Source organism: Streptococcus oralis subsp. dentisani (assembly GCF_002096335.1).
Lineage (GTDB): Bacteria > Bacillota > Bacilli > Lactobacillales > Streptococcaceae > Streptococcus > Streptococcus oralis_Z.
This window is the reverse complement of the sequence record NZ_NCUW01000030.1, coordinates 403,700-519,042: the sequence shown is the minus strand read 5'-3', so window position 1 is coordinate 519,042 and position 115,343 is coordinate 403,700. Positions and strand designations below refer to the sequence as shown.

General features: G+C 40.3%; 117 protein-coding genes, 2 tRNA genes and 1 pseudogene (1 of these 120 cut by a window edge). 83 read left to right on the top strand and 37 right to left on the bottom strand.

Annotated features, from left to right (window positions below):
• Positions 1-86 precede the first annotated feature (86 nt).
• Both B7709_RS09025 and gdhA read right to left on the bottom strand, forming a co-directional pair.
• Complete coding sequence (locus tag B7709_RS09025; protein ID WP_084972505.1) at positions 87-572, bottom strand: GNAT family N-acetyltransferase; 486 nt, start codon at positions 570-572, stop codon at positions 87-89.
• Positions 573-602: 30 nt separating this feature from the next.
• Complete coding sequence (gene gdhA / locus B7709_RS09020) at positions 603-1,949, bottom strand: NADP-specific glutamate dehydrogenase (RefSeq protein ID WP_000199516.1); 1,347 nt, start codon at positions 1,947-1,949, stop codon at positions 603-605.
• A 205-nt stretch (positions 1,950-2,154) separates the two neighbouring features.
• Between gdhA and B7709_RS09015 the strand changes: the two genes are divergently transcribed.
• From B7709_RS09015 to B7709_RS08985, 7 genes are all read left to right on the top strand, one after another.
• The gene (locus tag B7709_RS09015; RefSeq protein WP_084972504.1) at positions 2,155-3,090 is read left to right on the top strand and encodes a dihydroorotate oxidase; all 936 of its coding nucleotides are present in this window, start codon (positions 2,155-2,157) and stop codon (positions 3,088-3,090) included.
• Between the two features lie 32 nt (positions 3,091-3,122).
• Complete coding sequence (gene holA, locus B7709_RS09010; RefSeq protein WP_084972503.1) at positions 3,123-4,160, top strand: DNA polymerase III subunit delta; 1,038 nt, start codon at positions 3,123-3,125, stop codon at positions 4,158-4,160.
• Positions 4,161-4,229: 69 nt separating this feature from the next.
• Positions 4,230-4,835 carry a superoxide dismutase SodA gene (gene sodA / locus B7709_RS09005; protein ID WP_000974728.1) on the top strand — a complete coding sequence of 202 codons (606 nt, stop codon included), beginning with the start codon at positions 4,230-4,232 and terminating at the stop codon, positions 4,833-4,835.
• A 155-nt stretch (positions 4,836-4,990) separates the two neighbouring features.
• Positions 4,991-5,521, top strand: coding sequence for a YutD family protein (locus tag B7709_RS09000; RefSeq protein ID WP_084948782.1), 531 nt, complete (start codon positions 4,991-4,993; stop codon positions 5,519-5,521).
• A 20-nt stretch (positions 5,522-5,541) separates the two neighbouring features.
• Entirely contained in the window at positions 5,542-6,627 is a 1,086-nt protein-coding gene (gene rlmN, locus B7709_RS08995) for a dual-specificity RNA methyltransferase RlmN (RefSeq protein ID WP_061599238.1), read from the top strand.
• 1 nt (position 6,628) lies between these two features.
• The gene (locus B7709_RS08990; RefSeq protein ID WP_084972502.1) at positions 6,629-7,108 is read left to right on the top strand and encodes a VanZ family protein; all 480 of its coding nucleotides are present in this window, start codon (positions 6,629-6,631) and stop codon (positions 7,106-7,108) included.
• Position 7,109: 1 nt separating this feature from the next.
• Complete coding sequence (locus B7709_RS08985) at positions 7,110-8,651, top strand: ABC-F family ATP-binding cassette domain-containing protein (RefSeq protein WP_084972501.1); 1,542 nt, start codon at positions 7,110-7,112, stop codon at positions 8,649-8,651.
• Positions 8,652-8,693: 42 nt separating this feature from the next.
• Here B7709_RS08985 and B7709_RS08980 read toward each other — a convergent pair whose 3' ends face one another.
• The 3 genes from B7709_RS08980 to B7709_RS10040 form a co-directional block, all read right to left on the bottom strand.
• Complete coding sequence (locus B7709_RS08980; protein WP_000600215.1) at positions 8,694-8,933, bottom strand: zinc-ribbon domain-containing protein; 240 nt, start codon at positions 8,931-8,933, stop codon at positions 8,694-8,696.
• A 27-nt stretch (positions 8,934-8,960) separates the two neighbouring features.
• A complete protein-coding gene (locus tag B7709_RS08975) occupies positions 8,961-9,767 on the bottom strand; it encodes a peptidylprolyl isomerase (protein WP_084972500.1) in 807 nt (268 codons plus the stop codon).
• Between the two features lie 108 nt (positions 9,768-9,875).
• Positions 9,876-10,037 carry a hypothetical protein gene (locus B7709_RS10040; RefSeq protein WP_111466904.1) on the bottom strand — a complete coding sequence of 54 codons (162 nt, stop codon included), beginning with the start codon at positions 10,035-10,037 and terminating at the stop codon, positions 9,876-9,878.
• Positions 10,038-10,496: 459 nt separating this feature from the next.
• On the opposite strand from B7709_RS10040, the gene B7709_RS08970 reads away from it, so the two are divergent.
• The 3 genes from B7709_RS08970 (at position 10,497) to B7709_RS08960 (ending at position 12,439) form a co-directional block, all read left to right on the top strand.
• Positions 10,497-11,111 (top strand): CadD family cadmium resistance transporter, encoded by a 615-nt coding sequence (locus B7709_RS08970; protein WP_084972499.1) that lies wholly within the window; start codon positions 10,497-10,499, stop codon positions 11,109-11,111.
• Positions 11,112-11,122: 11 nt separating this feature from the next.
• Positions 11,123-11,461: a Cd(II)/Zn(II)-sensing metalloregulatory transcriptional regulator CadX gene (gene cadX, locus B7709_RS08965; RefSeq protein WP_000711085.1), complete on the top strand. Its 339-nt coding sequence runs from the start codon at positions 11,123-11,125 to the stop codon at positions 11,459-11,461.
• Between the two features lie 396 nt (positions 11,462-11,857).
• A complete protein-coding gene (locus tag B7709_RS08960; protein WP_084972498.1) occupies positions 11,858-12,439 on the top strand; it encodes a TMEM175 family protein in 582 nt (193 codons plus the stop codon).
• Positions 12,440-12,845: 406 nt separating this feature from the next.
• Here B7709_RS08960 and B7709_RS08955 read toward each other — a convergent pair.
• Positions 12,846-13,034 (bottom strand): annotated as a pseudogene (locus tag B7709_RS08955) (hypothetical protein).
• A gap of 176 nt (positions 13,035-13,210) precedes the next feature.
• Between B7709_RS08955 and rpsP the strand changes: the two are divergent.
• From rpsP to B7709_RS08910, 9 genes are all read left to right on the top strand, one after another.
• Positions 13,211-13,483 (top strand): 30S ribosomal protein S16, encoded by a 273-nt coding sequence (gene rpsP / locus B7709_RS08950; RefSeq protein WP_000268760.1) that lies wholly within the window; start codon positions 13,211-13,213, stop codon positions 13,481-13,483.
• A gap of 19 nt (positions 13,484-13,502) precedes the next feature.
• Positions 13,503-13,742 (top strand): RNA-binding protein KphA, encoded by a 240-nt coding sequence (gene kphA / locus B7709_RS08945; protein ID WP_000379617.1) that lies wholly within the window; start codon positions 13,503-13,505, stop codon positions 13,740-13,742.
• A gap of 43 nt (positions 13,743-13,785) precedes the next feature.
• Positions 13,786-14,121 (top strand): MazG nucleotide pyrophosphohydrolase domain-containing protein, encoded by a 336-nt coding sequence (locus B7709_RS08940; RefSeq protein ID WP_084972497.1) that lies wholly within the window; start codon positions 13,786-13,788, stop codon positions 14,119-14,121.
• A gap of 73 nt (positions 14,122-14,194) precedes the next feature.
• Positions 14,195-14,746, top strand: a complete 552-nt coding sequence (locus B7709_RS08935) for a putative immunity protein (protein ID WP_084972496.1) — start codon at positions 14,195-14,197, stop codon at positions 14,744-14,746.
• Positions 14,747-14,875: 129 nt separating this feature from the next.
• A complete protein-coding gene (locus B7709_RS08930; RefSeq protein ID WP_084972495.1) occupies positions 14,876-15,787 on the top strand; it encodes a DMT family transporter in 912 nt (303 codons plus the stop codon).
• A 148-nt stretch (positions 15,788-15,935) separates the two neighbouring features.
• Positions 15,936-16,793, top strand: coding sequence for an alpha/beta fold hydrolase (locus B7709_RS08925; protein ID WP_084972494.1), 858 nt, complete (start codon positions 15,936-15,938; stop codon positions 16,791-16,793).
• Positions 16,794-16,868: 75 nt separating this feature from the next.
• A complete protein-coding gene (gene rimM / locus B7709_RS08920) occupies positions 16,869-17,387 on the top strand; it encodes a ribosome maturation factor RimM (protein WP_084972493.1) in 519 nt (172 codons plus the stop codon).
• On the top strand, positions 17,377-18,096 hold the full coding sequence (trmD, locus tag B7709_RS08915; RefSeq protein WP_084972628.1) for a tRNA (guanosine(37)-N1)-methyltransferase TrmD: 720 nt from the start codon (positions 17,377-17,379) through the stop codon (positions 18,094-18,096). The genes rimM and trmD overlap by 11 nt, the downstream gene beginning before the upstream one ends.
• 11 nt (positions 18,097-18,107) lie before the next feature.
• On the top strand, positions 18,108-18,446 hold the full coding sequence (locus B7709_RS08910; RefSeq protein ID WP_001196053.1) for an ATP cone domain-containing protein: 339 nt from the start codon (positions 18,108-18,110) through the stop codon (positions 18,444-18,446).
• Positions 18,447-18,473: 27 nt separating this feature from the next.
• Here B7709_RS08910 and B7709_RS08905 read toward each other — a convergent pair whose 3' ends face one another.
• Complete coding sequence (locus B7709_RS08905) at positions 18,474-18,794, bottom strand: eukaryotic translation initiation factor 4 gamma (RefSeq protein WP_084972492.1); 321 nt, start codon at positions 18,792-18,794, stop codon at positions 18,474-18,476.
• Between the two features lie 104 nt (positions 18,795-18,898).
• Between B7709_RS08905 and B7709_RS08900 the strand changes: the two genes are divergently transcribed.
• Positions 18,899-19,117 carry a YdbC family protein gene (locus B7709_RS08900; RefSeq protein WP_000807436.1) on the top strand — a complete coding sequence of 73 codons (219 nt, stop codon included), beginning with the start codon at positions 18,899-18,901 and terminating at the stop codon, positions 19,115-19,117.
• 35 nt (positions 19,118-19,152) lie between these two features.
• Here B7709_RS08900 and B7709_RS08895 read toward each other — a convergent pair whose 3' ends face one another.
• Together B7709_RS08895 and gor are read right to left on the bottom strand one after the other, a co-directional pair.
• Positions 19,153-19,689: a biotin transporter BioY gene (locus tag B7709_RS08895; protein ID WP_084972491.1), complete on the bottom strand. Its 537-nt coding sequence runs from the start codon at positions 19,687-19,689 to the stop codon at positions 19,153-19,155.
• Positions 19,690-19,832: 143 nt separating this feature from the next.
• Positions 19,833-21,179, bottom strand: a complete 1,347-nt coding sequence (gene gor / locus B7709_RS08890; RefSeq protein ID WP_049520702.1) for a glutathione-disulfide reductase — start codon at positions 21,177-21,179, stop codon at positions 19,833-19,835.
• 264 nt (positions 21,180-21,443) lie between these two features.
• On the opposite strand from gor, the gene B7709_RS08885 reads away from it, so the two are divergent.
• The 8 genes from B7709_RS08885 to B7709_RS08850 all read left to right on the top strand — a co-directional run bounded on the left by B7709_RS08885 (position 21,444) and on the right by B7709_RS08850 (position 30,332).
• On the top strand, positions 21,444-22,595 hold the full coding sequence (locus B7709_RS08885; protein WP_084972490.1) for an efflux RND transporter periplasmic adaptor subunit: 1,152 nt from the start codon (positions 21,444-21,446) through the stop codon (positions 22,593-22,595).
• Positions 22,579-23,280, top strand: coding sequence for an ABC transporter ATP-binding protein (locus B7709_RS08880; RefSeq protein ID WP_084972489.1), 702 nt, complete (start codon positions 22,579-22,581; stop codon positions 23,278-23,280). The genes B7709_RS08885 and B7709_RS08880 overlap by 17 nt, the downstream gene beginning before the upstream one ends.
• A 1-nt stretch (position 23,281) precedes the next feature.
• Entirely contained in the window at positions 23,282-24,541 is a 1,260-nt protein-coding gene (locus tag B7709_RS08875; protein WP_084972488.1) for an ABC transporter permease, read from the top strand.
• Positions 24,542-24,676: 135 nt separating this feature from the next.
• Positions 24,677-26,674, top strand: a complete 1,998-nt coding sequence (gene metG / locus B7709_RS08870) for a methionine--tRNA ligase (protein WP_084972487.1) — start codon at positions 24,677-24,679, stop codon at positions 26,672-26,674.
• A 133-nt stretch (positions 26,675-26,807) separates the two neighbouring features.
• Positions 26,808-27,128 (top strand): PadR family transcriptional regulator, encoded by a 321-nt coding sequence (locus B7709_RS08865; protein ID WP_084972486.1) that lies wholly within the window; start codon positions 26,808-26,810, stop codon positions 27,126-27,128.
• A gap of 3 nt (positions 27,129-27,131) precedes the next feature.
• Positions 27,132-27,947, top strand: coding sequence for a hypothetical protein (locus tag B7709_RS08860; protein ID WP_084972485.1), 816 nt, complete (start codon positions 27,132-27,134; stop codon positions 27,945-27,947).
• Positions 27,948-28,021: 74 nt separating this feature from the next.
• Complete coding sequence (locus B7709_RS08855) at positions 28,022-28,948, top strand: aldo/keto reductase (protein WP_084972484.1); 927 nt, start codon at positions 28,022-28,024, stop codon at positions 28,946-28,948.
• Between the two features lie 136 nt (positions 28,949-29,084).
• Positions 29,085-30,332 (top strand): DUF6287 domain-containing protein, encoded by a 1,248-nt coding sequence (locus B7709_RS08850; protein WP_084972483.1) that lies wholly within the window; start codon positions 29,085-29,087, stop codon positions 30,330-30,332.
• Between the two features lie 177 nt (positions 30,333-30,509).
• Here the strand turns inward: B7709_RS08850 and B7709_RS08840 are convergent, their stop codons facing one another.
• From B7709_RS08840 to coaA, 3 genes are all read right to left on the bottom strand, one after another.
• Positions 30,510-31,043 (bottom strand): DNA topology modulation protein, encoded by a 534-nt coding sequence (locus tag B7709_RS08840; RefSeq protein WP_084972482.1) that lies wholly within the window; start codon positions 31,041-31,043, stop codon positions 30,510-30,512.
• 52 nt (positions 31,044-31,095) lie between these two features.
• Entirely contained in the window at positions 31,096-31,332 is a 237-nt protein-coding gene (rpsT, locus tag B7709_RS08835; RefSeq protein ID WP_001274000.1) for a 30S ribosomal protein S20, read from the bottom strand.
• 67 nt (positions 31,333-31,399) lie between these two features.
• Positions 31,400-32,320 (bottom strand): type I pantothenate kinase, encoded by a 921-nt coding sequence (gene coaA, locus B7709_RS08830; RefSeq protein WP_084972481.1) that lies wholly within the window; start codon positions 32,318-32,320, stop codon positions 31,400-31,402.
• A 234-nt stretch (positions 32,321-32,554) separates the two neighbouring features.
• Between coaA and B7709_RS08825 the strand changes: the two genes are divergently transcribed.
• The 8 genes from B7709_RS08825 (at position 32,555) to B7709_RS08790 (ending at position 40,304) form a co-directional block, all read left to right on the top strand.
• Positions 32,555-33,145 carry a class I SAM-dependent methyltransferase gene (locus B7709_RS08825; RefSeq protein WP_084972480.1) on the top strand — a complete coding sequence of 197 codons (591 nt, stop codon included), beginning with the start codon at positions 32,555-32,557 and terminating at the stop codon, positions 33,143-33,145.
• Positions 33,142-34,419, top strand: coding sequence for a pyrimidine-nucleoside phosphorylase (locus tag B7709_RS08820; protein WP_084972479.1), 1,278 nt, complete (start codon positions 33,142-33,144; stop codon positions 34,417-34,419). The genes B7709_RS08825 and B7709_RS08820 overlap by 4 nt, the downstream gene beginning before the upstream one ends.
• Positions 34,420-34,438: 19 nt before the next feature.
• On the top strand, positions 34,439-35,101 hold the full coding sequence (deoC, locus tag B7709_RS08815; RefSeq protein WP_049504503.1) for a deoxyribose-phosphate aldolase: 663 nt from the start codon (positions 34,439-34,441) through the stop codon (positions 35,099-35,101).
• The gene (locus tag B7709_RS08810; RefSeq protein WP_000246096.1) at positions 35,088-35,477 is read left to right on the top strand and encodes a cytidine deaminase; all 390 of its coding nucleotides are present in this window, start codon (positions 35,088-35,090) and stop codon (positions 35,475-35,477) included. The genes deoC and B7709_RS08810 overlap by 14 nt, the downstream gene beginning before the upstream one ends.
• Positions 35,478-35,566: 89 nt before the next feature.
• Entirely contained in the window at positions 35,567-36,622 is a 1,056-nt protein-coding gene (locus B7709_RS08805; protein WP_084972478.1) for a BMP family lipoprotein, read from the top strand.
• A gap of 136 nt (positions 36,623-36,758) precedes the next feature.
• Positions 36,759-38,294, top strand: a complete 1,536-nt coding sequence (locus B7709_RS08800) for an ABC transporter ATP-binding protein (RefSeq protein WP_000929834.1) — start codon at positions 36,759-36,761, stop codon at positions 38,292-38,294.
• On the top strand, positions 38,287-39,345 hold the full coding sequence (locus tag B7709_RS08795) for an ABC transporter permease (protein WP_000038688.1): 1,059 nt from the start codon (positions 38,287-38,289) through the stop codon (positions 39,343-39,345). The genes B7709_RS08800 and B7709_RS08795 overlap by 8 nt, the downstream gene beginning before the upstream one ends.
• 2 nt (positions 39,346-39,347) lie before the next feature.
• A complete protein-coding gene (locus tag B7709_RS08790) occupies positions 39,348-40,304 on the top strand; it encodes an ABC transporter permease (protein WP_000029140.1) in 957 nt (318 codons plus the stop codon).
• 34 nt (positions 40,305-40,338) lie between these two features.
• On the opposite strand, the gene plsY is transcribed toward B7709_RS08790, so the two are convergent.
• Complete coding sequence (plsY, locus tag B7709_RS08785) at positions 40,339-40,980, bottom strand: glycerol-3-phosphate 1-O-acyltransferase PlsY (RefSeq protein ID WP_049500527.1); 642 nt, start codon at positions 40,978-40,980, stop codon at positions 40,339-40,341.
• A 135-nt stretch (positions 40,981-41,115) separates the two neighbouring features.
• On the opposite strand from plsY, the gene parE reads away from it, so the two are divergent.
• From parE to B7709_RS08675, 21 genes are all read left to right on the top strand, one after another.
• Positions 41,116-43,065, top strand: coding sequence for a DNA topoisomerase IV subunit B (gene parE, locus B7709_RS08780; protein ID WP_000037296.1), 1,950 nt, complete (start codon positions 41,116-41,118; stop codon positions 43,063-43,065).
• 34 nt (positions 43,066-43,099) lie between these two features.
• Positions 43,100-44,632, top strand: coding sequence for an Abi family protein (locus B7709_RS08775; protein ID WP_164497058.1), 1,533 nt, complete (start codon positions 43,100-43,102; stop codon positions 44,630-44,632).
• A gap of 213 nt (positions 44,633-44,845) precedes the next feature.
• Entirely contained in the window at positions 44,846-45,583 is a 738-nt protein-coding gene (locus B7709_RS10095; protein ID WP_162279177.1) for a DUF6261 family protein, read from the top strand.
• A 27-nt stretch (positions 45,584-45,610) separates the two neighbouring features.
• The gene (locus B7709_RS08760) at positions 45,611-46,438 is read left to right on the top strand and encodes an aminoglycoside 6-adenylyltransferase (RefSeq protein WP_084972477.1); all 828 of its coding nucleotides are present in this window, start codon (positions 45,611-45,613) and stop codon (positions 46,436-46,438) included.
• A gap of 29 nt (positions 46,439-46,467) precedes the next feature.
• Positions 46,468-47,028 (top strand): nucleotidyltransferase family protein, encoded by a 561-nt coding sequence (locus B7709_RS08755; protein WP_000570836.1) that lies wholly within the window; start codon positions 46,468-46,470, stop codon positions 47,026-47,028.
• Between the two features lie 207 nt (positions 47,029-47,235).
• A complete protein-coding gene (parC, locus tag B7709_RS08750; protein ID WP_084972476.1) occupies positions 47,236-49,716 on the top strand; it encodes a DNA topoisomerase IV subunit A in 2,481 nt (826 codons plus the stop codon).
• A 115-nt stretch (positions 49,717-49,831) separates the two neighbouring features.
• Positions 49,832-50,869, top strand: coding sequence for a branched-chain amino acid aminotransferase (locus B7709_RS08745; protein WP_317628034.1), 1,038 nt, complete (start codon positions 49,832-49,834; stop codon positions 50,867-50,869).
• A 112-nt stretch (positions 50,870-50,981) separates the two neighbouring features.
• Positions 50,982-51,212: a DUF2969 domain-containing protein gene (locus tag B7709_RS08740; RefSeq protein ID WP_000037107.1), complete on the top strand. Its 231-nt coding sequence runs from the start codon at positions 50,982-50,984 to the stop codon at positions 51,210-51,212.
• A gap of 49 nt (positions 51,213-51,261) precedes the next feature.
• Positions 51,262-51,342 (top strand) — tRNA-Tyr (locus B7709_RS08735).
• 8 nt (positions 51,343-51,350) lie between these two features.
• A tRNA-Gln gene (locus tag B7709_RS08730) sits at positions 51,351-51,422 on the top strand.
• 163 nt (positions 51,423-51,585) lie between these two features.
• The gene (rpsA, locus tag B7709_RS08725; RefSeq protein WP_084972474.1) at positions 51,586-52,788 is read left to right on the top strand and encodes a 30S ribosomal protein S1; all 1,203 of its coding nucleotides are present in this window, start codon (positions 51,586-51,588) and stop codon (positions 52,786-52,788) included.
• Positions 52,789-52,870: 82 nt separating this feature from the next.
• Entirely contained in the window at positions 52,871-53,368 is a 498-nt protein-coding gene (locus B7709_RS08720; RefSeq protein WP_084972473.1) for a GAF domain-containing protein, read from the top strand.
• Positions 53,368-55,026, top strand: a complete 1,659-nt coding sequence (dnaX, locus tag B7709_RS08715; protein ID WP_084972472.1) for a DNA polymerase III subunit gamma/tau — start codon at positions 53,368-53,370, stop codon at positions 55,024-55,026. The genes B7709_RS08720 and dnaX overlap by 1 nt, the downstream gene beginning before the upstream one ends.
• Positions 55,027-55,053: 27 nt before the next feature.
• Positions 55,054-55,248, top strand: coding sequence for a DUF3272 family protein (locus tag B7709_RS08710; protein ID WP_000198269.1), 195 nt, complete (start codon positions 55,054-55,056; stop codon positions 55,246-55,248).
• Between the two features lie 151 nt (positions 55,249-55,399).
• Positions 55,400-56,170 (top strand): Fe-S cluster assembly ATPase SufC, encoded by a 771-nt coding sequence (sufC, locus tag B7709_RS08705; RefSeq protein WP_000114489.1) that lies wholly within the window; start codon positions 55,400-55,402, stop codon positions 56,168-56,170.
• A 27-nt stretch (positions 56,171-56,197) separates the two neighbouring features.
• Positions 56,198-57,460: a Fe-S cluster assembly protein SufD gene (sufD, locus tag B7709_RS08700; protein WP_084972471.1), complete on the top strand. Its 1,263-nt coding sequence runs from the start codon at positions 56,198-56,200 to the stop codon at positions 57,458-57,460.
• 10 nt (positions 57,461-57,470) lie between these two features.
• The gene (locus B7709_RS08695; RefSeq protein WP_084972470.1) at positions 57,471-58,697 is read left to right on the top strand and encodes a cysteine desulfurase; all 1,227 of its coding nucleotides are present in this window, start codon (positions 57,471-57,473) and stop codon (positions 58,695-58,697) included.
• The gene (gene sufU, locus B7709_RS08690) at positions 58,684-59,124 is read left to right on the top strand and encodes a Fe-S cluster assembly sulfur transfer protein SufU (RefSeq protein ID WP_001218466.1); all 441 of its coding nucleotides are present in this window, start codon (positions 58,684-58,686) and stop codon (positions 59,122-59,124) included. Before B7709_RS08695 ends, sufU begins: the two co-directional genes overlap by 14 nt.
• Positions 59,125-59,181: 57 nt before the next feature.
• On the top strand, positions 59,182-60,594 hold the full coding sequence (gene sufB / locus B7709_RS08685) for a Fe-S cluster assembly protein SufB (protein ID WP_050235838.1): 1,413 nt from the start codon (positions 59,182-59,184) through the stop codon (positions 60,592-60,594).
• Positions 60,595-60,612: 18 nt separating this feature from the next.
• On the top strand, positions 60,613-61,182 hold the full coding sequence (locus B7709_RS08680) for a hypothetical protein (RefSeq protein WP_084972469.1): 570 nt from the start codon (positions 60,613-60,615) through the stop codon (positions 61,180-61,182).
• A gap of 215 nt (positions 61,183-61,397) precedes the next feature.
• Entirely contained in the window at positions 61,398-62,798 is a 1,401-nt protein-coding gene (locus B7709_RS08675; RefSeq protein ID WP_084972468.1) for an APC family permease, read from the top strand.
• A gap of 21 nt (positions 62,799-62,819) precedes the next feature.
• Here the strand turns inward: B7709_RS08675 and B7709_RS08670 are convergent, their stop codons facing one another.
• The gene (locus B7709_RS08670; protein WP_084972467.1) at positions 62,820-63,668 is read right to left on the bottom strand and encodes a YitT family protein; all 849 of its coding nucleotides are present in this window, start codon (positions 63,666-63,668) and stop codon (positions 62,820-62,822) included.
• A gap of 144 nt (positions 63,669-63,812) precedes the next feature.
• Here B7709_RS08670 and B7709_RS08665 point away from each other — a divergent pair, with 144 nt between their 5' ends.
• Together B7709_RS08665 and B7709_RS08660 are read left to right on the top strand one after the other, a co-directional pair.
• The gene (locus B7709_RS08665) at positions 63,813-64,649 is read left to right on the top strand and encodes a DegV family protein (RefSeq protein WP_084972466.1); all 837 of its coding nucleotides are present in this window, start codon (positions 63,813-63,815) and stop codon (positions 64,647-64,649) included.
• 107 nt (positions 64,650-64,756) lie between these two features.
• Positions 64,757-65,032 carry an HU family DNA-binding protein gene (locus B7709_RS08660; RefSeq protein WP_001284636.1) on the top strand — a complete coding sequence of 92 codons (276 nt, stop codon included), beginning with the start codon at positions 64,757-64,759 and terminating at the stop codon, positions 65,030-65,032.
• Between the two features lie 102 nt (positions 65,033-65,134).
• Here the strand turns inward: B7709_RS08660 and B7709_RS08655 are convergent, their stop codons facing one another.
• Genes B7709_RS08655 through B7709_RS10320 form a run of 3 tightly spaced genes read right to left on the bottom strand, consistent with a single transcriptional unit; the run spans position 65,135 to position 66,984 of the window.
• A complete protein-coding gene (locus tag B7709_RS08655; RefSeq protein WP_084972465.1) occupies positions 65,135-65,950 on the bottom strand; it encodes a TIGR03943 family putative permease subunit in 816 nt (271 codons plus the stop codon).
• Complete coding sequence (locus B7709_RS08650) at positions 65,947-66,852, bottom strand: permease (protein WP_084972464.1); 906 nt, start codon at positions 66,850-66,852, stop codon at positions 65,947-65,949. Before B7709_RS08650 ends, B7709_RS08655 begins: the two co-directional genes overlap by 4 nt.
• The gene (locus B7709_RS10320; protein ID WP_000268696.1) at positions 66,853-66,984 is read right to left on the bottom strand and encodes an SPJ_0845 family protein; all 132 of its coding nucleotides are present in this window, start codon (positions 66,982-66,984) and stop codon (positions 66,853-66,855) included.
• 130 nt (positions 66,985-67,114) lie between these two features.
• Here B7709_RS10320 and B7709_RS08640 point away from each other — a divergent pair, with 130 nt between their 5' ends.
• Genes B7709_RS08640 through B7709_RS08630 form a run of 3 tightly spaced genes read left to right on the top strand, consistent with a single transcriptional unit; the run spans position 67,115 to position 70,006 of the window.
• A complete protein-coding gene (locus B7709_RS08640) occupies positions 67,115-69,244 on the top strand; it encodes a Tex family protein (RefSeq protein ID WP_084972463.1) in 2,130 nt (709 codons plus the stop codon).
• Positions 69,231-69,674 carry a SprT family protein gene (locus tag B7709_RS08635; RefSeq protein ID WP_084972462.1) on the top strand — a complete coding sequence of 148 codons (444 nt, stop codon included), beginning with the start codon at positions 69,231-69,233 and terminating at the stop codon, positions 69,672-69,674. Before B7709_RS08640 ends, B7709_RS08635 begins: the two co-directional genes overlap by 14 nt.
• 59 nt (positions 69,675-69,733) lie before the next feature.
• Positions 69,734-70,006, top strand: a complete 273-nt coding sequence (locus B7709_RS08630) for a PspC domain-containing protein (RefSeq protein WP_009730226.1) — start codon at positions 69,734-69,736, stop codon at positions 70,004-70,006.
• A 104-nt stretch (positions 70,007-70,110) separates the two neighbouring features.
• Here B7709_RS08630 and B7709_RS08625 read toward each other — a convergent pair whose 3' ends face one another.
• Positions 70,111-70,761 (bottom strand): ABC transporter ATP-binding protein, encoded by a 651-nt coding sequence (locus B7709_RS08625; RefSeq protein ID WP_084972461.1) that lies wholly within the window; start codon positions 70,759-70,761, stop codon positions 70,111-70,113.
• A 1-nt stretch (position 70,762) separates the two neighbouring features.
• Positions 70,763-72,757: a DUF1430 domain-containing protein gene (locus B7709_RS08620; RefSeq protein ID WP_084972460.1), complete on the bottom strand. Its 1,995-nt coding sequence runs from the start codon at positions 72,755-72,757 to the stop codon at positions 70,763-70,765.
• A 445-nt stretch (positions 72,758-73,202) separates the two neighbouring features.
• On the opposite strand from B7709_RS08620, the gene B7709_RS08615 reads away from it, so the two are divergent.
• Entirely contained in the window at positions 73,203-73,961 is a 759-nt protein-coding gene (locus B7709_RS08615) for an ABC transporter ATP-binding protein (protein WP_033629643.1), read from the top strand.
• A gap of 1 nt (position 73,962) precedes the next feature.
• Positions 73,963-75,951 carry an ABC transporter permease gene (locus B7709_RS08610; RefSeq protein ID WP_084972459.1) on the top strand — a complete coding sequence of 663 codons (1,989 nt, stop codon included), beginning with the start codon at positions 73,963-73,965 and terminating at the stop codon, positions 75,949-75,951.
• Between the two features lie 39 nt (positions 75,952-75,990).
• Here B7709_RS08610 and B7709_RS08605 read toward each other — a convergent pair whose 3' ends face one another.
• Positions 75,991-76,686: a VIT1/CCC1 transporter family protein gene (locus B7709_RS08605; RefSeq protein WP_084972458.1), complete on the bottom strand. Its 696-nt coding sequence runs from the start codon at positions 76,684-76,686 to the stop codon at positions 75,991-75,993.
• A gap of 217 nt (positions 76,687-76,903) precedes the next feature.
• On the opposite strand from B7709_RS08605, the gene B7709_RS08600 reads away from it, so the two are divergent.
• From B7709_RS08600 to ftsY, 3 genes are read left to right on the top strand one after another with little or no spacing between them, the layout of a single operon-like run.
• Positions 76,904-77,695, top strand: coding sequence for a Cof-type HAD-IIB family hydrolase (locus B7709_RS08600; protein WP_084972457.1), 792 nt, complete (start codon positions 76,904-76,906; stop codon positions 77,693-77,695).
• Entirely contained in the window at positions 77,695-78,513 is an 819-nt protein-coding gene (locus B7709_RS08595) for a Cof-type HAD-IIB family hydrolase (protein WP_084937729.1), read from the top strand. The genes B7709_RS08600 and B7709_RS08595 overlap by 1 nt, the downstream gene beginning before the upstream one ends.
• A 3-nt stretch (positions 78,514-78,516) precedes the next feature.
• Positions 78,517-79,818 carry a signal recognition particle-docking protein FtsY gene (ftsY, locus tag B7709_RS08590; RefSeq protein WP_084972456.1) on the top strand — a complete coding sequence of 434 codons (1,302 nt, stop codon included), beginning with the start codon at positions 78,517-78,519 and terminating at the stop codon, positions 79,816-79,818.
• 46 nt (positions 79,819-79,864) lie between these two features.
• Here the strand turns inward: ftsY and zwf are convergent, their stop codons facing one another.
• The 3 genes from zwf to B7709_RS08575 form a co-directional block, all read right to left on the bottom strand.
• A complete protein-coding gene (gene zwf / locus B7709_RS08585; RefSeq protein ID WP_084939726.1) occupies positions 79,865-81,352 on the bottom strand; it encodes a glucose-6-phosphate dehydrogenase in 1,488 nt (495 codons plus the stop codon).
• Between the two features lie 149 nt (positions 81,353-81,501).
• Positions 81,502-82,242 (bottom strand): amino acid ABC transporter ATP-binding protein, encoded by a 741-nt coding sequence (locus tag B7709_RS08580; protein ID WP_001096337.1) that lies wholly within the window; start codon positions 82,240-82,242, stop codon positions 81,502-81,504.
• Entirely contained in the window at positions 82,242-84,407 is a 2,166-nt protein-coding gene (locus B7709_RS08575; RefSeq protein ID WP_049478192.1) for an ABC transporter substrate-binding protein/permease, read from the bottom strand. Before B7709_RS08575 ends, B7709_RS08580 begins: the two co-directional genes overlap by 1 nt.
• Before the next feature lie 180 nt (positions 84,408-84,587).
• Here B7709_RS08575 and uvrB point away from each other — a divergent pair, with 180 nt between their 5' ends.
• The 3 genes from uvrB (at position 84,588) to B7709_RS08560 (ending at position 89,277) form a co-directional block, all read left to right on the top strand.
• Entirely contained in the window at positions 84,588-86,576 is a 1,989-nt protein-coding gene (gene uvrB, locus B7709_RS08570) for an excinuclease ABC subunit UvrB (RefSeq protein WP_084972455.1), read from the top strand.
• A gap of 19 nt (positions 86,577-86,595) precedes the next feature.
• A complete protein-coding gene (locus tag B7709_RS08565; RefSeq protein WP_084972454.1) occupies positions 86,596-88,437 on the top strand; it encodes a DUF2971 domain-containing protein in 1,842 nt (613 codons plus the stop codon).
• Between the two features lie 372 nt (positions 88,438-88,809).
• A complete protein-coding gene (locus B7709_RS08560) occupies positions 88,810-89,277 on the top strand; it encodes an 8-oxo-dGTP diphosphatase (protein WP_061453685.1) in 468 nt (155 codons plus the stop codon).
• On the opposite strand, the gene B7709_RS08555 is transcribed toward B7709_RS08560, so the two are convergent.
• The 5 genes from B7709_RS08555 to coaB form a co-directional block, all read right to left on the bottom strand.
• Positions 89,274-89,789 (bottom strand): transcription repressor NadR, encoded by a 516-nt coding sequence (locus B7709_RS08555; protein WP_084972453.1) that lies wholly within the window; start codon positions 89,787-89,789, stop codon positions 89,274-89,276. The genes B7709_RS08560 and B7709_RS08555 overlap by 4 nt on opposite strands.
• Positions 89,790-89,800: 11 nt before the next feature.
• Entirely contained in the window at positions 89,801-90,328 is a 528-nt protein-coding gene (locus B7709_RS08550) for an ECF transporter S component (protein ID WP_084972452.1), read from the bottom strand.
• 242 nt (positions 90,329-90,570) lie between these two features.
• Positions 90,571-91,134 (bottom strand): ECF transporter S component, encoded by a 564-nt coding sequence (locus tag B7709_RS08545; protein WP_084972451.1) that lies wholly within the window; start codon positions 91,132-91,134, stop codon positions 90,571-90,573.
• The gene (gene coaC / locus B7709_RS08540) at positions 91,118-91,669 is read right to left on the bottom strand and encodes a phosphopantothenoylcysteine decarboxylase (protein WP_084972450.1); all 552 of its coding nucleotides are present in this window, start codon (positions 91,667-91,669) and stop codon (positions 91,118-91,120) included. The genes B7709_RS08545 and coaC overlap by 17 nt, the downstream gene beginning before the upstream one ends.
• 11 nt (positions 91,670-91,680) lie before the next feature.
• Entirely contained in the window at positions 91,681-92,370 is a 690-nt protein-coding gene (gene coaB / locus B7709_RS08535; protein WP_084972449.1) for a phosphopantothenate--cysteine ligase, read from the bottom strand.
• A 229-nt stretch (positions 92,371-92,599) separates the two neighbouring features.
• Between coaB and B7709_RS08530 the strand changes: the two genes are divergently transcribed.
• From B7709_RS08530 to radC, 3 genes are all read left to right on the top strand, one after another.
• Positions 92,600-94,270 (top strand): formate--tetrahydrofolate ligase, encoded by a 1,671-nt coding sequence (locus B7709_RS08530; protein WP_084972448.1) that lies wholly within the window; start codon positions 92,600-92,602, stop codon positions 94,268-94,270.
• A 202-nt stretch (positions 94,271-94,472) separates the two neighbouring features.
• The gene (gene pcrA, locus B7709_RS08525; protein WP_084972447.1) at positions 94,473-96,764 is read left to right on the top strand and encodes a DNA helicase PcrA; all 2,292 of its coding nucleotides are present in this window, start codon (positions 94,473-94,475) and stop codon (positions 96,762-96,764) included.
• A 42-nt stretch (positions 96,765-96,806) separates the two neighbouring features.
• Positions 96,807-97,487 (top strand): RadC family protein, encoded by a 681-nt coding sequence (gene radC / locus B7709_RS08520; protein ID WP_084972446.1) that lies wholly within the window; start codon positions 96,807-96,809, stop codon positions 97,485-97,487.
• On the opposite strand, the gene B7709_RS08515 is transcribed toward radC, so the two are convergent.
• The 7 genes from B7709_RS08515 to B7709_RS08485 form a co-directional block, all read right to left on the bottom strand.
• Positions 97,484-98,173 carry a gamma-glutamyl-gamma-aminobutyrate hydrolase family protein gene (locus B7709_RS08515; RefSeq protein WP_084972445.1) on the bottom strand — a complete coding sequence of 230 codons (690 nt, stop codon included), beginning with the start codon at positions 98,171-98,173 and terminating at the stop codon, positions 97,484-97,486. The genes radC and B7709_RS08515 overlap by 4 nt on opposite strands.
• Before the next feature lie 15 nt (positions 98,174-98,188).
• Positions 98,189-98,830, bottom strand: a complete 642-nt coding sequence (locus B7709_RS08510) for a redox-sensing transcriptional repressor Rex (RefSeq protein WP_084972444.1) — start codon at positions 98,828-98,830, stop codon at positions 98,189-98,191.
• Between the two features lie 72 nt (positions 98,831-98,902).
• On the bottom strand, positions 98,903-99,118 hold the full coding sequence (locus B7709_RS08505; RefSeq protein ID WP_061453676.1) for a DUF4649 family protein: 216 nt from the start codon (positions 99,116-99,118) through the stop codon (positions 98,903-98,905).
• A gap of 6 nt (positions 99,119-99,124) precedes the next feature.
• Positions 99,125-99,472, bottom strand: a complete 348-nt coding sequence (locus B7709_RS08500; protein ID WP_061453675.1) for a DUF1831 domain-containing protein — start codon at positions 99,470-99,472, stop codon at positions 99,125-99,127.
• A gap of 4 nt (positions 99,473-99,476) precedes the next feature.
• Positions 99,477-100,592: a cysteine desulfurase family protein gene (locus B7709_RS08495; RefSeq protein ID WP_084972443.1), complete on the bottom strand. Its 1,116-nt coding sequence runs from the start codon at positions 100,590-100,592 to the stop codon at positions 99,477-99,479.
• A gap of 9 nt (positions 100,593-100,601) precedes the next feature.
• Complete coding sequence (locus B7709_RS08490; protein WP_061453673.1) at positions 100,602-101,561, bottom strand: ribose-phosphate diphosphokinase; 960 nt, start codon at positions 101,559-101,561, stop codon at positions 100,602-100,604.
• Between the two features lie 67 nt (positions 101,562-101,628).
• Positions 101,629-102,198 (bottom strand): CYTH domain-containing protein, encoded by a 570-nt coding sequence (locus B7709_RS08485; RefSeq protein ID WP_061453672.1) that lies wholly within the window; start codon positions 102,196-102,198, stop codon positions 101,629-101,631.
• A 128-nt stretch (positions 102,199-102,326) separates the two neighbouring features.
• Here B7709_RS08485 and yjbM point away from each other — a divergent pair, with 128 nt between their 5' ends.
• The 8 genes from yjbM (at position 102,327) to B7709_RS08445 (ending at position 109,886) form a co-directional block, all read left to right on the top strand.
• Positions 102,327-102,998, top strand: coding sequence for a GTP diphosphokinase (gene yjbM / locus B7709_RS08480; RefSeq protein WP_061453671.1), 672 nt, complete (start codon positions 102,327-102,329; stop codon positions 102,996-102,998).
• Positions 102,982-103,800, top strand: coding sequence for an NAD kinase (locus tag B7709_RS08475; protein WP_084972442.1), 819 nt, complete (start codon positions 102,982-102,984; stop codon positions 103,798-103,800). The genes yjbM and B7709_RS08475 overlap by 17 nt, the downstream gene beginning before the upstream one ends.
• Entirely contained in the window at positions 103,797-104,693 is an 897-nt protein-coding gene (locus tag B7709_RS08470) for an RluA family pseudouridine synthase (protein ID WP_084972441.1), read from the top strand. The genes B7709_RS08475 and B7709_RS08470 overlap by 4 nt, the downstream gene beginning before the upstream one ends.
• Before the next feature lie 43 nt (positions 104,694-104,736).
• Positions 104,737-105,711 (top strand): phosphate acetyltransferase, encoded by a 975-nt coding sequence (gene pta, locus B7709_RS08465; protein ID WP_061453668.1) that lies wholly within the window; start codon positions 104,737-104,739, stop codon positions 105,709-105,711.
• Between the two features lie 82 nt (positions 105,712-105,793).
• Entirely contained in the window at positions 105,794-106,966 is a 1,173-nt protein-coding gene (gene mutY / locus B7709_RS08460; protein WP_084972440.1) for an A/G-specific adenine glycosylase, read from the top strand.
• 62 nt (positions 106,967-107,028) lie between these two features.
• A complete protein-coding gene (gene yycF / locus B7709_RS08455) occupies positions 107,029-107,733 on the top strand; it encodes a response regulator YycF (protein WP_061453666.1) in 705 nt (234 codons plus the stop codon).
• Positions 107,726-109,075 carry a cell wall metabolism sensor histidine kinase VicK gene (gene vicK, locus B7709_RS08450; RefSeq protein ID WP_084972439.1) on the top strand — a complete coding sequence of 450 codons (1,350 nt, stop codon included), beginning with the start codon at positions 107,726-107,728 and terminating at the stop codon, positions 109,073-109,075. The genes yycF and vicK overlap by 8 nt, the downstream gene beginning before the upstream one ends.
• Before the next feature lies 1 nt (position 109,076).
• Entirely contained in the window at positions 109,077-109,886 is an 810-nt protein-coding gene (locus B7709_RS08445) for an MBL fold metallo-hydrolase (RefSeq protein ID WP_084972438.1), read from the top strand.
• 33 nt (positions 109,887-109,919) lie between these two features.
• Here the strand turns inward: B7709_RS08445 and B7709_RS08440 are convergent, their stop codons facing one another.
• A complete protein-coding gene (locus tag B7709_RS08440) occupies positions 109,920-110,267 on the bottom strand; it encodes a thioredoxin domain-containing protein (protein ID WP_084972437.1) in 348 nt (115 codons plus the stop codon).
• A gap of 111 nt (positions 110,268-110,378) precedes the next feature.
• The gene (locus B7709_RS08435) at positions 110,379-112,097 is read right to left on the bottom strand and encodes a phospho-sugar mutase (protein ID WP_084972436.1); all 1,719 of its coding nucleotides are present in this window, start codon (positions 112,095-112,097) and stop codon (positions 110,379-110,381) included.
• A gap of 409 nt (positions 112,098-112,506) precedes the next feature.
• On the opposite strand from B7709_RS08435, the gene B7709_RS08430 reads away from it, so the two are divergent.
• Both B7709_RS08430 and B7709_RS08425 read left to right on the top strand, forming a co-directional pair.
• Entirely contained in the window at positions 112,507-113,661 is a 1,155-nt protein-coding gene (locus B7709_RS08430; protein ID WP_000722095.1) for a DUF4352 domain-containing protein, read from the top strand.
• 78 nt (positions 113,662-113,739) lie between these two features.
• Positions 113,740-115,343 carry the 5' portion of an ABC-F family ATP-binding cassette domain-containing protein gene (locus tag B7709_RS08425; protein ID WP_084972435.1) on the top strand. The gene runs 298 nt beyond the window's last position, so only the first 1,604 of its 1,902 coding nucleotides appear in the window; its start codon is at positions 113,740-113,742; the stop codon falls past the right edge of the window.

The following is a 115,343-nucleotide window of genomic DNA, read 5'->3' as shown; positions in this document are numbered from 1 at the left end:
CCCCAATCAGAGCGATTGAGGATTGAAAAATAAATTGAAACAATACCTTTACTATCATAGCATTGGCTACATTAGTATACTGCCATCTATTCATCTGATGAGAGGGATTTTATCATCCAGATATTCATAGCAGGGTGGCCGGCAGCGTTAGAAAGTGGTTCTTGCAGTGATGTGAAACCATAGTGCTGATAGATGGCCACAGCAGTAGCCAGTTCAGTAGAGGTTTCTAGATAAAGCTGTTCATAACCAGATAGATGGGCTTCCTGGAATATCCGCTTTATCAACCTACTGGAATAACCTTTGCCACGGCTATTTTTAGTGACATAAAGTTTTTGTAATTCAGCAATCTTATCGGACACAGGTGCAAAGCCACCGCAGCCAACCAGCTGATCTTCATCTTCCAGAACAAAGTAAGCTGCTCTCTCTTGCTGTTGATAGTAGTCGGCCAAATGATCTAGATGAGAATCAAAGTAGACAGTTCCAGGTTTGTCAAGCCCGAATTCTTCTAGGCTGGCTCGAATGAGCTGCGCTACAGCTGAATTGTCTCTCACTTCCATTGGCCGTAAGTTCATGATAGCCCTCCGATAAGATGTATTGACTAATTAAACAATACCTTGTGCAATCATAGCGTTTGCTACGTTTTCGAAGGCAGCGATATTTGCTCCTGCAAGGTAGTCGGTACCAAGTCCGTATGTTTCAGCAGTTGTTTTAGCTGTGTTGAAGATGTTGGTCATGATGTCTTTGAGGCGTCCATCAACTTCTTCACGGGTCCATGAAAGGCGAAGGCTGTTTTGGCTCATTTCAAGCGCTGATACAGCAACACCACCAGCGTTGGCAGCTTTGGCAGGTCCGTAAAGGATTCCGTTTTCTTTGTAGACTTTAATCGCATCAAGGTCACTAGGCATGTTAGCACCTTCAGATACACAGATAACGCCTTGAGCAACCAAACGTTTAGCTGCTTCACCGTTGATTTCGTTTTGAGTCGCACATGGAAGAGCGATGTCGTAGTTTCCAGCGTAAGTCCATACAGAACCTTCATGGTAAGTAGCAGTTGCTTTCTCAGCTGCATACTCAGTCAAACGAGCACGGCGTTTTTCTTTAACATCAACCAAAAGATCGAAGTCAATACCATTTTCGTCGATGACATAACCATTTGAGTCAGATACAGAGATAACAGTAGCGCCAAGTTCAGTCGCTTTTTGAAGAGCATATTGAGCTACGTTACCAGAACCTGAAATAACCACTTTCTTACCAGCAAAACTGTTACCATTAGCTTTGAGCATTTCTTCAGTGTAGTAAACCAAACCATAACCAGTTGCTTCTGGACGAATCAAGCTACCACCAAATCCAAGAGGTTTACCAGTCAAGACACCCGCATCAAATTGGTTAAGACGTTTGTATTGTCCGTATAGGTAACCAATTTCACGTCCACCAACACCGATATCACCAGCAGGTACGTCAAGAGATGGTCCGATGTATTTTTGCAATTCTGTCATAAAGCTTTGGCAGAAGCGCATCACTTCAGCATCAGTCTTACCTTTAGGATCGAAGTCTGACCCCCCTTTACCTCCACCGATTGGAAGTCCAGTCAAGACGTTTTTAAAGATTTGTTCGAAACCGAGGAATTTCAAGATTCCTTGGTTTACAGTTGGGTGGAAACGAAGTCCGCCTTTATATGGTCCAACAGCTGAGTTAAATTGAACACGGTAACCACGGTTGACTTGGACTTTTCCATCACGGTCAACCCAAGGAACACGGAAAGAAATCACTCGCTCAGGCTCAGTGATACGTGCCAAGATGTTTTCTTCGATGTACTCAGGGTGTTTTTCAAATACAGGTTCCAAAGTGCTGAAGAATTCTTCAACCGCCTGGAGAAATTCAGCCTCATGCCCGTTACGAGCTTTCACAGTTGCAAACACGCTTTGGATATAGTCTTTAGCAGATGTCATATCGTTCTCCTTTTTGTTGTTATATTTTATTACATGAGCCATTATAGCAGAATTTTTTTTGAGTGTAAAGAAAAAAACAGAAATTTTCTAAAAATTCTTTCAATTTACAAAACCGAACGTTTTATATAGAAATTAGTTTCTCAAAGAGAAAATCTTAAAGTATGGTATAATATTAGAAATAAAAGGAATCTGGAGGATCAGAATCATGGTATCAACGAAAACACAAATAGCTGGCTTTGAGTTTGACAATTGCTTGATGAATGCAGCGGGTGTGGCTTGTATGACGATAGAAGAGCTTGAAGGGGTCAAAAACTCAGCGGCGGGTACTTTTGTTACGAAGACTGCGACCTTGGACTTTCGTCAGGGCAATCCTGAGCCACGATACCAGGATGTTCCACTTGGTTCTATCAACTCCATGGGCTTACCAAATAATGGCTTAGACTACTATCTGAACTATCTTTTGGACTTGCAGGAAAAAGAGCCAAACCGAACTTTTTTCCTTTCCCTAGTCGGCATGTCTCCAGAAGAAACACATACCATCTTGAAAAAAGTTCAAGAGAGTGAATTCAAAGGACTGACAGAGCTTAATCTCTCTTGTCCAAATGTTCCAGGAAAACCTCAGATTGCCTATGATTTTGAGACAACTGACCGTATTTTGGCAGAAGTCTTTGCCTACTTTACCAAACCTCTTGGGATCAAATTGCCACCTTATTTTGATATTGTTCACTTTGATCAAGCGGCAGCTATTTTCAACAAATACCCGCTCAAGTTTGTTAACTGTGTTAACTCTATCGGAAACGGCCTTTATATAGAAGACGAGTCTGTCGTGATTCGTCCTAAGAATGGTTTTGGTGGCATTGGTGGAGAGTATATCAAGCCGACTGCTCTTGCTAATGTGCACGCCTTTTATCAACGTTTAAATCCGCAAATCCAAATCATCGGAACGGGTGGCGTTTTAACGGGGCGTGATGCCTTTGAACATATCCTTTGCGGTGCGAGTATGGTGCAGGTTGGAACGACGCTCCATAAAGAAGGCGTGGGTTCTTTTGAACGCATTACCAATGAACTGAAAGCTATTATGGCGGAAAAAGGGTACGAGAACCTAGAAGATTTCCGTGGGAAATTGCGCTATATTGATTAAGTTTAATAAAAAATCAGAAGAAAGGAGAGAAGATGCTAGCCATAGAAGAGAGTCAAAAGGTATCTCTATCAAATTTATCTAGTCTGAATCTATTTACAGGGACAGATCAGGGCCAGTTTGAAGTTATGAAGAGTCAAGTGTTGAAACAGATTGGTTATGATCCAGCTGATCTCAATTTTGCTTACTTTGATATGAAAGAAGTAGCTTATAAAGACTTAGAGTTGGAGCTGGTTAGTCTCCCTTTCTTTGCGGATGAGAAAATCGTGATATTAGACCATTTTGTCGATATCACAACAGCCAAGAAACGGTTTTTAACAGATGATGAACTCAAGTCATTTGAGGAATACCTTGACAATCCTTCACCAACAACCAAGTTATTGATATTTGCGGAAGGGAAACTGGACAGTAAGAGACGGCTGGTCAAATTGCTCAAACGAGATGCTACTGTCTTTGATGCTATTGAACCCAAAGAACAAGAATTGCGCCAGTATTTCCAAAAATGGAGTCAGACACAAGGTCTGCAGTTTGTGGGGAAATCCTTTGAAAATCTACTTATCAAATCTGGTTTTCAATTTAGTGAAATCCAGAAAAATCTCCTTTTTTTACAGTCTTATAAGTCAGATGGCATGATAGAGGAGAAGGACATTGTCGAAGCTATTCCTAAGACTCTGCAGGACAATATTTTTGATTTGACTCAGTTTATTTTAGCTAAGAAAATTGATCAGGCCCGTGACTTGGTTAGAGACTTGACCTTGCAAGGGGAAGATGAAATCAAGCTCATAGCTGTCATGTTAGGACAGTTCCGCACCTTTACCCAAGTGAAGATTTTATCAGAATCTGGTCAGACGGAATCGCAGATTGCAAGCAGTCTGGGAACTTACTTGGGGCGCAACCCTAATCCTTATCAAATCAAGTTTGCACTGAGAGATTCGAGAGGGATTTCCTTAGATTTTCTCAAGCAAGCGATTTCTTATTTGATTGAAACAGACTACCAGATTAAGACAGGTGTCTATGAAAAGGGGTATCTGTTTGAAAAGGCACTTTTGCAGATCGCGGCAGAGGCAAATTGAGCAAAAAACTTGAAAAAAGAGGATGATTGCGTTATCATTTTCTTATAGAAAGAAAAAGAGGTATTACAGATGGCTATTATCTTACCAGACCTTCCATACGCATACGACGCTTTGGAACCATATATCGATGCAGAAACAATGCACTTGCACCATGACAAACACCACCAAACTTATGTCAACAATGCAAATGCAGCTCTTGAAAAACACCCTGAAATTGGTGAAGACCTTGAAGCTTTGCTTGCTGATGTAGACTCTATCCCAGCTGATATCCGTCAAGCACTTATCAATAATGGTGGTGGACACTTGAACCATGCTCTTTTCTGGGAATTGATGACTCCTGAAAAAACTGCTCCATCAGCAGAACTTGCAGCAGCAATCGATGCAACATTTGGTTCATTTGAAGAGTTCCAAGCAGCCTTTACAGCAGCAGCTACAACTCGCTTCGGTTCTGGATGGGCTTGGTTGGTTGTCAACAAAGAAGGGAAGCTTGAAGTAACTTCAACAGCAAACCAAGACACACCAATCTCAGAAGGTAAAAAACCAATCTTGGGCTTGGATGTTTGGGAACATGCTTACTACGTGAAATACCGCAACGTGCGTCCTGACTACATCAAAGCTTTCTTCTCAGTGATTAACTGGAACAAAGTAGATGAGCTTTACGCAGCAGCAAAATAAAAAAAATAGGAAGGGAAGAGTCATTCTTCTCTTTTTGCTTTATAAGGCAGGAGTCTGACAAAATCGTCAGACTTTTTTCATTTTTATGAGAAACGTGCTAACTGCTAGAAATTATGGTAAAATAGAGTGTTAAGTAATCGTGGAAAAGGAAGACTATGCGTAAAGAAATTGCACCTGAATTATACAACTATAACAAGTTTCCTGGCCCAGAATTTCAGGTAAATGGGGATAAGGTTGAGACTGAAGGGATTGCTTTTACCTTGGTTGAAAATATCAAGGATGCTTTCGATGTGACAGTCTTTAATCAGCGCTTCTCAGAAGTGTTGACCAAGTTTGATTATGTCGTGGGGGACTGGAGCAATGAACAGCTTCGCCTACGCGGTTTTTACAAAGACGATCGAACAGAGGAAAAAATTGAAAAAATCAGTCGCTTACAAGATTATCTTTTGGAGTACTGTAGTTATGGTTGTGCCTATTTTGTTCTAGAAAATCAAGCACCTAAGCGGGCGTCATTTGACAAGAAAATGCGTAAAAAGGAAGAGGAAAACCTTCCTAGAAGAGGAAAGAAACCTTCGCAAAACAAGAGAAAACCAAATGCGGATAAGCGAAATAGACGTCGTCATAAGGACCAAAAGTCTCAGAAAGAGGACAAGGGACAGCGCCATTTTGTCATTCGTCAGAAATAGATAGAGAATAAGGAGAAGAGATGAAACCGTCTATTTATAGTTTAACACGTCAAACCATGCAAGAATGGGTATTAGAACAAGGAGAAAAGAAATTCCGAGCAGATCAAATCTGGGAATGGCTTTACCGTAAACGTGTCCAGTCATTTGAAGAAATGACCAACCTTTCCAAGGATTTGATTGCTAAGCTCAATGACCAGTTTGTGGTAAATCCATTGAAACAACGCATCGTGCAAGAGTCGGCTGACGGTACTGTTAAGTATCTTTTCGAGTTGCCAGATGGCATGTTGATTGAGACAGTACTGATGCGTCAACACTACGGACTGTCAGTCTGTGTGACCACTCAAGTCGGCTGTAATATCGGTTGTACCTTCTGTGCCTCTGGTTTGATTAAGAAGCAACGCGACCTTAATAACGGTGAAATTGTAGCGCAGATCATGCTGGTTCAGAAATATTTTGATGAGCGTGGTCAGGACGAGCGTGTTAGTCATATCGTTGTCATGGGAATTGGTGAACCATTTGATAACTACAACAATGTCTTGAATTTCGTCCGTACAATCAATGATGACAAGGGGATGGCTATCGGTGCTCGTCACATCACAGTTTCAACCTCAGGTTTGGCCCATAAAATTCGTGACTTTGCTAATGAAGGTGTACAGGTTAATCTCGCTGTTTCCCTTCACGCACCCAATAATGAATTGCGCTCAAGCATCATGAAAATTAACCGTGCCTTTCCGATTGAAAAGCTCTTTGCTGCTATTGAGTACTATATCGAGACAACCAATCGCCGTGTGACCTTTGAATACATCATGCTGAATGAAGTCAATGATGGAGTTGAACAAGCCTTGGAGTTGGCTGAATTGCTAAAGAACATCAAGAAATTATCTTATGTAAACTTGATTCCTTATAACCCTGTTAGTGAACATGACCAATATAGCCGTAGTCCTAAAGAGCGGGTGATGGCCTTCTATGATACCCTCAAGAAAAAAGGGATTAATTGTGTCGTCCGTCAAGAGCATGGTACAGATATTGATGCGGCTTGTGGACAATTGCGTTCCAATACAATGAAACGTGACCGCCAGAAGGCAGTCGCAGCGGTAAATCCATAAAATGACTAGAAAAAGAGAATTGATCTTAAGATTGGGAGTGGCTATTTACAGCCTTTGCATTGTCTGTTTTTGTTTTACTCCCCAACCTCAACTTCCTACAGGAGTGGAAACTCCAGGTATTCAAACTTTTGGACGCCTGGTTTTTCTTTTAACTCCCTTAAACTCTCTTTGGAATCTGGGTGAAGTGACTAGTTTGGGACAAGTCATTTGGATCTTTTTGCAGAACATTTTGAATGTCTTCTTGCTCTTCCCTCTGATTTTCCAACTTCTCTATCTCTTGCCCTCTCTAAGAAAAACTAAAAGGGTTCTTCTTCTCAGTTTTATACTGAGCTTGGGAATCGAGTGCACACAACTGGTTTTAGACTTTTTCTTTGATTTTAATCGGGTATTTGAGATTGATGATTTGTGGACCAATACTTTAGGTGGTTACCTAGCTTGGCTCCTCTATAAACTACTACATAAAAACAAGATAAGGAATTAGAATGAGTATCTTAGAAGTTAAAAATCTGAGTCACGGTTTTGGCGACCGTGCAATTTTTGAAGACGTTTCTTTCCGCCTCCTCAAGGGAGAACATATCGGTTTAGTCGGAGCTAACGGTGAAGGAAAATCAACCTTTATGAGTATCGTGACTAGTAAAATGCTACCAGATGAAGGCAAGGTTGAGTGGTCTAAGTATGTGACCGCTGGCTATCTAGACCAGCACGCTGTGCTAAAAGAAGGCCAAACTGTGCGTGATGTTCTCCGTACAGCCTTTGATGAGCTTTTCAAAGCAGAAGCTCGTATCAATGACCTCTATATGGAAATGGCTGAAGAGGGAGCGGATATTGATGCACTCATGGAAGAAGTTGGCGAACTCCAAGACCGTTTGGAGAGTCGTGATTTCTATACTTTAGATGCCAAGATTGACGAAGTGGCGCGTGCCCTCGGTGTCATGGACTATGGTATGGATACAGATGTAACGGCCTTGTCAGGTGGACAAAGAACCAAGGTACTCTTGGCTAAACTCCTCCTTGAAAAGCCAGATATCTTGTTACTGGACGAGCCAACCAACTACTTGGATGCCGAACATATTGATTGGCTCAAACGCTATCTTCAAAACTATGAGAATGCCTTTGTCCTTATTTCGCACGATATTCCTTTCCTCAACGACGTGATCAATATTGTCTACCATGTGGAGAACCAACAGCTAACTCGCTATTCTGGAGACTATTACCAGTTCCAAGAAGTCTATGCTATGAAGAAATCTCAGTTAGAGGCAGCCTACGAACGCCAACAGAAAGAGATTGCAGACCTTAAGGACTTTGTTGCGCGAAATAAAGCCCGTGTTGCTACACGAAACATGGCCATGTCTCGTCAGAAGAAATTGGATAAGATGGATATCATTGAACTTCAAAGTGAGAAGCCAAAACCATCCTTTGATTTCAAACCAGCTCGTACACCTGGGCGCTTTATCTTCCAATCCAAGGACTTGCAGATTGGTTATGACCGTCCACTTACTAAACCCTTAAACCTCACCTTTGAACGCAATCAAAAGGTTGCTATTATTGGGGCCAATGGTATCGGGAAAACAACCCTCTTGAAGTCTCTCTTGGGCATTATCCCACCAATCGCTGGAGAAGTAGAACGTGGCGACTATCTTGAACTTGGCTACTTTGAGCAGGAAGTAGAAGGTGGCAATCGTCAAACACCTCTTGAAGCTGTTTGGAATGCCTTTCCTGCACTCAATCAAGCAGAAGTCCGTGCGGCCCTTGCCCGCTGTGGTTTGACGACTAAGCACATCGAAAGCCAAATTCAGGTCTTGTCGGGTGGGGAACAAGCCAAGGTGCGTTTCTGTCTCTTGATGAACCGTGAAAACAACGTTTTAGTACTTGACGAGCCGACCAACCACTTGGATGTAGATGCCAAGGATGAACTCAAACGTGCTCTGAAAGAGTATAAGGGTTCAATCCTCATGGTCTGCCACGAGCCTGACTTTTATGAAGGTTGGATGGATCAAATCTGGGACTTTAACAAGTTAACTTAAAAGCGCTAAAAAGGCCAAGTCGAAATGACTTGGCTTTTTTGACTAGTAATTTAAAAAGCTTTCAACTTCAGATTTCTCAATTTCTTTACCGTAGTGGCAAATCGGACAAGAAACGAAGTAACTTTTACCATAAGGGAAAAGTGGAATCCAGTAGAGGGTGAACTTGCGTCCAGTTTCTACAATCTCCCAAGTGTCAACATTGTTACAGTGACCACATTCGATCGCAGTTTGCGTATGTCCCAAATCTTTCTGATAACCTTTAGAACCCCAAAATAAAATCATGTCATCGTCTCCTTATCTGTTGATGGCTTATTTTTTGCTGAAGTCGTAGTCCTTGACCACTTCGATACTGTCAATGGTGACAGCGGTAGTTGGTTTGTCTTTCTCATCTTTTTCAGCCTTGGCAATCTTGTCGACAACATCCATACCATCAATGACTTGACCAAAAACAGGGTGTTTGCCATCTAGGCTAGGATTTCCGCCTTCTTTATAGGCTTCGATGATTTTCTTTGGATACTTGCTAGTAGGGAGTTTAGCAGAAATATCTGTTGAGTTTTGGTTGATGAAGAACTGGCTACCGTTGGTGTTTGGTTGACCAGTGTTAGCCATAGCAAGGGCTCCTCGGATATTGTATAGGTAAGGAGAGATTTCGTTTTTGAAACCTGTTCCCTTGTCCTTCATTTTATCCTTATCATGCCAGATAGATCGGCCACCTGTACCATCTCCCTTAGGATCTCCAGTTTGGACCATAAAGCCATCGATGACACGGTGGAAGGTGATGCCGTTATAGTAGCCTTCCTTAGCGTGAGTAAGGAAGTTTTCAACTGCTAGAGGTGCTAGTTTTGGAAAGAGTTTGATGCGGATATCGCCTTGATTTGTGTGTAAAATGACTTCTGCTTCATCTTCAGCAACTTCCTTAGAAAGTTGGGGGAAGTTGGCATTTTCATTGGTCAAAGCGTCATTCAAATCTTTGGCAGCCTGAGCAGCTGCTTTTGAGCTTTCTTCAGCTGAGATGCTAGAGTCAACATAGTCATCGCCACGGAGACCACGTTGGATACTAGTACATCCTGCAAGGGCAATAGATGATAGTAAAAGAAGAGTTGCTAGTTTTTTCATTGTTTTCCTCTCAAAAATTCATTTCTACCATTGTACCCTAAAAGGGAGGTGATTTCAAATGTTAGTGACAAGGTAGTTTAAGAGGAAGCCGACCAGAAAGTCGCTTGCTTAGAGATTTTTCTTTGGATGACGGTCGATAATGTCCTGGTACTGTTCCAGTATCTGCTCTCCCTTTGGAGTCAATTTGTAACCACGAATTGAAAAGTAACTTGCTAATTCTTCTCCTGAAAAGTTGTCACGAAGGGATTGGTCCAAATCTGGAGCCCTCATCTTAGAAAGTACTGTAACTCTCCATACTTTTGAGGATATTCTCTTTCATAGTGGTATTTAGATGATCAAGCGAGTCAAACAACTAAAGAATTCTTTGAAGCAATGCATCGTATTTGGTTTGATAGTTTCGTTAATAATATTTGATGATAAAGAATTTTTGGAAAATCTAGACACTGTATGAATCTCTACTTTTTTTCTTAGGCTTTTATAAAGTCTGTCAGAATAGGCTTTGTAGGTGTAGAAGTTAATTTTTACAGAAGTGAAGTAAGCATTCAATACGAATCAATACATAAGAAAAACTCTGATTTCAAGCGTTTTTTCTTTTTTCAATTTTAATACATTTCACTATATTTCAGTCCAATCTCTACCTTCTTATCTATACTTTGATGGAGCTGAAGTTGACATCTACAAAGTTTAATGTTAAAATTCATTCAAAAATATATTTGAATGAGGTGTTTTATGATTCAAAATGTTGTTACTTCAATAATCCTGTATTCTGGGACAGCCGTAGACTTACTTATTATCCTAATGTTATTTTTTGCCAAAAGAAAAAGCAGAAAAGACATCATTAACATCTATTTAGGACAATTTCTAGGCTCTGTTAGTCTAATATTGCTAAGTTTACTTTTTGCATTTGTCTTAAATTATATTCCTAGTAAAGAGATTTTAGGTTTGCTCGGTTTGATTCCAATTTTCCTAGGGCTCAAAGTTTTGCTTTTAGGAGATTCTGATGGAGAAGCTATTGCAAAAGATGGTTTGCGCAAAGATGATAAAAACCTGATTTTTCTAGTCGCTATGATTACTTTTGCAAGTTGTGGTGCTGACAATATTGGTGTTTTTGTCCCATATTTTATTACCTTAAATTTAGCGAATTTGATAGTGGCTTTACTTACCTTTCTAGTCATGATTTATCTCTTGGTTTTTTCTGCCCAAAAATTGGCACAAGTCCCTTCTGTTGGAGAAACTTTGGAAAAATATAGTAGATGGTTTATTGCCGTTGTTTATTTAGGATTGGGGATGTATATCCTGATTGAAAACAACAGCTTTGACATGCTAAGGACTGTGTTCGGCTAGGAGAAAAAATTATGAAAAAAGATAGTATATGCCAAGTTAATATTATAAATCAACAAAATGTTACAACCGCAACGAACTACCTTGAAAAGGAAAAAGTCCAAAAATCACTTCGTATTTTATCAAAGTTTACCGATAATAAACAGATAAATATCATCTTTTATCTCCTTGCTGTTGAAGAACTCTGTGTCTGTGATATAGCCTGTTTACTAAATCTCAGTATGGCATCTGCCTCCCACCATCTTCGTAAACTAGCCAATCAAAATATCTTGGATACTAGAAGAGAGGGGAAAATTATATATTATTTTATAAAAGATGAGGAAATCAGAGATTTTTTTAATCAACTAGGATAACAACTATTTTTACTACTTTTCCATGATTATAGGGGATTATATATGAAATTTTTTGATGAAAATTTCCCATAAGAAATACCTACTCGTATCAAATGTTTAAGAAAAAAGTATAATTTAAAGCAAATCGACCTAGGTAATGCAGCTCAAGTTAGCCAAGTTGAAAAGGGAGGAATTTGAAAGAAAATGTATCTTTGATAGTAGTCATTTATTGTGAAATATGATATATTTATTAATTAGATGGATGAATATTTCTAAAGTTAAATAAAATATGACAGATACATGTTTTTTAGTGTATCTTGTTTGTACTCAAAGTATGAAATGAATATCTAATATTTAAGATTAATAAATATTATACGATGAGATAGAATGCTACAAAATGAAAGGTGATGTAATCTGATGAAGAAAGATAGATTAATTGCATTGACAGATGCGGTTCTAGCAATTATAATGACTATCCTAATCTTAGAATTAGAAAAACCAACGACACCAAGTCTTCAAGCTTTTTGGGATTTATGGCAAAATTTCTTTGCTTATTTTCTTTCCTTTTTCTGGTTAGGATCGTTATGGATGGCACTAAACACACTATGGGAAAAGGTTGAGAAAATTTCCCCACAAATTGTTTGGTGGAATTTGTTTCTTTTATTTTTTGTTTCATTTATGCCCTATGCTACTGGAATCGTTAGTAGTCATTTCATGAACCATACGGCACAGCTCTTTTATGGACTGATCGTTATTGTTTCAACGGTAGCAAACTGGTTTTTACATAAAGTAATTGATAAACCCAATATAGATCAGAAAGAATTACTTGAAGCTACCGCACAATATAGAAAGTTATTGATACCTGACCTAATAATTAAAGGAGTGGGATTGATTCTATCCTTAATTCTCTATCCTCCGATTATGATGTATAGTGTTTTAATTGCGGCATTTTACATCATAACTTTAAAAACACTATCTGAAAAAAGAGTGAATAACTAAAAAAAGGTGACCAAAGTTAGGTGTATTATTTTAATGATTACAGACCTAAACTATTCCCCTATTTAGAATCTATTAATTCATATTTTATAAATTAATTAGTAGATATCGTTCTTAAAATCCTTGATATTTTGCTGTTTTTAGTCCAACTGAAACGCATACTTTCCAAACCAGATTTTAAGAAAGCTCGTAAAGCTAGGTAGTTTTCTAAACGTTAAAAACTAGCTACAATACAGCATTTACAACACTTCATGGTTCACACCATGGGGTGTTTTTGATGATTTTAAGCAAAATTCACACCATTTAATTGAAAGTTATTTAAATTAGATGAAAATTTGTTTTCTGAAAAAGTGGGAAAACATTGATTTTAAGCGAATTTTGAATCATATTCGAATGGGAGTTTTTAAAATCATGTTTCGGTTGTAAAAGTGCCAAAGTTGATTCTCCATAGGAGAATGATATCTCCTGCTAGTAAATCATCTGCTAATAGGTCCATGTGTCATTTGGGAACGGGCTTGAGATTTAGTAGCCAAGCTTCGACATCACGATTAAGAGAGATATAGGGCTTGACAGGGTAGTTATCAAAAGTAGTATTCATAAATTTTTTCTTTCTAATTTATCTCTATTAGTCTAATAAATTTCTAAAAAATTTAAAAATTTTTAACTCTGTCAAGTTTTTTTCTTGACACCTGTCAGAAATCTGCTATAATAGAACATGTGCTAAATAGCTCAGCTATTTCACCGAAATAAAAAATAAGAAAAGAGACTTTAAAAATGGCAGTTAAAATTCGTTTGACTCGTATGGGTTCTAAGAAAAAACCTTTCTACCGTATCAACGTAGCAGATTCACGTTCACCACGTGACGGACGTTTCATCGAAACAGTTGGAACTTACAACCCACTTGTTGCTGAAAACCAAGTAACTTTGAAAGAAGACCGCGTTCTTGCATGGTTGGCTGATGGAGCTCAACCTTCAGATACAGTTCGTAACATCCTTTCAAAAGAAGGCGTATTGAAAAAATTCCACGATTCTAAATTCTCAAAATAAGTTTAAAGTAGGTTGACAGATGGATACGATTGAAAATCTCATTATTGCGATTGTGAAACCTTTGATTTCACAACCTGATGCCTTAACTATCAAGATTGAAGACACACCAGAGTTTTTGGAGTATCACTTGGATCTTGACCAAAGCGATGTCGGTCGTGTTATCGGTCGTAAGGGTCGCACTATCTCAGCGATAAGAACGATTGTCTACTCTGTCCCAACTGAAGACAAAAAAGTAAGAATCGTTATTGATGAAAAATAAAGAAAGCGGGACAGATGTCTCGCTTTTTTGTGAGGAGGAGAAGATGAAGGATTTAACGTTTAGACAATTACAAGCTTACTTACTCGAACATTACCAACAGTCTCGGACTGAGGAAGGCCTCTTTATCAAGCTAGTGGAGGAAGTCGGAGAAGTAGCAGAGGTCTTGAATGGGCGCTCTGGTCGAAAAGAGGGTGTCCAGGACTCAAATGAGGAACTAGCCAAAGAACTGGCAGATATCATTCATTATACCGTCGCAATCGCAGCCATCAATGACATTGACCTAAACAAAACCATCTTTGACAAAGATAAGAAGGCTGCCATTAAGTACCAACATGAACGAGATTTGGAAGAATTTTTGGATAACTTCCAAGAGAACTAGGAATAATCTCTTTTCACTGATATGAAAGGTTTCTCCTAGTTTACGCTAGCTAGTAAGAAAGAATGAGAAAGCAATGAGACCAGAGGATTATGCATGGAATGAGTTTGAACGAACTGCCTATAAGACTAAAATGAATCGCCTACCCAGTCCTTACAAAGTTGCCATTTGGGACGACTCTGAGAAAAGATTGGAACTAGAACAAATACTGGATAGACTTCCTCAGAAAGAACTAGCTCGATGGGCATTAGAGAACTCGCGAGATTTCTTATCTTTAATTGATATCGGTGATGAAGGTGAGAAAAATAAAATAATTCGGCAATCTTATGAGGCTTTTGATGCACGATTGAGAAATGAGTTCTCACCTCATGAGTTGAGAAAAGCAGGTTTCGCAGCAAATCTCCTCTCTAAAAATGCCCAAAATCAAATCGCTAAGTATGCTGCTAGAGTCTTTGTACAAGCTATTTCAACAGCCCATATGAGAGGACACGCCATCGTTTCCGCGGATTATGCTATCAAAGTAAGGAATCTCCAAGAGGCAGACAAGTTAGAACTTGTGAGACAAGAACGAGAAAAGCAGATTAGACTGGCTGAATCCTTTTTAGCTAATGTAATAGATAAACGGTGAAAGAAGGCATAAAATACCAATCCTAGAAATAGCATCTAGGATTTTACTATGCTAAAATGGAAAGACAGTCTCAAAGAATTCTAGTCAATCAATCTTGAGAATAGCTACTTTTAAGGGGAGTAACAATCTATGAACGAGAAAACAAAAGTATACCTAGCTGCCTTATCCTTTTCAGCAATCATTGGATTTTCTTTTTTATTTACTAAGATTGCTTTAGGCTATGCCAGTCCTCTCACGAACTTAGCGCATCGCTATACAATCGCAGCTTTAGTGATGGGCGCCCTTTATCAAACCAAACTTATCAAAGTAAGTTTAAGTAGAAAAGATATTCTTTCTATTCTTTCTATTCTTCCTATGAGTCTTTTCTATCCACTTCTCTTTTTTATTTTTCAATCCTTTTCCTTACAGTATATATCGTCTTCTGAAGCTGGAATTTTACAGGCTCTTGTCCCGATTTTTACTCTCCTTTTAGCATCGGTTTTTCTCAAGGAAAAGACAAGCTTGCTTCAAAAGTTCTTTTTATTTTTATCCGTAGCAGGAGTAGTTTTCATCTTCCTTAGTAAAGGAGCGAACTTTGGTGCTGAGACTGCTAGCTTGGGTTTTCTCTTGATGTTGGGATCTGTTCTCGCCAATGCAATAAACAATATCCTCAGCAAGTCCAAAGGAGGACGCTATCGGGCTATGGATATGACAGCTGTTGTGATATTTGTTGGCTTTATTACCTTTAATATGCTAAGCCTGACTTCGCACTATCTAGATGGCAACATATTAGCCTACGTAGAGCCACTTGGACAGCTGCCCTATCTGCTTTCCATCCTCTATTTGGGAATTCTAGCCTCAATCGTGACTGGTAGTCTCTCTATCTATGCTATTGTTCGCCTCGGAGCATCAACTGTCAGTGTCTTTGGTAATCTTGGGACAGTTTTGACCATTCTAGCTGGAGCTCTTATCCTCCACGAACCAATTTATAGCTACCATGTGATCGGAGCAACTTTGATAATTGCTGGAATTTTAGGCATGAACCTGATGAGAAAAAAGTAAAGATTGCTTAGCAGTCTTTTTCTTTATCTAGATGATGCAGAAAATTCAAAATTTTTAATGAAACAAAGTTTAGAAAACGATAATTTTAATATAGCATGATAAAATAGATAAAAGAATGATACTAGGATAAAGAGGAGAGAGTGTAGAAATGAAGCAAAATGATATAGCTGAAGCTATTGCTTTTTATGAAAGAAAACACGAGATGTTAGAGCGTCACATTGTACCTGTCGTAGATTGTGATTTGGTTGTTTATCATCGCCCTGGATGCTCAAGTAAAGGACATATTATTTTTTATCATGGAGCTTGTGGTCGTAGTCAGATGTGGGCCCACCAGTATGATGCCTTTGAAGGATTTGACCTCTACTTTGTGAATGTTAGAGGGCAGGGTGAATCACCTATGAAAGTTGGCCTACCTGACTTAGAAGGTGCTGTTCAAGATGTAGATGCTATTTTGTCCTATTTTCAGCTAGATGAGGTGATATTGGTCGGACATTCTTGGGGAGGAAATCCACTTCAAGAGTACACCTATCGTCATCCAGAACGAGTTCTAGCCTTGGTCATGGTAGATAGTTGGGGACAGCATCGTTACCTATCAGATAAAGAGAGAAATCGTATAAAATATTCTTCTCTTATGTATAAAACGATTCCTTGGAAGGTGATTGCAGATAAGAACTCAAAGATGTGTACAGATAATCCTATCACAAGAGAATTAGTCAAGACGGCCATTATAGAAACTGGACGAGATGTTTTTTTGAACCTTGGTATCACAGGTTTTTTGACTGTCCATGAGATAGACGGCTATCATGGAAATCCTCCTATGCTATTAGTAAGAGGTGAAAACGATTTTCCTAAACACCTAAAGAAGATCTATGATGGTATCATTGCTCTAAATCCCAATGCGCGTCAAGTAACGATTTCAGATAGCAAACACCAACCGATGAATGACCATCCTAAAGAGTTTAACCAGATAGTTGGTGAATTTTTTGAAGAGGTAGTAGTCTTGTAAGATAGGACCTATCCAACTTGTGAAAATCCCTGGAACGTGATAAAATAAAGGATAGAAATAGATACAGGAGACAAGATGAACTACTTTAATGTTGGGAAAATCGTCAATACGCAGGGGCTACAGGGTGAGATGAGAGTCTTGTCTGTGACGGATTTTGCTGAAGAGCGGTTTAAAAAAGGGGCAGAGCTGGCTTTGTTTGATGAAAAAGATCAGTTTGTCCAAACAGTGACCATTGCTAGCCACCGTAAGCATAAGAACTTTGACATTATCAAATTCAAAGATATGTACCATATCAATGCAATTGAAAAGTACAAGGGTTATAGCCTCAAGGTCGCTGAGGAAGAACTAAATGACTTAGATGATGGAGAATTCTACTATCACGAGATTATTGGTTTGGAAGTTTATGAGGGAGACAACTTGATTGGAACCATCAAGGAGATTCTGCAACCAGGTGCTAATGATGTCTGGGTGGTCAAGCGAAAAGGCAAGCGTGATTTGCTTTTACCTTACATTCCGCCAGTAGTTCTCAATGTTGATATTCCAAACAAGCGGGTCGAAGTGGAGATCTTAGAAGGACTAGATGATGAAGATTGATATTTTGACCCTCTTTCCTGAGATGTTTTCTCCGCTGGAGCACTCAATCGTTGGAAAGGCTCGAGAAAAAGGGCTCTTGGATATCCAGTATCATAATTTTCGCGAATATGCTGAAAAGGCCCGTCATGTTGACGATGAGCCTTACGGAGGCGGTCAGGGAATGTTGCTCCGTGCCCAACCTATTTTCGATGCCTTTGATGCCATTGAAAAGAAAAATCCCCGCGTCATTCTTCTTGATCCTGCTGGGAAACAGTTCAATCAAGCCTACGCTGAAGATTTGGCCAAAGAAGAGGAACTGATCTTTATCTGCGGTCACTACGAAGGGTATGACGAGCGCATTAAGACCTTGGTAACCGATGAAATTTCCCTAGGAGATTATGTCTTGACTGGTGGTGAATTAGCAGCCATGACCATGATTGATGCTACGGTTCGCTTGATTCCAGAAGTGATTGGCAAGGAGTCTAGTCATCAGGACGATAGTTTTTCTTCGGGATTGCTCGAATATCCCCAATACACACGTCCTTATGACTATCGAGGCATGGTAGTACCAGATGTACTCATGAGTGGCCATCATGAGAAGATTCGCCAGTGGCGACTTTACGAAAGTCTAAAGAAAACCTACGAGCGCAGACCAGATTTGCTAGAAAACTATCAACTAACAGCAGAAGAAGAAAAAATGCTAGTAGAAATCAAAGAAAACAAAGAATAAAGGAGAATCCTATGCAAGTAATCAAACGTAACGGAGAAGTTGCCGACTTTGATCCAGATAAAATTTACCAAGCTGTCCTAAAAGCAGCGCAGACAGTTTATGTTTTGACTGATGACCTACGTCAAAACCTAGCTCAAGTCACTAAAAAAGTAGTCTTGGACTTGGAAGAAGCAAAAGTAGAACGTGCGACTATCAGTATGATCCAATCAATGGTTGAAAATCGTTTACTAGGAGCAGGTTACATCACCATTGCAGAGCACTATATCTCTTATCGCTTGCAACGTGATTTGGAGAGAAGTGGGTACGGTGACCACATCGCAGTTCACCTTCATTTTGAACAAATTCGTTAAGAAAAAGAGTGGGATGCAATGAACATCTCACTCTTTCTTAAATAGACTTTTCTGTGCTTTTTCTACTGTGGAAGGGACAAAACGGATTCTCTTGATGTCACCAATCCGAATGATACGTGTCACATTTCTAGTGAAATTTTTGACAATAATCTGCTGACGGCTGGTATCATATTTGACAATGTCACCTGTAAAACTTGTCTCAGCGAGTATGACATGAACAGCCTTTTTTTTCTGGATGGCCTGTTCAATTGTGCTAATAAGGGAGTCGTTTTCAGAATAATCTTGTTCATCATGTCCACTGAGAAAGTCTCGTATCTTATCTAAGACTTGCTTGAATGTGTACCTCATAGGCATCTCCCTTCTTATCTATCCACATTATATAAAATTTTCCTAAAAACTACAAGATTTTTACGAATAGACTATAGAAAGCATATCACAAAAAGGAGTTAAAAATGGCAGAATTTACATTTGAAATCGAAGAACACTTACTGACCTTGTCTGAAAATGAAAAAGGATGGACAAAAGAACTAAACCGAGTTAGTTTTAATGGAGCGCCAGCAAAGTTTGATATTCGAACTTGGAGCCCTGATCATACCAAGATGGGAAAAGGAATCACCCTTACAAATGAAGAATTTCAAGTAATGGTGGATGCCTTCAAAGGCAATCAGTAAAAGAGCCACGGGACTATTGTTCCAGGCTCATTTTTTTATCTTGAGAAATAAGCGATGTTTTTCAATCGTTCTAGTAGGGGACGACCAATGAAACTAATTGCAATGATCTTACCAAGGTCCGGGAGGATAAAGGGAAGGACACCAACTGCTAGCGCCTTATCGAATGGCATCCCAGCAAGGAAGTGGAGGCTGAGAATCCCTCCGACAAAGACGAGGGAATCGCCTAAGAGGTTGGCTAGGAAAATACGAATATAACCACTGTTTTTATGGATGAGATAAGATGTAAGTCCAGCATAGACAAGGTCGAACCAAAGATAGCCTGCACTTGGACCGACTAAAATGTGGAATCCAGCCCCTCCCCCTGTAAAGACAGGTAAGCCGATAGCACCCAGTAGGAGATAGAGAGCAACAGATAGGACTGCTTCTCTGGGTCTAAAAACAGTAGCAATCAGACCGATTGCGAAGTTTTGTAGAGTGAAGGGGACAGGACCGATAGGGAGACTGATTTGTGCCAAAACGGCGATAAGAGCAGCACCGATAGCAGAGATAGCGTAGATATGAACTTTTTTCAAAACTGTTAACCTCTTTTCAAAATTATAGTAACTATTATACTAATTTAGAAAGAAAAGTCAACCAGTTTCTAAATTAAAGGTAACAATTTTGTAACGGCCGATTTTGCAAGTAAAAAGAGACCTCAAGAGGTCTCTTGCGATAATTAGCGCATGGTCACAAATTCTTCTGAAGCGGTTGGGTGGATAGCTACTGTAGCATCAAAGTCCGCCTTGGTTGCCCCCATCTTAATGGCAACAGCGAATCCTTGAATCATCTCATCCACTCCGTAACCAAGTCCGTGAAGTCCAACAACTTTTTCATCAGCACCTGCGGTGATGAGTTTGAAGCGAGACTCTTGACGATGGTTTGTAACGGCTGAGTACATAGATGCAAAGCTTGACTTGTAGACTTTGATGTTATCTTGGCCGTATTCTTTGATAGCTTGATCCTCAGTTAAACCAACGGTTCCGATTGCTGGGTGGGAGAAGACAACAGTAGGGATAGTCGTGTAGTCCATCTTAGCATTTGTTTTCCCGTTGAAGATGCGTTCAGATAGGGTGCGTCCTGCCTTGATGGCTACTGGGGTCAGTTCCTTCTCACCAGTAACGTCTCCAAGGGCGTAGATGCCATCTACAACTGTATTTTGATACTCATCCACTTGGATAAATCCACGTTGGTTGAGTGTGACGCCAGCCTTTTCTAACTCCAGACCGTCTACATTTGGACGGCGACCGGTAGCCCAGATAACTTGGCTTGCAGTGTGACTAGAACCGTCTTCAAAATGAATGGTAATACCTTGCTCCGTTTCTTCGAGCTTGACGGGTACCTTATGTGTGTGTAAAGGTAGACCTGTTTTTTCCATTTCATTGACAAGACCTTCAACGATGTAGCTGTCAAAACCACGCAAGGGACGATCACGACGGACAAACAAATCCGTTTTTACTCCTAGAGCGTGGAGAACACCTGCTAATTCAACGGCGATATAGCCAGCTCCAAGAATCGCAACAGAGTCAGGAAGTTGCTCCCAAGCAAAGACATCGTCTGAGCTGCCACCGAGTTCAGCTCCAGGAATAGTTGGGATGCTTGGACGAGCCCCAGTCGCAATCACGATATGCTTGGCACGAATCAATTCACCATTGACGCTGACTGTGTGGGAATCAACGAAATGAGCACGACCTTCAATCAAATCAACCCCATTGCGCTTGAAACTTCCATCATAAGATGAGCGGGCACGGTCGATGTAGGCTTCACGATTTTGACGAAGTTTTGCGAAATCAAATTGAACATCTGAACTTGTAAAACCATAGTCAGGGCCGTAGTGGTGGAAGCTTTCAGCGATTTGCGCTCCATACCACATGATTTTTTTAGGAACACAGCCGACATTGACGCAGGTTCCACCTAATTTTTTCTCTTCGATAACAGCAGCTTTAGCACCGTGTTCGCCAGCGCGGTTCATAGTGGCAATGCCGCCACTTCCTCCACCGATGGCGATGATATCATATTCTCTCATAGAAAACTCCTTATAGCTTTGATAGTCATATTCTATCGTTTTTACTTTTTGAATGCAAAAATCTGCTACGGCATAAGTAAAGAGTTGAAATTACTTGCTAAATATGGAAATAAGATGTATTGTGTAACTAGTACAATTGATGTACCAGAAAGAAGCTGAAAGTGAGTTTTGGAATGCTTCTCTTTTCTCACAGTACAATCATTGTTCAGAGTGGATAAATTTGATATAATGGTTTTTAATGGAAAATATGAAAGGTGTTTTGGGATGAAGAAAAATACGAAAAGAAAAAAATGGCAATTTTACACATCTATCGGAACTGCAAGTGCTGTTATTGTCGGGGCTATGGGGATTTTACTTTTTAGACAACCTTCTCAGGCTGCTGTTAAAGATGCCACCTCTCATTTGGTTGTTGCCAAAGAAGGAACGGTTGCCTCATCTATTCTCTTATCTGGTACTGTTACTGTAAAAAATGAACAGTATGTATACTTTGATGCAAGTATGGGTGAGATTGAAGAAATTTTAGTCTCTGTTGGCGACAAGGTAAGTGGAGGACAAGCGTTAGTAAAATACAATAGTTCTGATGCTCAGGCAGCATACGATGCTGCTAATCGTGCAGTAGCAAAGATTGATCGTCAAATCAATGAGTTGAGAGAATCACGAAGTAAGGCCTTGACTTATTATGAAGAATATGGTGGTTCAGATGCTAGCACAGTATCTTCCCTTGATTCTCAGATTAAGGATGCTTGTGATAACCGCGCAGATGCAGAAGCACAAGTTAAAAAAGCAAAGGCTCAATTAGATGCTACAACTATTCTAAGTACAATAGAAGGAACAGTTGTAGAGGTAAATCGCGATCTCTCCAAATCTTCTGCAGGTAATGGCAAGGTCATGATCCATGTAGTGAGCAATGATAATTTGCAAGTAAAAGGTGAACTGTCAGAGTACAACCTTGCCAAGCTTTCAGTTGGACAAGAAGTGACCTTCACATCCAAAGTCTACCCAGATAAAACGTGGACAGGGAAGATCAACTATATCGCAACTTATTCAAAGAATGGTGCTGATGGAAGTAATGGTACAGGTGCATCTAATGTCGGCTCTAAATATCCATACACTATTGAAATTACGAGTGATATTGGTGAGTTAAAACAAGGATTTTCTGTTAGTGTAGAAGTTAAAAGCGACAGTACATCTCTTCTGGTACCATTAACCAGCATCGTAGAAGAAGAAGGTAAAAACTATGTCTGGGTTGTTGACGAAGAGAATAAGGCTAAGAAAATCGAAGTTAGCTTAGGAAATGCTGACGCAGAAAACCAAGAAATCACTTCTGGTTTGACAAATGGGGCTAAAGTCATCAGTAATCCAACAACTTCCTTGGAAGAAGGAAAAGAGGTGAAGGCTGATGAAGAAACTAATTAGTCTAAAAAATATCTGTAGGAGTTATCGAAATGGAGATCAGGAACTTCAGGTTTTGAAAAATATCAACTTGGAAGTGAATGAGGGAGAGTTTGTTGCCATTATGGGACCATCAGGTTCGGGAAAATCTACTCTTATGAATACTATTGGAATGTTGGACACTCCAACTAGTGGTGAGTATTACTTAGAGGGGCAGGAAGTGGCTCGATTAGATGAAAAACAGTTGGCCAAAGTCCGTAATCAAGAGATTGGTTTTGTCTTTCAACAATTCTTTCTTTTGTCCAAACTAGATGCCCTTCAGAATGTTGAATTGCCTTTAATATATGCTGGAGTTTCAGCTTCCAAACGCCATAAATTGGCAGAGACCTATTTGAAAAAGGTAGATTTGACTGATAGAAGTCACCACTTGCCTTCGGAATTATCTGGTGGACAAAAACAACGGGTAGCTATTGCACGTGCCCTTGTCAACAATCCTTCGATTATCCTGGCAGATGAACCAACTGGAGCTTTGGATACAAGGACAGGAAGCCAAATCATGGAACTTTTGGTGGAGTTAAATGAAGAAGGAAGGACCATTATTATGGTCACGCATGAGCCTGAGATTGCAGCTTATGCAAAACGTCAGATTGTAATCCGTGATGGGGTTATTGCATCTGATAGTGGGCATTTAGAAGGGGAGGGGCATTAAGATGGAAAATCTGAAATTTGCCTTTTCATCGATTATGGCACACAAGATGCGTTCATTTTTGACGATGATTGGGATTATTATAGGAGTATCTTCAGTAGTTGTCATCATGGCTCTGGGAGACTCTATGTCTCGTCAGGTCAATAAAAATATGACCAAATCTCAGAAAAATATTCAGGTCTTTTTCTCGCCTATTAAAAGTAAGGACGGCTCTTTTACCCAAAAACAGTCTTCTCTAACACTGTCTGGTCGAGAGGATACAGCTTATGTTGTCCCACCCAAGACACAGGAAGCATGGGTTAAGGAAGCCGCTAAACTAAAGGGTGTAGATAGTTACTTTGTGACGAATAGTATAAATGTTACTCTGACTTATAAAGATAAAAAAGTTGAGCAGGCTAGTTTAACAGGTGGTAATATGACTTATATGACTGCCACTGAAAATGAAATAATCGCTGGTAGGAGTCTAAGAGAACAAGATTACAGAGATTTTGCAAGTGTGATCTTACTTGATGAAGAACTGGCTAACAGTCTTTTTGACTCACCACAGGCAGCTCTTAATCAGATAATCTCAGTTAATAACTTTCATTATCGAGTTATCGGAGTATACACAAGTTCTGAGGCTAAAACTGCAAAGATGTTTGGTATCGGAGGTTTGCCAATTACAACCAATACATCTGTTGCTGTTAATTTTAATATGGATGAAATCTCTAATGTTGTCTTTCGTGTGAATGATACAAGTCTTACTCCGACTTTAGGACCAGAACTCGCACGCAGAATGACAGAAATATCAGGAGTACATCAAGGAGAATATCAAGTTGCGGATGAAACAGCAACCTTTGAAGAAGTTCAAAAACTCTTTGGATTTATAACCACAATTATCAGTGCCATCGCAGGGATTTCACTCTTTGTTGGTGGAACTGGAGTTATGAACATCATGCTGGTTTCGGTGACAGAACGTACGCGTGAGATTGGTCTGCGGAAGGCTCTCGGAGCTACACGGGCTAATATCTTAGTACAGTTTTTGATCGAGTCCATGATCTTGACCTTGCTAGGTGGGATCATCGGCCTAGTCAGTGCAGCAGGCTTGACAATGTTAGCAGGTATCTTGTTGCAAAATATGATTGCAGGCATCGAAGTTGGGGTTTCCCTCCCAATTGCTCTCTTTAGCTTGGCTGTGTCAGCCAGCGTTGGTATGATATTTGGTGTCTTACCGGCCAATAAAGCCTCTAAGCTTGATCCGATTGAAGCCCTTCGTTATGAGTAATATAAACAAGAGGAAAAACAAGATGGACATTTATCTGTCTTGTTTTTGTATGGATTTTCCTATCGAAAATCACTAAAAATATGATATAATGAAGTGTTAGAAAAACAGGTTTCATTTGCCTGGAAAGGAAATATTATGTCTGAAAAGAATTTTTATATTACAACACCGATTTACTATCCATCTGGTAAACTTCATATCGGTTCTGCCTACACAACTATCGCCTGTGATGTCTTAGCACGTTACAAACGCCTTATGGGCTACGATGTCTTTTATTTGACGGGTCTTGATGAGCATGGCCAAAAGATTCAACAAAAAGCAGAAGAAGCTGGTATTACACCACAAGCCTATGTCGATGGGATGGCAGTTGGAGTCAAAGAACTTTGGAAATTACTTGATATCTCATATGATAAATTCATCCGCACAACTGATGATTACCATGAAAAAGTGGTGGCTCAGGTCTTTGAACGCTTGCTTGCTCAAGATGACATCTACTTGGGCGAATACTCTGGTTGGTACTCAGTCTCAGATGAGGAATTTTTTACAGAAAGCCAGCTGGCAGAAGTTTTCCGTGATGAAGCTGGAAATGTGACGGGCGGAATCGCTCCATCAGGTCATGAAGTGGAGTGGGTTTCAGAAGAGTCTTACTTCCTTCGCCTCAGCAAATACCAAGATCGTTTGGTCGAATTTTTTAAATCTCATCCTGATTTCATCACACCTGATGGTCGCCTTAACGAAATGTTACGCAACTTCATCGAGCCAGGTTTGGAAGATTTGGCAGTTTCTCGTACAACCTTTACATGGGGAGTACCAGTCCCATCAAATCCAAAACACGTTGTCTATGTTTGGATTGACGCTCTCCTTAACTATGCGACAGCTCTTGGATATGGTCAAGATGAGCATGGAAACTTTGACAAGTTCTGGAATGGAACAGTCTTCCACATGGTTGGAAAAGACATTCTTCGTTTCCATTCTATCTACTGGCCAATCCTGCTCATGATGCTCGATATCAAATTGCCAGACCGCTTGATTGCTCACGGTTGGTTTGTCATGAAAGACGGCAAGATGTCTAAGTCTAAAGGAAACGTTGTTTACCCTGAAATGTTGGTAGAGCGTTATGGACTGGATCCACTTCGTTACTACCTCATGCGTAGCCTCCCAGTCGGTTCAGACGGAACCTTTACTCCTGAGGACTACGTCGGCCGTATCAACTATGAATTGGCCAATGACCTTGGAAATCTCCTCAACCGTACGGTTTCTATGATTAACAAGTACTTTGATGGCAAAATCCCTGCCTATGTAGAAGGTGTGACTGAATTTGACAATGCTCTTGCTCAAGTAGCAGAGCAATCTATCGCTGATTACCATACACACATGGAAGCAGTTGACTACCCACGTGCGCTTGAAGCAGTCTGGACCCTTATCTCTCGTACCAACAAATACATTGATGAGACAGCTCCATGGGTCTTGGCTAAGGATGAAGCCCTCCGTGACCAATTAGCAAGTGTGATGAGCCACTTGGCAGCTAGCCTTCGTATTGTAGCTCACTTGATTGAGCCATTTATGATGGAAACCAGTCGTGCAGTCTTGACTCAACTTGGTCTAGCAGAAGTTTCTAGCCTTGAGAACTTGAATCTAGCAGACTTCCCATCTGGTGTGACAGTAGTTGCCAAAGGAACTCCAATCTTCCCACGTCTGGATATGGAAGAAGAAATCTCCTATATCAAGGAACAAATGGAAGGCAATAAACCTGCAGTCGAAAAAGAATGGAATCCAGATGAAGTCGAACTCAAACTAAACAAGAAAGAAATCAAATTTGAAGACTTTGACAAGGTTGAAATCCGTGTCGCAGAAGTCAAAGAAGTTTCGAAAGTAGAAGGTTCTGATAAGTTGCTTCAATTCCGCTTGGATGCTGGTGATGGTGAAGACCGTCAAATTCTCTCAGGAATTGCAAAATACTATCCAAACGAACAAGAATTGGTCGGCAAGAAAGTCCAAATCGTTGCCAACCTCAAACCACGTAAAATGATGAAAAAATATGTCAGCCAAGGGATGATCCTCTCAGCTGAACATGATGGCAAACTAACCCTTCTCACAGTGGATCCAGCTGTACCAAACGGAAGTGTGATTGGATAAAAATAGACAGGACTAGTTCATGCTAGTTCTGTTTTTTTCTTTAGCTATTATGCTTTACAAACTAGTGTGAAAGTGGTATGCTATAGGTGAAGCTACTAGTATGTATTACAAAATAGATTAGAAGGGAGAAGGGATGAAAGAAACTCAGCTATTAAAAGGTGTTCTTGAAGGTTGTGTCTTGGATATGATTGGTCAAAAAGAGCGATATGGTTATGAGTTGGTTCAGACTTTGCGAGAGGCCGGATTTGGCACTATTGTTCCAGGAACTATTTATCCTTTGTTGCAAAAGTTAGAAAAAAAACAATGGATAAGAGGCGACATGCGCTCGTCGCCAGATGGTCCAGATCGGAAGTATTTTTCGTTAACTAAAGAAGGAAAAGAGCGTGTCTCGGTCTTTTGGCAACAATGGGACGATTTGAGTCAAAAAGTTGAAGGGATTAAGAATGGGGGGTAAACCATGAAGAAAATGAAGTATTACGAAGAAACAAGCGCTTTGCTGTATGAGTTTTCTGAGGAGAATCAAAAGTATTTTGAGGAGCTGTGGGATAGTTTTAATCTTGCTGGATTTCTCTATGATGAGGACTATCTTAGAGAGCAGATTTATTTGATGATGTTAGATTTTTCAGAAGCAGAACGAGATGGTATGAGTGCAGAGGAGTATCTAGGTAAGAATCCTAAAAAATTAATGAGAGAGATGCTCAAGGAAGCACCTCGCAGTTCTATCAAAGAGTCCCTTTTGACGCCAATTCTTGTCCTAGCGGTATTACGTTACTATCAACTGCTAGGTGATTTTTCTAAAGGCCCTCTCTTAACAGTCAATTTGCTCACCTTCTTAGGGCAACTGCTCCTTTTTCTAGTTGGATTTGGGCTTGTGGGGATAATCTTACGTTGGGGTTTAGTCCAAGATTCTCCCAAAATGAAAATTGGCACCTATACTGTCGTTGGGATTCTTGTTCTGCTAGTTGTTCTAGGATATGTAGGAATGACAAGCTTCATACAAGAAGGAGCCTTTTATCTTCCTGCTCCCTGGGATAGTTTATCTGTCTTTACGATTTCGTTGGTCATCAGTATTTGGAATTGGAAAGAACCGATTTTTCGTCCCTTTGTCAGTATGATTGTTGCCCATCTTGTTGTAGGCTCTCTACTCCGTTACTATGAGTGGATGGGAATTTCAAATGTTTTTCTTACAAAAGTTATTCCTTTAGCTGTCCTCTTTATTGGAATCTTTGTCTTGTTCCGTGGGTTTAAGAAGATAAAATGGAGTGAAATATAGTCAAAAAGCCGTTGCAAAGCGGTTTTTTGTTATAATGAAGGAAAAAATGTTAGAAATTAAAGGAGAAAAATTTGATGAGATACATAACTCTTGGTCGAGATGACAAAGAATTATCAGAAATTGTTCTCGGTATGATGCGAATCAGTGACAAGTCGGTCAAAGAAGTTGAGGAACTGGTTGAAACAGCCCTCTCTGTCGGAATCAATGCCTTTGACTTGGCAGATATCTATGGTGGAGGTCGTTGCGAAGAATTACTAGGTCAAGTGTTAAACAATCGTCCTGACCTGCGAGAAAAGATGTGGATTCAGTCCAAATGTGGCATTCGCATTGAAGAGTTTACTTATTTTGATTTTTCAAAAGAGTATATTTTAGAATCAGTAGATGGAATTTTAAAAAGATTGCAGGTTGACTATTTAGATAGCTTGCTTCTCCATCGACCAGATGCTCTGATGGAAGCTGATCAAGTGGCTCAAGCCTTTGAAATTCTACACACATCAGATAAAGTTAGAGATTTCGGTGTGTCCAACCAAAATCCTATGATGATGGAATTACTGAAGAAAGAAGTTAAGCAGCCTCTAGCTATCAATCAATTACAACTAAGTGCAGCATTCACACCTGGTTTTGAATCCGGTTTTCATGTCAATATGAAAGGGGACAAGGCAGCTTTGCGTGATGGTAGCGTCTTTGAATACTGTAAATTAAATGACATGGTTATTCAGGCCTGGTCAGTCTTGCAGTTCGGATATTTCAAAGGGAATTTTGTCGGCAATGAGAAGTTTCAACAACTAAACCAAGTCCTAAATCGACTAGCCTTAAAATACGGTGTAAGCCCATCAGCTATTGCTATCGCTTGGGTCTTACTCTACCCAGCTAAGATGCAGGCAGTGGTAGGAACAACTAATCCTAAACATTTAATAGAGGCAAGCCAAGCAAGTGATGTTAACCTGACTCGAAAAGAATGGTATGAGATTTACCTCGCAGCAGGGAATGATTTGCCGTAAGAGGAATTTGCATTTGAGAAATCACAGTCAAAAAGCCGTTGAAAAACGGTTTTTTCCATTATTTATAAATTAACTTGATAGTCTTTAAGTAATATAGTAAAATGGGGGAAATAATTTATATCTACTGGAGATTGGAATGAAGAAAACACTCATATTTTTTGGGGTTGTTTCTCTTTTAACAACTTTAGTTTTATTTCTTTTATTTAAGAATCATAGAGAGAGTGATAACCAGAAAATACAATCAAATACTGAGAAAATAATAAAATCAGACTTTATAGATTTATCGGGAAATTATGTGTCTGTCTCAGGTGAGAAAGCTACTGTTGCTAAGAATGATCAAAATTGGAGAATTTCATACAGCACAGATGAGGGTGATGTATTTGGAGACTTTTCTACGGATTGGAAGGAAGATGGCAACAATAGGTCTTCTGTTACAGAATTTAATAAGTCAGACGGAAATAAGGATTTTAAAATATCTATTTCAGTTAATAACGTAGATGATTCGTCTAAAATTTTAAAGGTAATCATCTTATCTGATGGAAATAAGAATCATAAAATGGTATTTGCTAGTAGTAGTGATTATTTTAAAAATAGTAAGGATAATATTCTTCAAGGAGATTTAAGTGCTTTTGAAGGAACTTATTCTAATGATTATTTGGAAAAAGCAATTGCAGAATCAAATTTTACTTTGTATGGGTATAAAAGAGAAGATTACTATAAAGGCATAACTTCTGTTTTTCCAAGATTATCCTATCAAGATGGATATTGGATCTTTTGGAGTGGTTCTATGCATGCTCAATTCAAGTTAGATAAAAGTAAAACACCGAAGAAAAACAATGATTATTATGAAGTATATTTTGTATGGGATAATAGAAATGCCATTATTGGGCAAGAATTAGTGTTAACATTTATCCCTGCTAATGAAACTGGACCAGATAATGAAAAAACTCAAGAAAACAGAATTCTTTATGGGAAAAGTTATCTTAGACCATATAAAGTGGATTGGTGGCAACTTTATCAACATAACTCACTTTCAGAGGTCGATTTAGATATTGAAGCGATTGAAAATGGTGATATTTCAACACTTGTTGGAACATGGAGGAATGGTCGTGGTAAGGAATTGATAATTAATCCTGATGGAACAACAGGGAATGGAAATAGGATTAAAGTAATAGAAGATTCATCTAAGAAGAGCAGTGTTCCATATGTTAGTTTACAAAGTGGTCCTACGAGTGCAGCTATAGGATTGTTTAAAATAGGATTTAAAAACCCAATGGGTGACCAATCAGATATTTCACGGCCACGCTTAATTGTTAGTCAATCAGCTGGAAATTATGATAAAGATTTTTATTATTACAGAGTAAAGTCAAGTGATTCTCATTAGTAGGTGAAATGTTCAGTAATCAGATAGCATTTGAGCTTTTTTTGAGTTTAATAATTTTATGAAATATTTATTCTGATGTACTCCTCTCAGCTGAACATGATGGTAAATTAACCCTTCTCACAGTTGATTCAGCTGTACCAAACGGAAGTGTGATTGGCTAATAGCGAAAAACCAACGTTAGGCACGTTGGTTTTTCTTGTTATGCGAGAGATTTTCTAAAAAGTGGTCTATCTCCTTTTGAGACTTGAGGACAGTTACTTTCTCTGGATAGATTTCTTGAACCCCCTTGTAGCGTTCCTTAGCGGATTTGCTCCGCCCATCCCAGAGAATCCATCTGATAAAGTCCCAGTCAAAGCGTTCAGGGCAGCCTGCTGCCATACTTTCTCTGACCTTACCTCGATATGTGAGATACCGTTTAAAGGCTCGAAAGAGACAAGTCCATGGTGAAAAATTTAGGAAGATGATTTGGTCAGCTTCTTGCATTCTTTCTTCGTAATAGCACCAAGAGTAGTTGCCATCGATGACCCAGTTTGTATGTTCTGAGAGGAAGTTTCTCATCTCAGCTTCCATCCAATCGCTGTCACTGTCTTGCCAACCTGGTTGAAATTGGAGGGTGTCCATATGTAGTTTGGGTATGGAGTAGTAGTTAGATAACTTTTCTGCTAGAGTTGACTTACCAGCTCCAGAATAACCGATGATTGCGATTTTCATTTTCTACCTTTTCGTAATGGAGGACAAAAAAACAGCCTCTGTGGACTGTTTCTTATTTAGCAAGTTTAGCTGAAAGACGAGCTTTATCGCGGCTTGCTTTGTTTTTATGAATCAAACCTTTAGTTTCTGCTTTGTCGATAGCTGAGCTAGCAGCACGGAAAAGTTCTTCAGAAGGGTTTGCTTCGAAAGCTTTGATAGCAGTACGCATAGCTGATTTTTGAGCTGAGTTTTTTTCGTTTTGTTTAACGTTCAATTCAGCGCGTTTGATAGCTGATTTAATGTTTGCCAATGTTCTTACCTCCATATTTACTAACTATACCATTATATCTGAAAACTTAGGTTTTGACAAGGGGAAATTATTTTTTTAGGTAAATTTCATCGATTTCGTGGTTTTTAGTCTTGTGGAGAATGACCTCGGCGCGATTCCTTGTTGGTTCGATATAGTTTTGTAGATTTATGAGATTAATACTGGTCCAAACCTGATGTGCAAAGGCTTCAACTTCTCCAATCGGCATTTGCGTAAAGCGGTGGTAGTAGCTGTCTGGATCGTTTTGGGCAAAGCTAAGTAGTTTTAAAAAGCGGTCTAAATACCAGCTTTCGATGTCTTCAACAGCTGCGTCCACATAGATGGAGAAATCAAAGAAATCAGTGATGTAAAGGCGCTCATTTTGAGGATTTTGAAAGACATTGATGCCTTCAACAATAACAAAGTCCGCAGCTTTGACACGTTGTTTCTCTCCAGGAACGATGTCATACACTTCATGAGAATAGACAGGAATATCGACATCTTGCCCATTCTTAAGGCGATCAAGGAAATTCAGCAAGGTTTCCATATCATAACTTTCAGGAAAACCTTTGCGATTTAAGATATCTTGCTCAATCAAGGTTTGATTGGGGTAGAGAAAACCGTCGGTTGTCACCAATTCTACAGTAGCATCTGGGAGAGTCCGTGATAGAAGAATCTGAAGTAAGCGACTAGTGGTTGATTTCCCCACAGCAACACTGCCCGAAACCCCAATAATAAAAGGTTGAGATTTGCTTTCACGTTGGAGGAAAATTCCTTTTGAAAAGGCCAAATCATCCTTGGTGCGCTTGTAAATATGGATAAGATGGACTAGGGGAAGATAGACGTCCGTTACGTCCTGCAGACTAATCTGGTCATTGAAACTCTTGATGGATTCTAACTCTTCCTCTGTCAAGGGAGGAGTTGTCTTTCGATGTAAAGATTGCCAAGTCTGGCGGCTGATTTTTTCAAAATGTAAAAATTCGTTGGTCATATTCTTTCCTCGTTCGATATCTTAGTATATCATATTTCTAATCTAAAGAGAGAATGAAATTCGATATTTCTCATTCTGATTCTTGAAAGTTGCTATAAGTTGCTCTAAAAGGTCAAAAATAGAGGAAATAGTACGAAAATTCTTTAATTGTTATCATAACAGATTTAGTTTGTTTGTTGAATTTTAGCTTTGTAAACGGTTTTAAAAAACCTTAAAATATGCTAAAATAGACTTATGAGTAAAATGTATTATGCAGAAAATCCTGATGCGGCTCACGACATTCATGAGTTGAGAGTGGAGTTGTTGGGAGAAAACATGACCTTTTTGACGGATGCGGGTGTTTTTAGCAAGAAAATGGTTGACTTTGGGAGTCAGCTCTTGCTCAAGTGTCTAGAGGTAAATGAAGGAGAGACGGTCCTTGATGTGGGTTGTGGTTATGGACCATTGGGCTTGTCATTGGCCAAGGCTTATGGAGTTCAGGCGACCATGGTCGATATCAATAATCGTGCCTTGGACCTAGCGCGACAAAATGCTGAACGTAATAAAGTAGAAGCAACGATTTTCCAATCCAATATCTATGAACAAGTTGAAGGGAAGTTTGACCATGTTATTTCCAATCCGCCGATCCGAGCGGGCAAACAGGTTGTTCATGAGATTATCGAAAAGAGCAGAGATTTCTTGAAAGACGGAGGAGATTTAACCATTGTCATTCAGAAAAAACAAGGAGCTCCAAGTGCTAAAAGTAAGATGGAAGACGTTTTTGGTAATTGTGAAATCGTAAAGAAAGATAAGGGATACTATATCCTTAGAAGTGTGAAAGAATGAGAGCAGTTGATTTAATCCAAAAGAAACGAGATGGTCAAGAACTGACTGCAGCTGAAATTAAATGGCTGGTAGAAAGCTATGTGGCTGGAACTGTTCCAGACTATCAGATGTCTGCTTTTTCTATGGCTGTTTATTTTAAAGGAATGACCACACGTGAGATTTCTGATCTGACGATGAATATGGTTAAAACAGGTCAGGAGTTTGATTTGTCAGCTATTGAGGGGGTTAAAGTTGATAAACATTCGACTGGTGGTGTAGGTGATAAGGTGACCTTAATCTTGGCTCCACTTGTTGCGAGTTTCGGCGTGCCCGTTGCTAAGATGAGTGGTCGAGGTCTCGGCCATACTGGTGGGACAATTGATAAATTGGAGTCCATTAAGGGCTATCAAGTCGAGCGAAGTCAAGAGGATTTCATTCGTCAGGTACAGGATATTGGTGTATCTGTCATTGGGCAGTCCGATCAGCTGGTTAAAGCAGATAAACTTCTCTATGCCCTCCGAGATGTGACAGCAACTGTCGACACGATTCCTTTGATTGCTAGTTCTGTTATGAGCAAAAAAATTGCTGCAGGAGCGGATGCCATTTTGCTAGACGTAACGGTCGGTGAGGGTGCCTTCATGAAGACGGTTGATGAGGCGCGCGAATTGGCTCAAACCATGGTGGATCTTGGTAAGGCTGTTGGTCGAAAGACAGTAGCAGTCATTACCGATATGAGCCAACCCTTGGGAAAAGCTATTGGCAATCGTCTCGAAATCCTTGAGGCAATCGATATTCTCAAAGGAAATGGCCGAGAAGATATTAGTCACTTTATCTGCGAGCTAGCTCAGATTATGCTTGGGTTGGCTGATATTGAGAAAACGATCGAGGAAATCCGTCAACACCTGGAAAATGGCCAAGCACTGGCTAAGTTTGAAGAAATGGTAGCAGCACAAGGCGGTGATTTAGAAGATCTCTATCGCCCCGTCAAAGTTGCCCATGTGGTGGAAATCCCTGCTCAAGAAACGGGTGTTATTTCAGCTCTTCCTGCAATGGAATTTGGGCTCTATGCCATGAGACTAGGAGCCGGTCGTGCAGTCAAGACTGATGACTTGGACTATGAAACAGGGATTGTTTTTGAAAAGAAAGTTGGAGACTCCGTTCAAAAGGGTGAAATTGTTGCAAAAGTTTATACAAATGGAAAAATTTCTTCTGAACTAGTTACAGAATTTCAAAAATATGTTAAAATAAATGATGGAGTGCAAAGTTTACGAGAAATTATAGAAATTATCTCATAAAACCAGGGAGAATCCGAATATGAAGTTAAATAAATATATTGATCATACGCTTTTAAAGCAAGATGCAAGCCAAGAACAAATTGATTGTTTGCTATCTGAAGCGCGTGAGTATGACTTTGCCAGTGTTTGTGTCAATCCCACATGGGTTAAACATGCGAAAACAGGGCTTGAAAGCTCAGATGTAAAGGTTTGTACAGTAGTAGGTTTTCCTTTGGGAGCAACAACTTCAGCTGTGAAAGCTTTTGAAACAAAAGAAGCTGTCCAAAACGGTGCAGATGAGATTGATATGGTTATCAATGTCGGTGCCCTCAAATCAGGCAATCTGGATTTAGTTGAATCGGACATCCGTGCTGTCGTAGAAGCAAGTGGTGACAAGCTGGTGAAAGTCATTATCGAAGCTTGCTTGTTGACAGACGATGAAAAGGTTGTGGCCTGCCAATTATCCCAGAAAGCAGGCGCTGACTTTGTCAAAACATCAACTGGATTTTCAACTGGTGGTGCCACTATTGAGGATGTTCAGTTGATGCGTAAAACAGTCGGACCAGATATGGGAGTTAAGGCAGCTGGTGGAGCTCGTTCATATGCGGATGCTGTCGCTTTTGTGGAAGCAGGTGCTACCCGTATCGGAACATCTGCTGGTGTAGCAATCTTAAAAGGAGAATTGGCAGATGGCAACTACTGAGTTGATTGAACTAGCAATTGAAACTAGCAAGAAAGCTTATGTGCCTTATTCTCACTTTCCTATCGGAGCTGTTTTAGTTGCCAAGGATGGTAGCATTTATACGGGTGTGAACATCGAGAATGCTAGTTATCCCTTGACTAATTGTGGAGAACGTACTGCTATTTTTAAAGCAGTTTCGGAGGGGCAACGGGAGTTTTCAGAATTGATTGTCTACGGACAAACTGAAAAACCTATCTCGCCATGTGGTGCTTGCCGCCAGGTCATGGTTGAATTTTTTGAACAAGATCTAAAAGTGACTTTAGTCGCTAAAGATAAATCGACGGTCGAGATGACGGTCGGGGAGTTACTTCCATACTCATTTACAGACTTAAATTAGTCTGAGTCACTCTCTGAGTGACGCGGTCCTTGTGGCCAACCAATCCATACTTGCAACATCGTTGCACATCTTATTTAGGAGGTTCAGTAATGAACAAGAAACAATGGCTAGGCCTTGGTCTAGTTGCAGTAGCAGCAGTTGGACTTGCTGCATGTGGTAACCGCTCTTCTCGTAACGCCGCTTCATCTTCATCAGAAATGAAGACCAAAGCAGCAATCGTAACAGATACTGGTGGTGTTGATGATAAATCATTTAACCAATCAGCTTGGGAAGGTTTGCAAGACTGGGGTAAAGAACACAATCTTTCTAAAGATAAAGGTTACACTTACTTCCAATCAACAAGCGAAGCAGACTATGCTAACAACTTGCAACAAGCGGCTGGAAGTTACAACCTGATCTTCGGTGTTGGTTTTGCCCTTCACAATGCAGTTGAGGAAGCAGCAAAAGACCACTCTGACCTAAACTATGTCTTGATTGATGATGTGATTGAAGGTCAAAAGAATGTTGCGAGCGTAAGATTTGCGGATAACGAAGCAGCTTACCTTGCTGGTGTTGCAGCAGCGAAAACTACAAAAACAAAACAAGTTGGTTTTGTAGGTGGTATCGAATCTGAAGTTATTTCACGTTTTGCAGCTGGATTCAAAGCTGGTGTTGAGTCAGTAGACCCATCTATCAAAGTCCAAGTTGACTACGCTGGTTCATTTGGTGATGCTGCCAAAGGTAAAACAATTGCAGCAGCTCAATATGCTGCCGGTGCAGACGTTGTCTACCAAGCAGCTGGTGGTACAGGTGCTGGTGTCTTTGCTGAAGCAAAATCATTGAACGAAAACAAAAATGAAAACGAAAAAGTTTGGGTTATCGGTGTAGACCGTGACCAAGCAGCAGAAGGTAAATACACTTCTAAAGATAGTAAAGAATCTAACTTCGTTCTTGTATCTACATTGAAACAAGTTGGTACAACTGTAAAAGATATTGCCAACAAAACAGAAAAAGGTGAATTCCCTGGTGGACAAGTGATTGTTTACTCATTGAAAGATAAAGGGGTTGAGCTAGCAGTAACAAACCTTTCAGAAGAAGGTAAAAAAGCTGTTGAAGATGCAAAAGCTAAAATCCTTGACGGAAGCGTAAAAGTTCCTGAAAAATAATGGATAAAAGTCATTTCTTAGGAAGCGGCCATCGGTCGCTTCTTTAAGAATTGAGGCAATTTTTGTCTCAATAGAGCTTGTTAATGTGATTAGCAGGTTTTATTGAAATAAAATAAACCTCTGAAAGGAAGAGCATATGGCACACGAAAATGTCATTGAGATGCGGGATATTACCAAGGTGTTTGGTGAATTTGTAGCAAACGACAAAATCAACTTGCAACTGCGAAAAGGTGAAATCCATGCACTTTTAGGAGAAAATGGAGCGGGTAAATCCACTCTGATGAATATGCTGGCAGGACTTCTTGAACCAACAAGTGGTGAAATTGTGGTGAATGGTCAGGTTGTAAAACTAGACTCACCATCTAAAGCCGCTGGTCTTGGAATTGGGATGGTTCACCAACATTTCATGTTGGTTGAAGCTTTTACAGTAGCTGAGAATATCATTTTAGGGAGTGAAATCACTAAAAATGGTGTTCTAGATATAGCTGGTGCTACTAAAGAAATCAAGGCTCTTTCTGAACGTTATGGTTTGGCAGTAGATCCTGCTGCTAAGGTGGCGGATATTTCCGTTGGTGCCCAACAACGTGTAGAAATCTTGAAAACACTCTATCGTGGTGCTGATATCCTTATCTTTGACGAACCTACAGCCGTATTAACTCCTTCAGAGATCGATGAGTTGATGGCAATCATGAAAAACCTTGTCAAAGAAGGGAAGTCCATCATTTTGATTACCCACAAGTTAGATGAGATTCGTGCAGTATCGAATCGAGTGACAGTTATCCGTCGTGGAAAATCTATCCAGACGGTTGAGATTGCAGGAGCAACCAATGCGGACTTGGCAGAAATGATGGTTGGACGCTCAGTCTCCTTTAAAACGGAAAAACAAGCACCACAACCCAAAGAAGTGGTCTTGTCTATCAAAGACTTGGTTGTCAATGAAAACCGCGGTGTACCAGCAGTGAAAAATCTATCCTTGGATGTTCGTGCTGGTGAAATTGTTGGTATTGCAGGTATTGATGGCAATGGTCAATCTGAACTCATTCAAGCCATTACTGGTCTTCGTAAGGTTGAGTCAGGTAGCGTTGAATTAAAAGGCAAATCAATCGTGGGGATGCATCCTCGACAAATTACTGAACTAAGCGTGGGCCACGTTCCAGAGGACCGTCACCGTGATGGCTTGATTTTGGAGATGATGATTTCTGAAAATATCGCTCTTCAAACCTACTACAAAGAACCACTCAGCAAGAACGGTATTTTAAACTATGCCAATATCACTTCACATGCTAAGAAATTGATGGAAGAGTTTGACGTCCGTGCTGCCAGTGAATTTGTTCCAGCAGCAGCTCTTTCAGGAGGAAATCAACAAAAAGCGATTATCGCTCGTGAGATTGATCGTGATCCTGATCTCCTTATCGTCAGCCAGCCAACTCGTGGTTTGGATGTCGGTGCCATTGAATATATCCACAAACGTTTGATTGAAGAACGTGATAACGGGAAGGCTGTCCTTGTTGTCAGCTTTGAATTGGATGAGATTTTAAATGTCTCAGACCGAATTGCTGTTATTCACGATGGTAAGATTCAAGGTATTGTATCGCCAGAAACAACTAACAAACAAGAACTTGGTGTCTTGATGGCAGGTGGAAACTTGGGAAAGGAGAAGAGTGATGTCTAAAAAATTACAACAAATTTCGGTTCCCTTGATTTCCGTATTCTTAGGAATCTTGCTCGGAGCCATTGTCATGTGGATCTTCGGATATGATGCTATCTGGGGTTATGAGGAGTTGTTCTATACAGCTTTCGGTAGTCTTCGTGGAGTTGGTGAAATTTTCCGTGCCATGGGTCCTCTTGTCTTGATAGGTCTTGGTTTCGCAGTTGCCAGTCGAGCAGGTTTCTTTAACGTTGGACTTCCTGGTCAAGCACTTGCAGGCTGGATTCTCAGTGGTTGGTTTGCCTTGTCAAATCCAGATATGCCTCGTCTCGTTTTGATTCCATTGACAGTGATCATTGCTTTGATCGCAGGTGGAATTGTTGGTGCGATTCCAGGTATCCTCAGAGCCTATCTCGGTACGTCAGAGGTTATCGTGACCATCATGATGAACTACATTGTATTGTATGTGGGAAATGCCTTTATTCATGCCTTTCCGAAAGATATTATGCAAAGTACAGACTCAACGATTCGTGTTAGTGCCAACGCTACATACCAGACACCATGGTTATCAGAGTTGACTGGAAATTCCCGTATGAATATCGGAATCTTCTTTGCAATCATTGCTGTAGCTGTGATTTGGTTCTTGCTAAAGAAAACGACTCTCGGTTTTGAAATTCGTGCAGTTGGTCTCAATCCCCATGCCTCAGAGTACGCTGGTATTTCAGCAAAACGTACAATCATTCTATCAATGATTATCTCTGGTGCTTTGGCTGGTCTTGGTGGAGCGGTCGAAGGTCTTGGAACTTTCCAAAACGTTTACGTTCAGGGATCATCATTAGCTATCGGATTTAACGGGATGGCAGTTAGTTTGCTTGCTGGAAATTCACCAATTGGAATTCTCTTTGCGGCCTTTTTATTTGGAGTTTTGCAAGTAGGAGCACCGGGTATGAACGCTGCGCAAGTTCCATCTGAGCTTGTCAGCATTGTAACAGCGTCTATTATCTTCTTTGTCAGCGTTCACTATATTATCGAACGCTTTGTCAAACCTAAAAAACAAGTTAAAGGAGGTAAGTAAGGATGTCTATTACAACATTACTCACCCTCTTGGTCTCTTCTATGCTGATTTACTCAGCACCACTTATTTTTACGAGTATCGGAGGAGTCTTCTCTGAACGTGGTGGTGTCGTTAACGTCGGTCTTGAAGGAATTATGGTTATGGGAGCCTTTTCTGGGGTTGTCTTTAACCTTGAGTTTGCAGAACAACTTGGAACAGCGACTCCTTGGATTTCCTTGTTAGTTGCTGGTATTGTGGGAGCTATTTTCTCTCTCATCCATGCAGTCGCTACAGTTCATTTCCGTGCGGACCATGTTGTCAGTGGTACAGTATTGAACTTGATGGCTCCTGCCCTAGCAGTTTTCTTGGTTAAAGTTCTTTATAACAAAGGACAAACGGATAACTTAAGCCAGACTTTTGGACGTTTTGATTTCCCAGTTTTGGCTGATATCCCTGTGATTGGAGATATCTTCTTCAAGTCAACCAGTCTACTAGGTTATATCGCGATTGCCTTCTCTTTCCTTGCTTGGTTTATTCTCTTTAAGACACGTTTTGGTCTTCGTCTTCGCTCTGTTGGTGAACACCCTCAAGCAGCGGATACCTTGGGGATCAATGTCTACAAGATGCGATATCTTGGGGTTGTTATTTCAGGTTTCCTTGGTGGAATTGGGGGAGCGATTTATGCTCAATCCATTTCAGTTAACTTCTCAGTGACAACTATTGTCGGTCCTGGATTTATCGCCCTTGCTGCGATGATCTTTGGTAAATGGAACCCAATTGGTGCTATGCTTTCTAGTCTTTTCTTTGGACTTTCACAAAGTTTGGCAGTTATCGGTTCTCAATTACCTTTCCTACAAGGAGTGCCAGCGGTTTACCTTCAAATCGCGCCTTATGTCTTGACTATCCTTGTCTTGGCAGCCTTCTTTGGAAAAGCAGTTGCACCTAAGGCAGACGGTATCAACTACATCAAGTCAAAATAAGCATACAAAAAAACGTCAGTTTCAAACTGGCGTTTTATTTTTTTGGATTTTGATGGGTTAGGTTCAACCCCCAAGGGACAAGATTTTCAGTTTTATTTTTGATACGTGTGATATTATCCTTGTGACGAATGATAATCAAGCTAGCAAGTGCTAGGATAATCAAAATGAAGAGAGGGTCATAGCTGTTTAGGATAAAACCAAATAGTGGAAATAGGAGAACTCCGATAACGGCTGCGATAGAAGCGGTAACGCTAGACAGTGAAATCATACTGCCTAGATAGAGGCTTCCAAAGAATACGATTGCTAGATAGAGACAGAAAACAGGCGCAAATCCGAAAATCACTCCAGCACTGGTTGCAACAGCCTTGCCACCCTTAAATCCTGCAAAGATAGGGAAAGTATGTCCAATCACAGCCAAAAGTCCAAATACAAGAGGTGATATACCTTGAAGGTGGAAAAGAATAGGAAGGAGAGTGGCCAAGGTCCCTTTACAGAAGTCAATCACAAAAGTTGCCATCCCTGCTTTCTTACCCAAAATACGGAAAGTATTGGTCGTACCAGTATTTCCAGAACCATGTTCACGCAGATTTGTTTGAAAGAAGATTTGTCCAATCCAGAGACCAGACGGAATCGAACCTAGCAAATAAGCTAAAATTAATAATACAAATGTCATCATAGACCTATTATACCATGAAATGGTATCGAAAGTCAGAGAATATCCTGTGAAATTGTGACAGCTGAAAGGGAAAAGCTTTGCAAAATTGCTAGAAAACCTGTAAAATAGAAAAGATGAACAAATAGGAGGTTCCTTGTGTCAAAAAAGGAAATCAATATTAATAACTACAATGATGACGCCATTCAGGTGCTAGAAGGGTTGGATGCGGTCCGTAAACGTCCGGGGATGTATATTGGATCGACTGACGGTGCTGGCCTCCATCACCTAGTCTGGGAAATTGTGGATAATGCAGTCGATGAAGCCTTGTCTGGATTTGGTGACCGCATTGATGTGACCATCAATAAAGACGGAAGTTTAACCGTACAAGACCATGGTCGAGGGATGCCGACTGGGATGCACGCCATGGGAATTCCAACTGTTGAGGTTATCTTTACCATTCTCCACGCTGGAGGAAAATTCGGTCAGGGTGGCTACAAAACATCTGGTGGTCTTCACGGAGTCGGTTCTTCGGTTGTTAATGCACTCTCAAGTTGGTTGGAAGTTGAAATTACCCGTGACGGTACAGTCTACAAGCAACGTTTTGAAAATGGCGGGAAACCCGTCACAACCTTGAAGAAAATTGGTACAGCACCCAAGTCTAAGACAGGTACCAAAGTCACTTTCATGCCTGACGCGACGATTTTTTCTACGACTGACTTCAAGTACAATACCATTTCAGAACGTCTCAATGAGTCAGCCTTTCTCTTAAAAAATGTTACCTTGTCTTTGACAGATAAGCGAACAGATGAAGCAATCGAATTCCATTATGAGAACGGGGTACAAGACTTTGTTTCTTACCTCAATGAAGACAAGGAAACCTTGACGCCAGTCCTATATTTTGAAGGCGAAGACAATGGTTTCCAAGTGGAAGTTGCCCTCCAGTACAATGATGGATTTTCAGATAACATTCTATCCTTTGTCAATAACGTTCGTACTAAAGATGGTGGAACGCATGAGACAGGACTTAAGTCTGCCATTACTAAGGTCATGAATGACTACGCTCGTAAGACAGGGCTTCTCAAGGAAAAAGATAAAAACCTTGAAGGGTCAGATTACCGTGAAGGTTTAGCAGCCGTTCTATCTATTCTGGTTCCGGAAGAACACCTCCAGTTTGAGGGTCAGACAAAGGACAAACTTGGAAGTCCTCTGGCTCGTCCAGTTGTGGATGGGATTGTGGCTGATAAGTTGACCTTCTTCCTTATGGAAAATGGGGAACTGGCTTCCAATCTCATTCGCAAGGCTATCAAGGCGCGTGATGCTCGTGAGGCAGCTCGCAAAGCGCGTGATGAGAGCCGAAATGGTAAGAAAAATAAAAAAGACAAGGGCTTGCTTTCTGGTAAATTGACTCCAGCCCAGTCTAAAAACCCTGCAAAGAATGAACTCTACCTAGTTGAGGGGGACTCTGCCGGCGGTTCTGCCAAGCAAGGTCGTGATCGTAAGTTCCAGGCTATCTTACCCCTTCGAGGTAAGGTTATCAATACAGCCAAGGCTAAGATGGCGGATATCCTCAAAAATGAAGAAATCAATACCATGATTTATACCATCGGTGCGGGTGTGGGAGCAGATTTTTCTATTGAAGATGCCAACTATGACAAGATCATTATCATGACCGATGCGGATACAGATGGTGCCCACATTCAGACCTTGCTCTTAACCTTTTTCTACCGCTATATGCGTCCACTAGTCGAGGCAGGACATGTCTATATCGCCCTTCCGCCTCTTTACAAGATGTCCAAAGGCAAAGGCAAGAAAGAAGAAGTAGCTTATGCTTGGACGGACGGAGAGCTAGAAGAACTCCGCAAGCAGTTTGGTAAAGGCGCTACCCTTCAACGCTACAAAGGTCTAGGAGAGATGAATGCGGACCAACTCTGGGAAACAACCATGAATCCAGAAACCCGCACTCTTATCCGTGTCACGATTGAAGACCTAGCACGCGCAGAACGTCGCGTTAATGTCCTCATGGGAGATAAGGTCGAACCACGACGTAAATGGATTGAGGATAATGTCAAGTTTACGCTGGAAGAGAGTGGGGAGATGGTGTTTTGAGAAATTGAAGGTATAGGTTATAGGAGTTTTTAGAATGGGAAAAAATAAAAACAAGAAGCAAAAAGGTGTAGGAAGAATTATCAAGCTATTTAGAAATTACGGATATATTTCTACGGATAGTTTTGGTCAAGAAGGTGAGGAACTTCCATTTCAGTTTACTCCTGAGATGATAAAAGAAATAGATGGTATTGAGTACATTGAATATAGCAAAGAGGTAGAGTTTAATATAAAAAAAGGAGTGAATCTTAGAGATAAGAAAATTAGAGAAGCTGGTGACTTAAAGTTTGATTCTCGAAATTTAATTCAGGAAAAGCGTGTGGAATCAAAGTCCTATTTGGAACAAGTAAAAGAAAAATTTGATTTGTTTAATATTCAACTACCAACCAAAAATCAAATGGAAAACGAAATCAGAGAGCTTGATTTGGCGGTTGATCAGTTTACTGCTTCTGTGTTAAAAAATTTTTATGATTCTGTTTTGGTAGATGATGAAGCTATTTTATATGAATATTTGAAAAAAATAGGATTCCAACCCTATATGTTAGATTATATTATTAATGGTCTTTTTATTGAAAAAACTTTGGGTAATTTAAAAAAAATTGATGTAAAACACATTGTTAAAATTGACGATATTGATAAAGTGTTCAGGGAAAAGATATTAAGATGGATATTAGGGATTGAAAATTCATACAAAAGTTTATTAAGTAGATTAGCTACTCAAAGAGAAGGTGGAGATGAAATTGCTGCTAGAGTTGTTAGGCATTGGAAAACTTCCACCGACGATGTTAAAGAAAGACAATATAAAAGAGCCCAAAACAGATATAAGTATCTAAGTTACTCAGATAAATTTGATTATATTAATTCCGATATAATCCCATTAGATGATTTAATGGATCAAATGGATTTGAGTACTTTAGAATCTTTGCTTTATAAGTTTGATGCTTTTTCAAAAGAAAGTATCTCTACAGGGGGGCGTTTATTAACTCCTTTTGTCAGAGATATTGTTTTACATAAAAAAGTACTTTCATATTTAAGGATTATAAGAAATGCAGCTGCACATGGAAGGTTTGTAATTCCAACTATAGTAAATCCTGATTATAATCCTAACTGGGATTTGGAGTTTGATAACCCTCTTGAAAGAACTGAAATTAAAGATTGGTTCATATTTAGTTATTTAAAAAAGGCACTAATGTCCCAAGGATTTGACGAGTCTATTTCAGTAGGGATTGCACAAACCATTTTTGGTAATCCCTACAGAAGAGCTTGGTTTGAACTTAATTTTATTTATCATCGATTCATTAGTCTTTTTGATGAGAAAATGTATAATGATTTCAAAAACGAATCGAATTATTTCTTAGATTATGACAGTGATTATGATAGAAATGAACAAGAAAAAAATGTCAATCCCATTTTAAAAGATATTGGAGACTTAACAATGTTTGAGTCAGATTCACTTCTTCAGTATTTTCCTCCAGCGTATAAAACAATAGCAAATGAAGCATCACTTGCAGAGAAAACGGCAAGCCTCCATTTTTATGAAACAGGAATACATCTACAGAAGTATTTTTGATTTTTACTATTTTGAAACAATATCCCACACGAATAATCACCTTTCCCAGTTTTAAAACAAGAAATCCCACTTGTAGAATATCTTGTCTAGTGGGAAATAACCTAAAACACACATATGTGTTTTGAGTTATTGGAGTAAAATACGAATATTTAGATATGTTCTGAATTGTTTTAGAGCAAAAACTTAAAAACACATTATTGAAAGAGGAGTTTTATGAAAAAAGAATATGGTATCACAAGTTTAACTGTACGCAATTTAGAAAACAACGAATTCTTCCAACTTCTATCTGAGAGCAAGGACGAGTTTGGAATTTTTACAAAAGCCAATAAGTCTGAGCAGGTTTACGCAACGAAGCTTGAGGATATGGAGAAACTTCTTGAGACTTTGCAAGCTGGTTTGCACCGTTCCAAGGCCAGTCAAACGGTGGCTAGTTTGGAAGCGTCTGATCGTGAGCGTGATGATGCGCTTTCTACCTTGACTGGTTTGGTCAAGGCCTTTTCTCGTGTGAAAGAGGCAAGTAGCAAGGAAGCTTACGACAAACTCAGCAAACTTTTCAAAAATTATGCTGGGCTAACGAGTATGAGCTACGAAAAAGAGACAGAAGCTATTAACCATTTGCTCAAGGAGCTAAAAGATACTGACTACCAAACTGCTCTTTCAACCCTGCATTTGACAACTCATGTAGAAACCTTGACAAAGGCACAGGCTCAGTTTGAAAAAGCCTATAAGGAGCGCTTGGCTGAGCAAAAAGGCAAGGCACCTAGTCAAAACAAGGAAGTCCGTGCGAAACTACAAGAAATCTATGACTTCCTTGTGGATTTTACTGCAATCAACGCCTATGCTTATCCAGATAAAAAGCAGTATGCCGATCTCCGTGACCATCTCAACACTATCCGTAGTCGCTATAAAAAATTAACACCAAAGAAAAGCAAGCAAGAAGTAGATAACTAATACCCGATAAAACGAGAAGGAATTGATATGAGAACAGAGACAGAAATGCTCGATGTGATTTCACAGACTGCCGAAACTTTACAAGTCGAGGCTGTCGCTATGTCTGGTTCACGGACTGATACAAAAGCGCCAAAAGATGAGTTTCAAGACTATGATGTTGTTTATATCGTGGACGATTTAGATAATCTGACGAGTGACCTTTCTTGGTTGGATCCCTTTGGCAAACGTATCATTGAGCAACATAATGTACTAGGTCACCGTCGACTTTATCTTATGCTCTTTGAAGATGGCAATCGGATAGATTTGACTCTCTGCCCCAAAGACCACATTCAAGAGTGGGTGGATAGTGAGGCAGGATTCACTGTTTTAGAAGATCCAGAACATTTATTTGAACCTTATTCTCAAAATCTAGAGCGTTATTGGACAACCCCAGCTAGTCAGACAGATTTTGAAAAAGCCTGCAACGAATTTTGGTGGGTGTCAGCCTACGTGGTTAAAGGGATTTGTCGGAATCAGCTCATCTACGCGACTGACCATCTCTACGGTATTTGTCAACAAGAACTCCTGAAAGTCTTATCTTGGCAGGTCGCAAGTGATAAGGGGACTGTTGACGTCGGAAAGAACTACAAGTACCTCTTTAACTATTTGCCTGCTGAGAAAGAGAAGGGATTCTCAGCTCTCCTTGATTTTTCAAGTAAAGAGAAAATCACTCAGTCTTTGTTTGCTACGATGCAACTTTTCCACCAAGAGGCTCAATCCCTTGCTCACAAGATGGGTTTTGACTATAAGAAGGACGTGGCTGAGAAGATGATTGAGTATGCTGAGGAAAGAGTGAAGAAGTTTGGGAATAACTAGAAAAATGAAAAAGCGAGAGGAGAAGACTCATGATTGAAAAAGTGGAACGCCTCATTACAGAGATTAATCGTATTCATCTAGAATATTCTAAAGATTATTTTGAAACAGGTAAAGTGGAGAAAATCAATCTCAAGCATACCTTTTCAAAAGTCCCGACTAAAGCGATTTTGGCCTACCGTCTGAATTTACATGAGTCAATTAATGACTATCTGATGAAAGCGGATGTCCAAGATATTGCCTATGTTTATCGTGTCAAAACTTCTGAGTCTATTTTAGATAAAATTACACGTTTTTCCGAGCGTCAAGAGGGCTATCCTGTGAATTCCATTCTTAATGATATTTTTGGTGCTCGTATGATTTTAAGTTCTAAAGAGATAGCTCAAGTCATGGATAAATTAGATGATTGGCAAGAGATGTACGGACTAAAAAATTGGTATTTACGTGATAAAGATGGCTATGTCGGTATTCATATCTATTTTAAAAATAAAAGTAATTTTTACTACCCATGGGAACTCCAACTTTGGGATAAGAAAGATGTAGATAGCAATATCGCCAGTCATATCAAGTATAAACGAGGGTTTGTGGAGTAGATATTTCAAGTGGAAATGATGATACAGGAATTGGGTGAAACTCACTTACCATATATTTTTTCCCTTTTCCATAAAACCTATTCTATATTCTTTGAAAGGAGTTGAACACGCCCTAAATACTGTGTGAAAAAGATAAATTCTCTTGTGAGCATCGCTCACTGCAAGAGTTTCCTATTTTCACTTTGCATTTTACGGGCTTAGTATCCTATGTCTAACATTCAAAACATGTCCCTTGAGGATATCATGGGAGAGCGCTTTGGTCGCTACTCCAAGTACATCATTCAAGACCGGGCTTTGCCAGATATTCGTGATGGATTGAAGCCGGTTCAGCGTCGCATTCTTTATTCGATGAATAAGGATGGCAATACTTTTGACAAGAGCTACCGTAAGTCTGCCAAGTCTGTCGGTAACATCATGGGGAATTTCCACCCACACGGTGACAGTTCTATCTATGATGCCATGGTCCGTATGTCACAGGACTGGAAGAACCGTGAGATTCTAGTTGAAATGCATGGTAATAACGGTTCTATGGACGGAGATCCGCCTGCGGCAATGCGTTATACCGAGGCGCGTTTGTCTGAGATTGCTGGTTACCTTCTTCAAGATATCGAGAAAAAGACAGTTCCCTTTGCTTGGAACTTTGACGATACCGAGAAAGAACCAACTGTTCTGCCAGCAGCCTTCCCCAACCTTTTGGTCAATGGTTCGACTGGGATTTCAGCTGGATATGCCACAGATATTCCACCACATAATTTGGCCGAAGTTATCGATGCTACAGTTTACATGATTGACCACCCAACTGCCAAGGTGGATAAACTCATGGAATTCTTGCCTGGACCAGACTTCCCAACAGGGGGGATTATTCAGGGTCGTGATGAAATCAAGAAAGCCTATGAAACTGGGAAAGGGCGCGTGGTCGTTCGTTCTAAGACCGAAATTGAAAAGTTAAAAGGTGGTAAGGAACAAATCATTATCACTGAGATTCCTTATGAAATCAATAAAGCCAATCTGGTTAAGAAAATCGATGATGTTCGTGTCAATAACAAGGTAGCAGGGATTGCGGAGGTTCGTGATGAGTCTGACCGTGACGGTCTTCGTATCGCTATTGAGCTCAAAAAAGACGCCAATACCGAGCTCGTTCTGAACTATCTCTTCAAATACACTGACCTGCAAATCAACTACAACTTCAACATGGTGGCGATTGATAATTTCACGCCTCGTCAGGTCGGAATTGTGCCAATCTTGTCTAGCTATATTGCCCACCGTCGTGAAGTGATTTTGGCGCGTTCACGCTTTGACAAGGAAAAGGCTGAGAAACGTCTCCATATCGTCGAAGGTTTGATTCGCGTGATTTCGATTTTGGACGAAGTCATTGCCCTTATCCGTGCTTCTGAGAATAAGGCGGACGCCAAGGAAAATCTCAAGGTCAGCTATGAATTCACAGAGGAGCAGGCTGAGGCTATCGTTACCTTGCAACTGTATCGTTTGACCAATACCGATGTGGTTGTCTTGCAGGAAGAAGAAGCAGAACTTCGTGAGAAGATTGCCATGCTGGTAGCCATCATCGGTGATGAACGAACCATGTACAATCTCATGAAGAAAGAGTTTCGTGAGGTCAAGAAGAAATTTGCGACACCTCGTTTGAGTAGCTTAGAAGATACTGCGAAAGCAATCGAGATTGATACAGCTAGTCTGATCGCTGAGGAAGATACCTATGTCAGCGTGACCAAGGCAGGTTACATCAAACGTACCAGTCCACGTTCCTTTGCAGCTTCCACTCTGGAAGAAATTGGCAAACGTGATGATGATCGTTTGATCTTTGTTCAAGCTTCTAAGACAACCCAGCATCTTTTGATGTTCACGACTCTTGGGAATGTCATTTATCGACCAATCCACGAATTGGCAGATATTCGTTGGAAGGATATCGGAGAGCATCTGAGCCAGACTATTACAAACTTCGAAACTAACGAAGAAATCCTTTATGCAGAAGTCGTGGATCAGTTTGAGGATGCCACAACCTACTTTGCTGCAACTCGTCTTGGTCAAATCAAACGCGTAGAACGCAAAGAATTCACTCCATGGCGAACCTATAAGTCGAAGTCTGTCAAGTATGCTAAGCTCAAAGACGAGACAGACCAGATTGTAGCAGTGGCTCCGATTAGACTGGATGATGTTCTCTTGATTAGCCAAAACGGTTATGCCCTTCGTTTCAATATCGAAGAGGTTCCAGTTGTTGGTGCCAAGGCTGCGGGCGTCAAGGCTATGAACCTGAAAGCAGATGATGCGCTTCAGGCTGCCTTTATCTGTAACACCTCATCCTTCTACCTCCTAACCCAACGTGGAAGCTTGAAACGCGTTTCCATTGAGGAAATTCCAGCGACCAGCCGTGCCAAACGAGGCCTACAAGTTTTGCGTGAGTTGAAAAACAAACCGCACCGTGTCTTCTTGGCTGGAGCAGTTGTAGAGCAAGGCTTCATCGGTGATCTCTTTAGTACAGAAGTGGAAGAAAACGACCAAATTTTGCTTGTCCAATCTAACAAGGGAACAATCTATGAAAGCCGATTGCAAGATTTGAACTTGTCAGAACGTACTAGCAACGGAAGCTTTATCTCAGACACCATTTCAGATGAAGAAGTTTTTGATGCTTACCTCAAAGAAGTCTTTAAAGAGGATAAAGCAAATCCTTAAAAAGAATCAGTCCAAGGGGCTGATTTCTTTATGTTGAAAAAATTTTCAGAAAATTACAAATAATACTTGAAATTTTACTAGAAAAGTGTAGAATAGAACACATAGTTTGAATAGTATAAAGGAGAAACACATGACAGTTGCAATTGATTGGGAAAATCTTGGATTTTCTTATATGAAATTACCTTATCGCTATATCGCTCATTATAAAAATGGTCAATGGAATCAAGGAGAGTTGACAGAGGATGCGACCTTGCATATTTCAGAGTCTTCTCCAAGTCTCCACTATGGACAGCAAGCGTTTGAGGGCTTGAAAGCCTATCGTACTAAGGATGACAGTATCCAACTCTTTCGTCCAGATGAAAATGCCAAGCGTCTGCAACGTACTTGCGACCGTCTCTTGATGCCTCAAGTTTCGACAGAAATGTTTGTGGAAGCTTGTAAAGCGGTTGTTCGTGCCAATGAAGATTATGTACCACCATACGGAACGGGTGGAACCCTCTATCTCCGTCCGCTTCTAATTGGTGTTGGAGATATTATCGGGGTAAAACCAGCAGAAGAATATATTTTCACCATCTTTGCTATGCCAGTTGGTAACTACTTTAAAGGTGGATTGGTTCCAACTAATTTCTTGATTCAGGATGAATACGACCGTGCAGCGCCAAATGGTACAGGAGCCGCCAAGGTAGGCGGTAACTATGCTGCCAGTCTTCTACCAGGTAAAATGGCAAAATCACGTAATTTTTCAGATGTTATCTACCTAGATCCAGCTACCCACACCAAGATTGAGGAAGTCGGATCAGCCAACTTCTTTGGAATTACAGCAGCCAACGAATTCGTTACGCCATTAAGCCCATCAATCTTGCCATCTATTACCAAGTACTCTTTGCTCTACTTGGCAGAACATCGCTTGGGCTTGACACCGATCGAAGGTGATGTTCCGATTGACAATTTGGATCGTTTTGTAGAGGCAGGTGCTTGTGGAACAGCAGCAGTTATCTCACCAATAGGGGGAATCCAACACGGTGACGATTTCCATGTTTTCTATAGTGAAACAGAAGTAGGTCCTGTGACACGTAAACTCTATGATGAATTGACTGGTATCCAATTTGGTGATGTGGAAGCACCTGAAGGATGGATTGTCAAAGTGGACTAAACGACATCAAGTAAAGAGAAACTCCATAGCAGTTATAATGGCTGAAATGGAGTTTTTTCTTGCTAGTTTGAGCATTTTCTTGTACAATAGAAAAAGTGAAAAGAGGTAAAGTATGAGTAAAAAAGATAAGAAAATTGAAATTCAATTAACAGATGCAAAAGTGACTGTTGGAAAAGACAGTTATGAAGGTTACGTTTTGACGATCGGGAAAAAGGTCATTGGTGAAATTGCCGAATTAGATAGCCAATTTGCCATCATAAAGAATGGAAATGTCGATAGTTTTTATAAAAAACTTGAAAAAGCTGTGGAAATTTTGATTGAAAACTATAATTTGACAAAATAATACTTGTTTTATTGAAAATTTCATGATATAATAGTTCTCGTTAAATATTGGAGAGATAGCGAAGAGGCTAAACGCGGCGGACTGTAAATCCGCTCCTTCGGGTTCGGGGGTTCGAATCCCTCTCTCTCCATTTGTCAATGGGGTATAGCCAAGCGGTAAGGCAAGGGACTTTGACTCCCTCATGCGTTGGTTCGAATCCAGCTACCCCAGTTCTTAGGTAATAAATTCAAGATAAAAAGAAAATATCTTAGGGTATTTTATTTTTATAATTGAAAGACGTGAACGATATGAACATGTCCTTGCGGGTGCTTAGGAAAAAAATTATAAGTATGTCAAGTTTAGAAAAAAGCTTGATTGTTGGAGGATTTTTTAGATGAACGAATTTGAAGATTTGCTAAATAGCGTTAGCCAAGTTGAGCCTGGTGATGTTGTTAGTGCTGAAGTATTGACAGTTGATGCGACTCAAGCTAACGTTGCAATCTCTGGGACTGGTGTTGAAGGTGTCTTGACTCTTCGCGAATTGACTAACGATCGCGATGCAGATATCAATGACTTTGTGAAAGTAGGAGAAGTATTGGATGTTCTTGTACTTCGTCAAGTAGTTGGTAAAGATACTGATACAGTTACATACCTTGTATCTAAAAAACGCCTTGAAGCTCGCAAAGCATGGGACAAACTTGTAGGACGCGAAGAAGAAGTTGTTACTGTTAAAGGAACTCGTGCCGTTAAAGGTGGACTTTCAGTAGAATTTGAAGGCGTACGTGGATTTATCCCTGCTTCTATGTTGGATACTCGTTTCGTACGTAACACTGAGCGTTTCGTAGGTCAAGAATTTGATGCTAAAATCAAAGAAGTTGATCCTAAAGAAAACCGCTTTATCCTTTCACGTCGTGAAGTTGTTGAAGCAGCCACTGCAGCAGCTCGTGCTGAAGTATTTGGTAAATTGGCTGTTGGTGATGTAGTAACTGGTAAAGTTGCTCGTATCACAAGCTTCGGTGCTTTCATCGACCTTGGTGGTGTTGATGGATTGGTTCACTTGACTGAATTATCACATGAACGTAACGTTTCACCTAAATCAGTTGTAACTGTTGGTGAAGAAATCGAAGTGAAGATTCTTGATCTTAACGAAGAAGAAGGACGTGTATCACTTTCACTTAAAGCAACTACACCTGGACCATGGGATGGCGTTGAGCAAAAATTAGCTAAAGGTGATGTAGTGGAAGGAACAGTTAAACGTTTGACTGATTTCGGTGCATTTGTTGAGGTATTGCCAGGTATCGATGGACTTGTTCACGTATCACAAATTTCACACAAACGTATCGAAAATCCAAAAGAAGCTCTTACTGTTGGTCAAGAAGTTACTGTTAAAGTCCTTGATGTTAACGCTGACGCAGAACGTGTTTCACTTTCTATCAAAGCTCTTGAAGAACGTCCAGCTCAAGAAGAAGGACAAAAAGAAGAGAAACGTGTTGCTCGTCCACGTCGTCCAAAACGTCAAGAAAAACGTGATTTCGAACTTCCAGAAACACAGACAGGATTCTCAATGGCTGACTTGTTCGGTGACATCGAACTTTAATTAAATTGATAATCACAAAATCCTTTGTTTAAAACAAGGGATTTTTCTTTTGTCTCTTTCTCATTTTTGATATAATAGTTCTATGTTAGATTCAGAAAAACAATCACAGTATCAATTGTTAAATGAGGAACTCTCTTATTTACTTGAAGGTGAGAACAATGTTCTTGCCAATCTTTCGAATGCTAGTGCCCTCCTAAAATCTCGCTTTCCCAATACTGTATTTGCAGGGTTTTATCTGTTTGATGGTAGCGAGTTGGTTTTAGGGCCTTTTCAGGGTGGTGTTTCTTGTATTCGCATTCCGCTTGGAAAAGGCGTGTGTGGAGAAGCTGCTGAGTTTCAAGAGACTGTTTTAGTTGGCGATGTGAGCACCTATCCAAACTACATTTCTTGTGATAGTATGGCCAAGAGTGAAATCGTGGTTCCCATGCTCAAGAATGGTCAATTGCTGGGTGTCTTAGACCTGGATTCTTCACTTATTGATGATTACAATGCTGTTGACCGTGATTACTTGGAACAATTTGTCGCTATTTTGCTTGAGAAGACAGAATGGAACTTTACGATGTTTGAGGAGAAAGCCTAATGTATCAAGCACTTTATCGAAAATATAGAAGCCAAACTTTTTCACAATTGGTCGGGCAAGAGGTTGTGGCTAAAACCCTAAAACAAGCGGTCGAGCAGGAAAAGATTAGTCATGCCTATCTTTTCTCGGGCCCTCGTGGAACAGGGAAGACCAGTGTAGCTAAGATATTTGCTAAAGCCATGAACTGTCCGAACCAAGTGAACGGAGAACCGTGTAATAACTGCTATATCTGTCAGGCTGTGACAGAAGGTAGCCTAGAAGATGTTATTGAAATGGATGCAGCTTCAAATAATGGAGTTGATGAAATTCGTGAAATTCGTGATAAATCTACCTATGCACCTAGTTTGGCACGTTATAAGGTCTACATTATCGACGAGGTTCATATGCTGTCTACAGGAGCCTTTAATGCGCTTTTGAAGACCCTAGAAGAACCAACTCAAAATGTCGTCTTTATCTTGGCGACCACCGAATTGCACAAGATTCCAGCAACTATTTTATCGCGTGTCCAACGTTTTGAGTTTAAATCGATTCGAACTCAAGATATCACGGCACATATTCATCATATTTTAGAAAAAGAAAATATCAGTTCTGAACCAGATGCTGTGGAAATCATTGCCAGACGGGCTGAAGGTGGAATGCGGGATGCCTTGTCTATTCTGGACCAAGCCTTGAGTTTAACACAGGGAAATGAGCTCACGACAGCTATCTCTGAGGAGATTACAGGCACCATTAGTCTATCAGCACTTGATGACTATGTAGCCGCCTTGTCTCAGCAGGATGTTTCAAAAGCGCTTGATTCTTTGAATCTTTTGTTTGAAAATGGCAAGAGCATGACTCGTTTTGTGACGGATCTCTTGCAGTATTTGCGTGATCTACTAGTTGTTCAGACAGGTGGCGAAAATACTCATCATAGTCCAGTTTTTATGGACAATCTAGCTCTTTCCCAAGAAAGTCTCTTTGAAATGATTCGAATAGCGACTGTGAGCTTGGCAGATATGAAAGCTAGCCTGCAACCTAAGATTTATGCTGAGATGATGACCATTCGTTTAGCTGAGGTTAAGCCTGAACCAGTGCTTTCAGAAGCTGTTGAAAGTGAGATTTCTGCACTAAGACAGGAAGTCGCTCGCCTCAAACAAGAACTTGCCAATGTTGGTACAGCTTCTAAACAAGTGGCGCCAGTTCCTAGTCGTCCAGCCACTTCCAAGACAGTCTATCGAGTGGATCGCAACAAAGTTCAGGCTATCCTACAAGAAGCTGTTGAAAATCCTGATTTGGCACGGCAAAACTTGATTCGCCTCCAGAACGCATGGGGAGAAGTGATTGAAAGTTTAGCTGGACCTGATAAGGCTCTTCTCGTTGGTTCTCAACCAGTTGCAGCCAACGAACACCATGCTATTTTAGCCTTTGAGTCTAATTTCAATGCTGGGCAAACCATGAAAAGAGATAATCTTAATACCATGTTTGGCAATATTCTCAGCCAAGCAGCTGGATTTTCCCCTGAGATTCTGGCTATTTCCCTAGAGGAATGGAAAGAGGTTCGAGCAGCCTTTTCCGCTAAAAACAAGTCTTCTCAAGCAGATCAAGAGATAGAAGAAGAGAGTCTGATTCCGGAAGGATTTGAATTTTTGGCTGATAAAGTCATGGTCGAAGAAGACTAAAAGTGGATTTCATGGTACAATAATCCTATGACTAGACAACAATTTATCGTGATAGCACTATTTACTGCTGCTGAGACTTATTTTTTCAATGAAGCATGGATGACGGGTCGCTATTTCATGGCAGCCTTTTGGGCCATTCTACTTTTTCGAAATTTTAGGTTAAGTTATGTAATGGGGAAAATAGTAGATGCCATTGATCAGCACCTAAACCGTAAGGATTAGTCACTAGCTTCTAAACAAAATCAAAGCCTTTTGGGCTTTTTTTTGTTATACTAGTAGAGTATATTTATGGACCTTTTCTTGTATTTTTTGAGAAATGTAAGTGATTTCTTTAAGGATAAAGGAAGTAGGCCAGAAAAAGAAAGGAATTATCATGTCAGTATTAGAGATCAAAGATCTTCACGTTGAGATTGAAGGAAAAGAAATTTTGAAGGGAGTCAATCTGACTCTGAAAACAGGAGAAATCGCAGCTATCATGGGACCAAATGGTACTGGTAAATCGACTCTTTCTGCCGCTATCATGGGAAACCCTAACTATGAGGTAACCAAAGGTGAAGTCTTGTTTGATGGCGTAAACATCCTTGAGTTGGAAGTGGACGAGCGCGCGCGTATGGGACTTTTCCTTGCTATGCAATACCCATCAGAAATTCCTGGAATTACCAACGCTGAGTTTCTTCGTGCAGCCATGAATGCTGGCAAAGAAGATGATGAAAAGATTTCAGTTCGTGAATTTATCACTAAACTAGACGAGAAAATGGAATTGCTCAACATGAAAGAAGAAATGGCTGAGCGCTACCTCAACGAAGGTTTCTCTGGTGGTGAGAAAAAACGTAATGAAATTCTTCAACTTTTGATGTTGGAACCAACATTTGCCCTTTTAGATGAGATTGACTCAGGTCTTGATATTGACGCTCTTAAAGTTGTATCGAAAGGTGTCAATGCTATGCGTGGTGAAGGTTTTGGTGCTATGATTATCACTCACTACCAACGTCTTTTGAACTACATCACACCTGATGTGGTACATGTGATGATGGAAGGTCGTGTTGTCCTTTCTGGTGGTCCAGAATTGGCAGCGCGTTTGGAACGTGAAGGATACGCAAAACTAGCTGAAGAACTCGGCTATGACTACAAGGAAGAATTGTAATTCCCTCGTATCTTTTAGGAGAAGTAAATGACTAAAGAAACTATTAAACTTTTTTCAGAAATGCACGCTGAACCAAGCTGGTTAGCTAACCTTCGTCAAAAAGCTTTTGATAAGATTGAGAGTTTGGAATTACCAGTTATTGAGCGTGTGAAATTTCACCGTTGGAATCTGGGAGATGGTACGATTACAGAAAGCGAGCCATCAGCAAATGTTCCTGACTTCACAACTCTAGACAATCACTTGAAATTGGTTCAAGTAGGTACTCAAACAGTTTTTGAACAAATTCCAGTAGAATTGGCTGAGCAAGGGGTGGTCTTTACAGACTTCCACTCAGCTTTAGAAGAAATTCCAGAGCTTATTGAGGAGTTCTTCATGTCATCAGTTAAATATGACGATGACAAGTTGGCAGCCTACCACACAGCTTATTTCAATAGTGGTGCTGTTCTCTACATTCCTGATAATGTTGAAATTAAAGAGCCAATTGAAGGAATTTTCTACCAAGATAGCGATAGCGATGTTCCATTTAACAAGCATATCCTGATTATCGCTGGTAAAAATTCTAAGATTAGTTATCTGGAGCGATTAGAGTCACGTGGCGGAGGTAGTGCTAAGGCAACAGCCAATATCACAGTAGAAGTCATCGCTCGTTCTGGTGCGCAAGTCAAGTTTGCAGCGATCGACCGTCTAGGAGAAAATGTTACGGCCTACATTAGCCGTCGTGGTAAATTAGGTAACGATGCAAGTATTGACTGGGCGATTGGTGTCATGAACGAAGGAAACGTCGTTGCGGACTTTGATAGCGACTTGATTGGTAATGGTAGCCATGCTGACCTTAAAGTCGTAGCTCTTTCAAGTGGCCGTCAGGTGCAAGGGATTGACACTCGCGTAACAAACTACGGCTGCAACTCTATCGGAAATATCCTGCAACATGGGGTTATTCTTGAAAAAGCAACTTTGACCTTCAACGGTATTGGTCACATCATCAAAGGAGCTAAGGGAGCAGATGCCCAACAAGAAAGTCGTGTTCTCATGCTTTCAGACCAAGCTCGTTCAGATGCCAACCCAATTCTTTTGATTGATGAAAATGACGTTACTGCAGGTCACGCGGCTTCTATCGGTCAGGTGGATCCAGAAGACATGTACTACCTTATGAGCCGTGGCTTGGACAAGGCAACTGCAGAACGTTTGGTTGTTCGTGGTTTCCTAGGCTCTGTTATCGTGGAGATTCCAGTCAAGGAAGTTCGTGATGAAATGATTGCAACCATCGAAGAAAAATTGTCAAAACGCTAAGGGGAAGCCTATGTTAGATGTAGAAGCGATTCGCAAGGATTTTCCGATTTTAGACCAGGTTGTCAATGATGAACCTCTGGTCTATCTGGACAATGCTGCGACGACACAAAAACCACTAGCAGTTCTTGAAACAATCAACCGCTACTATGAGCACGACAATGCAAATGTTCACCGGGGTGTTCATACCTTGGCAGAACGGGCGACAGCTTCTTATGAGGCGGCTCGTGAAACCATTCGTAAGTTTATCAATGCAGGCTCTACAAAGGAAGTTCTCTTTACTAGAGGAACGACAACTAGTCTTAACTGGGTTGCACGGTTTGCTGAGGAAGTCTTGACTGAGGGAGACCAGGTCTTGATTTCTGTCATGGAACACCATTCCAACATCATTCCATGGCAGGAAGCCTGCCGCAAGACTGGAGCGGAGCTTATCTATCTCTATCTCAAGGATGGAGCTCTGGATATGGATGACTTGCGTGTTAAATTGACTGACAGAGTCAAGTTTGTCTCCCTTGCTCACGCCTCAAATGTTCTGGGTGTGGTCAATCCAATCAAAGAAATCACTCAATTGGTCCACCAAGTTGGAGCCATCATGGTGGTGGATGGTGCTCAATCTACGCCTCATATGAAGATCGATGTTCAGGACCTGGATGTGGACTTCTTTGCCTTTTCAGGTCATAAGATGGCTGGGCCAACTGGTATTGGTGTCCTTTATGGTAAAGAAAAGCATCTGGAACAAATGTCACCAGTAGAATTCGGCGGCGAAATGATTGATTTCGTTTATGAGCAATCTGCTAGCTGGAAGGAATTGCCTTGGAAATTCGAGGCTGGAACTCCTAACATAGCTGGTGCAATCGGATTTGCTGCTGCAGTGGATTATCTTGAAAAGATTGGCATGGATGTCATTGAAGCTCATGAACAAGAATTGATTGCATACGTTTATCCAAAACTGCAGGCGATTGAAGGACTGACTATTTATGGTTCGCAGGACTTGGCGCAACGTTCGGGTGTTATTGCCTTTAACCTAGGCGATCTCCATCCTCACGATTTAGCGACTGCTTTGGATTATGAAGGAGTAGCCGTTCGTGCGGGCCATCACTGCGCCCAACCCTTACTCCAGTATTTAGATGTTCCTGCAACAGCTCGTGCAAGTTTTTATATCTACAATACAAAGGCAGATTGTGATAAACTAGTCGATGCCTTACAAAAAACAAAGGAGTTTTTCAATGGCACTTTCTAAACTAGATAGCCTTTATATGGCAGTGGTAGCAGACCATTCGAAAAATCCACATCACCAAGGGAAGTTAGAAGACGCTGAGCAAATCAGTCTCAACAATCCAACCTGTGGGGATGTCATCAATCTCTCTGTTAAGTTTGATGCAGATGACCGTTTGGAAGATATTGCTTTTCTAAACTCGGGTTGCACGATTTCAACTGCTTCTGCTAGTATGATGACAGATGCCGTTTTAGGTAAGACTAAGCAAGAAATTTTAGAACTTGCGACCATTTTTTCAGAAATGGTTCAAGGGCAAAAGGATGACCGCCAAGACCAACTCGGTGATGCGGCCTTCTTGTCAGGTGTTGCCAAATTCCCTCAAAGAATAAAGTGTGCAACATTAGCTTGGAATGCCCTTAAGAAAACAATTGAGGATCAAGAAAAACAGTAAGACAAGTTTCTTTTGTCTTATGAATCAGTAGAAATATAGAATGAAAGAAAGGATATTATGGCTGAAGAAAGAGTAGAACCAAAACCAATTGACCTTGGTGAATATAAATTTGGTTTCCATGATGATGTAGAGCCTGTCCTATCGACAGGAAAAGGACTCAACGAAGGTGTTATTCGTGAATTATCTGCTGCCAAGGGGGAACCTGAGTGGATGCTAGAATTTCGTTTGAAGTCTTATGAAACCTTCAAGAAAATGCCCATGCAAACTTGGGGAGCAGACTTGTCAGAGATTGATTTTGATGACTTGATTTACTACCAAAAACCATCTGACAAACCAGCTCGTTCATGGGATGAAGTTCCTGAGAAAATCAAAGAAACCTTTGAACGTATCGGAATTCCAGAAGCTGAGCGTGCCTATCTAGCAGGAGCCTCTGCTCAGTACGAGTCGGAAGTGGTATACCACAACATGAAGGAAGAGTTTGAGAAGTTAGGCATTATCTTTACAGATACAGATTCTGCCCTCAAGGAATACCCAGACTTGTTTAAACAATACTTTGCTAAGTTGGTACCGCCGACAGATAACAAGTTAGCAGCCCTTAACTCAGCAGTATGGTCTGGTGGAACCTTTATCTACGTACCAAAAGGTGTCAAGGTTGATATTCCGCTTCAAACTTACTTCCGTATCAACAATGAAAATACTGGTCAGTTTGAACGTACCTTGATTATCGTTGACGAGGGAGCAAGTGTCCACTACGTAGAAGGATGTACAGCGCCGACTTACTCAAGCAACAGTTTGCATGCTGCCATTGTAGAAATATTCGCTTTGGATGGAGCTTACATGCGCTACACAACCATCCAAAATTGGTCTGATAACGTCTATAACTTGGTAACCAAACGTGCTAAAGCTCAAAAAGATGCGACTGTTGAGTGGATAGATGGAAACTTGGGTGCCAAAACAACCATGAAATATCCATCTGTTTACCTTGATGGAGAAGGAGCCCGTGGTACTATGCTTTCTATCGCCTTTGCTAATGCTGGGCAACACCAAGACACGGGAGCTAAGATGATTCACAATGCTCCACATACCAGCTCGTCTATCGTGTCTAAATCCATCGCTAAAGGCGGAGGAAAGGTTGACTATCGTGGACAAGTAACCTTTAATAAAAATTCTAAGAAATCTGTTTCTCACATCGAGTGTGATACCATTATCATGGATGACTTGTCAGCATCTGATACCATTCCATTTAATGAAATCCATAACTCGCAAGTTGCTTTGGAACACGAAGCCAAAGTATCTAAGATTTCAGAAGAACAACTCTATTACCTCATGAGTCGTGGTTTATCAGAATCCGAAGCAACTGAGATGATTGTCATGGGATTTGTGGAGCCCTTCACAAAAGAACTTCCAATGGAATACGCAGTTGAGCTCAACCGCTTGATTAGCTATGAAATGGAAGGCTCTGTTGGGTAAAAGATAAAGGAGAAGCAAATGGGATTCTTAAAAAAATTATTTGGTAATGTTGAAAAAGCGAATAAAGGCGAGATTCCTGCCGAGGAAATTGTTCCACCCTTTACAATTGATCTAGCTGAAGAAGCGGATGATTATTGGAGACAAATGGAACAAAATCTCTTGATAAACGCTGTAAAAGGCGTTGGTGGTCCTGAGGCCGTGGAACGTGCTTTTGTTCTTACTAATTTCAAAGAAAATCAAGAAACCTTTGAGCTCTTTTATCAGGTAAATGGTCAACTTCTTTCATGGAGAGAGATGGATGCGACTGTTGTCGATAAAATCAGCAATCAACTCCTTCCACAAGCACCAGGTGTGGCACGTGCAGTAAATGAAAATTATGAAGAGGCAAATGTACCAGTAATCCAGTACGCTATGCTTCAGTTTGAAACTGCAACCATGGCTTGGTTTGGTCGGAAGCTCACAACAGCTTCTCCCAAAGCCCAATTGACTTTTGAAGAATTGGTATCTGGTTGGCGCGCTATTTTGGAACAAGAAATTCCAAATCGTCCTTTAGATAGTGACCGTCCGTTCCCTTACTTTGAAGTTTAAGATTCCCAAATCCCCAAAAAACTTCCAATGGAATACGCCGTTGAGCTGAATCGCTTGATTAGCTATGAAATGGAAGGTTCAGTTGGGTAAGAATATGCAAAATCTGAACAGGAATTCTTCCTGTTCAGATTTTTTTCAAAAAAGAAACTAATAAATATTCACAAAAATAATTTTATGTGGTAAAATAAAACAATTACATTTAGTGGAGATGAAGTATGAATATTTTTAGAACCAAGGATGTTAGTCTGGGACGGACAGAAATGCGTCGCCATTTAAAATTATGGGATTTGATTTTACTAGGAATTGGTGCCATGGTAGGAACAGGAATTTTCACCATTACAGGAACAGCTGCGGCTACACTAGCTGGTCCATCACTAGTGGTTTCCATCGTGATTTCTGCCCTGTGTGTTTCTCTATCAGCCTTATTTTTTGCAGAATTTGCCTCTCGTGTTCCTGCAACTGGTGGCGCGTATAGCTATCTCTATGCGATTTTAGGAGAATTACCAGCCTGGATTGCTGGCTGGTTGACCATCATGGAATTTATGACGGCCATATCAGGTGTTGCGTCTGGCTGGGCAGCTTACTTTAAGGGTTTGCTCAGTAATTATGGTATCTCCATGCCCCAAGTCTTAAATGGGACCTTCAACCCCGAACAAGGTACCTATATCGACCTTTTACCTATTTTGGTGCTTGCTTTGGTAACAGGATTGGTTTTATTAAATTCCAAGGCAGCCTTGCGCTTTAATTCGCTTCTAGTGGTCTTGAAATTTTCTGCTCTGGCTCTGTTCATCCTAGTTGGGATTTGGCATATCAAACCTGAAAATTGGACGAATTTTGCTCCCTTTGGCTTTGGTCAAATTTATGGTGGGAGTACTGGAATAATGGCAGGTGCATCTTTGATGTTCTTTGGTTTTCTCGGATTTGAGTCTATTTCAATGGCAGTTGATGAAATTCAAAGTCCACAAAAAAATATTCCTCGCGGAATTGTGCTTTCTTTGTCAATAGTAACCATTCTCTATGCTTTGGTAACCCTAGTATTGACAGGGATTGTTCACTACAGTAAGCTCAATGTGGATGATGCGGTAGCGTTTTCATTGCGTAGTATTGGGATTGGTTGGGCCGCCAACTATGTTTCACTCATAGCCATTCTAACCTTGATTACCGTGTGTATTTCCATGACCTATGCCCTTTCTCGAATGATTTACAGCCTAGCACGTGATGGACGACTTTTACCTCAAAGCTTTAAACAACTAAGTAAAACTAGTCGAGTTCCAAAGAATGCGACCATCTTAACAGGAGTTGCTTCAGCCATTGCTGCGGGTATTTTCCCCTTGGCAAGTATTGCCGCCTTTCTAAATATCTGTACACTAGCCTATCTTATCTTACTAGCTTACGGTATTATCAAGCTCAGAAAAGAAAAAGGCATGCCAAAAGAAGGAGAGTTCAAAACTCCTTTAGTGCCGCTTTTGCCGATCCTTTCCATTCTTATCTGTGTTTCCTTTATGCTTCAATATAGTCTAGATACCTGGATTGCCTTTGGTATCGCTCTTGTAGTTGGCCTAGTCATTTACTTTACGTACGGGTTCCGCCATTCAACCCTCGCAGAAGAAGAATAAAAGCTGGGAATTCCCAGCTTTTTAATCTTTCACATAAGTAAAACCTTCACCGAGAATTTCATGAGCCTCAGTGATAGTGATAAAGGCTTGAGGATCGATTTGGTGAATCATATCCTTCATTTTTACGATTTCATTTCGACCGACGATACAATAAATGATTTTTAAATCCTTTTTACTGTAGTATCCTTTACCAGATATAAAGGTTACGCCGCGTCCTAGTTCATCATTGATTTTATCAGCCAATTGATCGGGATATTGGGTAATAATCATAAATCCTTTACCAGCATAACCCCCTTCACCGATCAAGTCAATAACACGGGCGATGATAAAGTCAAACAAGAGGGTATAGGTGACCAAGCGAAGATCCTGGAAGATGATTAAAATCAACATTAGGATGAAAAAGTCAATCCCAAAGAGCAATTTACCAATCGAGATATTGGTGTATTTGTTGAGGATACGGGCAACAATATCAGAACCACCAGTAGTCCCACCAGCATTAAAAATAACTCCTAAACCGACTCCCAGTAAAACACCCGAAACCAAGGAAACGATAATGAGATCCCCTTGTAAGTCAAACTGTAAAGGAATTCTTTCGAAGACAGCAAGCCAGACAGAGAGAGAGATAGTTCCCAAGAGACTGGAATAGAGGGTCTTGGGGCCAAATATTTTCCATGCTAGGATAAATAAAGGAATATTTATCAAGAGATTCATCACTGAGACAGGAATTTTAAAGAGGTAGAAGGTAATTAGTGTAATACCTGTCGCACCACCCTCAAATAGATGATAGGGAACTACAAAATAGGTAAGACCAAAGGCATAAATAGCTGCCCCTAGTATGATAGTGATAATAGGTTGAACTTTTCGGATCATGATTCTCCCTCGCATTTTCTATAGATAGATTATACCAAATTTTCAAGCGTTTTAATTGGATCTCTTATGATTTTTTTGCAATTTTTTGATATAATAAAGGTGATAAATCACTATCTTATTGAGAAGAATAGAAAGATTGAAGATATGACACAAGTAAAAATTGTAACTGATTCCTCTGTTACTATTGAACCAGAACTCTTGAAAGAATTGAATATTACAGTTGTTTCTTTATCTGTGATGATTGATGGTATCCTTTATTCTGATGCAGATTTGAAAGAGGGAGAGTTCCTTCATCTTATGCAACAAAGTAAGAATCTGCCTAAAACCAGTCAGCCTCCAGTGGGAGTATTTGCTGAGGTCTTTGAAGAACTAGGTAAAGACGGCAGTCAGATTATCGCTATTCACATGTCCCATGCCTTGTCTGGAACTGTTGAAGCTGCTCGTCAAGGAGCGAGTCTATCGACTGCTGATGTGACGGTTATTGATAGTTCTTTTACAGATCAGGCTATGAAGTTTCAAGTTGTTGAAGCTGCTAAACTTGCCCAAGAAGGAAAAGATTTGGAAACTATCCTAGCTCATGTAGAGGACGTCAAGAATCATACTGAACTCTATATCGGTGTTTCAACATTAGAAAACCTAGTTAAGGGTGGACGTATCGGACGTGTGACAGGTTTGCTAAGCTCTCTTTTGAATATCCGAGTTGTGATGCAGATGAAGGATCATGAACTCCAGCCTATTGTAAAGGGGCGCGGTGCTAAGACATTTAAAAAATGGCTTGACGAACTAGCCGAGACCCTTTCTCATAAATCTGTTGCAGAAATTGGAATATCCTACGCTGGTACTAATGAATGGGCCAATGAGATGAAAAGTGTTTTACAAACTTATGTCGAAAAACCAATCTCAGTACTGGAAACGGGCTCTATCATTCAGACCCATACAGGCGAAAATGCATGGGCTATCTTAGTTCGATATCATTCCTAAAAAAATAGAGAAAAATCGTTAGAAATAGCGTTTTTGACTTGACCTGTGGGCAATTTTAGGATATGATTATATTTGTTAATTAGAAATTATTTGGAGGAATTATTAACATGGCAAACAAACAAGATTTGATCGCTAAAGTAGCAGAAGCTACAGAATTGACTAAGAAAGATTCAGCAGCAGCAGTTGACGCTGTATTCGCAGCAGTAACTGAATACCTTGCAGCTGGTGAAAAAGTTCAATTGATCGGTTTTGGTAACTTTGAAGTTCGTGAGCGTGCTGCTCGTAAAGGTCGCAACCCACAAACTGGTAAAGAAATCAAAATCGCAGCTTCTAAAGTTCCAGCATTCAAAGCTGGTAAAGCTCTTAAAGACGCTGTTAAATAATGAATTTAGAAAAAGCCTGTCATATCAAGCATTTGAGCTTGTGTGACAGGCTTTTTAATAGCTCTTTGTCAACTGTAGTGGGTTACCAAAAAGTCATTTTTATTAAAACACACGATAGACATAAGGATTTTCTGGTTTGTCTACTTTTGTGAAACTCCCAACTTCCAGTGTTGGGAGTTTTTGTTTGAGTTCTTTATGGTAGTGGAGGGTCAGGGTTCCTCTAGCGGTAATCCAGGTATTGTCAGGATACTGACGTGAGTTTCCCTTTGTCAAGAGTCCATATACTCCAGAGTCTGCGATACAGTGGATAATCCCAAAGCGAAAGAGGAATTGGCTATCTGGATGACTAGGATCGTTATAGACAAAGCCTGTAAACTCGATTTGTTTTCCTTCAAACTCTTGTGGATAGTCATAGAGAACTTCCATGACCTCCATATAGTTTTCATCTGTAACCTGAATGGTTGACAGGGATAGGTATTTGTCAGCTGTCATCCTCATTTCCTTTTCATAAGCAGATTTGGAAAAATAGGTACTGGTATCGGGTTTGAGGTATTGACTGGATGTTCCTTCGCTTGCCTGAATAGCTGCATCGATTCCCTCAGCAAGTGGGAAATGATAGCCTTTGGCAGATACGGTTCTTGAGTCCAAACTTACTGTGGGAAAGGAAACTCCAATCAAGAGTGGTAGTGACAGTAAAAGGAGGCTGATTTGTCTAGCTCGACGACTTTCCATATGGCTGTGAGAGTTGATTTTTTTAATCCAGATGTAGAATTGGACCAGAGCCAACAGAAGAGAAAGGACCATTGAGATATAGACTAGATAGGAATAGTGGAGGTTGATGTAGTGGCTAAGCTTGCCAGATAGCTGCAGATACAGAGTTAGGACAAAATAGCCCAGTAAAATGATAAATCGAATCATAGCATCACTCCTATCATGTAAGAATAAAGCAAGACAAGCACTGTCACAATACCCATGAATTGCCAGATGAAGTTGGCCTTGAGATAGTGTTTCATCATGAGGAGATTTTTGATATCAAGCATGGGCCCAATGACTAGAAAAGCAAGGACTGGTGCTAGACCAAAGCTCGAGAGGAGAGAAGCGCCGATAAAGGCGTCCGCCTCACTACAGAGGGAAAGGAGAAAGGCAAGAAGCATAAGCAGGAGAATCACAAGGATTGGACTAGCACTGATAGAGGTCAGGATCCGAGTCGGGACATAGACCTGCACGATAGCCGCAAAGAGACAGCCAAAGACCAAGTAACGCCCCATATCGAAAAACTCATCAATAGCCTGTATAAGGACCTGAAAGACTTTTCTAGCAGGAGTCAAGTGTGAAAAGTCATGTTCATGACAAGTGATAGGATTCTCTTTTTGAATGGGTTCCTTCCAGAAAAATCCTAAAAAAATCCCCAAAACCAAAGCAACTACAATGGCTCCCAGAGCTCGCAAAAAGGTAATTTTTAAGGAATTACCAAAGGCAGAATAAGTAGCGAAAAGAACGATAGGATTGATGATGGGAGCAGTCACCAGAAAGGGAACGGCCGTGTAGCTGGGGACTTTCTTTTCCAAAAAACGATTGATAATCGGAACGATTCCACACTCGCAGGATGGGAAGAGAAAGCCAATGAAGGTACCAAAAAAGATCCTCCCCCAACGATTGCGAGGAAGAAACTCATAAACTTTATCAGGTGTGATATAGACCTCAATCAACCCCGAAATGAGACTCCCAATCAGGACAAAAGGAAGGGCTTCAATCATGATGGAGAGAAAAATAGCCCCTGCCTGTAATACACTAGGAGGAAGAGATTGAAAAATCGTCATCTATTTTTTCTTCTCAACTTTTTCTTTTTTGTCTTTGTCATCTGGGAAAGTGACCTGTGTTAAGTCAGGAAGTTTGGCGAATTCCTCAAACATCTTGTCCAAGTCATCGGTTTTTGTAAATTTAACAGCCATGGGCCTACCTCTTTTCTAAATTCTACCTCTATTATACTATTATTTTTTGGAAAAGGGATTATTTTGATAATCAAAGAGGTAAAAAAGGGTAGGACGAAACAAGGGCTGTCCCTTATGGTATAATAGGTTTATGGATAAAAAATATGAAAAAATCTCCCAAGATTTGGGGGTAACGTTAAAGCAAATCGATACCGTTCTAAGTTTGACGGCTGAAGGGGCGACGATCCCCTTCATCGCGCGTTATCGCAAGGACATGACTGGTAGTTTGGATGAGGTGGCGATTAAGGCCATTATCGACTTGGATAAAAGTCTGACAAATCTCAACGACCGTAAAGAAGCTGTCTTAGCTAAGATTCAAGAACAAGGCAAACTAACCAAGGAACTGGAAGAGGCTATCCTGGCAGCTGAGAAATTAGCAGACGTAGAGGAACTCTATCTTCCTTATAAGGAAAAACGTCGAACCAAGGCAACTATTGCCCGAGAAGCTGGACTCTTTCCTCTCGCCCGCTTGATTTTGCAGAATGTAGATGGTTTAGAGAAAGAAGCTGAGAAGTTTGTCTGTGAAGGATTTGCGACTGTTCAAGAAGCCTTGGCAGGTGCGGTTGATATCTTGGTCGAAGCCTTATCCGAAGATGTGACCTTGCGTTCACTGACCTATCAGGAAGTGTTAAGACACTCTAAAATCACTTCGCAAGTCAAAGATGAAAGTCTCGATGAAAAACAAGTTTTTCAGATTTACTATGATTTTTCAGAGACAGTTGGCAACATGCAGGGTTATCGTACCTTAGCCCTCAATCGTGGGGAAAAATTAGGCATCTTAAAAGTCGGTTTTGAGCACGCGACAGATCGTATTCTTGCTTTCTTTGCTGCTCGTTTCAAGGTGAGAAACACCTATATTGATGAAGTTATCCAGCAATCTGTTAAGAAAAAAGTCTTGCCGGCTATCGAGCGCCGCATTCGGACAGAATTAACCGAAAAGGCAGAAGAAGGGGCTATCCAACTCTTTTCTGACAACCTGCGCAATCTTCTCTTGGTTGCTCCGCTGAAAGGGCGCGTGGTTCTAGGTTTTGACCCTGCCTTTCGTACAGGTGCCAAGCTGGCTGTCGTAGATGCAACAGGGAAAATGCTGACAACCCACGTCATTTATCCAGTAAAACCAGCATCAGCTCGTCAGATTGAAGAAGCAAAACGAGAATTAGCCGACTTGATTGGTCAGTATGGCGTAGAAATTATTGCCATCGGAAATGGTACTGCAAGCCGTGAGAGTGAAGCCTTTGTGGCGGAAGTTCTTAAAGATTTTCCTGAAGTCAGCTATGTCATCGTCAATGAAAGTGGCGCTTCAGTTTACTCTGCCAGTGAGCTTGCTCGTCAGGAGTTTCCAGAATTAACCGTTGAAAAACGATCTGCTATCTCTATCGCCCGACGTTTGCAAGATCCTCTTGCCGAATTGGTCAAAATCGATCCTAAGTCAATCGGTGTCGGTCAATACCAGCACGATGTCAGTCAGAAGAAACTGTCTGAGAGTCTGGATTTTGTCGTCGATACGGTGGTCAACCAAGTCGGCGTCAATGTCAATACTGCCAGCCCTGCTCTTCTTTCCCACGTAGCTGGACTCAATAAAACTATCTCTGAAAATATTGTCAAATACCGTGAAGAAGAAGGAAAAATCACTTCACGTTCTCAAATCAAGAAGGTTCCTCGTCTAGGTGCTAAGGCCTTTGAGCAAGCTGCAGGTTTCCTCCGTATCCCTGAAAGTAGCAATATCCTCGACAATACAGGAGTTCACCCAGAAAACTACGCTGCCGTTAAGGAACTCTTCAAACGCTTGGATATCAAGGACTTAAATGAAGAAGCACAAAATAAGCTTAAGTCTCTTTCAGTCAAGGACATGGCGCAAGAACTAGACCTTGGTCCAGAAACGCTTAAAGATATCATTGCAGACCTTCTCAAACCAGGTCGAGATTTCCGTGATTCCTTTGATGCTCCTGTGCTTCGTCAAGATGTCTTGGATATCAAAGACTTAAAAGTCGGTCAGAAGCTGGAAGGTGTGGTGCGTAATGTCGTTGACTTCGGTGCCTTCGTTGATATCGGGATTCACGAGGACGGCTTGATTCATATTTCGCATATGAGTCGCAAATTTATCAAACATCCCAGCCAAGTGGTGTCAGTCGGAGATTTGGTAACGGTTTGGGTTAAGAAAATCGATACTGAACGTGAAAAAGTCAATCTGTCGCTCCTAGCTCCAGATGAATCTGACTGAGTACGTTCAGTCTGTTTCCCTCGAAGACTTTGGTAGACCTTTCACGCACCAAGCCCAGTGGAATTCTCGTCTACGAACGACAGGTGGACGATTTTTCCCCAAGGATGGGCATTTGGATTTTAATCCCAAGGTTTATAATGAACTAGGTTTGGAAGTCTTTCGCAAAATCGTGCGCCATGAACTCTGTCACTATCATCTTTATTTTGAGAAAAAGGGTTATCGCCACAAGGACCGAGATTTTAAGGAACTTTTGAAAGAAGTGGATGGACTGCGCTTTGTTCCCGCTTTGAAAGACCAAAGTACCTACCTAGTTTATCAGTGCCAATTTTGCCAGCAAAGTTATCAGCGTAAGAGAAGGATTGATACCAAGCGCTATCGCTGTGGCGTCTGCCGTGGCAAACTCGTCATCTTAAATCGGCCTAAGGACTGATGTTCTTAGTTCTGATTCATGCTATACTCTTTGTAAGAATACTGAAAGAGGGAACAATCATGAATACAAAATTTTATAAAATGAGACGAAATCGCATGGTTTCAGGAGTTTTAGCTGGTCTATCAGACAAGTGGAATTTTGATGTAACCCTAGTCCGCTTTCTCTTCGCCATTTTTACCGTGGCAAATTTTGGAGTCGGAGTGATAATCTACATCATCCTTGCCTCTATCCTACCAACTAAGGAAGACATTGAAGCCGAAATGTACGGAACAGGACCACGCAAAATCAAAGAAGCACAACCAATCAATGATGATGATGGTTGGTTTTGGTGAAATTGAACAGGAAATATTTATTACTTTTACTTTTTTACTTAAAAGAAATAGCATAAATGACTGAAAATCCCTTGTGGCTAAATAGCCACAAGGGATTTTGGTATTTAATTATAATCTGTTTTGTCTTTAGAAAGACGAATTACCTGATCAGCCATTTTCCAAATACTAGGATTGTGAGTTGCGATGATAATTGTTCTATTAGCATTACGAAGTTCAAGGAGAATTTCCATAATTTCCTTGGAATTTTTTGGATCTAGCGAGGCGGTAGGCTCATCGGCTAAAATTAAAGGAGGATCTTTCAGGATAATCTTAGCAAGTGCTACGCGTTGAGCTTCACCACCAGATAATTCATATATTTTTTGGTTGAGACTTAGATAATCCAGTCTGACAGCTTGCAGTGCTTGAAGAAGAAGTCTCTCTTTTTCTTGTTTTTTGTTCTTCTTTTTACCAATCAGTCCTAGCTCAAGGTTTTCTCGGATGGTCTGACTTTCTAATAGTCCAAAATTCTGGAAGAGATAACCTAGTTCGTTACGATAAAATTCCTCATTTTTTAGTGAAGTCAAAGACTTTCCTTTGTAAACTATTTCTCCTTTATCGAAAGTTTCTAGTTTTGCTAGCATATTGAGCAAAGTGGTTTTTCCACAACCACTATCTCCTATCAAAGCATACACCATACCACTTTGAAAATTCAGATTCAAGTCTGAAAAAATGATACGAGAACCAAATTGTTTCCAAATATGTTGTAATTCAATCATACTATCCTCCTTTGATGATGCTAGCATAAGTTTTAGTTTCCTTTTTATCACAAATTTTTAATAGAAGAATAGCTAAACTTGAAAAGCTGAGAAATAGAAACAGCGTAATCCATAAATTCTTAGAGATATATAGTGCTATACTACTTCCAATGAAGAGAGCGATTATCTGAGAAATGATATATCTGCTATGTAATTCTAAGAAATAATAGCCAGCTATTTTTTTCAAGAATATACTTTTTCTAAAGGATTCAAAATAGAGTAGGTTTAAACTTGTAAAAAGTAAAATTGAAGTCAAGATAGCAAAAATACCACTCGCTAAATTACTATAAATTTCGATTTTAATTTTTTGATTTAACTGGAGGTAGGTCTCTCTAGCAAAGGATAATCTTGAAATCATAGGATCAAGTTGATAGTACTTCAAAAGTTCTTGTGTTTGCTGTAAATCGGTAAAATAGAGATATTCTAGATTCGTAAACCAAAATATAGAAGAATCTTTTCCAAGTGCCTTAGGAGAAACTACGATAAAAATAGGAGTTGACAACCATTGATCATAAGAAATATGGGTAGTATTATAAATGAATACATCTTTTTTTTGATCAGTATAAGTTATACTAACTTCGACTCTATGCTTTGTATCACTACTGTATAATCGATTAGTTAAATCTTCTTGTATGTTTTGTTTTATTTGTTCTTCATTTTTCTTTTGTTCTTGAGGTAGTATTACAAGAACCTGTCCATCTTTTAGATTATTGATTTTTTTAAAGGTTTCTGATGTTAACTCTATACCTTCTTTTTTGAAGTAGTCAGGTGTTACATAGAGAATATTTTTCCCTTCCAAGTCATAGGGATTTTGTTCAGAATCATTATGAGTTGAAAGAGAATGTTTTATAGCTTGAATAGCGAGATTATGTTTGACTAGAAAGGCATTTCCATTTTCTAAAGAATATTGAATAAAGTCAAACCATTTATCAGCATTTGTCTGCAGTTCATCTAAATTTTTCATCTGACTGGAACGCCCTGTTTGAAGAGTAACAACATTGGAGCGTTGTTCCCAAGTAGCTTGTCCAGCCTCATTTTTCATAAATATATGATGATAAATGGACAAGCGCCCAAATCCTACAATAACTAATAAGATAGACAGAGCTTGACCAAAGTAAAGAATACGTAAAATTGACTTAATTGGTAATTTTCCTTTAATGATAGAGAGAAGATGAACTCTTTTCAAAGAAATAGTAAAAAGAAAAGCGATGAGAAGACTTAGCAAGAGAAGCAGGCTATTATAAAAAATAAATAGTATTACTAAAAAAGTCTGAATTTCATAAGGATAGCCTAGGTAAACTACTAAAACACTAGCTATTAGGAAAGCAGGCAAGCCGAAAAGAAGGATATCAAGTCCGTCTCTTGCGAGAGAACGAAAGAAGAGATGGCTCAGCCGCTCTCCAGAAATCAATCTAATCCCTGACTGAGAGAGAGATTGAATCTGACCGATAACAATTAAAGCTAAGAAAGTCAGCAAAAAGATTAACATACTGGTGAGCTGATTAGGTTGGGTAAACATGGCCAGTACGAAGGATACTCTATCATTTTCAAATGCATTCGCTTTTTCTAGTCCAAGTTCTTTCAGATGAGTAGCCAATTCTTGACTAGTTAAGGAACCGCTGATAATATTGTAGTTGTTGAGAAGATCGCTCTTGTGAATGCTTTCTTGACTTGCTGGAGGCATCCAGTCTGGGAGTTGCCCATCTCCAAAAGCTTCGTAGAAAGTTCTTGATTTTCCATCACTATCAACTTCCCAAATGGTTCTTGCGATAAGACTATTATGTTCTTTAGCAAGACTATTTAATTTTTCCTTAACGGTAGAATAATCTGCTTGCCCGCTTAATACTGCTGCACCTGGGAACAGGATTTGTGGAAGAGAGTCTTTCCAAAAGGACAAAGCACCAATCAGAAAGAGTGCCAGAAGAAGATTGCTGATGAAGAGAAAAACACGTTTCATAGGAACCTCTTTCTAAAAAAGAGGGAGTTGAACCTCCCTCCTTATAGCAGTGATACGAATGATAGTTTAGCACCTTTAAAAATAATTAGCAGAAAGCCAATTCTTTTACAAGATGTCAAAGAAAGCCTTTTCATAATTTAATTTTACCATTATTTTAAGAATAGAACAAGCAATGACAGGACTTCTTATAGTAGCCATTTTCAAAAAAATTCCTCAATCTTACAAAAATGTAAGATTAAAGTCTCTTTTGTAAGGTTAGGTTATGGCAAGCCGTCTTTTTTTGCGATAAACTAGATTCATAAAGAACAAAGGAGCAAAACCATGAAAAGAATTTTACAAAAGAAAAGAAGAAAACCAAGTCAAAAATATATCGAGCGTGTTCAACTCGGATGCGCTATGATGCAAGCACAGTTTCAATTGATGGGATATTAAGAAGGAGAAAATCATGACACTTTTAGATGTAAAACACGTTCAAAAAATCTACAAAACACGTTTCCAAGGCAACCAAGTAGAGGCTCTTAAAGACATTCACTTTACTGTGGAAAAGGGTGACTACGTTGCTATCATGGGAGAGTCTGGCTCAGGGAAGTCTACCCTACTCAACATCCTAGCTATGCTTGACAAACCAACTCGTGGTCAGGTTTACCTAAACGGAATAGACACAGCAACCATTAAAAATTCTCAGGCTTCGAGTTTCCGTCGTGAGAAGTTGGGCTTTGTCTTCCAAGATTTTAACTTGCTAGATACTCTATCGGTCAAAGACAATATCTTGCTTCCGCTAGTGTTATCACGAAAACCCATCACAGAGATGATGAAGAAATTGGTGGTAACAGCTGAAAATTTAGGCATCAACCAATTGCAAGAGAAGTACCCTTATGAGATCTCGGGTGGGCAAAAACAGCGGGTAGCAGTAGCACGCGCCATCATTACCGAGCCTGAAATTCTCCTTGCGGATGAGCCAACAGGAGCCCTTGACTCCAAATCATCTGCAGCTCTTCTGGATGTTTTTGATGAAATCAATGAACGTGGCCAAACTATTCTTATGGTAACCCATTCAACAGCGGCAGCTAGCAGGGCCAAGCGTGTTCTCTTTATCAAGGATGGGATTCTTTACAACCAAATCTACCGTGGAGACAAGACAGAGCGTCAGATGTTCCAAGAAATCTCTGATACTTTGACTGTTATGGCAAGCGAGGTGAATTAGTATGTTTCGATTGACCAATAAGTTAGCGGTTTCGAACTTAATTAAAAACCGCAAACTCTACTATCCCTTTGCTTTAGCAGTTCTCTTAGCTGTGACCATCACTTATCTCTTTTACTCATTGACACTGAACCCTAATATTGGCAAGATTCGAGGGGGAGAGACTATCTCCATGACGCTCGGTCTTGGTATGGTGATTGTCACCATTGCCTCAGCTATCATTGTCTTATATGCCAATAGTTTCGTCATGAAAAACCGTTCCAAAGAACTAGGGATTTACGGTATGTTAGGATTAGAAAAACGCCATTTAATCAGCATGGTCTTTAAGGAGCTTCTTATATTTGGCTCCCTAACCTTGACAGCTGGACTTGGCCTAGGAGCTCTCTTTGATAAGCTAATCTTCGCCCTTCTTCTGAAGCTGATGAAAATGAAGGTAGAGCTCGTTTCGACTTTCCAACCAATTGTCTTTATACTAGTTCTCATCGTTTTTGGCGCTATTTTCCTAGGTTTGATTTTTATCAATGCCTTTCGGATTGCACGCATGAATGCCCTTCAGCTCTCTCGTGAAAAAGCCAGTGGTGAGAAAAAAGGACGTTTCTTAGGTCTTCAAACCATTCTAGGTTTGATTAGTATGGGAGCTGGCTATTTCCTAGCAGTTACCGTTGAAAATCCACTTAATGCTGTGCTGATTTTCTTTGTGGCAGTCTTGTTGGTAATTTTGGGAACTTATCTTCTCTTCAATGCAGGAATCACAGTTTTCCTACAAATCTTGAAGAAAAACAAGCGTTACTATTACCAACCCAACAACATGATTTCCGTATCCAATCTCATCTTCCGTATGAAGAAAAATGCGGTTGGTTTGGCTACGATTGCCATTCTTTCAACCATGGTCTTGGTGACCATGTCCGCAGCAACCAGTATCTTTAAGGGCTCTGAAACTTTCAAGAAAGTCATGAATCCACATGATTTTGGAATTACAGGACAGAATGTTGAAAAAGAAGACATAAATAAACTCCTAGACCAGTATGCTAGCGATAAAGGATTGACTGTCACAAAGAAAGAAGTCCTTACATACAGTAGCTTTGGTGTAGCAAACCAAGAAGGTACGAAATTGACAATCTTTGAGAAAGGTCAAAATCGTGTTCAACCGAAAACTATTTTTATGGTCTTTGACCAAAAAGACTATGAGAATATGACGGGCCAAAAACTTGCACTTTCAGGAAAGGAAGTTGGATTGTTTACTAAGAACAAAGAACTTCAAGGACAGAAAGAACTGACTCTAAATGACCAGACCTATACAATAAAGGAAGAAATCAAAAAAGATTTTATTCTTGAACATGTCCCAAATCAGTACAATATTCTAACTTCGGACTATAACTATCTGGTTGTTCCTGACTTGAAAGCCTTTCTTGACCAGCATCCTAATTCTTCCATTTTTAATCAATACTATGGTGGTATGAATGTAACAGCTAGTGAGGAAGAGCAACTCAAACTTGCAGATGACTATTCAAAATTCCTTGATGATTTTAATAGAGAATCAAGCAAAGAAGGAAGCTTTATTTACGGAAGCAATCTGGCTGATAGTAGTGCGCAGATGAGTGCTTTCTTTGGTGGGACCTTCTTCATCGGTATTTTCCTTTCTATCATCTTTATGGTGGGAACAGTTCTGGTTATTTACTACAAACAAATCTCTGAGGGCTATGAAGACCGTGAACGTTTCATCATTCTGCAAAAGGTTGGACTCGATCAAAAGCAAATCAAGCAAACCATTAACAAACAGGTTCTAACTGTTTTCTTCCTTCCATTGCTCTTTGCCTTCCTACACCTTGCTTTTGCTTATCACATGCTTAGCCTCATCCTAAAAGTTATTGGCGTGATGGATGCAACCATGATGTTGACAGTCACTCTGTCCATTTGTGCCATCTTCCTCATCGTCTATGTCTTAATCTTTATGATTACTTCAAGAAGCTATCGCAAGATTGTGCAAATGTAAAAAAGATACCTCGATGCTTGTCGAGGTATTTCTTTTATCTTAAATGCTAAAGAGTTGTCCCAAGAGGAAGGTTACGCCCATGGTGAGAAGTCCGATACAGAGGTTACGGATCATAGCAGTTCTCGTAGGAGCTTTTCCTAATTTAGCACTGGTATAGCCGGTAATAAGAAGGGAAAGGGCTACGATAAGAACAGTTGCTGGAATACGATAGTCACTTGGAAAGACGGTGATCGAAAGCATAGGAGGAAGACTTCCCAGTACAAAGGCGATAAAGCTAGAGATAGCAGCATGCCAAGGGTTGGTAAACTCTTCGTACTCGATTCCATACTTTTCTTCGACCAAGGCTTTGAGGGGATTTTTGAGAAAGGCTTTGTTGGTCAAGAGCTCGGCTGAGGTTTCACACTCACCGTTTTGAAGATAAGCAGCATAGAGGGATTGTTTTGCAGATTCCATGTCTTTATCCAATAGTAATTGCTCTCTCGCAACAGCGGCTTCTTCCGTGTCTTTCTGAGTGGATACAGAGACATATTCGCCACCAGCCATAGAAAAAGCACCAGCGAGGATAGCGGCCAATCCAGATAAAAAGATAATCCATATATTGCTTGTCGCACTAGCAACCCCGATTACGACTCCAGCAATGGAAATAATTCCATCATTGGCACCGAGAACGCCCGCACGTAGGATATTGAGTCGTCCTGCAAAGTTTGCATCAATTTCGTGTTTTATTTCTGTCATAGTCATCTCCTTTCTCTCCATTATAGAGAAAAGAGAAGGGGAATACAAACTTTTTAAACTATCTGAAAAAAGTTCTACGATTCTAATTTTTAAGCCCTTTTCGACTTTACCGAAAAAGCACGGCTATACAGTAGCCAATCCTACTGTACAAGTCCTTTTTTAGCTTATCTATGGTATAATAGAAGATAGATTTATCAATTGGAGCATGAAGGATTTTATGATTAAACTTGTAGCAACCGATATGGATGGAACCTTTCTAGACGGAGAGGGTCGGTTTGATATGGAACGACTCAAAAACTTACTTGTATCCTACAAGGAAAAGGGAATTTATTTTGCAGTGGCTTCGGGTCGTGGTATCTTGTCTTTGAAAAAGCTATTTGCGGATGTGCGTGACGAAGTGATTTTTATAGCTGAAAATGGCAGCTATGTTGAGTTTCATGGTGAGGATATGTATGAGGCTACTATGTCTCGGGATTTTTACTTGAGCACTTTTGAAGCTTTAAAGAAATCACCCTATTTTGATGAAAGAAAAATGCTCTTGACTGGGAAAAAAGCTTGTTATGTTTTGGGTACAGTGGATGAGACCTATCTCATGTTTAGTCGTCACTACAATGAAAATATTCAAAAAGTAGCGAGTTTAGAAGATATCACAGATGAGATTTTTAAATTCACTACTAACTTTACTGAAGAAACGATAGAAGTTGGTGAGGCCTGGGTCAACGAAAATGTTCCTGGTGTGAAAGCCATGACAACTGGTTTTGAATCCATTGATATTGTCTTGGACTATGTTGATAAGGGTGTAGCTATTGTTGAGCTGGCAAAAAAACTTGGTCTGACCATGGATCAGGTTATGGCTTTTGGCGATAATCTCAATGACCTTCACATGATGCAGGTTGTTGGACACCCAATCGCTCCTGAAAATGCGCGACCAGAGATTTTAGAATTAGCAGAAGCAGTGATTGGCCACCATAAGAACCAATCAGTGATGGCTTATATGGAGGGCTTATAATGGCAGATATTAAATTGATTGCATTGGACTTGGATGGTACCTTGCTGACAACGGATAAAAAGCTAACAGAACGTACCAAGGAGGTCCTCAAAGCTGCGCGTGATCGTGGCATCAAGGTCGTTCTGACAACAGGTCGTCCTTTGAAGGCTATGGATTTCTTTCTCCATGAGCTAGGGACTGATGGTCTGGAGGACGAGTACACCATCACCTTTAATGGTGGTCTGGTACAGAAAAATACAGGAGAGATTCTCGATAAAACCGTCTTTTCAATCGACGATGTGGCACGATTGTACGAGGAAACTGAAAAACTCGGATTACCGTTAGATGCTATTTCAGAAGGAACCGTCTATCAAATCCAGTCAGACCAAGAAAGTCTCTATGCTAAGTTCAACCCAGCCCTGACTTTCGTACCTGTCGCTTTTGAAGATCTATCTAGTCAGATGACGTATAATAAATGCGTGACTGCTTTTGCCCAAGAACCTTTGGATGCAGCGATTCAACAGATTTCTCCAGAATTGTTTGACCAATACGAAATCTTCAAATCGCGTGAACTCTTATTGGAATGGTCGCCGAAAAACGTCCACAAGGCAACAGGTTTAGCGAAATTAATTAAACACTTAGGAATCGATCAAAGTCAAGTCATGGCTTGTGGTGACGAGGCCAATGACCTTTCCATGATTGAGTGGGCAGGTCTAGGAGTTGCCATGCAAAATGCTGTTCCAGCGGTTAAGGAAGTTGCCAATGTGATTACCCCAATGACCAACGACGAGGAAGCCGTTGCCTGGGCTATTGAAGAATACGTGCTAAAGGAGAATTAGAATATGGGATTATTTGACCGTCTATTCGGGAAAAAAGAAGAGCCGAAAATCGAAGATGTTGTAAAAGAAGCACTGGAAAATCTTGATTTGTCAGAAGAGGTTGAGAAAAATCAAACTGCAGTCGAAGAAACTTCTCAGGAAGAGACAGCAAGAGACAAAGTGGAAGAAACACCTGCTCAAGAAGAAATTCCTCAGATCTCGACAGAAGAAGTTATTGAACCAGAAGCAGTCGAGGAAACAAACCAAGAGGAGCCGGAGCTAGAAGCTGTTGAATTGGAGCAAATCCAAGAGACAGAAGAAGCTCTAGAAGAAGAGAACCAAGAGACAGAAGAAGAGCTAGCGTCTGAAGTTGTAGAAGAAGAAAGTCCTCAGGTTGAAGAAACCGTTCAGGAAAAATATGACCGCAGTCTCAAGAAAACCCGTACGGGATTCGGAGCACGCTTGAATGCTTTCTTTGCCAACTTTCGTTCGGTTGATGAAGAATTCTTCGAGGAATTGGAAGAACTGCTCATCATGAGCGATGTCGGTGTGCAAGTCGCTTCAAACTTAACAGAAGAACTACGTTATGAAGCCAAACTTGAAAACGCTAAGAAACCTGACGCACTTCGTCGTGTCATTATCGAGAAATTGGTTGAACTCTATGAGAAGGATGGCAACTACGATGAACAAATCCATTTCCAAGATGGTTTGACAGTCATGCTCTTTGTCGGAGTCAATGGTGTTGGGAAAACAACTTCTATAGGGAAATTAGCTCATCGTTACAAACAAGCTGGCAAGAAAGTCATGCTGGTTGCTGCGGATACCTTCCGTGCTGGAGCCGTTGCCCAGTTAGCAGAATGGGGTCGCCGTGTAGATGTTCCTGTTGTAACTGGTCCTGAGAAAGCCGATCCAGCCAGCGTTGTCTTTGATGGGATGGAGCGTGCAGTAGCAGAAGGTATTGATATTTTGATGATTGACACAGCCGGTCGTTTGCAAAATAAAGAAAACTTGATGGCTGAGTTGGAAAAGATTGGTCGTATTATCAAGCGTGTCGTGCCAGAAGCGCCACATGAAACCTTCCTGGCACTCGATGCTTCAACTGGACAAAATGCTTTGGTACAAGCTAAAGAATTTTCGAAAATTACACCTGTTACTGGTATCGTATTGACTAAGATTGATGGAACTGCTCGAGGTGGTGTCGTTCTGGCAATTCGAGAAGAACTCAATATCCCTGTAAAATTGATCGGTTTTGGTGAAAAAATCGATGATATCGGTGAATTTAACTCTGAAAACTTTATGAAGGGTCTCTTAGAAGGCTTGGTTTAATAGAAAGTAAATAATCCTGCAAGATTAAACTTGCAGGATATTTTTGTTATTCTAAACGACCTTCTTCACGATAGGCGATATCTGGTTGCCAAGTCCATTTTGCTCCAAACTTCTCTAGTAAGTCAAAGCTTGCTTGTGGGCCCATACTTCCAGCTTTATAATCGTAAAGTGGAGCACCATTTTCAGCCCAAAGCTTTTCGATACGGTCAATCAATTTCCAAGAAGCACTCACCTCGTCCCAGTGGCTAAAGTTGGTAGAGTTGTTGTTCAAGACATCGTAGATTAATTTCTCGTATGGATCTGGTGAAGCCCCAGTAGCGGTAGCATCTGTACGATAATCCAGAGAGCTTGGCGCTAGGTTAAATTCTTCACCGACTTGCTTCCCATTGAGGCTGAGAGAGAATCCTTCAGTTGGTTGGATATAGATGGTCAAGATATTTGGTGCCAATGGTTCTCCAAAGATAGAGTCCATTTGCTTAAAGACGATATTGACATGAGTCCCTTTTTCAGTCAGACGTTTACCAGTACGGAAGAAGAAGGGAACACCACGGAAACGGTCGCTATCTACAAAGAAGGCGCCAGATGCAAAGGTTTCTGTTGTAGATTCTGGGTCGACATTTGGCTCGCTACGATAGGAAATGTATTTCATGCCATCGATTTTACCAGAGCGATATTGACCACGGATAAACTGTTCTTTCAGTTCTTCCTCAGTTGGATGATAGAGGTTTTTAAAGACTTTTATCTTTTCAGCACGAATCTCATCCTTTGTAAAGCTAGCTGGTTTGTCCATGGCTAGAAGAGAGAGGAGTTGGAGTGTATGGTTTTGCACCATATCACGAAGGGCACCAGATTGATCATAGTAGCCACCACGTTCTTCTACACCCAAGCGCTCTGCAAAGGTAATCTGAACATTATCGATGTGTTCGCGATTCCAAACATTCTCAAAAATCATGTTGGCAAAACGAACAGCAAAGATACTCTGAATCATCTCTTTACCTAGGTAATGGTCGATACGGTAGATTTGCTCCTCATCAAAGGCCGCAAGGAGATCTTCATTGAGTTTGCTAGCTGTTTCGTAGTCTGTACCAAATGGTTTCTCAACGATCAAGCGCTCAAAACCTTTACCATCGACAATGTTTTCAGATTTGAGGTGCTTGGCAATGGTTCCAAAGAACTGAGGTGCCATGGACAAGAAGAAGAGTTTATTGTGTTCAGCTTGGTATTTTTCATTGAGCTCAGCTTGTAATTGACGCAAAGCAATGTAATGTTCCGTATCATTCACATCATGGCTTTGATAGTAGAAGTGGCTAGCAAATTCTTGAGCTTGCTCGGTACTATCTGCCAAATCAAGGATGGACTCGACAACTACAGATTCAAAATATTCCTTACTCCAAGGTCTACGAGCTGTTCCGATAACAGCAAAATGCTCAGAGAGATTGCCTGATTTATAGAGTCTGAAAAGGGAAGGGTAGAGTTTGCGTTTAGCTAAATCTCCACTCGCACCGAAAATTGTAACAATAACCTTTGATGACATCTAGCTACCTAATTTCTATATTTTTTCCTAGTTGGACTAGGGATGAGATTTCCTCATTATCATAGTTTTTATTTTATCATAATTTTCAAAAAAAACAAAAAATCCAATACGCAATTAAAAAACTGTAAGGAGAACCTTACAGTTTTGTTTTATACATTTAAGACCTTGTCCAAGAACTCTTTTAGACGAGGGTGTTGCGGGTTATCGAAGATTTGATCTGGAGTTCCATCTTCTAGGAATTCACCATCAGCCGTAAAGATAACACGGTTAGCCACCTGACGAGCAAATCCCATCTCATGGGTTACGATAATCATGGTCATGCCTTGTTCCGCCAATTCCTTCATAACATTCAGTACATCTCCAACCATTTCAGGGTCAAGAGCGGAAGTTGGCTCATCAAAGAGCATGATATCAGGGTTCATAGCAAGTCCACGTGCGATGGCTACACGCTGTTTCTGACCACCTGAAAGGCTATCTGGATTGGCATTCGCTTTGTCTGCAAGGCCAACCTTTTCAAGCAACTCCATCCCCAATTTTTCAGCTTCTTCTTTGGTCATCCGTTTGTGTTCAATAGGAGCAAAAGTGATATTTTCTAGGACGGACATGTGAGGGAAGAGGTTGAAATGTTGGAAGACCATTCCCACGTTTTCACGAACATGGTCGACATTGGTTGATTTTTCAGTCAAATCATAACCATTCACTGTGATGTGGCCACTCGTTACCTCCTCGAGAAGGTTAAGACTACGGAGGAAGGTCGATTTACCAGAACCAGAAGGTCCGATGATACAGACAACATCTCCTTCGTAGAATTTAGTTGTAATACCTTTTAAAACTTCGTTTTTTCCATAATACTTATGCAAATCATTTACATCAATTTTTAGTTTTGCCATTAACGAATCCTCTTTTCTAAGCGTTTCGCTAGTCTAGTCAAAAGCGTGATAATTACAAGATAGAAGATAGCAAGGATTGCATACATCTTGAAACTTTGGTAGTTACGGGCGATGATAATCTTACCAGTTTGGAAAAGTTCAACCAGACCGATAGCAGAAACAATGGTTGTATCTTTAAGAGCGATAACGAATTGGTTGACAAAGTTTGGCAACATCAATTTAGTTGCTTGTGGCAAGATAATCTTACGCATGGTTTTTCCATAAGAGATACCAAGACTGCGGCTGGCCTCCATTTGTCCAACTGGAACGGCTTGGATCCCACCACGAACAATTTCAGCGATATAAGCAGCTGCATTGAGTGAGAGGGCGATAGTACCAGCAACAAAGTCATTGATTGGACTTTGTTGGCCTGTAATGGACTCGATGAAGTTTGGAATTCCCCAGAAAATGAAGGCTGCAAGAATCATCAATGGGATACCACGGATAACATCAACGAAAATCTCAGAGATCAGACGAAGAGATTTGTATGGACTAACGCTAAACATACCAAAGATAATCCCGATGACAATGGCAATTGCAAATGAAATAAGTGCTAGAGCAAGAGTGATTCCAAGTCCACTAAGAAGTTGTTTGTAGTTGTTTTGAAGCAAGCCCCAGATAGTCGTTTCGTCAACCGTACTTGTAGAGTTAGTTGAAGATTCGCTAGCTAGATACTTGTCAAGAATCTTTTGGAATTCTCCATTAGCTTTGAGGTTAGCAAGTCCATTATTGAACATCTGGATCAATTCAGGGTTTGTTCCTTTTTTAACCGCAAAGGCAGTTTCACCGATTGGAGTTCCAGCGATTGGCGTTTTCAATTTTTGCCCTTGACTGATAGAATATTTGAGAACAGGCTCATCATCCATCACGGCATCAATAGAGCCAGTGTTCAGACTGTCATACATTGATGCGCCATCTGCAAAGGTTTTAATCTTATAGCCGTATTTGCTTTGGTTTTCAGTAAGGAATGTTTGAGAAGCAGTCCCGTTTTTAACACCGACAGTTTTATCCTTGAGGTCTTCATAAGAAGCAATGGTGCTTGATTCTTTCACACCGAGAATCGTATTTGCTGTGTAGTATGATTCTGAGAAGTCGAAGGTTTCCTTACGGGCATCTGTTACAGACATACCAGCAATGATACCATCTGCTTGTCCTGCTTGAACAGCACTAATGGCTGCGTCAAATCCTGGGTTAGTAATTTCAATTTCAAAACCTTGATCTTTGGCAATGGCCTTGATGAGGTCCATATCAATACCAGTGTATTGATTGCTTGAATTTTGAAAGACGAATGGGGCAAAAGATGAGTCGCTGGCAATAATGTACTTGCTTTTCACTGGAGTAGCTTTTTGTCCAGCAGCAGTAGTTGTCGTTGGGCTTGCCGTAGTTGTAGAAGCGGTCCATTTTTGGATGATTTGCTCCAAGCTACCATCCTTTTTCATTTGTGCTAGGGCTTCGTTAAACTCGGTAACCAAGTGTTCATACTTGCTTCCTTTCTTGACACCAAAGGCAAAGCTTCCAACAGCCTCACCATCCATATTGATGCTGAGATCTTGTCCTTGGTTAATCGCATACTCAATAACAGGTTTATCATCCATGATGGCATTTACAGCACCAGCACTTAGACTGTTATTCATCAAATCGCCTGTATCAAAGGTTTTGATAGAGAAACCGTATTTATCTTTGATACTTTCGAGGAAACGTTGGGCGGCAGTTCCGTTCTTAACTCCAACTGTTTTTCCGCTAAGTTCCTCATATTTGGTGATTTTATTTGCCTTTGTGGTAGCAATGACAACTTTTGTATCATAATATGTATCAGACATGGTAAAGACATTTTCACGTTCTTTTGTTTTTGTCATACCTGCCATAATAGCATCTGCTTGGCCTGACTGCACCGCATTTACAGCTGCATCAAAGCCAGGATAAGACATTTGGATGTTCCACCCTTTGATTTCTGCGACTTTATTGATAATATCAACATCAATCCCTTTATAGGTTTGATCTGAATCTTTAAACTCAAAAGGTGCGTAAGCTGTATCAGACACAATCTTAACAGTATCAGCTTTTGCCATACCTAGTGAGAAAATGGGAAATAAAATGAGCAAACATGCTAGTATTTTTTTCTTCATTTTTAGTCTCCTTTTCCGAATATTTTCCCATTATATCAGAAAATGAATGAAAAGGCAAATTTTATGGTTTTTATGTAAGAAAATGTAACATAGAATCCTTGCTCTTATCAACTTAGAGAGGAGTCTGAAAAGTAAATTTATGGTAAAATAGAAGGATAGAAAAATGCAGATGAGGCAATCATGATAAATCGAATTACAGATAATAAATTTAAACTAGTATCAAAATATGAACCTTCAGGAGATCAACCCCAAGCGATTGAGCAGTTGGTTGACAATATCGAGGGTGGAGAAAAGGCTCAGATTCTGATGGGGGCGACGGGTACAGGGAAGACCTATACCATGAGTCAGGTCATTTCCAAAGTCAACAAACCAACTCTGGTCATTGCCCATAACAAAACCCTAGCTGGTCAGCTCTATGGGGAGTTTAAGGAATTTTTCCCTGAAAATGCTGTTGAGTACTTCGTATCCTACTATGATTATTATCAACCTGAGGCCTATGTCCCTTCGAGTGATACTTATATTGAAAAGGATAGCTCGGTCAATGATGAGATTGACAAGCTCCGTCACTCAGCGACTTCAGCACTTCTGGAGCGCAATGATGTCATCGTTGTGGCTTCAGTCTCTTGTATCTATGGTTTGGGTTCGCCTAAGGAATACTCTGATAGCGTGGTTAGTCTTCGTCCAGGTCTTGAGATTTCTCGTGATAAACTTTTGAATGACTTGGTCGATATTCAGTTTGAACGTAATGATATTGATTTCCAACGGGGAAGATTTCGCGTGCGTGGGGATGTGGTGGAGATTTTCCCAGCTTCCCGTGATGAACACGCTTTTCGAGTAGAGTTTTTCGGGGATGAGATTGACCGTATCCGTGAAGTTGAGGCTTTGACAGGTCAGGTATTGGGAGAAGTGGATCATTTGGCGATTTTCCCTGCCACTCACTTTGTGACCAATGACGACCACATGAAAGTTGCGATTGCCAAGATTCAGGCAGAATTAGAAGAGCAGTTAGCCATATTTGAGAAGGAAGGCAAACTGCTAGAAGCCCAGCGTTTGAAACAGCGGACAGAGTATGATATTGAAATGTTACGTGAGATGGGCTATACAAATGGGGTTGAGAACTACTCTCGTCACATGGATGGTCGTAGCGAAGGAGAGCCTCCTTATACGCTTCTCGACTTCTTCCCAGATGATTTCTTGATTATGATTGATGAAAGTCACATGACCATGGGGCAAATCAAGGGAATGTACAATGGAGACCGTTCGCGTAAGGAAATGCTGGTTAATTATGGTTTCCGTTTGCCGTCTGCCTTGGACAATCGCCCTCTCCGTCGTGAGGAGTTTGAAAGTCATGTGCATCAGATTGTTTACGTTTCAGCGACACCAGGTGACTATGAAAATGAACAGACCGAGACAGTGATCGAGCAAATCATTCGTCCGACAGGTCTTTTGGATCCTGAAGTGGAAGTCCGACCAACTATGGGACAGATTGATGACCTCCTAGGTGAAATCAATGCCCGTGTTGAAAAGAATGAACGGACCTTTATCACAACCTTGACCAAGAAAATGGCAGAGGACTTAACTGACTACTTCAAAGAAATGGGCATCAAAGTCAAGTACATGCACTCGGACATCAAGACCTTGGAGCGGACAGAGATCATCCGTGACCTGCGCTTGGGTGTTTTTGATGTTTTGGTCGGAATCAACCTCCTTCGTGAAGGTATTGACGTTCCTGAGGTGAGTCTAGTTGCCATTCTAGATGCTGACAAGGAAGGTTTCCTTCGTAACGAACGTGGCTTAATCCAGACCATTGGTCGTGCTGCTCGTAACAGCGAAGGGCATGTCATCATGTATGCGGACACGATGACTCAGTCTATGCAACGTGCCATTGATGAAACGGCTCGTCGTCGGAAAATCCAGATGGCTTATAATGAAGAGCATGGTATCGTTCCACAAACCATTAAGAAAGAAATCCGTGACCTTATTGCCGTGACTAAAGCAGTTTCTAAGGAAGAGGACAAGGAAGTTGATATCAATAGTCTCAACAAACAAGAACGCAAAGAACTCGTCAAGAAACTAGAAAAACAAATGCAAGAAGCTGTTGAAGTGCTTGACTTTGAACTGGCAGCTCAGATACGCGATATGATGTTGGAAGTCAAGGCGTTGGGGTAGGATTTTAGAAGGAGATAAAATGGAAGAGTTAAATTATTTTACAGGTAAATTTAGTAAATCTGAATTAGAAGATCATTTTGATTCTTTGAATGAAGAAAAACTGAAATCCGAACTTGAAAATTTTAGTAATCAATATTTAAAGTTATCTGAAGAAGAACAATTGAAATATGTTGAACCTGTTCTTGATGTTTGTAGAAGTTTTGAAGAGCAAATTGATAAAACTATCCAAAAAAATATTTTAGAATCCATAAATAAAATACTATCAAATAACTCACAAGTATATAGTTGGAGTGTATGCTTTAGGTATTTAGATTCTCTTTATTATTATTTATTTGAACCAAAAGAATATGAAGAATATTCTATATTGTTTGAAAATGAGAGTTATTTCTTTAAAATTATTGATTTAGTATTAAAAGATAATCTAGAGAATAGTAAAATGATTTATTCGGATTTGCTTTCAGTTTTTGTTCCACTATTTAGACAGAAAAGTTTACCAGAAGAAAAAAGAAACTATTTTAAAAGTAAATTAGAACCGTTCATCAACTTTATATTTGAAAAATTTGAATTTGAAAATATTGATTTTGAAGATATTGATTTTGAATTTTCTATATATTGGTATCTTAGATTAGATGAGCTTGTTTCAATTTTTCAATTTGAGCACTTAAAGATAATAAATAAATATTTTATTGAGAATCCACAAGCTGAAGATATTGGTGACTATCTAGATTTTGTATCAAGAAACTTTGATGACGTGATTGAAGATTCGATAGTAATTGTTCGAAAGATAGCAGAAGAAAATGATTCGGATATCATACGAAACCGAGCTATTAAGTTAATTGAGAAGTATGATAATGATTACTTGAATAAGCAAAGTGATTCAGAATCTATCTCATCATTAGACGCTGAACAACTTTTAAAACAAGCAGATAAGATTATATACTATATACGTTATAAATTGACTGTTGATGCTGAAGAGTTAAAAGAAATTGGTTCCTTTGGACATTATACTAAGATTGACACATTAACAAATTTTCTTATAAAAGCAGACTGGAAAAATGAAAATAATTCTGAAACTCAACCTCCATTTTTACGACTTACTAATCTCAAGCAGTTAAATGACCCGATGGAAGGAAGAGTAATATATGATTATTTGGGTATGGATAATACTTTTTTTCAACAATACCAAACTTCTAATGTCTTTATATCTTCTCTAACTACAGTATCTGACAGCCTACCTATGTGGAAGGAGTATGCAGATTCATCTCAAGGCGCCTTCCTTGAATATGATCTATCTTATCTTGAAGATATCGTTGCTCATAAATCGATAGAGTTTGTTAAAGTTCATTATTTAGATTTAATGTCAGAGAATAAAGATGAAACAGATGTTGGTAAATTTCTTGATAAATTAAAACAGATTTTTGAAAAATTACAAGAGCTTAAAGCTGAAGAAGAATTAATAGGTTTTGCTGAGAAATTAAAGAAGATTTCTTACCTTTTTAAAGTTAAAGACTATGAGTATGAAATGGAGTATCGTATTTTAATTAATTTAGACGATACAGAGATACAAAATATTATTAATAGAGATGCTAATGATTCATCAAATGAGAAATACTTGAAGAAAGAAGAAATTGGGTTAGAAGTTTTTGATAAAGTTAACTATCATGATTTCAGAAAGTATATTGTATTAAGCTCGAAAGACAATGGCAGATATGATTTATTTGTATACATCAATCTGGCTCCCTTGAAATATTCGAAGGTTATCCTAGGTCCAAAGGTTACGGATGCAGACTATATTGCTCCTTATCTCAAACTTGCCAATCCTGATATAGAGATAGAAAGTTCGAAAATTCCTTATCGTTAAGTTGAGGATGACATAAAGCAGAAGGTGGTTTGCAAGAGTTTATCAAGAGTGGAATAGATAATGCAAACTTAATTGGGCAATCTTTTATAAAACAAGAATCTTTAAATGGCGCTATCTCATATTTCAATTTATAAGCCCTTTTTTAACTATTCTTACATGGCTGTACCTATTCTTAGAATTGTCCGTTATACCCAATTCCTCTATTGCTATTAGTATAGCTTATCAAGTAGAGGGGCAAGAACTTATCATTGACAGAGGAGGTCTACATACTAGCCATTGTGAGTATCATGACTTAGTAAATTCCTTTATCATGAAGTCCGAAGTAAAATACAACGAAGATACATTTTAATAACTTAGAAAGCGAGAAAATCCATGTCCCGTGCGCAAGCAACCATTTTAACCAATATCTGTCTGATTGAAGACATTGAAACCAAGCGTGTAGTCATGCAATATCGATCTCCTGAAAGCAATCACTGGTCTGGCTACGCTTTTCCAGGTGGTCATGTTGAGAATGGCGAGGCTTTTGCAGAGTCAGTGATCCGAGAAGTCTACGAAGAAACAGGATTGACTATTCAAAATCCTCAACTGGTCGGCATTAAAAATTGGCCATTAGATACAGGTGAGCGCTATATCGTCTTTTGCTACAAGGCAACAGAGTTTACTGGGAATCTTCAATCTTCGGATGAAGGTCAAGTTTCTTGGGTACAAAAAGACCAGATTCCTAACTTGGATCTGGCCTATGATATGTTGCCCTTGATGGAAATGATGGAAGCACCTGATAAGTCGGAATTTTTCTACCGTCATCGTACAGAAGATGGCTGGGAGAAAGAAACCTTTTAGTCTTTTACTAAATAACCAAGTTTATCCAAGGCCTCCTCAATATAGTGGAGGTCTTGTTGTGTTTCTGCTTCGACAAGGTGGTAATGGATACCATCTGTCAATTCTGAAAGGGGTCTAAAGTCAGACTTCTCGACTTGCTCTAGAAAATGCTGAACATCTCGGCGACAGGTGAGTTTGAGCAGGGTTTCAATTTCTCCATAAACTGGATGGTCAATCAAAGTATTCTGTACACGTCCGCCATTATCTACAATGGCTAGGAGTTCCTGCCCAATTTCTTCCATCTCATGTTTGACCTTGAAAAGTTTGTGAACGTAAGGACTGGCATCATTTTCTTTGTAGATATAGCCACGATTGGTGGATAGGATAGGAGCTCCATCTGCCCTCAAGATGGCAATATCTTGGACGATGATTTGACGAGTGACATGGAAGTGCTCGGCCAAGGTCTGACCATTGAGGGCTTTTGGTGCCTCTTTCAACAGTTTGAGAAGGGCTTGTTTGCGATCTTTTGTCATAGTTTTTCCTTTTAGCGACGTTTTCGAAGCACTTTATAGACAGCTAGTGCTAATGTATAGTCTACCATACTATGGACAATCGTGCCAAAACCAACTAGGACAAAGAGAACATAAAACATATTTTCAACATTTGTCCCTGAAGTAGCATAGAAGATGATACAAGCTACCACTTCAGCGATAGCATGAACAACACCCAAAACAAAGTTAAAAATCCAAGATGCCTTTGGTTTATCCAATGTTTCAGGGAATTTCTTTAAGTACAAAGCTCCCAAAATACCAAAAACGATGTGAGAAAAAGCGCGCAGGACGATAACCATGGGATAGCCTGCCATCAGGAAGCCGAGACTAGATGCAATAATCACAAAACCAGCCATCAAAGGCGAAAGAAACATGGCGATAAAGATGGCGATATGACTTCCCAAGGTGTAAGAAGCCGGTGGGATGACGATTTTAAAAGGCATAATGATTGGAATCAAAATCGCTATTGCAGTGAGTAGGGCAGTCATAGTCATAAACTGCGTTTTTTTCCGTATATCCATAAGAACCTCCATTTAACTGTATATACACAAGTATAGTACAATAAATCGATAGACATGTCAAGAATTTATTTTGATTTTATTGAAAATTTTCAAAAGTATAGGTGGTAGATTCAAAGGATTTTCATATATTTTCAAAATTTTGAACTAATGACTCCTTGGTAAATAACCATTTATGAATAGAAGATGAGCCTTTACTGGTGAAAACTAAAACTCCACCTTCAAGACTGAAAGTGGAATTATGTTTATTTCTTCAAGGTTTCGAGACGTGGGACAATTGCTGCTGTTAGAACTGCAGAGATGACAAGCTCAGCAATTGAGTTGGTTGAAATAACAGTTGCTAAGAGTTTTTGGATATTTCCATCGAAGACACTTCCAAAAAGGAAGAAGATTCCCCCAAGTACAAAAACTGTATTTGTAAGTGAACCAAGAGCTCCGGCAATGATGAGACCCGTTCTGTTTTTCAATAATTTATAAACTAAATAAGGTGTCAGACCAATCAAAATACGAGGTAGGATGGCAATCATTGCTGAATAGATGTTTCCGTTTGGTACAAAAGGTGAGAATAGGTAGCTAGTTGGAAGGATTGTAATCGTGTTAACCGTCAAGCTAAGTAGCCCCATCAAGAATCCTAGTGTAACACCAACTCGTGGACCGTAAATAATACTTGCAATAATGACAGGAATATGCACGATAGTTGGTTTGATTGGGAATGGGAATAGATTAAATAAGAGAGAGCTCAGAAAGTGAATGACTAACATGGTCGCAAAAAAGATAGCAATCGGAGCAATATTAGAGCGTTTTTTCATTGAGTGTTTCCTTTATTCTTTCTAAAATAATATCCAGGTCTGCCAAAGCTCCCCTTCCGTAGTCTCCACAAGCTAGCAGGGATTCTTTAGGAGCAATCAGCTGATAACCGTAGTTTTCTAATGTTTTCAGATTAGTCTGAGTTGCCGGATGGTCATACATCTTTGTATTCATAGCTGGTGCGACTAACTTTTTGACGTGGTCTGGCAAGGCAAGAGCCGTACTGGTAACCATGTTATCCGCAAATCCATGGGCTAGTTTGGCAATAGTGTTAGCAGTTGCAGGGACAACGATAAAAAGGTCGGTTTCTTTTCCTCTTTCGATATGATTGACTTGATCAGGATAGGGTTCCTTCATGACATTAAGGTGGACAGGATTTTGAGAGAGGACCTGTAATGTCAAAGGCTGGATAAACTCTGTAGCAGCCTCGGTCATTAAGACAGTGACATCATGGCCCTGTTTTTTCAAGGAACTGACTAGGTCAGCTGATTTATAAGAGGCGATGGAACCTGTCACTGCAATCAAAATGTTTGCCATGGTTTTCCTTTCTATGAATCGTATGCTTGAATTTTCTCAAGGAGGAGTTCTGCAATTTCCTCTTTAGTTTGGACAGTTTGAAGCTGATCTTTCTCAACAAAGATAGCTCGGTGCTGGTTTGCTGAGATTTGAGTAAGGTCATTTGCTATGATTAAGTCAGCCTGGTTTTTGACAAGACTCTGTCTAGCAACCTCAATAAGATGATCTTCAGTAACATCAACCAACAGTTTGAAACCAATCAGATGAATTGAAGGATTCCATTCTTTGACTAGAGAGATAATCTTGGGTGTTTTTTTCAAAAACAAAACCTGCACCTCATCATTAGAAGAGATTTTAGCTTCATTGTTTTGCTTGTCTAAAAATTCTTCCAGATTAGAACTCGCCTCAACTGCACCTAGCCCTGTCATATAAACAGGACTGTAGTCGGATACAGCCATAGAATGAATCAAGACCTGATAATCTTGAACACGCTCTTTCATCTCTAAAAGGAGATCATTCGTGTTTTTGATTTCTAGAATGGTTAGATGGGGATGAGGTTCTGGTTTAAGAGCATTACGAGTAGTAATCAGACAAACCTCATGACCAGCAGCAAGCAGGGTTTCGGTGATGATTTTCCCCAAGCGACCTGTAGAATGGTTCGTGATAGAGCGGACGCTGTCAATTGCTTCACTGGTACCGCCAGACGTAACTAAAATTTTCATAGGACTATTGTACACAAAAATAAACGGTAAGTAAAATGAAAGCGATAAATTCTTGGGAAAACGGAGATTTATTATAGTTTCAAACTATAAAGCCATATAAAATTTAAGAAAAGGCTCTAAAAACCTCAAAAAATTGCAATATTTACGAACATTAGCAAGCTTAATGGGTGTTAAAAATCTTATTTTGTGTTATAATGAATTATCATATAAGAGGTTAGAGGAGTTTTGAATGAAAACAGATATTGAAATCGCACAGAGTATTGAGTTAAAGTCAATCGTGGATGTTGTAGAGAAACTTGGGATTTCTTACGATGATTTGGAGTTGTACGGAAAGTACAAGGCTAAGCTCAGTTTTGATAAAATTCGTGCAGTTGAGAACAATCCAATTGGCAAATTGATCTTGGTGACTGCCATCAACCCAACACCTGCAGGTGAAGGGAAGTCAACCATTACCATTGGTCTTGCAGATGCCTTAAACAAGATCGGCAAGAAAACCATGATTGCTATCCGCGAACCGTCTCTTGGCCCAGTTATGGGGATTAAGGGTGGTGCCGCTGGTGGTGGTTATGCGCAAGTTCTGCCAATGGAAGACATCAACCTCCACTTTACTGGAGACATGCATGCCATCACAACTGCCAACAATGCTCTTTCTGCTTTGATTGACAACCACTTGCACCAAGGAAATGAGCTAGGAATTGACCAACGTCGTATCCTTTGGAAGCGTGTAGTGGACTTGAACGATCGTGCTCTGCGCCATGTGACTGTTGGTCTTGGTGGCCCTCTAAATGGTATTCCACGTGAGGATGGTTTCGATATTACCGTTGCTTCTGAAATTATGGCCATTCTTTGCTTGGCGACGGATATTGAAGACTTGAAACGTCGTTTAGCCAATATCGTTATCGGATATCGCTATGACCGTACCCCTGTTTCTGTTGGTGATTTGCAGGTTGAAGGTGCTTTAGCATTGATCTTGAAAGATGCTATCAAACCAAACTTGGTTCAGACGATTTACGGTACACCTGCCTTTGTACATGGTGGTCCATTTGCCAATATCGCTCACGGATGTAACTCTGTTTTGGCAACAAAAACTGCTCTCCGTTTAGCGGATTACACAGTGACAGAAGCTGGCTTTGGTGCGGACCTTGGCGCTGAAAAATTCCTTGATATCAAGACACCAAACTTGCCAACTTCTCCAGATGCGGTAGTCATCGTTGCAACCCTTCGTGCCCTTAAGATGAATGGTGGCGTTGCTAAAGATGCTCTGACAGAAGAAAACGTAGAAGCAGTTCGCGCAGGTTTTGCTAACTTGAGACGCCATGTTGAAAACATCCGTAAGTTTGGTATTCCTGCAGTTGTCGCGATTAACGAATTTGTCTCTGATACAGAAGCTGAAATCGCAGCCTTGAAAGAACTCTGTGCTTCAATTGATGTGCCAGTTGAACTAGCAAGTGTCTGGGCTGATGGCGCGGAAGGTGGAGTAGCTCTTGCTGAAACGGTTGTTAAGACTATCGCAGAAAATCCAGCTAACTACACACGTCTTTATGACAACGACCTTTCTGTCCAAGAAAAGATTGAAAAGATTGTTACTGAAATCTATCGCGGTACAAAAGTCAACTTTGAAAAGAAAGCCCAAACGCAAATCGCACAAATCGTTCAGAATGGTTGGGACAAATTGCCAATCTGTATGGCTAAAACTCAATATAGTTTATCAGACAATCCAAATGCACTTGGAGCCCCAGAAAACTTTGAAATTACCATTCGTGAATTGGTACCAAAATTGGGGGCGGGCTTCATCGTTGCCTTAACTGGTGATGTCATGACCATGCCAGGACTTCCAAAACGACCAGCTGCTCTCAATATGGACGTTGAAAGCGACGGAACTGTTCTAGGATTGTTCTAAAATTTAGATGATATTAAAAGAGTTTGGAAATGCTATCCAAGCTCTTTTTCATGTTAGAAGATAACCTCAACTTTATTTGAGAAAGACATGTTTTGTAAGCTATGGTGAAAAATTTGCTTGTCAAAGTGTTCTCCGTAAAGTTTCTATTTTCCCTGAATTCTGATATAATAGAAACATTGACTTCAAGAGTAAGGAAGAGAAAATGAACGCATTATTGAATGGAATGAATGACCGTCAGGCTGAGGCGGTGCAAACGACTGAGGGGCCCTTGTTAATCATGGCGGGGGCTGGTTCTGGGAAGACTCGTGTTTTAACCCACAGAATCGCTTACTTGATTGATGAAAAGCTGGTCAATCCTTGGAATATCTTGGCCATTACCTTTACCAATAAGGCGGCTCGTGAGATGAAAGAGCGTGCTTATGGTCTCAATCCAGCTACTCAGGACTGTCTGATTGCAACTTTTCACTCCATGTGTGTTCGTATTCTGCGTCGTGATGCGGATCATATCGGCTACAATCGTAATTTTACTATAGTGGATCCAGGAGAGCAACGAACTCTCATGAAACGCATTCTCAAACAGTTGAACTTGAATCCGAAAAAATGGAATGAACGGACAATCTTGGGAAGCATTTCCAATGCTAAGAATGACTTGATTGATGATGTGGCTTATGCTTCCCAAGCTGGCGATATGTACACGCAAATCGTGGCTCAATGTTACACAGCCTATCAGAAAGAGCTTCGTCAGTCTGAGTCCGTTGACTTTGATGATTTGATTATGTTGACCCTGCGTCTTTTCGATCAAAATCCTGATGTTCTGACTTACTACCAGCAGAAGTTCCAATACATCCATGTTGATGAGTACCAAGATACCAATCATGCCCAGTACCAACTAGTCAAACTTTTGGCATCTCGCTTTAAAAATATCTGTGTGGTTGGGGATGCAGACCAGTCTATCTACGGTTGGCGTGGTGCGGATATGCAGAATATCTTGGATTTCGAAAAGGATTATCCTCAAGCCAAGGTTGTTTTACTAGAAGAAAATTACCGTTCAACTAAAACCATTCTGCAAGCCGCCAATGATGTTATTAAAAATAATAAAAATCGTCGTCCTAAGAATCTCTGGACCCAGAATGCTGATGGGGAACAAATCGTCTACTACCGAGCTAACGATGAACAAGACGAGGCTGTTTTTGTAGCCAAAACCATTGATGAACTCGGTCGCAGCCAAAACTTCCTTCACAAAGACTTTGCAGTTCTTTATCGAACTAATGCGCAATCCCGTACTATTGAGGAAGCCCTGCTCAAGTCCAATATTCCTTATACCATGGTTGGAGGGACCAAGTTCTACAGCCGTAAGGAAATTCGTGATATTATCGCTTATCTCAACCTCATCGCCAATCCTAGCGATAATATCAGTTATGAGCGCGTAGTCAATGAGCCTAAGCGTGGTGTCGGACCAGGAACGGTAGAGAAAATTCGGGATTTTGCGAATATGCAAGAAATGTCCATGCTGGATGCTTCCGCCAATATCATGTTGTCTGGTATCAAAGGGAAAGCAGCCCAATCTATCTGGGATTTTGCCAATATGATTCTGGATTTGCGGGAGCAACTGGACCAATTAACCATTACAGAGTTGGTCGAAGCGGTTCTGGAAAAAACAGGCTACGTGGATATTCTTAATGCCCAAGCGACCTTGGAGAGCAAGGCTCGGGTTGAGAATATCGAAGAGTTCCTATCTGTTACTAAGAATTTTGATGACAATCCTGATAGTCAAGAAGAGGAAACAGGTTTAGATAAACTCAGTCGTTTCTTGAATGACCTTGCCTTAATTGCCGATACAGATTCTGGCAGTCAGGAGACATCTGAAGTAATCTTGATGACACTCCATGCAGCTAAAGGACTGGAGTTTCCGGTTGTCTTTATTATCGGGATGGAGGAAAATGTCTTTCCACTTAGTCGAGCAGCTGAGGATCCTGATGAGCTGGAAGAAGAACGCCGTTTGGCCTATGTAGGTATCACGCGCGCTGAAAAGATCCTCTATCTGACCAATGCCAACTCTCGCTTGCTTTTCGGTCGTACTAGCTACAACCGCCCAACACGTTTTATCAATGAAATCAGCTCTGACTTGCTTGAGTATCAAGGCTTGGCTCGACCAGCTAACACCAGTTTCAAGGCTTCCTATAGCAGTGGTGAGGTTGCTTTCGGTCAAGGAATGAGTTTGGCTCAGGTACTTCAAGACCGTAAACGCAAGGCTGCACCAAGCTCTATCCAGTTAAGTGGTCTCCCATTTGGACAATTTGCAGCTGGGAATAAGAAAGATTCGAGTGATACAGGCTGGTCTATTGGGGATATTGCTCTTCACAAGAAGTGGGGAGAGGGCACTGTTCTAGAAGTGTCAGGTAGTGGCGATACTCAGGAACTAAAAATCAATTTCCCAGAAGTAGGTTTGAAAAAACTCTTAGCTAGCGTAGCTCCAATTGAGAAAAAAATCTAATTATCCATCCTTCTCACGAATAATAAAGTGAGGAGGATTTTTATGTACAGTATTTCATTCCAAGAAGATTCACTTTTGCCGAGAGAAAGATTGGTTAGAGAAGGAGTAGAATCTCTGAGCAATCAAGAATTGTTAGCTATACTACTCAGAACGGGAACACGTCAAGCAAATGTTTTTGAAATCGCCCAGAAAGTCTTGAACAGTCTCACAAGTCTAACTGATTTGAAAAAAATGACCCTGCAGGAATTGCAGAGTCTGTCTGGCATTGGACGTATTAAAGCCATTGAACTACAAGCAGTGATTGAACTGGGGCATCGCATTCACAAGCATGAAAACCTTGAGATGGAAAGTATTCTCAGTAGTCAAAAACTTGCTAAGAAAATGCAACAGGAACTTGGTGATAAAAAACAAGAGCACCTAGTGGCACTCTATCTTAATACTCAAAATCAAATCATTCATCAACAGACCATTTTTATTGGAACTGCGACACGAAGCATTGCTGAACCACGGGAAATCCTTCACTATGCCATCAAGCATATGGCCACTTCTGTGATTCTCGTTCATAATCATCCATCAGGCGCTGTATCACCTAGCCAAAATGATGATCATGTAACCAAGTTAGTAAAGGAAGCCTGTGAACTGATGGGACTGGTATTTCTGGATCATCTGATTGTCTCGCATTCCGATTACTTTAGTTACCGTGAAAAGACGGATCTGATTTAAAGTTCGTTTACGACATAGTCAAACAATGTTTTATCCTTGGGGCGATTTTCAAATAGAAATTCTGGATGCCATTGAACACCAAGATAAGGGAAGCCATCTGTAGTTGTAACAGCCTCGATTATCTCATCCTTGGGATCAAAGGCCACAACCTTTAAATTTGGGGCCAAATCCTTAATGCTCTGATGGTGGAAGGAGTTGATATGAGAGATTTCTCCGTAGATTTCTCTGAGAACAGTATCAGGTTCTGTCACCAAACGTTGGGTTGTGTATTCGGCAGAACAATCCTGCCAATGGTCTTCGATATCTTGGTATAGAGTTCCACCCATTGCAATGTTAAAAAGCTGAGTACCACGACAAACAGAAAAAATCGGTTTTTTCTGCTTAATCGCTTCTCTGATGAGAGCTAATTCAAACTGGTCTCTTTGAAGATGGTAGTCGTCGCTGTCAATGGTTTTAGGCTCACCGTAAAATTTTGGATCAACATTTTGCCCACCTGTTAGGATGAGTTTATCAATCATTCCTATATAGTGGCTAGCCATTTCTTGATCACCAATCGGTAGGATGATGGGAATTCCACCAGCGTCCTTGACTCCTTCAACAAAGCCCTTTGCTGCATAGCTCATCATGATGTCATCATCTGGATGAGCTTTTTCATTTCCTGTAATCCCAATAACTGGTTTTTTCATAAATGCTTTCGCTTTCTAATCCTCTTTCCGCATAAAATAGAGGAGAGTCTGGAGTTCACTTGTCAAATCGACGTACTGAACAACCACATCTTTTGGAAGGTGCAGATGAACAGGAGAAAAACTGAGAATGCCTTTTACACCAGCATCAACCAAGAGGTTGGCTACTTCTTGTGATTTAACACTTGGAACAGTTAGGATAGCAGTTTTAACATCTGCGTCCTTGATCTTTTCCTTGATTTGAGATATACCATAGATGGGAATCCCGTCAGCAGTCTGAGTACCGACTTCAGGATGGTCATCCAGGTCAAAGGCCATGATAATCTTCATCTTGTTGCGCTCATGGAAACGGTAGTGGAGAAGGGCATGCCCCATATTACCAATCCCAACCAACATAACATTGGTGATAGAGTTATCATTAAGGAGGTCAGCAAAAAATGTCATCAGTTTTTTGACATCATAGCCAAATCCACGTCTTCCTAGTTCACCAAAGTAAGAAAAATCACGACGCACTGTCGCAGAATCGATACCGATAGCCTCTGCAATTTGCTTAGAGTTGGCACGCTCGATTTTTTCTGCATGAAATCTCTTGAAAATTCGATAGTAAAGAGAGAGTCTTTTTGCTGTTGCTTTTGGGATAGCAGACTGTTTAACTTTCACAAAATCACAACCTTTCTATTCTTCTATTTTATAGAAACATTGTGAAAAAATCAACAAAAACTAAGAAAATTCTTAGTTTTTGTCTGAAAAGTTAGTTTGTGATAGAAAACGATAGAGATTTCCGACTAATCCTCGGTAGATTACTTTATCATTGAGGGTTAGTGAGGTTACCAAAAATGTATCAGGTATGGTCACACATCCTGATAGGGCTAGCATAAGCTCTTCGTAATCGGCAAATTCAAGTGTGCGTTCTACTTGATAACTATCTTTATATGTGAGACGATACATAGCAAACTATCTTTCTTCTTTTGTGAAGATTCCGCGTTCTACAAGACTGTCCATGAGGAAGTAGAATTTCTCTTGGTGGATATGGTGTTCTTCAGATTTAAAAATATTCACCAAACGAAGACCAGATTTGTCAGTGATGTTAATCTTAACACCTGTAAGATCTTTATTGATGATAATTTTTAGTAGGAAACCTTCTCCACTGTTTGGGATTTTTTCAAGTAGACGAGTCAGTTCGTAGTTTCCTACTTTTGTTTCAGAGAAAGTATTGTCTTTCAGTGTGAACTTTTTGACAGTTGGACTAAGTGTATAGTCGTAGCGACAGTTTTGTAGTTTAATGGTTTTTTCGAATGCCATTAGATTAATCTCCAATAATATTTTTTAAGGTTTGTGCCAGTTGTTTCAGTTCTTTTTCGGTATTAAGAGGAGAAAGACTGATACGGACAGACTCTTTTAAACGATGGGAATCAGCCCCATAAAAAGCTTCGAGTACATGACTGGTTTGTACAATACCAGCAGTACAGGCCGAACCAGTTGAAATTGAAATTCCTTCAAGGTCTAACCGAAGCAAGAGCAAATCATTTTTTTGACCAGGAAAACCGATATTGAAAACATAAGGAAGTTGATCTTGACCCTCATTGAGATAAAAATTGAGTTCCGCAATTTCATCAAGAAAAGCAGATTTTAATCCCTCTAGTTTTTGGTAATGCTCGGCTTGATGATCCAAGTCTTCTTTGAGAGCAGCAACCATGCCTACAATGGCAGCGAGGTTTTCTGTTCCAGCCCGTTTCTTTTGTTCTTGGTCTCCACCGTGAAGGTAGGAATCAAAGTCCGCGGAAGATGCATAAAGAAAGCCGATTCCTTTTGGTCCATGGAACTTGTGTGCGGAAGCACTGAGAAAATCGATTCCTAATTCCTCAGGATGGATAGGAACTTTTCCGATAGCCTGAACAGCGTCTACATGATAGGCAGCAGGATGATCTTTTAAAACCTGTCCAATCTCAGCGATAGGTAAGAGACCACCCGTCTCATTATTAGCATACATAGTGGAAACGAGAATGGTATCGTCACGTAAAGCTTCTTGAATCTGTTGGGCAGCGATTTCTTGATTTACTGGTTGGATGATGGTTGCTTCAAAGCCAAAATGTTGAACAAGATAATCAATGGTTTCAAGGACAGAATGGTGCTCAATAGCTGTCGTGATGATGTGTTTTCCTCTTTCTTGATGGCGGAGACAATAGCCGATAATAACTGTATTGTTACTTTCTGTCCCTCCAGATGTGAAAAAGATTCGTTGTGGCTTGGTTCCTAGTAAGTGAGCTAACTCCTGACGGGCTTCACGGAGTAGTTTACCAGCATGGCGACCATGACTGTGAATACTTGAAGGATTCCCATGGGTTTCTTGCATGACCTTGGTCATTTCTGCGAGAGCTACTGCTGACATTGGAGTAGTAGCAGCATTGTCCAAATAAATCAAAGAATCACCTTATTCCTTTTTATTATATGCAAAGAGTGGGCTAACTGGTTTTCTTTCGTGGATACGGACGATGGCATCACCAATCAATTCGCTAGCGGTGATATAACATACATTTTCTGGAGTTCTTTCTTTGGTTGCTACCGAGTCAGTCACTAGGATTTCTTTAATGTTTGCGGCATCAAGAAGCTCGGCGGCACCTTCTACAAAGAGTCCGTGGCTAGAGACCGCATAGATTTCAGTTGCCCCTTCACGTTCGACGATTTTTGCTGCTTCTGAAAAAGTACGTCCAGTATTTAGGATATCATCAATCAAGATGGCTTTTTTGCCTTCAACATCACCGATGATATAGCCTTGGCTACGCTCTGAATCGTCTTGAGCATAGTCGATGATTGCGATTGGTGCATCTAAGTATTCAGCTAAGCTACGGGCACGTTTGACACCAGAGTTTTTTGGACTAACAACAACGACATCTGATCCCAGCAACCCTTTATCGCTGTAGTGTTTAGCAAAGAGAGGAATTGTATAGAGGTTATCTACTGGAATGTCAAAGAAACCTTGCACCTGAACAGCGTGGAGGTCAAGGGTTAGAACACGGCTAACACCTGCTTTGACGAGCATATTAGCAACCAGTTTTGCAGTGAGGGGTTCGCGAGAAGAAGCGATACGATCCTGACGAGCATAACCAAAGTAAGGAAGGACAACGTTGATACTATGAGCACTTGCACGTACACAAGCATCAACCATGATTAACAACTCCATCAAGTGGTTGCTAACGGGGTAGCTGGTTGATTGGATGATGTAGACATCGTAACCACGGACACTCTCTTCAATGTTGACCTGGATTTCACCATCAGAAAATTGGCGAGAAGATAATTTTCCGAGAGGTATCCCAACCGTTTCTGCGATTTTCTGTGCAATTTCATGATTGGAATTAAGTGCAAAAAGTTTCATGTTGTTTCTATCTGACATTATGGACCGTCCTCTGTAAACTCTAAATATTTTGTCTCCATTATTCTACCAAAAAATGGAGATTATTTCAGCATTTTTTCATGCTTTTAATAAAACGAATTAATTTTGAAGGAGCTTTTTGGTAAGTGATACCATTTTTTGAAAGAAATTGCTGAAAATCTCGTTTTCCTTCCTCGTGATCAGTGACTTCTAGCTCCAGTTCGTAGTCTGTCTGATCAAAGTAGTGACTTTCATCTAGTGCCATTAGACCAATCGACGTTTCCATTTCGTAACGAATAGTTGCAAGACAACCCAGAACAAACCAGTCATGACTTTCAATGCCAATTTCAGCAAGCTTTTCTAGAGCGAGCCCTTGAGGTAGTTTTTGTTTTTCTAGGTACGATTCAGCTTCTGGAAGGGTTAGTTTCTGGTTGTATTCCATATTTCCTAAAGTTTGAGGCACTTTCAAGGTCAATTCTGCCCAATCTGAAAAGGTACGAATGCGCATGGCAACCTTTTTTTCACGCAATTGGAAATCTGGTGTGTCAATGTAGTAGTTTTTCTGAAGGACGGGTTGGATATGGGAAAACTGTTTTTTTAGATGATCATATTCCTCTTTTTTCAGAAGTGTTTTCAATTCTATTTCTAAATGTTTCATTTTTTCAACCTTTTCTATATCTTTGAAAGCGATTTATGGTATAATGGACAATGTATTTATTGTATACGAATGTACTGAAAAAATCAAAGATTTTCGACAGGGCAATCAAACATTACAAGGGAGAAAATATGACCATAGAATGGGAAGAATTTTTAGATCCTTACATTCAAGCTGTTGGTGAATTGAAGATTAAGCTTCGTGGAATTCGAAAACAATATCGTAAACAAAACAAGCACTCTCCGATTGAGTTTGTTACTGGACGGGTGAAGCCGATTGAAAGTATCAAAGAAAAAATGGCTCGTCGAGGAATTACTTATGCAACTCTGGAAAATGACCTGCAAGATATCGCAGGGCTGCGTGTCATGGTTCAATTTGTAGATGATGTTCAGGAGGTTGTTGCAATTTTACGCAAACGCCATGATATGAGAGTCGTTCAGGAACGGGATTATATCACCCATCGGAAGGCTTCGGGCTATCGCTCCTATCATGTGGTGGTAGAGTATACAGTTGACACCATCAGTGGTGTTAAGACGATTCTGGCTGAAATTCAAATCCGGACCTTGGCTATGAATTTCTGGGCTACCATTGAGCATTCGCTCAATTATAAGTATCAGGGGGATTTTCCAGAGGAGATCAAGAAACGCTTGGAGATTACAGCTAGAATTTCCCATCAATTGGATGAAGAAATGGGTAAGATTCGAGATGACATTCAGGAAGCGCAGGCGCTCTTTGATCCTTTGAGTAGAAAACTAAACGACGGTGTAGGAAATAGTGACGATACAGATGAAGAATACAGGTAAGCGAGTTGATCTCATAGCTAATAGAAAGCCACAGAGTCAGAAGGTTTTACATAAACTGAGAGAAAAACTCAAAAAACAGCATTTTATAATTAATGATACAAATCCCGACATCGTCATTTCGATTGGCGGGGATGGGATGCTTTTGTCTGCCTTTCATAAGTATGAGAATCAGTTAGACAAGGTTCGATTTGTTGGCGTCCATACTGGACATTTAGGCTTTTACACGGATTATCGTGACTTCGAGTTGGACCAGTTGGTTTCCAATCTCCAATTGGATACTGGTGCCAAGGTTTCTTATCCAGTCTTGAATGTCAAAGTGACACTTGAAAATGGAGATGTAAAAACCTTCCGTGCTCTAAATGAAGCTAGTATCCGTCGATCAGATCGCACCATGGTTGCGGATATTATCATTAATCATGTTCCGTTCGAGCGATTTCGAGGAGATGGTGTGACTGTTTCAACGCCGACTGGAAGCACTGCCTATAACAAATCCTTGGGGGGAGCTGTCTTGCACCCTACCATTGAAGCCTTGCAACTGACTGAAATTGCGAGTCTCAACAATCGAGTTTATCGAACTTTAGGTTCTTCAATTATCGTTCCGAAGAAAGATAAAATCGAGCTTTTACCAACTCGTAATGACTATCACACGATATCAGTCGATAACAGCGTCTATTCATTCCGTAATATCGAACGGATTGAGTATCAAATCGACCATCACAAGATTCACTTTGTAGCGACACCAAGCCACACTAGTTTCTGGAATCGTGTCAAAGATGCCTTCATTGGCGAGGTGGATGAATGAGGTTCGAATTTACCGCAGATGAGCATGTCAAAGTCAAAACTTTCCTCAAGAAACACGAGGTTTCTAAGGGACTTTTGGCAAAGATTAAGTTCCGAGGAGGGGCTATTCTGGTCAATGGCCAACCTCAAAATGCGACTTATCTCTTAGATATTGGAGACAGGGTAACTATTGACATTCCAGCGGAGGAAGGGTTTGAGAGTCTTGAAGCAATTGAGCGTTCACTGGATGTTCTCTATGAGGATGACCATTTTCTGGTTTTGAATAAGCCTTATGGAGTAGCTTCCATCCCCAGTGTCAATCATTCCAATACCATTGCTAATTTTATAAAGGGCTACTATGTCAAGCAAAAATATGAAAACCAGCAAGTTCACATCGTGACTAGGCTTGATAGAGATACATCTGGTTTGATGCTCTTTGCCAAGCACGGCTACGCTCATGCACGTTTAGACAAGCAGTTGCAACGAAAGTCTATCGAAAAACGTTATTTTGCACTTGTTAAAGGAGCTGGTGTCTTGGAGCCAGAAGGGGAGATTATCGCCCCGATTGCGCGTGATGAAGACTCCATTATCACGAGACGGGTCGCCAAGGGTGGAAAATACGCCCATACATCTTACAAAGTTGTAGCTTCTTATGGAGACATTCATTTGGTCGATATTCGCCTGCATACTGGTCGAACTCATCAGATTCGAGTGCATTTTTCTCATATTGGCTTCCCTTTGTTGGGAGATGATCTCTATGGTGGTAGCCTAGAAGATGGTATTCAACGCCAAGCTCTGCATTGCCATTCCTTATCCTTTTATCATCCCTTCTTAGGGCGTCAGCTGGAGTTGGAAAGCCCTTTGCCAGATGATTTTAACAATCTTATCACTCAGTTATCGACTAATACTCTTTAAAATCTATTTTGAGTATAATTTAATTTCTTAAAGGAGAAAACTCATGGAAGTTTTTGAAAGTCTCAAAGCCAATCTTGTTGGCAAAAATGCTCGTATCGTTCTCCCTGAAGGGGAAGAACCCCGTATTCTTCAAGCGACCAAACGCTTGGTAAAAGAAACAGAAGTTGTTCCTGTTTTGCTGGGGAACCCAGAAAAAATTAAAATTTATCTTGAAATCGAAGGGATTATGGATGGTTATGAAGTGATTGACCCTCAACAGTATTCTCAATTTGAAGAAATGGTAACTACCTTGGTTGAACGCCGTAAAGGCAAAATGACTGAAGAAGATGCTCGTAAGATTTTGAGTGAAGACGTCAACTATTTTGGTGTTATGCTCGTTCACATGGGCTTGGTTGATGGGATGGTATCAGGTGCGATTCACTCAACAGCCGCAACCGTTCGTCCTGCACTTCAAATCATAAAAACTCGTCCAAATGTAACCCGTACTTCAGGTGCTTTCCTCATGGTTCGTGGTACAGAACGCTACCTATTTGGTGACTGTGCTATCAATATCAATCCAGATGCAGAAGCTTTGGCTGAAATCGCTGTTAACTCGGCAATCACAGCTAAGATGTTTGGCATTGAACCTAAAATCGCTATGCTGAGCTACTCTACTAAAGGTTCAGGGTTCGGCGAAAGTGTTGATAAGGTAGTGGAAGCGACTAAAATTGCTCATGATTTGCGTCCTGACCTTGAGATTGATGGTGAGTTACAATTTGATGCTGCCTTTGTTCCCGAAACTGCAGCTCTAAAAGCACCAGGTAGCAACGTTGCTGGTCAAGCAAATGTCTTTATCTTCCCAGGAATCGAAGCGGGGAATATCGGTTACAAGATGGCGGAACGTCTTGGTGGATTTGCGGCTGTAGGTCCTGTTCTGCAAGGTTTGAACAAACCAGTTAACGACCTTTCTCGTGGATGTAACTCTGATGATGTGTACAAGTTGACCCTTATCACTGCTGCCCAAGCGGTTCATCAATAAGAAAAAGGCCTCTTTCCTTTGGGAAGAGGCTTTTTAGCGCTAAGAAAAGGACAGTTGGAACCTTCTATGTTATACTAGATATATGTTAGATTTGAAAGAATACGGTGTTGACATGTGGCCAGAGGAGAAGATTTTCTCTTTTCGTGAGAAACTCCTCAACTGGTACGATGAAAACAAACGGGATTTACCATGGCGTAGAAGTAAAAATCCTTATCATATCTGGGTTTCTGAAATTATGCTCCAGCAGACTAGAGTAGATACGGTCATTCCCTACTACGAACGATTCTTGGACTGGTTTCCAACTGTTGAAAGTTTGGCAAAAGCGCCTGAGGAGCGTTTGTTGAAAGCATGGGAGGGGTTAGGTTATTATTCTAGGGTGCGTAATATGCAGGCTGCGGCTCAGCAAATTATGGTTGACTTTGAAGGGACATTTCCAAACACTTACGAAGGAATTTCTAGCTTGAAAGGGATTGGCCCCTATACTGCAGGAGCTATTTCTAGTATCGCTTTTAATCTACCCGAGCCAGCAGTTGATGGCAATGTCATGCGAGTTTTGGCACGCCTGTTTGAGGTCAACTATGATATCGGAGTTCCCAGCAATCGAAAGATTTTCCAAGCTATGATGGAAATCTTGATTGATCCAGAGCGGCCGGGAGACTTTAATCAAGCCTTGATGGACCTAGGCTCTGATATAGAGGCTCCAGTTAATCCTCGACCAGAAGAAAGTCCTGTTAAGGAATTTAGTGCAGCGTATCAGAATGGAACTATGGATCGTTATCCGATTAAAGAACCCAAGAAAAAGCCTCTTCCAATCTATCTCAAGGCCTTGGTTGTGCGCAATGATCGAGGTCAATATTTACTAGAGAAAAATGAAAGTGAGAAACTGCTAGCTGGTTTTTGGCATTTTCCATTGATAGAAGTAGAGGAGTTTTCACAGGAAGAGGAACAGCTGAATCTATTTGCTCAGGTTGCTGAAAAAAGCGATGCTTTCGGTCCAACCCCCCAAGAAAGTTTTGAGCAGGATTATGATTTAGAAGTTAATTGGTCCCATCAAGTTTTTGATCAAGTCAAGCATGTCTTTAGTCATCGTAAATGGCATATTCAAATCCTAGCAGGTCAGGTGACAGAATCAAAACAGTTTTCTGATAGAGAAATTCGTTGGATTTCCCCTCAGGAGTTTTCTGACTACCCACTCGCTAAACCTCAACAAAAGATTTGGCAGGCTTATAAAATAGCTCTTGAAGATGAGGGTTGACAGTAGCCATTTGTGCCTTCTTTGCATTTTTTTGTTATAATAGATAGAGAAAAGGTGAACATATGAAAAAAATATTAGTTGTAGATGATGAGAAACCAATCTCAGATATTATTAAGTTCAATATGACCAAGGAAGGTTACGAAGTTGTAACAGCCTTTAATGGTCGTGAGGCAATTGAGCTATTTGAAGCAGAGCAACCAGATATTATTATTCTAGACTTGATGCTCCCTGAAATCGATGGTTTAGAAGTGGCCAAAGCCATTCGTAAGACGAGTAGTGTGCCTATCATTATGCTCTCAGCTAAGGATAGTGAATTTGATAAGGTTATCGGTTTAGAGCTAGGAGCAGATGATTATGTGACCAAGCCATTTTCAAACCGTGAGTTGCAGGCGCGTGTCAAGGCTTTACTCCGTCGTACAGACCTTTCTTCAGATAGTCAAGAGTCTGATGAAAAGAAATCCCAACCCCTACATATTGGCGATTTGGAAATTCTGCCCGACGCTTACGTGGCCAAAAAATATGGCGAGGAATTAGATTTGACCCACCGTGAGTTTGAGCTTTTATATCACCTAGCTTCCCATATTGGTCAAGTGATTACGCGTGAACACTTGCTTGAGACTGTTTGGGGCTATGATTATTTTGGTGATGTTCGCACAGTGGACGTGACCATCCGACGCTTGCGTGAAAAGATTGAAGATACTCCAAGCCGTCCAGAGTATATCCTCACCCGTCGTGGTGTTGGCTACTATATGAGAAATAATGATTGAAGCAATTAAACAAAGTATTCTGAACAGAGATTTTATCTTTATCTTGATTTTAGTCGGCTTTATCTTGGTGGTTACCTTACTATTGCTAGAAAATCGCCGAGATAATAAACGCTTAAAAGAGATAAATCAAAAGGTTAAGGATTTGATTGCAGGGGATTATTCTCGAGTTTTGGATACGCAAGGAAGCTCTGAAATTACCAACATCACCAATAATCTAAATGATTTGTCTGAGGTTATTCGGTTAACGCAGGAAAATCTGGAGCAAGAATCAAAAAGGCTTAACAGTATTCTTTCTTATATGACAGATGGAGTTCTTGCGACCAATCGTCGTGGCCAGATTACCATGATTAACGACATGGCTAAGAAACAGCTAGGTGTGCAGAAAGAAGACGTCCTCAACAAAAGTATTCTAGAATTGCTTAAACTAGAAGATGAGTATGAACTGCGTGACCTGATTACACAGATTCCTGAGTTGATGATTGACTCTCAGGATGCCAATGGTGAATACCTAAGCCTTCGTGTACGTTTCGCTCTGGTTCGCCGAGAGTCTGGCTTCATCTCTGGTTTGGTTGCTGTTTTACATGATACAACTGAGCAGGAGAAGGAAGAACGTGAACGGAGACTCTTTGTTTCAAACGTGAGTCATGAGTTGAGAACTCCTTTGACCAGTGTTAAATCTTATCTTGAAGCCTTGGACGAGGGGGCCTTGTATGATCCTGTAGCCCCTGATTTTATCAATGTTTCGCTCGATGAAACCAACCGTATGATGCGGATGGTGACAGATCTCTTGCATCTCTCTCGCATTGATAATGCGACCACTCGACTGGATGTGGAGTTGATTAACTTTACGGCATTTATCACCTTTATTCTCAACCGCTTTGATAAGATGAGAAGTCAGGATGACGAGAAAAAATATGAGTTGGTTAGAGATTACTCAATTAACTCAGTTTGGATTGAGATTGATACCGATAAAATGACCCAAGTGATTGATAATATTCTCAACAATGCTATCAAGTACTCACCAGATGGTGGGAAAATCACTGTCAGCATGAAAACCACTGATGACCAGATGATTTTATCCATCAAAGACCAAGGTCTAGGTATTCCAAAACAAGATTTACCGAAGATTTTCGATCGTTTTTACCGTGTAGATCGTGCAAGAAGTCGTGCTCAAGGTGGAACTGGTCTAGGTCTAGCCATCGCCAAAGAAATCATCAAACAGCACAATGGCTTTATTTGGGCTAAGAGTGAATACGGTAAGGGATCAACCTTTACCATTGTGCTCCCTTATGATAAGGATGCCGTAAAAGAAGAAATATGGGAGGACGAAATAGAAGACTAGAATGAGTGAAATAGGCTTTAAATACAGTATTTTAGCATCAGGTTCCAGTGGAAATTCCTTTTATCTGGAAACGCCAAAAAAAAAAATTTTAGTGGATGCAGGCTTGTCGGGTAAGAAAATTACCAGTCTCTTGAGTGAAATCAATCGTAAACCTGAAGATTTGGATGCGATTTTGATTACGCATGAGCATTCAGACCATATCCATGGAGTTGGTGTATTGGCTCGCAAATATGGTATGGACCTTTACGCCAATGAAAAGACTTGGCAGGCTATGGAAAATAGCAAGTACCTCGGTAAAGTGGATTCATCGCAGAAACACATTTTTGAAATGGGAAAAACCAAAACTTTTGGTGATATCGACATCGAGAGTTTTGGGGTTAGTCATGATGCCGCAGCACCCCAGTTTTATCGCTTTATGAAAGACGACAAGAGTTTTGTCATGTTGACCGATACAGGTTATGTTAGTGATCGTATGGCAGGAATTGTCGAGAATGCTGACGGTTATCTTATCGAGTCCAACCACGATGTGGAGATTTTGCGAGCAGGTTCTTACGCTTGGCGTCTCAAACAGCGAATCCTCTCTGATCTCGGTCACCTTTCTAACGAAGACGGTGCTGAGGCTATGATTCGTACCATGGGAAATCGTACCAAGAAGATCTACCTTGGTCACTTGTCCAAAGAGAACAATATCAAGGAGCTGGCTCATATGACCATGGTCAATCAGCTAGCTCAAGCTGATCTGGGAGTAGGCGTTGACTTTAAGGTTTACGACACTTCCCCAGATACCGCAACACCATTGACAGATATATAAAAAAGAAGGCGAGTGCCTTCTTTTTTATATATTTTACAATCCTGCAAATTCTTTGATTTCTTGTGCTGACATTGAAGAGTCGCAACGGACAGTGATTTGACCATCAGCAACATGAACGAATCCCGGAACAGTTGGGATTCCATAGCGTGAGCGGAATTCTTGTAACTCATTGAGTTGGCTTGGTTCTTCACTGTTGATGAAGTAGATGTGAGCTTTGGTTTCAGCTAGGACACCTGCCAATGTGCCAGCAAATTTACGGCAGTAAGGACAAGTTTTGCGACCGATGAAGAAGGTCGCTGTTTCTTTATTATCAAGTGCTTCTTGGGCACGGGCAACAGTAGTCACTTCAAGGTCTTTAATATCTTCTAAAAACTGATTCATAAGAATACCTCTCTTTTTTTGATAAAACTAGTATGCCACAAAGTTTCTAAAATTGCTCGGATTTGATACGAAAAAAAGATGAGATTGGCTGGTCTCATCTTTTATAGGATTTTATTTTACAAAAGCATTGATTTCTGCTTCGATGTTAGCAATCTTAGCTTGTGATTCTTCGTTTGTTTCCCCTACAACTGCAATGTAGAACTTGATTTTTGGTTCTGTACCTGAAGGGCGAACTGCAATCCATGAACCGTCAGCAAGTGTGTATTTCAAAACATCACTTGGAGGAGTTGTCAAGTTTGTAACAGTACCGTCAGCAGCAGTAGCAGTTTGAGCCTTGAAGTCTTCTACGACAGTGATAGCTGTTGTGTTCCATTCTTTTGGAGCATTGTTACGGAACTTAGCCATAATGGCTTTGATTTGTTCTGCACCATCAACACCAGAAAGGGTAACAGAGATTGTCTTTTCAGCGTAGTAGCCGTATTCTTTGTAGATTTCTTCGATACCATCAGCAAGTGTCAAACCACGTGAACGGTAGTAGGCAGCAAGTTCAGCAACGACAAGAACAGCTTGAATAGCATCTTTATCACGTACGAATGGTTTAATCAAGTAACCGAAGCTTTCTTCAAATCCCATCATGTAAGTGTGATTGTGTTTTTCTTCAAATTCTTGGATTTTTTCAGCGATAAATTTGAAACCTGTCAAAACGTTGAACATGGTTGCGCCGTAGCTTTCAGCAATCTTCGTTACCAAGTCAGTTGATACAATTGATTTGCAAAGGGCTGCATTTTCAGGAAGAGTTCCAGCATTTTTGTGTGCTTCCAAGATGTACTTAGCCATGATAGCACCGATTTGGTTACCTGAAAGGTTGAGGTAGCTTCCATCTTTTTGAAGAACTTCAACACCAACACGGTCAGCGTCAGGGTCAGTTGCAACAAGCACATCTGCACCAACTTGACGACCAAGTTCTTCAGCAAGGGCGAAGGCTGCTTGGCTTTCTGGGTTTGGAGATTTTACAGTTGAGAAGTCTGGGTCTGCAGTTGCTTGTGCTTCAACAACTTGAACAGAGTCAAATCCTGCTTGAGCAAGAGCACGACGAGCCAACATTTCACCCGTACCATGAAGTGGTGTGTAGACAATCTTCATGTCTTTACCGAATTCTTCAATCAAGGTTGGGTTGATGTTTACGTCTTTAACTTCTTTAAGGTATTCTGCATCAACAGCTTCGCCGATAACTTCAATCAAGCCAGAAGCTTTTTCAGCTTCGACATCAGCAACTTCCACAGCGAATGGATTTTCGATAGCACGAATATAAGTAGTCAAAGCGTCTGCATCGTGTGGAGGCATTTGTCCACCGTCTTCTCCGTAAACCTTGTAACCGTTAAATGGAGCAGGGTTATGGCTGGCAGTAATCATGATACCTGCGAAACAGTTGAGGTGACGAACTGCAAATGACAGTTCTGGAGTTGGACGAAGGCTTTCAAATACGTAAGATTTGATACCGTGTTTAGCAAGAACTGCAGCAGATTCAAAGGCAAACTCAGGTGAGAAGTGACGGCTATCGTAGGCAATTGCCACACCACGTTCTTTTTCATTTCCACCTTTTGATTCAATCAAACGAGCCAAACCTTCGGTAGCTTGACGAACAACGTAGATGTTGATGCGGTTTGTACCAGCACCAATCAAACCACGCATACCAGCAGTACCAAATTCAAGATTGGTATAAAAGGCATCTTCCTTTGTTTTTTCGTCCATATTTTCCAAATCTTGACGAAGGTAGTCTGGAAGATCAGCAAAATCGAGCCATTTTTGATAATTTTCTTGGTAAGTCATAGAGTGTCTCCTTTGTTTATTTGCTTTAATCGCTTTCATTATATCACGATTTGACATTTTAGTAAAACGTTAGCATAACTTAAAATGTAGGAAATTTACTTATGCACTTTAGCGGGAAAATGGTGGGTACCATGCTTACTTATACTAAGTTAGGGATGAATATCAATTATCTAATTTTTAAAAATATTAAAAGTTATAGTATTTTTGTGGGATTTTAAATAAAATAAATCGTAAATATTGTTATATTCTATTTATTTTATAAAGAATTCTTTAATGTATCAAATGAAGGTATAGAAAAATTTAATGTAAAACTCTATAAATTTAAGATATTTTGAAAATATCTGGTTTCTGTTTTGAATTTTATAGTGCGTATGGTAAAATATAGTAAATCATTAAAGGAGAATCCATTATGAAAAAAATTCTTAAGCATTCTGCTTTGCTTTTATCAGCTTTAGCACTTGTTGCCTGTGGAGCTCAAAAAAAAGCAAGCGACAATGGTACTGCCTCGAACTCAAACTTTGAAGTTTCTGTAAAAGACGGTATGTTTGTATTGCCTAAAGACGAAGATTCATCTTCAAGCTACCTTGCACTTCAAGTCGAAATCAAGAACAATCGTGATAAACAGTTTAGTTTTACTAGCCAAGATATTACGCTTTATAATGAAAAAGATGAAAAATTACAACCAATTCAAATCCACGAAAGCGACAGTAAAACTAAGTTTATGTCATATGGAGACAGTCTTTCTAAAGGAAAGAGCGTTGCTGGTTATGTAGTGTATGAGGTTGACAAGAATGCTAAGTATGAACTTCACTTCGCGCCTAGCTTTTACGATGACATCAAAGAAAATTCTAAAAAGAATAACGATGTAGCAATCAAGGTGGATCCAAGTCAGTATGAAGACAATATTGATGAAGCGAAAGATGTAATGAAAAAATATGTCGATGCTGTTTACCTTAATGGGGAAAGTTCTGGTGGTGGAACGAACCTAAGTGCTACTGATAATAAGTCACAAGTTGTTGCGCTTGCTGATGATAAAAAATCTTCTGATAATAGTGCTGAATTCACAAACGATGCGAAAGCTGATAAAGAAGAGTTTATCAAGAAATTTACAGAATCGTTCGGAAAAGGCTTCTATAACTACAAACCGTCTGATTCAGAACTTAGAACATTCGCAGATGCCTACATCAAAGCAAATGCTAAGAGAGCAAAAGTTGATTACAAGGTGAAGACATACTTACCAGACTATGCTGTTGTTTATGTTAGACCAGAAACAATCGACTTGGATAACTTGAATGTTTATGAATTGAGCCGTAAATTCTACGAAGAAAACAAAGGTAAATATAGCAACTACTCTGAAGCTATGAAAGCTGGTGAAAAATACATTTTAGAAAATGCACCGAGTCAATTTGATTCAACTCCTCTAGACACTAGTGATAACATGAAGAAAGAGGGTTATGAAATTAAAATGACTAAGAAAGATGGAAAATGGACCATCGATACCTCTTCTAAAAACTATGAATTGAAAGATATGGCTCGCACATTCCGTGGAGGCATTGGATACTAAGATGAAAGGTTCGAGTTTATGACTCGAACTTTTTTCGTTGCAATTGTGCAAAAGAGAAAAAGATAGTAAAATAGAGATATGATTATTTTACAAGCTAATAAAATTGAACGATCTTTTGCTGGTGAGGTTCTTTTTGATAATATTAATCTGCAGGTAGATGAACGAGACCGAATTGCTCTTGTTGGGAAAAATGGTGCAGGTAAGTCTACTCTTTTAAAGATTTTGGTTGGGGAAGAGGAGCCAACTAGTGGAGAAATCAATAAGAAAAAAGATATTTCTCTGTCTTACCTAGCCCAAGATAGCCGTTTTGAGTCTGAAAATACCATTTATGATGAAATGCTCCATGTCTTTGATGATCTACGCCGTACGGAGAAACAACTGCGTCAGATGGAGTTGGAGATGGGTGAAAAGTCTGGTGAAGATCTAGATAAACTAATGGCGGATTATGATCGTTTATCAGAGAATTTCCGTCAGGCTGGTGGCTTTACCTACGAAGCTGATATCCGCGCTATCTTGAATGGTTTCAAGTTTGACGAGACTATGTGGCAGATGAAAATTGCTGAACTTTCAGGTGGTCAAAACACTCGTCTGGCACTGGCAAAAATGCTCCTTGAAAAGCCCAATCTCTTGGTATTGGACGAGCCAACTAACCACTTGGATATTGAAACCATTGCCTGGCTAGAGAATTACTTGGTAAACTATAGCGGCGCACTCATTATTGTCAGTCACGACCGTTATTTCTTGGACAAGGTTGCAACAATTACGCTCGATTTGACCAAGCATTCTTTGGATCGCTATGTGGGAAATTATTCTCGTTTTGTTGAACAAAAAGAGCAAAAGCTAGCTACTGAGGCAAAAAACTATGAAAAGCAACAGAAGGAAATCGCTGCTCTGGAAGATTTCGTCAATCGGAATCTAGTACGAGCTTCAACAACCAAACGTGCCCAATCTCGCCGGAAACAATTGGAAAAAATGGAGCGTTTGGACAAGCCTGAAGCTGGCAAGAAATCAGCCAATATGACCTTCCAGTCTGAAAAAACGTCAGGAAATGTCGTTTTGACTGTTGAAAATGCAGCTATTGGCTATGATGGGGAAATATTGTCACAACCTATCAACCTAGACCTTCGTAAATTGAATGCCGTTGCCATAGTTGGTCCAAATGGTATTGGCAAGTCAACCTTTATCAAATCTATCGTGGGTCAGATTCCTTTTATCAAGGGGGAAAAGCGCTTTGGCGCCAATGTTGAGCTTGGTTACTATGATCAAACTCAAAGCAAGCTAACATCAAGTAATACTGTTCTGGATGAACTTTGGAATGACTTTAAATTGACACCAGAAGTTGAAATCCGCAACCGCCTTGGTGCCTTCCTCTTCTCTGGTGATGATGTCAAAAAATCAGTCGGAATGCTGTCTGGTGGTGAACGCGCTCGTTTGTTACTTGCTAAACTGTCTATGGAAAACAACAACTTCCTGATACTTGATGAGCCGACTAACCACTTGGATATTGACAGTAAGGAAGTGCTAGAAAATGCCTTGATCGACTTTGACGGAACCTTGTTGTTTGTTAGTCACGACCGTTACTTTATCAATCGTGTAGCCACTCATGTACTGGAATTGTCAGAGAATGGATCAACTCTCTACCTTGGAGATTACGATTACTATGTTGAAAAGAAAGCAGAAGT

Excerpts from the sequence above, each read along its gene's own strand:
- B7709_RS09025 (WP_084972505.1), bottom strand. The coding sequence starts at position 572 with ATGAACTTACGGCCAATGGAAGTGAGAGACAATTCAGCTGTAGCGCAG.
- gdhA (WP_000199516.1), bottom strand. The coding sequence starts at position 1,949 with ATGACATCTGCTAAAGACTATATCCAAAGCGTGTTTGCAACTGTGAAA.
- B7709_RS09015 (WP_084972504.1), top strand. The coding sequence starts at position 2,155 with ATGGTATCAACGAAAACACAAATAGCTGGCTTTGAGTTTGACAATTGC.
- holA (WP_084972503.1), top strand. The coding sequence starts at position 3,123 with ATGCTAGCCATAGAAGAGAGTCAAAAGGTATCTCTATCAAATTTATCT.
- sodA (WP_000974728.1), top strand. The coding sequence starts at position 4,230 with ATGGCTATTATCTTACCAGACCTTCCATACGCATACGACGCTTTGGAA.
- B7709_RS09000 (WP_084948782.1), top strand. The coding sequence starts at position 4,991 with ATGCGTAAAGAAATTGCACCTGAATTATACAACTATAACAAGTTTCCT.
- rlmN (WP_061599238.1), top strand. The coding sequence starts at position 5,542 with ATGAAACCGTCTATTTATAGTTTAACACGTCAAACCATGCAAGAATGG.
- B7709_RS08990 (WP_084972502.1), top strand. The coding sequence starts at position 6,629 with ATGACTAGAAAAAGAGAATTGATCTTAAGATTGGGAGTGGCTATTTAC.
- B7709_RS08985 (WP_084972501.1), top strand. The coding sequence starts at position 7,110 with ATGAGTATCTTAGAAGTTAAAAATCTGAGTCACGGTTTTGGCGACCGT.
- B7709_RS08980 (WP_000600215.1), bottom strand. The coding sequence starts at position 8,933 with ATGATTTTATTTTGGGGTTCTAAAGGTTATCAGAAAGATTTGGGACAT.
- B7709_RS08975 (WP_084972500.1), bottom strand. The coding sequence starts at position 9,767 with ATGAAAAAACTAGCAACTCTTCTTTTACTATCATCTATTGCCCTTGCA.
- B7709_RS10040 (WP_111466904.1), bottom strand. The coding sequence starts at position 10,037 with ATGAGGGCTCCAGATTTGGACCAATCCCTTCGTGACAACTTTTCAGGA.
- B7709_RS08970 (WP_084972499.1), top strand. The coding sequence starts at position 10,497 with ATGATTCAAAATGTTGTTACTTCAATAATCCTGTATTCTGGGACAGCC.
- cadX (WP_000711085.1), top strand. The coding sequence starts at position 11,123 with ATGAAAAAAGATAGTATATGCCAAGTTAATATTATAAATCAACAAAAT.
- B7709_RS08960 (WP_084972498.1), top strand. The coding sequence starts at position 11,858 with ATGAAGAAAGATAGATTAATTGCATTGACAGATGCGGTTCTAGCAATT.
- rpsP (WP_000268760.1), top strand. The coding sequence starts at position 13,211 with ATGGCAGTTAAAATTCGTTTGACTCGTATGGGTTCTAAGAAAAAACCT.
- kphA (WP_000379617.1), top strand. The coding sequence starts at position 13,503 with ATGGATACGATTGAAAATCTCATTATTGCGATTGTGAAACCTTTGATT.
- B7709_RS08940 (WP_084972497.1), top strand. The coding sequence starts at position 13,786 with ATGAAGGATTTAACGTTTAGACAATTACAAGCTTACTTACTCGAACAT.
- B7709_RS08935 (WP_084972496.1), top strand. The coding sequence starts at position 14,195 with ATGAGACCAGAGGATTATGCATGGAATGAGTTTGAACGAACTGCCTAT.
- B7709_RS08930 (WP_084972495.1), top strand. The coding sequence starts at position 14,876 with ATGAACGAGAAAACAAAAGTATACCTAGCTGCCTTATCCTTTTCAGCA.
- B7709_RS08925 (WP_084972494.1), top strand. The coding sequence starts at position 15,936 with ATGAAGCAAAATGATATAGCTGAAGCTATTGCTTTTTATGAAAGAAAA.
- rimM (WP_084972493.1), top strand. The coding sequence starts at position 16,869 with ATGAACTACTTTAATGTTGGGAAAATCGTCAATACGCAGGGGCTACAG.
- trmD (WP_084972628.1), top strand. The coding sequence starts at position 17,377 with ATGAAGATTGATATTTTGACCCTCTTTCCTGAGATGTTTTCTCCGCTG.
- B7709_RS08910 (WP_001196053.1), top strand. The coding sequence starts at position 18,108 with ATGCAAGTAATCAAACGTAACGGAGAAGTTGCCGACTTTGATCCAGAT.
- B7709_RS08905 (WP_084972492.1), bottom strand. The coding sequence starts at position 18,794 with ATGAGGTACACATTCAAGCAAGTCTTAGATAAGATACGAGACTTTCTC.
- B7709_RS08900 (WP_000807436.1), top strand. The coding sequence starts at position 18,899 with ATGGCAGAATTTACATTTGAAATCGAAGAACACTTACTGACCTTGTCT.
- gor (WP_049520702.1), bottom strand. The coding sequence starts at position 21,179 with ATGAGAGAATATGATATCATCGCCATCGGTGGAGGAAGTGGCGGCATT.
- B7709_RS08885 (WP_084972490.1), top strand. The coding sequence starts at position 21,444 with ATGAAGAAAAATACGAAAAGAAAAAAATGGCAATTTTACACATCTATC.
- B7709_RS08880 (WP_084972489.1), top strand. The coding sequence starts at position 22,579 with ATGAAGAAACTAATTAGTCTAAAAAATATCTGTAGGAGTTATCGAAAT.
- B7709_RS08875 (WP_084972488.1), top strand. The coding sequence starts at position 23,282 with ATGGAAAATCTGAAATTTGCCTTTTCATCGATTATGGCACACAAGATG.
- metG (WP_084972487.1), top strand. The coding sequence starts at position 24,677 with ATGTCTGAAAAGAATTTTTATATTACAACACCGATTTACTATCCATCT.
- B7709_RS08865 (WP_084972486.1), top strand. The coding sequence starts at position 26,808 with ATGAAAGAAACTCAGCTATTAAAAGGTGTTCTTGAAGGTTGTGTCTTG.
- B7709_RS08860 (WP_084972485.1), top strand. The coding sequence starts at position 27,132 with ATGAAGAAAATGAAGTATTACGAAGAAACAAGCGCTTTGCTGTATGAG.
- B7709_RS08855 (WP_084972484.1), top strand. The coding sequence starts at position 28,022 with ATGAGATACATAACTCTTGGTCGAGATGACAAAGAATTATCAGAAATT.
- B7709_RS08850 (WP_084972483.1), top strand. The coding sequence starts at position 29,085 with ATGAAGAAAACACTCATATTTTTTGGGGTTGTTTCTCTTTTAACAACT.
- B7709_RS08840 (WP_084972482.1), bottom strand. The coding sequence starts at position 31,043 with ATGAAAATCGCAATCATCGGTTATTCTGGAGCTGGTAAGTCAACTCTA.
- coaA (WP_084972481.1), bottom strand. The coding sequence starts at position 32,320 with ATGACCAACGAATTTTTACATTTTGAAAAAATCAGCCGCCAGACTTGG.
- B7709_RS08825 (WP_084972480.1), top strand. The coding sequence starts at position 32,555 with ATGAGTAAAATGTATTATGCAGAAAATCCTGATGCGGCTCACGACATT.
- B7709_RS08820 (WP_084972479.1), top strand. The coding sequence starts at position 33,142 with ATGAGAGCAGTTGATTTAATCCAAAAGAAACGAGATGGTCAAGAACTG.
- deoC (WP_049504503.1), top strand. The coding sequence starts at position 34,439 with ATGAAGTTAAATAAATATATTGATCATACGCTTTTAAAGCAAGATGCA.
- B7709_RS08810 (WP_000246096.1), top strand. The coding sequence starts at position 35,088 with ATGGCAACTACTGAGTTGATTGAACTAGCAATTGAAACTAGCAAGAAA.
- B7709_RS08805 (WP_084972478.1), top strand. The coding sequence starts at position 35,567 with ATGAACAAGAAACAATGGCTAGGCCTTGGTCTAGTTGCAGTAGCAGCA.
- B7709_RS08800 (WP_000929834.1), top strand. The coding sequence starts at position 36,759 with ATGGCACACGAAAATGTCATTGAGATGCGGGATATTACCAAGGTGTTT.
- B7709_RS08795 (WP_000038688.1), top strand. The coding sequence starts at position 38,287 with ATGTCTAAAAAATTACAACAAATTTCGGTTCCCTTGATTTCCGTATTC.
- B7709_RS08790 (WP_000029140.1), top strand. The coding sequence starts at position 39,348 with ATGTCTATTACAACATTACTCACCCTCTTGGTCTCTTCTATGCTGATT.
- plsY (WP_049500527.1), bottom strand. The coding sequence starts at position 40,980 with ATGATGACATTTGTATTATTAATTTTAGCTTATTTGCTAGGTTCGATT.
- B7709_RS08775 (WP_164497058.1), top strand. The coding sequence starts at position 43,100 with ATGGGAAAAAATAAAAACAAGAAGCAAAAAGGTGTAGGAAGAATTATC.
- B7709_RS10095 (WP_162279177.1), top strand. The coding sequence starts at position 44,846 with ATGAAAAAAGAATATGGTATCACAAGTTTAACTGTACGCAATTTAGAA.
- B7709_RS08760 (WP_084972477.1), top strand. The coding sequence starts at position 45,611 with ATGAGAACAGAGACAGAAATGCTCGATGTGATTTCACAGACTGCCGAA.
- B7709_RS08755 (WP_000570836.1), top strand. The coding sequence starts at position 46,468 with ATGATTGAAAAAGTGGAACGCCTCATTACAGAGATTAATCGTATTCAT.
- parC (WP_084972476.1), top strand. The coding sequence starts at position 47,236 with ATGTCTAACATTCAAAACATGTCCCTTGAGGATATCATGGGAGAGCGC.
- B7709_RS08740 (WP_000037107.1), top strand. The coding sequence starts at position 50,982 with ATGAGTAAAAAAGATAAGAAAATTGAAATTCAATTAACAGATGCAAAA.
- rpsA (WP_084972474.1), top strand. The coding sequence starts at position 51,586 with ATGAACGAATTTGAAGATTTGCTAAATAGCGTTAGCCAAGTTGAGCCT.
- B7709_RS08720 (WP_084972473.1), top strand. The coding sequence starts at position 52,871 with ATGTTAGATTCAGAAAAACAATCACAGTATCAATTGTTAAATGAGGAA.
- dnaX (WP_084972472.1), top strand. The coding sequence starts at position 53,368 with ATGTATCAAGCACTTTATCGAAAATATAGAAGCCAAACTTTTTCACAA.
- B7709_RS08710 (WP_000198269.1), top strand. The coding sequence starts at position 55,054 with ATGACTAGACAACAATTTATCGTGATAGCACTATTTACTGCTGCTGAG.
- sufC (WP_000114489.1), top strand. The coding sequence starts at position 55,400 with ATGTCAGTATTAGAGATCAAAGATCTTCACGTTGAGATTGAAGGAAAA.
- sufD (WP_084972471.1), top strand. The coding sequence starts at position 56,198 with ATGACTAAAGAAACTATTAAACTTTTTTCAGAAATGCACGCTGAACCA.
- B7709_RS08695 (WP_084972470.1), top strand. The coding sequence starts at position 57,471 with ATGTTAGATGTAGAAGCGATTCGCAAGGATTTTCCGATTTTAGACCAG.
- sufU (WP_001218466.1), top strand. The coding sequence starts at position 58,684 with ATGGCACTTTCTAAACTAGATAGCCTTTATATGGCAGTGGTAGCAGAC.
- sufB (WP_050235838.1), top strand. The coding sequence starts at position 59,182 with ATGGCTGAAGAAAGAGTAGAACCAAAACCAATTGACCTTGGTGAATAT.
- B7709_RS08680 (WP_084972469.1), top strand. The coding sequence starts at position 60,613 with ATGGGATTCTTAAAAAAATTATTTGGTAATGTTGAAAAAGCGAATAAA.
- B7709_RS08675 (WP_084972468.1), top strand. The coding sequence starts at position 61,398 with ATGAATATTTTTAGAACCAAGGATGTTAGTCTGGGACGGACAGAAATG.
- B7709_RS08670 (WP_084972467.1), bottom strand. The coding sequence starts at position 63,668 with ATGATCCGAAAAGTTCAACCTATTATCACTATCATACTAGGGGCAGCT.
- B7709_RS08665 (WP_084972466.1), top strand. The coding sequence starts at position 63,813 with ATGACACAAGTAAAAATTGTAACTGATTCCTCTGTTACTATTGAACCA.
- B7709_RS08660 (WP_001284636.1), top strand. The coding sequence starts at position 64,757 with ATGGCAAACAAACAAGATTTGATCGCTAAAGTAGCAGAAGCTACAGAA.
- B7709_RS08655 (WP_084972465.1), bottom strand. The coding sequence starts at position 65,950 with ATGATTCGATTTATCATTTTACTGGGCTATTTTGTCCTAACTCTGTAT.
- B7709_RS08650 (WP_084972464.1), bottom strand. The coding sequence starts at position 66,852 with ATGACGATTTTTCAATCTCTTCCTCCTAGTGTATTACAGGCAGGGGCT.
- B7709_RS10320 (WP_000268696.1), bottom strand. The coding sequence starts at position 66,984 with ATGGCTGTTAAATTTACAAAAACCGATGACTTGGACAAGATGTTTGAG.
- B7709_RS08640 (WP_084972463.1), top strand. The coding sequence starts at position 67,115 with ATGGATAAAAAATATGAAAAAATCTCCCAAGATTTGGGGGTAACGTTA.
- B7709_RS08635 (WP_084972462.1), top strand. The coding sequence starts at position 69,231 with ATGAATCTGACTGAGTACGTTCAGTCTGTTTCCCTCGAAGACTTTGGT.
- B7709_RS08630 (WP_009730226.1), top strand. The coding sequence starts at position 69,734 with ATGAATACAAAATTTTATAAAATGAGACGAAATCGCATGGTTTCAGGA.
- B7709_RS08625 (WP_084972461.1), bottom strand. The coding sequence starts at position 70,761 with ATGATTGAATTACAACATATTTGGAAACAATTTGGTTCTCGTATCATT.
- B7709_RS08620 (WP_084972460.1), bottom strand. The coding sequence starts at position 72,757 with ATGAAACGTGTTTTTCTCTTCATCAGCAATCTTCTTCTGGCACTCTTT.
- B7709_RS08615 (WP_033629643.1), top strand. The coding sequence starts at position 73,203 with ATGACACTTTTAGATGTAAAACACGTTCAAAAAATCTACAAAACACGT.
- B7709_RS08610 (WP_084972459.1), top strand. The coding sequence starts at position 73,963 with ATGTTTCGATTGACCAATAAGTTAGCGGTTTCGAACTTAATTAAAAAC.
- B7709_RS08605 (WP_084972458.1), bottom strand. The coding sequence starts at position 76,686 with ATGACAGAAATAAAACACGAAATTGATGCAAACTTTGCAGGACGACTC.
- B7709_RS08600 (WP_084972457.1), top strand. The coding sequence starts at position 76,904 with ATGATTAAACTTGTAGCAACCGATATGGATGGAACCTTTCTAGACGGA.
- B7709_RS08595 (WP_084937729.1), top strand. The coding sequence starts at position 77,695 with ATGGCAGATATTAAATTGATTGCATTGGACTTGGATGGTACCTTGCTG.
- ftsY (WP_084972456.1), top strand. The coding sequence starts at position 78,517 with ATGGGATTATTTGACCGTCTATTCGGGAAAAAAGAAGAGCCGAAAATC.
- zwf (WP_084939726.1), bottom strand. The coding sequence starts at position 81,352 with ATGTCATCAAAGGTTATTGTTACAATTTTCGGTGCGAGTGGAGATTTA.
- B7709_RS08580 (WP_001096337.1), bottom strand. The coding sequence starts at position 82,242 with ATGGCAAAACTAAAAATTGATGTAAATGATTTGCATAAGTATTATGGA.
- B7709_RS08575 (WP_049478192.1), bottom strand. The coding sequence starts at position 84,407 with ATGAAGAAAAAAATACTAGCATGTTTGCTCATTTTATTTCCCATTTTC.
- uvrB (WP_084972455.1), top strand. The coding sequence starts at position 84,588 with ATGATAAATCGAATTACAGATAATAAATTTAAACTAGTATCAAAATAT.
- B7709_RS08565 (WP_084972454.1), top strand. The coding sequence starts at position 86,596 with ATGGAAGAGTTAAATTATTTTACAGGTAAATTTAGTAAATCTGAATTA.
- B7709_RS08560 (WP_061453685.1), top strand. The coding sequence starts at position 88,810 with ATGTCCCGTGCGCAAGCAACCATTTTAACCAATATCTGTCTGATTGAA.
- B7709_RS08555 (WP_084972453.1), bottom strand. The coding sequence starts at position 89,789 with ATGACAAAAGATCGCAAACAAGCCCTTCTCAAACTGTTGAAAGAGGCA.
- B7709_RS08550 (WP_084972452.1), bottom strand. The coding sequence starts at position 90,328 with ATGGATATACGGAAAAAAACGCAGTTTATGACTATGACTGCCCTACTC.
- B7709_RS08545 (WP_084972451.1), bottom strand. The coding sequence starts at position 91,134 with ATGAAAAAACGCTCTAATATTGCTCCGATTGCTATCTTTTTTGCGACC.
- coaC (WP_084972450.1), bottom strand. The coding sequence starts at position 91,669 with ATGGCAAACATTTTGATTGCAGTGACAGGTTCCATCGCCTCTTATAAA.
- coaB (WP_084972449.1), bottom strand. The coding sequence starts at position 92,370 with ATGAAAATTTTAGTTACGTCTGGCGGTACCAGTGAAGCAATTGACAGC.
- B7709_RS08530 (WP_084972448.1), top strand. The coding sequence starts at position 92,600 with ATGAAAACAGATATTGAAATCGCACAGAGTATTGAGTTAAAGTCAATC.
- pcrA (WP_084972447.1), top strand. The coding sequence starts at position 94,473 with ATGAACGCATTATTGAATGGAATGAATGACCGTCAGGCTGAGGCGGTG.
- radC (WP_084972446.1), top strand. The coding sequence starts at position 96,807 with ATGTACAGTATTTCATTCCAAGAAGATTCACTTTTGCCGAGAGAAAGA.
- B7709_RS08515 (WP_084972445.1), bottom strand. The coding sequence starts at position 98,173 with ATGAAAAAACCAGTTATTGGGATTACAGGAAATGAAAAAGCTCATCCA.
- B7709_RS08505 (WP_061453676.1), bottom strand. The coding sequence starts at position 99,118 with ATGTATCGTCTCACATATAAAGATAGTTATCAAGTAGAACGCACACTT.
- B7709_RS08500 (WP_061453675.1), bottom strand. The coding sequence starts at position 99,472 with ATGGCATTCGAAAAAACCATTAAACTACAAAACTGTCGCTACGACTAT.
- B7709_RS08490 (WP_061453673.1), bottom strand. The coding sequence starts at position 101,561 with ATGTCAGATAGAAACAACATGAAACTTTTTGCACTTAATTCCAATCAT.
- B7709_RS08485 (WP_061453672.1), bottom strand. The coding sequence starts at position 102,198 with ATGAAACATTTAGAAATAGAATTGAAAACACTTCTGAAAAAAGAGGAA.
- yjbM (WP_061453671.1), top strand. The coding sequence starts at position 102,327 with ATGACCATAGAATGGGAAGAATTTTTAGATCCTTACATTCAAGCTGTT.
- B7709_RS08475 (WP_084972442.1), top strand. The coding sequence starts at position 102,982 with ATGAAGAATACAGGTAAGCGAGTTGATCTCATAGCTAATAGAAAGCCA.
- B7709_RS08470 (WP_084972441.1), top strand. The coding sequence starts at position 103,797 with ATGAGGTTCGAATTTACCGCAGATGAGCATGTCAAAGTCAAAACTTTC.
- pta (WP_061453668.1), top strand. The coding sequence starts at position 104,737 with ATGGAAGTTTTTGAAAGTCTCAAAGCCAATCTTGTTGGCAAAAATGCT.
- mutY (WP_084972440.1), top strand. The coding sequence starts at position 105,794 with ATGTTAGATTTGAAAGAATACGGTGTTGACATGTGGCCAGAGGAGAAG.
- yycF (WP_061453666.1), top strand. The coding sequence starts at position 107,029 with ATGAAAAAAATATTAGTTGTAGATGATGAGAAACCAATCTCAGATATT.
- vicK (WP_084972439.1), top strand. The coding sequence starts at position 107,726 with ATGATTGAAGCAATTAAACAAAGTATTCTGAACAGAGATTTTATCTTT.
- B7709_RS08445 (WP_084972438.1), top strand. The coding sequence starts at position 109,077 with ATGAGTGAAATAGGCTTTAAATACAGTATTTTAGCATCAGGTTCCAGT.
- B7709_RS08440 (WP_084972437.1), bottom strand. The coding sequence starts at position 110,267 with ATGAATCAGTTTTTAGAAGATATTAAAGACCTTGAAGTGACTACTGTT.
- B7709_RS08435 (WP_084972436.1), bottom strand. The coding sequence starts at position 112,097 with ATGACTTACCAAGAAAATTATCAAAAATGGCTCGATTTTGCTGATCTT.
- B7709_RS08430 (WP_000722095.1), top strand. The coding sequence starts at position 112,507 with ATGAAAAAAATTCTTAAGCATTCTGCTTTGCTTTTATCAGCTTTAGCA.